This is a genomic window from Clostridium sp. MSTE9, from assembly GCF_000277625.1.
Classification (GTDB): Bacteria; Bacillota; Clostridia; order Oscillospirales; family Acutalibacteraceae; genus Faecalispora; species Faecalispora jeddahensis.
This window is the reverse complement of record NZ_AKFU01000047.1, coordinates 1-113,396: the sequence shown is the minus strand read 5'-3', so window position 1 is coordinate 113,396 and position 113,396 is coordinate 1. Positions and strand designations below refer to the sequence as shown.

Here is a 113,396-nt window from a genome sequence, read left to right as displayed (position 1 = left end):
GGTTTTAATACGATGATCATAATAGTACCCTCCTGTATTGAATTTGGGTAAAAAAATAGGGACGAGGCTGCCAGGCAGCTTCGTCCCTTCTAATATTACCCTGCAAAAATTAGCGGCGTTTGGTACGCCCTGTGCAAGAAGTAAATTCAGACCGACGGAAACAGTCACGGCAGTATTCGGAGCATGCGAAAAAATCCCACGCAAAATAATAGCGGGGATAGCCAAAGCTTGTAAATCGCACACTGTTACGAATAACGTCCATGAAAGAGATTCCTCCGATTTTCGTTTTCAACTTGCGTTCATGATAAACAATCTTAAAAAATTTGTCAAGTGTTTTCGCCGAAAAAAAGTTCAGCTTTTTGTAAAATTTGTTCTGAGACCGTATCGGGGTCGTGGTCGGCATCCACGCAAAGCTGCGCTACGGCGCGGTATAAGGGCATTCTTTTGGCATACAGCGCGCGCAAAAATTCCTGCCGGTCATCCCGCTGCAAAAGCGGCCGGTCGCTCACGCCGTCAAGGCGGCGCTCCAGCGTATCGAGGGAAGCGTCCAGCAGCACGATGACGCCGTTTTGGCGCAGGATGTCCACGTTTTCTTCTCTTAAAACCGCGCCGCCGCCGGTGGCGATGACCAGATCTTTCTGTGAGGAAAGCTTCCGCGCGGCTTCCGTTTCCAGCCGACGGAAGGTCTGCTCGCCCTCGTCGGCAAAAATCTGAGAAATGGTTTTTCCCTGCCGCTGTTCAATATATTGGTCCAGATCGAAAAAGCGCCGCCCGCTTTTCTGTGCCAGAACCTGTCCGACCGTTGTTTTCCCGCTGCCCATGAAGCCACACAGAACAATGTTGCCGCTCATCCGCGTCACTCCTTTGCTCCGCCGAACATGCGGTTCATTTCCAAAATGGCGCTGCGGCTGATTTCGGCCACGCGCTGCGGATCGAACTCCGCACCGTACCAGATGCGCTGCGCCGCAGCCGCCTGCCACACGAGCATATCCATGCCGCCCACGGCCACAGCTCCGGCGCGCCGGGCTGTCTGCAGGAACAAGGTATCTTCCGGATTGTACACCGCATCGAAAACGGCGGAAATATTTTGGTATAATTCCGCCGGAAGCGGGGGAATAGTATGGGTGTTCGGGTGCATGCCCGCCGGCGTGCCGTTCACGGCCAGATCATACGATTCGGCCGGGTCAAGCTCGTCGTAGCGGCAGACACGCACCAAAAAATCCTTCTGCTCCCGGCGCAGGTGCTCGGTCAGGGTGTCCGCCAGCTTGCGGGCGGAAGAAAGACCGCTTTCCCGCACGCAGATCGTCAGATCGGGGAAATAGGCGGCGTCGGCCAGCTCGAAAGCCATCACACGCGAAACGCCCCCGCTGCCCAAAATCAGGTTTTTCCCTCCCATGGGGATTCCCGCGGCGCGAAGAGACTTTTGAAAGCCCTCCCCGTCGGTGGTGAAGCCGCAAAGGCATCCGTTCTCGTTCTTGACAGTATTCACCGAGGAAAACGCCGCCGCTTTTTCGTCGATTTTTCCCAGCAGAGTCATGACCGCCTGCTTATGAGGAATCGTCACATTAAAGCCGTCCAGCCCGAGAAGGCGCTCCTTCTCTTCGGGCTGCGCAAGCCCCTCCGGAGAAACGGAGAACACCGTGTAGTCCGCGTCGATCCCCGCAAGGCGGAACAGCTCGCCGTGGATGAACGGCGACATGGTGTGGCCCACCGGAAACCCGATCAGGCCGAAATGACGTTTTTTCATTTGGAAACCCCTCTGAAAAGAAATAATTAGGAATGTTATAATTCCTATTGACAAAGAGAAAGATTGCTAATAATATGTGGGTAGGGAAATTGTAGCATACAATATTCTTGATTGCAAACCGAGCGCAATCATTTTTTACTTTATTCGGTAAGGAGGAAAAAGGATGGTTTTTGAGAAGGTAAAGGCGATCCTCAGCGAGCAGTTTGATGTTGAGGAGGACTCCATTACTTTAGACACATCCGTGGTGGATGACCTGGGCGCGGATTCCCTGGATGTGGTCGACCTGCTGATGTCGATCGAAGATGAATTTGAAATCGAGATTCCCGATACGGAGATCGATAACATTAAAACAGTCGGGGAACTTGTGAAATACATTGAAGAGCATGTTTAAGACTGTATAAAATCAGCAAAAAAATGGTTAAAACTGTATAATCTACAAAAAATGAAAGCCGTTGTGCCCTGCACAGCGGTTTTTTTATGATTTTTTAGTCTTTTGACTTGAAAATCACAAAGGAAGCCGATATAATGTATGGAGTTAGCATGGAAAATAAAATATTTTCAAAAGGAGAGTAAAAATCGTTGAATGAATTCAGCTTTTTAGTTGACGGCGTGCAGACTATGGCCGCCAACCCGAAAATGCTGGTCATGTGGGTAGTTGGAGCGCTGCTCATTTGGCTTGCAATTGAAAAGGATTTTGAACCTGCACTGTTGCTCCCCATGGGCTTTGGTGCAATCCTCGTAAACCTTCCCCTTCCAGGCGTGCTCGGCAACATTGTTGTCGACGCTGCCGGCCATACCACTGTTGAGGGAGCGCCGGGTATTGTTACCTGGTTGTTCCAGGCCGGTATCGAAACTTCTGAGGCGTTTCCGCTTCTGCTGTTCGTCGGTATCGGCGCGATGATCGATTTCGGACCCCTGCTTTCCAACCCCCGGATGCTTCTGTTCGGCGGCGCGGCTCAGTTCGGTATCTTCCTGACTGTTGTGCTGGCGGTTCTGCTCGGCTTCCCGCTGAAGGACGCCATGAGCATCGGTGTGATCGGCGCTGCTGACGGCCCGACCTCCATCCTCGTTTCCCAGACACTGGGCAGCGCTTACATGGGTGCAATTGCCGTTGCGGCGTATTCGTACATGGCCTTGGTGCCGGTGATTCAGCCCTTGGCGATCAAGCTGGTAACCAGCAAAAAAGAGCGCATGATCCGCATGCCCTATAACCCGAAGTCCGTTACCAAGACCACCAAGATTCTGTTCCCCATCATCGTTACTTTGATCGCGGGCATGATCGCTCCCGATTCCGTAGCGCTGGTAGGCTTTTTGATGTTCGGTAACCTGATCCGTGAGAGCGGTCGCCTCGAGAGCCTGTCTCAGACAGCGCAGGGCCCGCTGGCAAACCTGATCACGATCTTCCTGGGCATCACCATCGCGTTCACCATGCAGGCAGACCGTTTCCTGAACGTGGGTACGTTGATCGTTATGGCTTTGGGTCTGTTTGCCTTTGTGTTTGACACCATCGGCGGAGTCCTGTTCGCAAAAGTCCTGAACATCTTCCTGCCCCAGGGCAAGAAGATCAACCCGATGGTTGGCGGCGCCGGCATCTCCGCGTTCCCGATGTCCTCCCGCGTGATCCAGAAGATGGCGCTGAAAGAGGACAACCAGAACCACCTGCTGATGCACGCTGTTGGCGCGAACGTTGCAGGCCAGATCGGTTCCGTTGTAGCCGGCGGTATCATTCTGTCCCTGGCGAAAGTATTTTTGGCTTAAGGAGGGACTTTTATTATGAATTTGACTACATTGGCAGTTGCGTTCCAGAGCATTATTGGCGAAGTGACCACTGAGAATATTGAGCATTCTCTTGAGCTGATGGGTAAAGGAATGCTGGGTATTTTTATCGTAATGGTGCTGATCTACGTGCTGATCGTTGGCCTTGATAAGCTGACCGGCGGCAAAAAAGAAAAGCAGTAATTTAAGGAGCAAGCAAATCATGGCCGGACAAAAGAAACTGGTAGAGGCCATTACTCCCATGGAGGAAGACTTTGCCAGATGGTACACAGATATTGTGAAAAAAGCGGAGCTGATGGATTATTCCAGCGTGCGCGGCTGCATGGTGATTGAACCGTACGGCTGGGCCATCTGGGAGAACATCCGCGATCTTCTGGATAAGCGCTTTAAGGAGCTGGGGCATCAGAACGTTGCAATGCCGCTGTTTATTCCGGAAAGCCTGCTCCAGAAGGAAAAGGATCACGTAGAGGGCTTTGCGCCCGAGGTCGCGTGGGTTACCCATGGCGGCAGCGAGGAGCTTCCCGAGCGCCTTTGCGTGCGGCCTACTTCCGAAACCCTGTTCTGTGATTATTACGCGCGTAAAATTCAATCCTGGCGCGATCTTCCAAAGCTCTATAACCAGTGGTGTTCTGTGGTGCGGTGGGAGAAAACCACACGCCCGTTCCTTCGCTCGGTGGAATTCCACTGGCAGGAGGGACACACCATGCACGAAACGGCGGAAGAGGCCAAGGCCGAAACCGAGCAGATGCTGCGGGTGTACGCGGAGCTTTGCGAGAACGAGCTTTCGATCCCGGTGATCAAGGGAAGAAAGACCGACAAGGAAAAGTTTGCCGGCGCGGAAATGACTTATACCATTGAGGCCATGATGCACGACGGCAAGGCGCTGCAATCCGGTACCAGCCATTATTTCGGCGACGGATTTGCAAGAGCGTTTGACATCACGTTCCAGGGCAGGGATAATTCTGTCTGCTACCCTCACCAGACCTCCTGGGGATTGAGCACCCGCATTATCGGCGGAATCATTATGACCCACGGAGATAACGACGGCCTGGTTCTGCCCCCTGCGATCGCACCGATTCAGGTTGTGATCGTGCCGGTGGCTCAGCACAAGGAAGGCGTTCTGGAAAAGGCGAGAGAACTGGAGCAAAGGCTCAAAAAGGTTTGCCGCGTTCTGGTCGACGACAGTGATCAGTCGCCTGGCTGGAAGTTTGCTCAGTATGAAATGAAAGGGGTACCGATCCGTTTGGAGATCGGCCCAAAGGATATCGAGAAGGATCAATGCGTGCTGGTTCGCAGAACCGACAGAGAAAAGAGCTTTGTTTCTCTGGCCGACCTCGAACAGGCTGTGTTGGACCAGCTGGAAGCGGTTCGCAGGGGCATGTACGACACGGCGCTGAGTCGCCGCGAAAACATGACCTACACCGTCAAAACATTGGATGAATTCCGCAAGGTGGCGGACCAGAAGCCCGGCTTTATCAAAGCAATGTGGTGCGGAAGTCCCGAGTGTGAGGAAAAACTGAAAGATTTGGCTGGAGTTTCCTCCCGCTGTATGCCTTTCGAGCAGGAACAGATTACGGAGACCTGTGTCTGCTGTGGGCAGAAAGCCAAAGCGATGGTTTACTGGGGAAAGGCCTATTAAGCCATTTGCCGCCGAAACGGACGAAACCGATGGAAAACGACGCAAAAAGGGGAAAGAGGATGCCAGCCATCCCTTTCCCTTTTTTCCATCCACCGAAGAATAAGGAAGAAAGAAAGGAGAAACCTATGAAAAAGCTTTGGAAAGTTCTGATAATGTTAACGGCTGTATCGATGGCTGCTGCTGCGCTGGCTGGGTGGCGGCTCAGCCGCTGGGCCGGACGTGATGCCTGTGCGGTGGGCGTGATTGGCTCGGCGGACGGCCCTACCTCGATCATTGTGACTGACGGTAGAGGACAGGGAGTGACAAGGGCTGTTTTTCGTCTGGTCTTCTTCTTTGCAAACGCCTTTTCTTCTCAGGGTGCCTGGTGGTGCGAGCGCAGCGGGAAAGAGCGATCTGCAGGAAAGGTGGGGCGGCCATGAAAAAACCACTTACGGCGTGTACAACGGCTGCGCTGGTGTTTTCTTCTGCCGCAGTGGTACACGGGTGGACCCAATATCGGCAGTGCCTCCCCCAGCCTGTTCTATTTGCCAAAGAGATCGATTCACGGGAAGACCTCAAGCTTCTGGATGGCCCGACTTCCATTCTGGCCAGTGAGCGTTCGCTGCAGGGCCCCTGGGGACTGTTTTACAGGGCTTCCCTGTTTTTTGCCAATCGAATGATTTCTGCCCGGGGAACTGTGATCCGGCAAAAACAAACTACTTCTGAAAAAAGGAGGAGCTGAAATGAAACGACTGATTGCGGCAGGGGCCGCTGCTGCGCTGCTGTTCTCTCTGCTGACCGGCTGCGCGGAGCGCGGCGGGCAAAGCTCGGCGCCTTCTTCTTCCGAAGAGGTCTCCGCACCGGAGTCCTCTCAGTCGGAGTTCTCGGTTCCCGAATCCTCCGAGCCGGAAAGCTCGGATCAGGTTTCAACCGCGGCAGTGCGCCGCGAGCTGTTTCAATTTCAAAATAATGGGAAAAACTATACGGTAGCGTATCCGGTGTTTCTGGGAATGAAGCATTCGGAGGCTCTGAATGCTGCCGTGAAGGAAGCGGCGCTGCGCGACGTGGAGCAGAATGGCTATGCGGAGGAGCGGGATGCTTCGAGCAAGCAGGTAATACAGGTCACGATCCGCACCGATTACGAGCTGACGCGTCAGAGCGGCGACTTCGTCAGTGTGCTGTTTACCGTTTCATTCGGGCGCTCCGATGCTGCCCACCCGAGCAAATATACCAGGGCTGTCAATTTCGATCTGCAGTCCGGCAAGGTGCTGGCTGCGTCCGATCTGCTCGAGGATGACGAGGATCTGTATGAGGTGATCTGGGAAGCCGTGCGCGACAACGCTCCGGCAGAGATCGTAGACGCACTCCCCTCTGAGATCATTGCGCAGAACAAGGCGGAAACCTCCGTGTATATGACGCCGGACGGAATCGGTTTTTCCCTGCCGGTGCCCTACGCGCTGGGCGATGTGTATCAGATCGTGGTACCGTATTTTGAGATGAAGCCCTATTTAAAGGTGGAAGCCAACCCTGAGGGATACACGCCGTATGAGCTGCCGGAAGAGGAATTGGAGAACGCCGTAGTATCTCACTAAATTTTTGTTTGATTTCAATAATAATCACATAAAAATTTCTTGCAGAAAAGAGAAAATAATTCTTGCGTTCCCATAAGGAATATGGTATTATAATAAAGCGTGACTGCGACAGATATGCGATGAAGCGGGAGGTTGCGGCAGATTTGCCGGTTTTTCCGTGGAGTATGTCCGATTTTAAACCGGGCGACAGATATTTTGGGACAGAACAGGCCACGAGTGCGCCGTTTTGCCCAGACGTTTTTTTGTGCCTTTCCCGGATTAACTTCGTTTCCGAAGTCAATCCGGTTTTTAGTGTTCTAGGGAGAAACACCCGGAACAGTGTTAGGTTTTAAAAACGCCGCCCGCCAACTATTTACAAGGAGGCGATTCAACGTGGCAGTCAAAGAAAAAATCAGGATCAGAATCAAGGGGTACGATCATCAGCTGGTGGATCAGTCCGCAGAGAAGATCGTGGCAACGGCAAAGCGTACAGGCGCCAGAGTTTCCGGCCCGGTTCCGCTGCCGACAGAGAAGCAGGTTGTCACCATCCTGCGCGCTGTTCACAAGTACAAGGACAGCCGTGAGCAGTTCGAGATGAGAACCCACAAAAGACTGATCGACATCCTCAGACCCTCTAACAAAACAGTAGAGGCGATGATGGGCCTGGAACTTCCCGCGGGCGTCGAGATTGAGATCAAGCTCTAATCGACCAACCGAGCGGCTGGGGTCATGTTGGTGAAACACCAACCAATAACCTGCATAGGAGGTAAAAAACATGCAAAAGGCAATCATTGGCAAGAAGATCGGCATGACGCAGATCTTCGATGAAAAGGGGAACGTTGTCCCTGTCACTGTTGTAGAAGCCGGTCCCTGCGTCGTTTCGCAGAAGAAGACGGTTGAAAACGACGGTTATGCGGCAATTCAGGTCGGTTTCGGCGACAGAAAGCTGAACCGTTTGAATAAGCCCCTGAAGGGCCATTTCGCGAAAGCGGATGTAGCTCCCAAAAGAACTCTGAGAGAGTTCAGACTCTCCAACACAGACGCCTATAACGTAGGCGACCTGATCAAGGCCGACGTCTTCGAAAAAGGGGACAAGGTCGATGTTTCCGGCACCAGCAAAGGTAAGGGCTACGCCGGCGCGATCAAGCGCTGGAACTTCCAGAGACTGAAGGAAACCCACGGTACCGGCCCTGTTGCCAGACACCGCGGTTCTCTGGGCGCCAACTCCAGTCCTTCCAGAGTGTTCAAGGGCCTGAAGGCCGCCGGACACATGGGTGCTGAAAAGGTTACCGTTCAGAATTTGACCGTTGTCAAGGTGGACACTGAAAACAATTTGATCGCTATCAAAGGGGCTATCCCTGGTCCTAACGGCGGCGTTGTTGTCATCCGCGACAGCGTGAAGGCGTAAGGGAAGGAGGAATTAGAATGCCGAAAGTAGCAGTACTTGATATGGCTGGTAAGGAAGTTGGACAAATCGAGCTTTCTGAAGCCGTATTTGGAATTGAACCCAATGTCGCAGTAATGCATGAGCTGGTGAAAAACTATCTGGCAAATCAGCGGCAGGGCACACAGTCCGCGCTGACCCGCTCGGAGGTTGCCGGCGGCGGCAGAAAACCCTGGCGCCAGAAGGGTACCGGCCACGCAAGACAGGGCTCCATCCGCGCTCCCCAGTGGAGACACGGCGGTGTCGTATTTGCGCCGAAGCCCCGCGACTACAGATATACCGTGAACAAGAAGGTTCGCCGTCTTGCCATGAAATCTGCTTTCTCCAGCAAGGTCATCGACAACGAGATTGTTGTTCTGGACCAGATTGCAATGGACGAATACAAAACAAAGGTGATCGTTTCCATGCTTCAGGCGCTCGGCGCTGAGAAGAAGGCCCTGATTGTTCTCCCCGAGGAGAATAAGAAGGTCATCGCTTCCGCTGCGAACCTGCAGGGCGTGAAAACCGCCACCGTAAACACTCTGAATGTCTATGACATCCTCAATGCCGATAAGTTCATCGTGCTCAAGGATGCCGTAGCCAAGATCGAGGAGGTGTATGCATAATGACTGCACATGAGATTGTCATCCGCCCGATCATTACGGAAAAGAGCATGAGCGCCATTGGCTTCAAAAAGTACACCTTCGAGGTTGCCCGCAATGCCACAAAGATTGATATTGCGCGCGCTGTCGAGGAGCTTTTTAAGGTCAAGGTCGCAAAGGTGAATACCCTGCATGTTCGCGGACATCTGCGCCGCCAGGGCAGAACCCAGGGCTATACCGCCGCGTGGAAAAAAGCGGTTGTTTCCCTTACCGAGGACAGCAAGCCGATCGAATTCTTCGAGGGTATGATGTAATATCGCCTGTCGATATTACAATGTGTATACAGAATCCTGCCGATCCTGAGGCAGGGGCAAAGTATGGGGATTTGGCTGATCCCCGCAAAGCCATAACAAGGAGTGTGAAACCGAATGCCTATTATTAATTATAAACCGACTACCGCGGGCCGCCGCAACATGTCGGTAACAGATTATTCTCAGCTTTCCAAGAAGGGCCCTGAGAAGAGCCTGCTGGAGCCGCTGAATAAAAAGTCCGGCCGTAACAGCTATGGCAGAATTACGGTTCGCCATCGCGGAGGCGGAAACCGCAAAAAGTACCGCGTGATCGATTTCAAGCGTCAGAGAGCAGACGTTCCGGCGAAGGTTCTTACCCTGGAGTATGATCCGAACCGCTCCGCTTTCATCGCGCTCATTCAGTATGAGGATGGCCAGAAGAGCTACATTATCGCTCCTCACGGCCTGAAAGTCGGCGACACGGTTGTTTCTGGCACAGGCGCCGACATTAAGCCCGGCAATGCGCTGCCTCTTTCTGCGATCCCGACCGGTACCTTCATCCACAACGTTGAGCTGTACCCCGGCAAAGGCGGCCAGCTGGCTCGTTCGGCCGGCAACCAGGCTCAGCTGATGGCGAAGGAAAACGGCATGGCGCTGCTGCGTTTGCCCTCCGGCGAACTGCGCAACGTTTCTCAGCTGTGCATGGCCACCATCGGCCAGGTCAGCAACCTCGACCACGAGAACGTAAAGATCGGTAAAGCCGGTCGCAAGCGCCACATGGGCTGGCGTCCTACCGTTCGCGGATCTGTTATGAACCCGAACGATCACCCCCACGGCGGTGGTGAAGGTAAGTCTCCCGTCGGCCGTCCCGGCCCTGTAACCCCCTGGGGTAAACCCGCACTGGGCTACAAGACCCGTTCTAAGAAGAACCGCTCCGATAAATTTATCGTGAAGCGCAGAAACAGTAAGTAAGGCGGACAGAAAGGAGCTTAACTGATGAGCAGAAGTGTGAAAAAGGGTCCTTATGTTCAGCCCGTTCTGCTGAAAAGGATTCAAGAGATGAACGCCGCCGGCGAAAAGAAAATCGTCAAGACCTGGAGCAGAGCTTCGATTATTTTCCCGGATTTCGTCGGTCATACGATTGCCGTCCACGACGGCCGCAAGCATGTTCCGGTTTATGTTACCGAAGATATGGTTGGGCACAAGCTCGGTGAGTTTGCCCCCACCAGAACCTTTAAAGGTCACGCCGGATCCAAAACTACCCGATAAAGGCCGAAAGGAGTGTATACAATGGAAGCAAGGGCTTATTTGAAATACGCCCGTATTTCTCCCCGCAAGGTATCGATTGTGCTGGATTTGATCCGGGGCAAGGAGACAGACCTTGCTATGGCTATCCTGAAGCATACCCCAAAGGCCGCATGTGAAGACCTTCAGAAACTGCTGAAGTCGGCCATTGCAAATGCTGAGAATAACCATAACATGGACGTTACCAGACTGTACGTTGCTGAGTGCTTCGTCAGCCCTGGCCCGATCCTCAAGCGCATTCGCCCCAGAGCGCAGGGTCGCGCGTTCAGAATTTTGAAAAGAACTTCGCACGTTACCCTCGTGCTCAAGGAAAAAGAATAGCGGAGGAGGTAAACTATGGGCCAGAAAATCAATCCCCACGGCTTTCGTGTGGGCGTAATTAAAGATTGGGATTCCCGCTGGTTCGCGAAGGACAATGTCTTTGGCGACACCCTGGTCGAGGATTACAAGCTGCGTAAAACACTCAAGAAGCAGCTCGCTTCCGCGGGTGTTCCGAAAATTGAGATCGAGCGCGACGCTTCCAAGGTTCGCGTTCACATTCACTGCGCAAAGCCCGGCATGGTCATCGGCAAGGGCGGCGCAGAGATCGAGAAGCTCCGTGTGCAGTGCGAAGCGATGCTGGGCAAGCCGGTATCCATCAATATCGTCGAGGTGAAATCCCCCGATTTGAACGCACAGCTCGTTGCGGAGAATATTGCCCAGCAGCTCGAAAAGAGAATTTCGTTCCGCCGTGCAATGAAACAGTGCATGGGCCGCGCCATGAAGCTCGGCGCGAAGGGCATCAAGACTCAGGTTTCCGGCCGTTTGGGCGGTGCTGAAATTGCCCGTACCGAGCACTACCATGAGGGTACTATCCCGCTGCAGACCATCCGTGCAGACATCGACTACGGTTTTGCCGAGGCTGCTACCACCTACGGCCGCATTGGCGTGAAGGTGTGGATCTACAGAGGCGAGGTTCTCCACGATAACCGCAAGCCCAAGAGGGAAGGAGGCAATAAATAATGTTGCTGCCTAAACGCGTGAAATACCGCAGAGTGCACCGCGGTCGTATGACCGGTAAGGCATATCGCGGCAGTCAGGTCGCATACGGCGATTTCGGCCTTCAGGCCCTTGAGCCCGCCTGGATCACCTCGAACCAGATTGAGGCCGCCCGTATTGCCATGACTCGTTACACAAAGAGATTCGGTAAAGTCTGGATTAAGATTTTCCCCGATAAGCCTGTCACCAAGAAGCCGGCAGAAACCCGCATGGGTTCCGGTAAGGGCGCACCCGAGTACTGGGTGGCCGTTGTAAAGCCCGGCAGAGTGATGTTCGAAATCGGCGGCGTTGCCGAGGCAACCGCCAGAGAGGCAATGCGCCTTGCTGCAAACAAGCTGCCGATCAAATGCAAGTTTGTCAAGAAGGAAGAAACGGGTGGTGAGCAATCATGAAGGCCGCAGAGATTAGAGAGTTGACAACCGAAGAGCTGCAGAGCAAGCTGAAGGATCTGAAAGAAGAGCTTTTCAACCTGCGTTTTCAGCTTGCCATTAATCAGCTTGACAACCCGATGCGAATTTCCGCTGTCAAGAAAGACATTGCCCGCATTAAGACCGTGCTGCGTGACAATGAGCTGAAGGACAGCGCGAAAGCGTAATGGGAAGGGAGGATTAAGCTGTGAGTGACAGAAATATGAGAAAAACCAACGTCGGCAAGGTCGTCAGCAATAAGATGGACAAAACCGCCGTTGTCGCTATCCAGGACAGCGTGAAGCATCCGCTTTACAACAAGATTATCAAGCGTACTGTGAAACTGAAGGTTCATGACGAAAACAACGAGTGCAACATCGGTGACCGTGTGCGTGTGATGGAGACCCGTCCCCTTTCCAAAGAAAAAAGATGGCGTCTTGTCGAGATTATTGAGAAAGCAAAATAAGTAGCTTTCAGCGAAGGAGGAACGCACTGTGATACAACAGCAGACTTACCTCAAGGTTGCCGACAACACCGGCGCGAAAGAGCTTATGTGCATTCGCGTGCTGGGCGGCACCGGCAGAAGGTATGCCAATATTGGCGACGTTGTGGTAGCTTCGGTCAAAAAAGCAGCACCCGGCGGCGTTGTTAAAAAAGGCGACGTTGTTAAAGCGGTTATTGTTCGTACCGCTTTTGGCGTTCGCCGCCACGACGGAACGTATATCCGCTTCGACGAGAACGCGGCGGTTATTATTAAGGACGACAAAAACCCCAGGGGCACGCGTATCTTTGGGCCCGTTGCCAGAGAGCTGCGCGATAAGGATTACCTGAAAATCTTAAGCCTTGCCCCGGAAGTACTGTAATGGAGGTGTTCACTAATGAATAACAAAGTTCATGTAAAAACTGGTGACACCGTCATCATTTTGAGCGGCAAAGAGCGCGGCAAGCAGGGGAAGGTTCTGGCGGTCAGCCCCAAAGAGGGCAAAGTGATCGTCGAGGGCCGCAACATGGTAACAAAGCATGTAAAGCCCCGTAAAATGGGTGCCCCGGGCGGACTCGTAAAGGCCGAGGGCGCTCTGTACGCCTGCAAGGTTCAGATCGTTTGCCCTCGCTGCGGAAAGCCCACTCGTGTTGCGCATAAGCTCTATGAGGACGGCACCAAAGACCGCGTTTGCGTAAAATGCGGCGAGTCGCTGTAAGGGAGGAAGAATACGACATGGCCAGACTGAAGGAGTTTTACAAGCAGGAGGTCTCGCCCGCGCTCATGAAGAAATTCAGCTACAAGAGCGTGATGGAGATCCCCAAGCTCGAAAAAATCGTCATCAATGTAGGCGCCGGCGAAGCCCGTGACAATTCTAAGGTAATCGACGCCATCATGACTGACATTGCAGCGATTACCGGCCAGAAGCCCCAGGTTTGCAAGGCGAAGAAATCCGTTGCGAACTTTAAGCTGCGTGAAGGCATGAACATCGGCGTGAAGGTTACGCTCAGAGGCGAGAACATGTATGAGTTTATCGACCGTTTCTTCAACGTCGCGCTGCCCCGCGTTAGAGACTTTAGAGGGATCAATCCGAATTCCTTTGACGGACGCGGCAACTACAACATGGGCATCAAGGAGCAGCTGATTTTCCCCGAGATCGAGTACGATAAGATCGACAAGGTGCGCGGAATGGATATCTGCTTCGTAACCACCGCAAAAACCGACGAAGAGGCCCGCGAGCTGCTGACGCTGATGGGCGCTCCGTTTGCGAGATAAGGAGGGATTATTGTGGCCAAAACATCAATGAAAATCAAACAGCTGAGGACGGCGAAATTTTCCTCCAGAGAGCATAACCGCTGCAAAATCTGCGGCCGGCCGCATGCTTATCTCCGCAAGTTCGGGATTTGCCGCATATGCTTCCGCGAGCTTGCCCATAAGGGTGAGATCCCGGGCGTGAAAAAAGCCAGCTGGTAAAGCAAAGGAGGGAACGGTATGCAGATTACAGATACAATCGCTGATTTGCTCACCCGTATTCGCAACGCGAATGCTGCCAAGCACGATTCCGTTGAGATCCCCAAGAGCAACATGAAAGAGTCTATCATCAAGATTCTGGTTGAAGAGGGATATGTAAAGAACTACACGGTGATCGAGGACGGCAAACAGGGGATTCTGAAAGTGAATCTGAAGTACGGCGAGGGCAAGACCCCCGTCATCAAAGGCCTGCGCAGAGTGTCGAAACCCGGCCTGCGCATTTATTCCAACGCAGAAGATCTGCCCAAGGTTCTCAAGGGCCTCGGTATCGCGGTCATTTCTACCTCCAAGGGCGTCATGACGGACCGTCAGGCGCGCAAAGAGAATGTAGGCGGCGAAGTTCTGGCGTTTATTTGGTAAACAAGGGGGTGCTATTATGTCGCGAATTGGAAGAAAACCCATAAATATTCCCGCTGGCGTCGAAGTGAAAATCGACGGCAACGTTGTTACTGTTAAGGGAGCAAAGGGAACTCTGACACAGCAGTTCCACCCGAACATGACGATCTCTCAGGAGGGCAGCGAGCTTATCGTGACCCGCCCGAACGACGAGAAGGAAAACCGTGCGCTGCACGGCCTGACCCGCACGCTGGTGCACAACATGGTGGTCGGTGTGACAGAGGGCTTCAAGAAGGAGCTCGACGTTCTGGGTGTTGGTTACCGTGTGCAGAAGCAGGGCAAGGACCTGGTCATGAACCTGGGTTATTCCCATCAGGTGATCGTGTCTGAGACAGACGAGATCCAGATCGAAGCTCCCACGCCCAACAAGATCATCATTCATGGGATCGACAAGCAGAAGGTTGGCCAGTTTGCCGCGGAAGTCCGCGAGAAACGTCCGCCGGAGCCGTATAAGGGCAAGGGAATTCGTTATGCTGGTGAATTTGTCCGCCGTAAGGAAGGCAAGGCCGGTAAGGGCTCGAAGAAGTAACTGAAGGAGAGTGAATCAATATGGTGAACAAGGCTGATACAAATAAAGCCAGACTGAACCGCCACCGTCGTGTGCGCGGCAAGGTTACGGGCACTGCAGAGCGCCCGCGCCTGAATGTATTCCGCTCCGCCAAGAACATCTACGCCCAGATTATCGACGATGTTGCGGGAGTTACTCTCGCGGCAGCTTCCACGCTGGACAAAGAGTTTACTGGCAATGGCGGAAACAAGGAAGCCGCAAAGCAGGTTGGCGAACTGATCGCTAAGCGCGCGGCTGAGAAGGGGATCACCGAGGTCGTGTTCGACCGCGGCGGTTATATTTTCCACGGCCGCGTCAAAGAGCTGGCCGAAGGCGCCCGCGAGGGCGGCCTCAAGTTCTGAGAGAAGGAGGAATACTTTTGGCTAGAATTGACGCATCTACTTTGGATCTGAAAGAGCGCGTGGTTGCCATCAACCGCGTATCCAAAACCGTAAAGGGCGGACGTATCTTCAAGTTTGCCGCTCTGGTAGTTGTCGGTGACGGCAACGGAACAGTCGGTTTCGGTATTGGTAAGGCAGGAGAAGTTCCGGATTCCATCCGCAAGGGAATTGAGGACGCTAAGAAGAACCTGATCAAGGTTTCTCTGCGCGGCAGCACGATTCCTCACGAAGTCATCGGCGCATACGGCGCAGGCCGCGTGCTGATGAAGCCCGCCGCTCCCGGTACCGGTGTTATCGCCGGCGGTGCGGTTCGTGCGGTAGTAGAATCTGCTGGTATTAAAGACATTCGTACCAAGGCACTGCGCTCCAACAACCCGTGCAACGTGGTTCGCGCGACCATTGAAGGTCTCGCTCAGCTGCGCACTGCCGAAGAGGTTGCTGCGATCCGCGGTAAATCGGCAAAAGAGATTCTGTAACAAGGGGGGCAGCAATATGGCACAGATTCACATCAAGTTGGTAAAAAGCCTGATCGGCAGCCACAAGGACCAGATTGCGACCGCTCAGTCCCTTGGTTTGCATAAGATCGGCGACTGCACTACGCAGCCCGATAATCCTCAGACCAAAGGCAAGGTGGCAAAGATTATCCACCTCATCGAGGTAAGCAAAGCGTAAGCAAGGAGGTGCGAGTAAATGAAGTTGCATGACTTATCTGCAGTACCCGGGTCCACCCAAACGGCCCGTAGAATCGGCAGAGGACACGGCTCCGGCTGGGGCAAAACCTCCGGCAAGGGTCATAAGGGCCAGAAGGCCAGAGCTGGCCGTGGGTTCCGTGCAGGTTTCGAAGGCGGCCAGATGCCTCTGCAGAGAAGACTTCCCAAAAGGGGCTTTGTCAATATTTTTGCGAAGGACATCGTTGCGATCAACGTTGGTACGCTGGAATCCTTTGAGAACGGCGCGGTGGTCGATATTCAGGCTCTGCTGGATGCCGGCATCGTGAGAAATTCCTTTGACGGAGTGAAGATTCTTTCAAACGGCAAGCTGACCAAAAGCTTGACAGTAAAGGCAACGTCCTTCTCTGAAGCGGCAAAGCAGAAGATTGAGGCTGCCGGTGGGAAGGCAGAGGTGATCTGAGTTGTTTTCTACAATGAAGAATGCCTGGGCAATTCCCGATCTGCGTAAAAAAATTCTGTTTACACTGTTCATAATCGTTGTGTTCCGGTTTGGCGCCGTGATTACGGTGCCCTTCCTGAACGTGGAAGCCCTGCAGGGTTTAATGGGCCAGGTTGGCGAGTCGGGCAACGCGCTGGGGTATTTAGATATGCTCTCCGGCGGTGCGTTCGCAAACGCTACCCTGTTTGCCATGAGCGTTACACCCTACATCAACAGCTCCATTATTCTGCAGCTGCTGACTGTGGCCCTGCCTCCTCTGGAGCGCTTGGCCAAAGAGGGCGAAGAGGGCCGCAAGAAGATTGCCGCCATTACCCGTTACGTCACCGTTGTGCTGGGCCTGATTCAGGGTACCGCTTACTACTTCTATCTGCACAACAGCTCTTATGAGGGAACCCCCATCACCATGTTCAACAGTGGTTGGGAGCAGGCCTTCTCGGCTGTGGTTATCATCTTCACCTTCACCGCCGGTACGGCGCTGATGATGTGGATGGGCGAGCAGGTCAACAAGTACGGTATCGGCAACGGTATTTCGATCCTGCTGTTCTCTGGTATTGTGGCGCGTATGCCGCATATCATGAACACGCTGGGCAAATACCTGCAGATTGCCAATCAGGATCCTTCCACCTATGGCAAGTATTATGCGTTTGTTCCGATCTTCGTCGTTTTGTTCCTGGCGGTCATCTGGTTCATCGTTCTGATGAACAACTCCGAGCGCCGGATTCCGATCCAGTATGCCAAGCGCATGGTGGGACGCAAAATGTATGGCGGTCAGGCCAGCCATATTCCGATCAAGATTGCGATGTCCGGCGTTATGCCGATCATCTTCGCAAGCTCGATCCTGGCCATTCCCAGCACCATTCAGCTGTTCACCAACCCGAAGAGCGGCTTCTGGAAAGGTTTCCTGGATGCCTTCTCCTCTACCGGCTGGATGTACTCGCTGGTGTATTTCCTTCTGATTGTTATGTTTGCGTATTTCTATGTTACCATTCAGTATAATCCGATTGAAATGGCCAATAATCTTCGTCAAAGCAACGGTACGATTCCGGGTGTTCGCCCCGGCAAGCCGACCTCCGATTTTATTTCTAGAATCCTTTCCAAGCTTACCCTGATTGGCGCTTTGTTCCTGGCTGTAGTTGCCCTGCTGCCCATTATTTTCGGTGCGGCAACAGGAATGCACAACATGTCTCTGGGCGGTACCTCTCTTATCATTTTGGTAGGCGTCGCTCTGGATACAGTCAAACAGATGGAGTCTCAGATGATGATGCGCCATTACAAGGGCTTTCTTGATTGACAGGTAGGCTTTTGAAAACAACATGGGGAGAGAGGGAAAAGGATTATGAAAATCATACTTCTTGGCGCTCCGGGCGCCGGCAAAGGCACGCAGGCTGAAGTAATCTGCGAGCGTTTGTCTATTCCCGCCATTTCTACGGGAACGATAATTCGAGAAGCGCTGAAAAGCGGTACTGAAATGGGCCGGAAAGCAAAGTCCTATATGGAAGCCGGCCAGCTGGTCCCCGATGAGATCGTGATCGGTATCATCGAGGAAAGACTGGCAAAGGGCGACTGTGAAAATGGATTTATCCTGGACGGTTTCCCGAGAACCATTGTTCAGGCCGAGGCTCTGGATAAAATGGGATTTCCGATCGATAAGGTCATCGATATCGAGGTGACCGACGAGGACATCGTCGCCAGAATATCCGGACGCCGTGTCTGCGACAACTGCGGCGCAATCTACCATGTGCGGTATAAACCCAGCAAGGTGGAGGGCGTTTGCGACAAGTGCGGCGGCACCCTTTCTCAGCGTAAGGATGACCAGCCCGAAACAGTGAAGGAACGGCTGAAAGTTTACCATGAGCAGACTGAGCCGCTGAAGGAATATTACCAGAAGCAGGGCAAACTGTTCATTGTGGAAGGGGAAGAGCATATTGCGGATACGACCCGCAAGACTCTTGCTATATTGGAAGAGGCGCAGTCATGATTGTGCTTAAAACAAGCCGCGAGCTTGCAGCGATGCGGGTAGCGGGAAGAATTTCAGCCAATGCATTAAAACTGGCAGGCCAGGCGGTCGAACCCGGTGTTTCTACCTGGGAGATCGACCGCATTGCCCGCCGCTATATCGAAAGCGAGGGTGCAAAGCCTTCCTTTCTGGGATACGGCGGGTTTCCGGCCAGCGCCTGCATTTCGGTGAATAATGTGGTTATCCACGGCATACCCAGCAAGGATTTGATCCTGGGGCACGGTGATATTGTCAGCATCGACATCGGCGCGTTTTATGAGGGCTTTACAGGCGACAACGCCTACACGTTCGCGTGCGGCGATGTTTCCCCCGAAGCACAGCGCCTGATGGATACAACCCGAGAGAGCCTTTACGAGGGCATCCGCGCCGCAAAGGCCGGCAATAGGGTTGGCGATATCGGCCATGCGGTGCAAACGTATGTCGAAGCACGCGGTTACTCGGTGGTACGCGATTTTGTCGGCCACGGAGTAGGCGCGAAGCTGCACGAAGATCCTAGTGTACCGAATTTTGGCGCGCCCGGCCGGGGCGTGCGATTGTTACCTGGCATGACGATAGCCATTGAGCCAATGGTGAATGCCGGAGTGCATACCGTCAAAACATTATCTGACGGCTGGACCACCGTTACAACAGACGGCAAGCTGGCCGCTCATTACGAGCATTCGATTGCCATCACCGCGGATGGTCCTGTCATTTTGACCTTACCGGATTAAGGGGAATCAGGATGGATTTTGTTAGAGGGCTTGTTGTCCGGTCACTAAGAGGGCGCGACAAAGGTGAATTTTTAGTGGTGCTGGAGGCTTCCGGCCGCGAGGTTGTTGTCTGCGACGGAAAACACCGCCCGCTCGAAAGACCCAAACGCAAGAACCCGGTTCACCTTGCCGCGACAAACACCTTGCTTAGCTCGATGAACACCAACCGTGAAATCCGCTGTGCCCTGCGGCGCTTTTCGCAGGACAGCTGATTTCTGCAAGAGGAGGTTATGCTGATTTATGTCAAAACAAGATGTGATCGAAATAGAAGGTACCGTAACAGAAGCTCTGCCGAACGCGATGTTTAACGTAGAGCTGCCGAACGGCCACACGATACTGGCGCATATCTCCGGCAAGCTGCGTATGAATTTCATCCGCATTCTGCCTGGCGATAAGGTTACCGTAGAGCTTTCGCCCTATGACCTTACACGCGGACGTATCACCTGGCGTTCGAAATAAAACCGTGAAATCCGATTTGTTTAACGACTTCATCAAGGAGGGCGCACAGAATGAAAGTCAGACCTTCTGTAAAGAAAATTTGCGAGAAGTGCAAAATCATTAAGCGCAAGGGAAAGATCATGGTTATTTGTGAGAATCCCAAGCATAAACAGCGCCAGGGCTGATGGCGTAATTTGATCTTATGGAGGTGCAACCAGTATGGCGCGTATATCAGGTATCGATTTGCCCAGAGACAAACGCATTGAAATTGGGCTTACCTATATTTTTGGAATTGGCCGCAAGACTGCCAATGATATTCTGAAGGCAACCGGTGTCAGTCCGGACACCCGCGTTCGCGATCTGTCTGAAGACGACACTGCAAAGCTGAGAGAGTATATCGACCACAACTGCCGCGTGGAAGGCGATCTGCGTCGCGACGTGGCGTTCGACATCAAACGATTGATCGAAATCGGCTGCTACCGCGGAATCCGTCATCGCAAGGGCCTGCCCGTTCGCGGCCAGCGTTCCAAGACGAATGCCCGCACTCGCAAGGGCCCCAGAAAAACCATGGCAAACAAGAAGAAATAAGCGAAGTCAGGAGGGATTACTCAGATGGCAGCACAAAAAGGCGGTAAGAAAACTACCGCAGTCCGCAGACGCCGCGAACGCAAGAACATCGAACGCGGTGCTGCTCACATTCAGTCTACTTTCAACAATACAATTGTTACCATTACCGATGTGCAGGGCAATGCAATTTCCTGGGCCAGCTCCGGTGAGCTGGGCTTCAGAGGCTCCAGAAAGTCCACTCCCTTTGCCGCGCAGTCTGCAGCGGAAACAGCCGCCAAGATCGCGATGGAGCATGGTATGAAATCGGTAGAGGTTTTCGTTAAGGGACCGGGCGCCGGCCGTGAAGCCGCGATTCGCGCGCTGCAGGGCGCCGGGCTTGAGGTCAGCATGATTAAAGATGTGACCCCCATCCCCCACAACGGATGCCGCCCGCCCAAGAGAAGACGCGTTTAGTACCAAAACCGATTTTTTAGGAGGTGCAACCTTATTATGGCAAGATATACAGAGGCTGTGTGCAAGCTGTGCCGCCGCGAAGGCCAGAAGCTCTTTTTAAAGGGCGAGCGCTGCTACACAGACAAGTGCGGAGTTGGCCGCAGAGCATATGCCCCGGGCCAGCACGGCCAGGGACGCAAGAAGACTTCTGAATACGGTCTGCAGCTGCGTGCAAAGCAGATGACCAAGCGCTTTTACGGCGTTCTGGAGAGCCAGTTCAGAGGCTACTATGACATGGCTACCCGCATGGAAGGCAAGACCGGCGATTTGCTGCTCGGAATTCTCGAGAGCCGCCTGGACAACGTTGTGTACCGTTTGGGCTGGGGCAGTTCCCGTGCGGAAGCTCGCCAGCTGGTCGTTCACGGTCACTTCACCATCAATGGCAAGCGTGTAGATATCCCCTCTTACCTGACAAAACCGGGTGAGGTTATTTCAATCAAGGAATCTAGCCGCAGCAGCGACAAGATCAAGGCTGTGCTGGAGGCGAACGCTTCCCGCCCTGTACCGAAATGGGTGGAACTCAACCGTAACACTCTCGAAGCCAAGGTTCTGGCATTCCCCGAGCGTGAAGACATTGAGCTGGCAGTTGACGAAACTCTCATCGTTGAGTTGTACTCCAAGTAATGCCTTTGCGCAAGGCCAGTGTACATGACGGCAAAGCAATTTGCTTATGTGTGAAGGAGGTTCGCTGATGATTGAGATCGAAAAGCCAAAAATCGAAACAGAAGAGTTATCCAGTGACGGAACCCACGGCATATTTGTTGTGGAACCGCTCGAGAGGGGCTTTGGCACCACCCTGGGCAACAGCCTGCGGCGCGTGCTGCTTTCCAGCCTGCCGGGCGTAGCTGTTACCTCGATTAAGATAGACGGTGTTCTGCACGAGTTTTCCACAATTCCCGGCGTGAAAGAGGATGTCACCGAGATCGTACTGAATATCAAGGGATTGACTGCCAAGCTGCACTGCGACGGCCCCAAAACCGTTGAGATCAGCGCGGAGGGCCCCGGCGAAGTGACAGCGAATTCCATCAAATGCGACAGTGAAGTGGAGATCCTGAATCCCGATATGCATATCGCCACTCTGTCCGATGGCGCCAAGCTGTATATGGAGCTGACTCTGGATAAGGGCCGCGGCTATGTTCCTGCCGATAAAAACAAGGCGAACATGCGCGGCGGCAGCAACAGCAGCGTGATTGGTGAACTTCCGGTCGATTCTATTTATACCCCGGTTTTAAAAGTGAATTACAATGTCGAGAATACCCGCGTAGGTCAGAGCATCGATTACGACAAGCTGACCATGGATGTGTGGACGAACGGCGTGATCAGCGCACAGGAGGCCGTTTCTTTGGCCGCCAAGGTGCTGACCGAACACCTGAATCTGTTTGTGGATCTGTCCGATAAGGGCAGCAGCACCGAGATCATGGTGGAAAAGGACGAGAAGGGCAAGGAAAAGGTACTGGAGATGACCATCGAAGAGCTGGATCTTTCCGTACGCTCCTTTAACTGCCTCAAGCGCGCCGGCATCAATACGGTAGAGGACCTGATCAACAAGTCTGAGGAAGACATGATGAAGGTTCGCAACCTGGGCCGCAAGTCTTTGGAGGAAGTTGTGTGGAAGATGGCTTCCCTCGGCTTTAGCCTGCGCAAGGACGACGAATAATGGATTAGCAAATAACTTGCAACCTAAGGTAAAAGGAGTGATATTTCGATGCCTGGAACCAGAAAGCTCGGAAGAGATACTGCTCATAGAACTGCGATGCTGAGAGGCATGGTTACCTTTTTGCTTGAAAACGGCAAAATCGAGACCACAGTAACCCGCGCCAAAGAGGTTCGCTCCCTGACGGAGAAGCTGATTACCCTGGCGCAGGAGAACAATCTGCATAACCAGCGCATGGCACTTTCCTTTATTACAAAGGAAGATGTGACCCACAAGCTGTTTTCTGAGATTGCCCCTAAATATACCGACCGTAAGGGCGGATATACCCGCATCACAAAGATCGGGCCGCGCCGCGGCGACGCAGCCGAAATGGCGATCATTGAGCTGATCTGATCGAACTGTTTCGATCGGTTTTATGAATAGAGAAAGCCCTCCCGATTTGGGAGGGCTTTCTTTTGTTTTTTTCAAAACCCTTTAAAACAGAAGGACTAATTGTTTGCGACAACGGAAGCAGTTTTAGCTGTTTTTCTTGCACGGAGTTTCTGCTACACATGCTTGTCATTTATGCTGGGGTGGACGCTTACTTTTGTCTTTCAATTTAATTTTAACAGAGTCATTTTAAGCGGGTACTCCCGCATTTCATTTCTGCTGGCGCAAGGCATGAGGGGCAACTTCTGCGCAGGCAGATAGGCTGCAAACAAACCATAAAAAGAAAAACAAAATCTTTCGTAAATACTCTTATAAGATTAAAAAGAAAAAGTCGACTTGGCCTGGGGACAAGCGAAAACTCTGCGGGGATTCGCGAACAAAAAACTCATTTTTATAACTGAAGCATAAAGCACCAAAAAGCGGGTTCGCCCCGGCTTGAGGAGGGAGCGAACCCTGTACAGCAAAGCTTTTTCAAAAAAATAGCCTTTTCAGGCTCAGACTGCCTTAATCCGCGAGGCTTTTCAGCTCTTCCAGAACAGAGCGGTATTCTTCGTCCAGCACCTCGCGATTCGCGCCGGGCATCGAGAGTTCGGAGACAATGCGGGCCAGACGTGTTTCCAGCACCATCCGCTGTGCAGCGTCCGGTTTTGGCCTCGGAGCTTGCGCTTGGCGCTGGTAATCGGAGAGGTTGCCATCGAACGCGCGGATGCGCTTGTTTTCGATCAGCAGCAGGCGGTTTGCCACGGCATCCACAAACGACTGGTCATGAGAAATGAACAGCAGCACGCCGGGGTAATCCGAAAGAATTTGCTGGACCGCTTCAATCGATGGCAGATCCAAGTAGTTTGTTGGCTCATCCAGCAGCAGAACATTCGTATCCGATACCAGCAGTTGTGCCAGCGACAGTTTGATTTTTTCTCCGCCGCTGAGAACGGCGGCTTTTTTCTGCACCGTGTCCCCGCGGAAAAGCAGACGAGCCAGTATGGTGCGCACCGTATTTTCGGGCTGCACGCTGTGCGCCAGCGCATTTTCCAGTACAGTCTGATTTTCATCCAGATTCTCAAATTCCTGGCGAAAATAACCAATACGGGCCTTGGGTGCACACGAAATGGCGCTGTTTCCTTCTGCAATCAGGCGAAACAGTGTTGTTTTTCCCGCGCCGTTTTCTCCAATTACGGCTGTGCGCGTGTGGTTCTTGATCTCAAAGCCGGCGTTCTGAAACAGAAGATTTTCTCCGTAGCCGAAAGTCAGGCCCCGGCAGGAAAAAACAATTTTGTTCTGCGGCGGGTCTGTCAGCGAAAAATCGAGCTGAATGCGCGGCAGCTCGCGCGGTTTTTTCCGCTCTTCCAGCCGTTCCAGCCGCGATTCCATCGCCTGGGTGCTTTTATGCAGCTTTTTGGCGATTTCTGTGGACTCCCGCTTATGCAGACGGGCTTCTGAATTGCCCATGCGCTTTGGTGCCTTGCGGATGCCTTTCGCGCGCTCCCGGGTGCCGACGATCGATTTTTGAAGCCGCGCCCGCTCGTCTGCATACTGCTGGTATTCAAATTCCGCACGCTCAAGAGCTTCCTGGTTCTGCCGGGCATAGGCGCTGTAATCACCCGTGTATTCAGTCACGCTGCCGTCGCGGATTTCGAGAATCCGATTGCAGACAGCGTCCAGCAAAGCGCGGTCGTGGCTGATGAGAATCAGCGTTTCGGCAGATTTCAGCCGTTTTGTCAGCATCTGAATTCCCGCATAATCCAGGTTGCTGGTCGGCTCGTCGGCCATCAGCAGGCAGCCGGAGCGCGACAGTGCATTGTCGATTTTCAGGCGCGTCTGCTCACCGCCGCTCAGGCGCTCATGCGAAAGGCGATCGCCCGGCAGAAACCGGCGGATTGCCTCGGGGTCGGCCTGTTCCTGCGAAAACTGCCGCAGGTAGGAAATGGGGCATATGCGCCGCACGGAACCTTCTTCCGGTTCGGTCTCCCCGGCCAGCAGCTCCATTAACGTTGTTTTTCCAGCGCCGTTTTCGCCGACAATGCCGATTTTGTCACCGGTATAAACCGTCAGGCGAGGGAGATCGAGAATCAGCCGATCGCCGTAATATTTTTTTAAATCAAAAACTTCCAGTAATATCAAAAAAATCTCTCCTTGCATCCTCTGGATGTGTCGGAAAGATCATAACAAAAATACACAGTAACAGCCTGCCCCGAGCGGAACAAGCACCTGCGCTGATTCTTTTTGATACGCCAATCCGACACCAACGGGCGCACTTCACCCGTTTTACCATTCTTTTATGATGGTTTTAGTCAGATCAGCAATTGCGCATGGCTTTTAAATACCGTACCTTTCTTCGGAATGCTTTCAGAATAACGGATTTCACCGGCTTTGTCAATGGTGAAATTTGTTTTGCTCCTGTTAAAACTGATTGTGTTTTCGACAATTAGTTAACTGTATGTTGAAAACACAATCGATTTTACTATTTGTTAATCGTATCAATTCCCAAAAAGGCTGTTTTCATGAGAAAACAGCCAGAGTACGCGTGAGGGAGCAGCGGGCGGAGTAAAAGCCCTTTCCAGGCTGTCCCGTAACGGATAGGCAGGTTTAACTTGCCCTCAGGCGCTCCACCACCGCCGGGAGTACGCTCAGAATATACTCGATATCTTCCTCGGTGTTCTGCTCGCCCAGCGTCAGACGCAGGGAGCCCTTGGCGAGCTGCGCAGGAATCCCAAGCGCCAGCAGCACGTGGCTGGCATCTAAGGAGCCGGCGGTGCAGGCCGAACCGGAAGAAGCGCAGATGCCCTGGCGGTCGAGAAGCAGAAGCATCGCTTCACCGTCAACTCCCTCAAAGCAAAGACTTACGTTGCCGGGCAAACGATGTTCGCGGTCGCCATTCAATGAGCTGCCGGGAATTTTCAGCGCGCCGTCGATCAGGCAGTCACGCAGAGTACGCAGGCGTTCGGCACGTTCCTCCATTGAGATGCAGGCCTCGCGCAGCGCCGCGGCCAGCCCCACAATCGATGCGAGGTTTTCCGTTCCCGCCCGCCGCCCGCGCTCCTGCGCGCCACCGTCGATCAGGTTCTGAATCAGGATTCCCCGGCGCACATACAATGCCCCAATGCCCTTGGGCGCATGCAGCTTGTGGCCGGAAAGCGAAAGCAGGCCAATGTTCTGCTCGGCTACATTGATCGGCAGGATTCCCACCGCCTGTACCGCGTCCGTGTGGAACAGTACGCCGTGTTCCCGGCAGATTGCCCCGATCTGTGCAATTGGCTGAATCGTGCCGATCTCATTGTTGGCGTACATCACGGATACGAGCGCGGTGTCGGGCCGGATGGCTGCCGCTACCTCTTCGGGGCGCACCAGACCGTTTTCATGGACGTCGAGGTACGTGACAGAAAAGCCCTCGCGTTCCAGAGCTCCAGCGGTATGCAGCACAGCATAGTGCTCAAAACGGGTGGTAATCAGATGCCGCTTGCCCTGCAGCGCGAGTTCATGGACGATCCCCTTGATTGCCCAGTTGTCCGATTCGCTGCCGCCGGCAGTAAAATAAAGTTCGCCGGGTCTTGCGCCGATGCACTCCGCAATGTCTTCGCGTGCCAGCTCGAGTGCGCGTTTGGCCTCACGCCCCTTGGAATAGAGGCTCGAGGGGTTGCCGTAACTTTCCGTCAGATAGGGCATCATAGCCCGCAGTACGGGCTCGGATATCGGTGTAGTGGCCGCATTATCTGCATATACAAATCGGTTCATAAGAATTCCTCCGTGCGCCATATTTGACGCGGTTCCATGTGCTGCAAGTCGGATTCTATATCGGGGACATTATGGTTTCGACTTGAATTGTTCTGCCGCCGCTACCGCCAGCCGGTCACAGCGTTCGTTTTCCGGGTGTCCCGCGTGACCCTTTACCCAGCGGATCGTCACGTGGTGCTGCTCCAGCAGATTCAGCAGGCGCTCCCACAAATCGCTGTTGAGAGCCGGTTTCTTATCAGCTTTTTTCCAGCCGTTTTTGCGCCAGGCTTTGGCCCATCCTTTTTCGATTGCGTCGCAGACGTATTTGGAATCACTCCAAAGCGTGATGTCGCAGGGCTCTTTCAGCAGAGAAATCGCTTCGATAACGGCGCTCAGCTCCATGCGGTTGTTGGTGGTGTGCGCCTCGCCGCCGCTGATCTCTTTTTCGCGGCCCTGATACCGCAGTACCGCACCCCATCCGCCCGGGCCGGGATTCCCCTGACAGGCTCCGTCTGTAAAAATTTCTACTTGTTTCACGTCTGCTGTCTCCGTTCTTTGTTTTTTTCTCTGTGATGTTGGCATACTATATTTTAATAAAGCAAGAAATGTTGTACTCTGCCGCCGTGATCGAGTGGCGGAATTCCGCCAACATAGCGGCAGAAGCTGCGGACATGGATTATATAAAAATGATAAAGCAATGATTTGCATCGGGTTATAAAGCGGAAAATCATGCTCCCAAAAAGCATGGATTCCGCCTGTGCGTTTCGGTGTATGGTCTTATTATACCAACCTTTTTTGCGTACCGCAACCGCCGGGCGCTCTACGGTACCACTTTGTGCTATGCTTGACATCATGGGGCAATCAGGTTACAATGAGACCAATCATATTAAGCGGATAAAACGATATTTTCCCCACGGAAAATTGATCAAATCCGCAGTGAATCGTTCATTTTCGCGGCAGCCCCGCGATGGATATAGACAATCGGATATTCCCCTGTATGCATCTGCATAGAAGGTCTGCGGCACCGTTTGTGCGCAGGCTGTGGTGGTTGTGTCCCCAAATTAAAATGGAGGTTATTTTGTGACAGAAAAAATGAATAATAATTCGCCTGCCGGCGCTGAGAAGAAGCCGGGCACCTTGTACGGAAAAGTGGTGGCCCGCAAACAGCCGGAGAAGGCCGCGCATGCGGAAGAGAGCAGGCTGGCGAAAGCGGAGAAGACGGCGGAGAAAACGGAAAAGGCAGCCGCCGTTAAGGCTGCGCCCAAAAGCGCACCCAGATCACAGAAGAAGGGTGGTCAGGGCGGCGGCAAGCAGCCGCGCGCGAAAGAGGCGCCGAAGAATGCGCCCAAGAGTGCCCCGAAGAACGCTCCCCGCAAGCCGGAAAAAAGCGTTCTCTTGCCGGAGGTGCTTGCCCAGGTTCAAAAGCAGGCCCAAAAACAGGCGCGCAAAAGGCCCAAAAAGGAACCGCAGAAGGAGAAGCCCTCGATTAAGGTTTATTTCCTCGGCGGCCTGAATGAGATCGGCAAGAACTTCACTCTGTTTGAGTGCGAGGGAGATATGATGATCATCGACTGCGGCATGGCGTTCCCCGACGGGGACATGCTCGGCGTCGACCTGGTGATCCCCGATTTTACCTTTGTCGAGCGCAATATCGATAAAATCCGCGGGGTCGTAATCACCCACGGGCATGAGGATCACATCGGTTCGCTGCCCTATCTGCTGAAACGGGTCAATCTGCCGCTGTACGGAACTGCCCTTACCTTAGGGCTGGTGGGCGGCAAGCTCAAGGAGCACGGCCTGGCCGGTAAAGTGAAGATGAATGTGGTTCGCCCCGGCGACACGGTCAAGCTGGGCTGCATGGCCTGCGAGTTCATCCATGTAAACCATTCGATTTCCGATTCCGTCGGCATCGCGATTCATTCGCCTGCGGGTACCCTGGTACACACCGGCGACTTTAAAATCGACTGCACTCCCACACAGGGCGAGATGATCGATCTCGGCCGGTTTGCCCAGCTGGGCAAGGAGGGCGTTTTGGCTCTGCTGGCCGACTCCACCAACGCGGAGCGCCCCGGCTTTACGATGACGGAGCGCAAGGTCAGCCAGTCGTTTGAAAATCTGTTTCTGCGTGCGGAAAAAAGCCGCATTATCATTGCGACGTTCGCGTCGAATATCAGCCGTGTGCAGCAGATCATCAACTGCGCCGTGAAATACGGGCGCAAAGTGGCTCTGTCCGGCCGCAGCATGCTCAATGTAATGGGCATCGCGCAGGAGCTCGGCTACCTCGATATTCCCGACGGTGTTCTGATCGATATCGATATGATCCGCCGCTACCCCAAAGAGCAGATCGTGCTGATTACCACCGGCAGCCAGGGCGAGCCGATGTCCGCGCTGACGCGCATGGCCTTTGCCGACCACCGCAAGGTAGAGGTAGGCCCGGGGGACTTCATCATCATTTCCGCCCGTCCGATTCCCGGCAACGAAAAGACCGTTGGTACCGTGATCGACGAGCTGATGAAGCGCGGCTGCGAGGTTGTGTACGAATCCATGTACGAAGTGCATGTGTCCGGCCACGCCTGCCAGGAAGAGCTGAAGATCATGCAGGGCGTAACGCGTCCCAAATATTTCGTTCCCGTTCACGGCGAGCAGAAGCATCTGCAGAAGCACGCCCAGCTGGCGCAGGCCATGGGCATGAGCCGCTCGAACATCTATATCGGCAACGTTGGCGATGTGCTCGAGATCAACGAGAACTATATGCGCCAGCTGCCCAGTGTGCCCGCAGGCCGCGTTTTGGTAGACGGACTCGGCGTGGGCGATGTCGGCAGCATCGTGCTGCGCGACAGAAAGCATTTGGGTGAAGACGGCCTGATCGTTGTCGTCTGCACCATCGACGCGGCGGACGGCCACGTCGTTTCCGGGCCGGACGTTGTCTCCCGCGGATTTGTTTATGTGCGGGAATCGGAAAGTTTGATGGACGACGCCAGAAAATTGGTATATAATGTTCTGGAAAGCAGTGCGCAGGGCAAAGTTCCCGACTGGGGGATGCTCAAAACCCGCATTAAAGACGACTTGTCGCGTATGCTGTATGATAAGACCAGACGCAGTCCGATGATTTTGCCGATCATTATGGAAGTTTGATTTGTGTAGTGAATTGATTTGAAAAATAATCACACTCTCCCCGCCAAAGGCGGGGAGAGTGTGCAACGGCTTTTCAAGTGAAACTGCGATAAAGGAGAAATTCGATTGAAGCGAAAAATATGGGCTACCTCACCCGTGTTTTATGGCATCGTAGCGGTGATGCTGCTCATGGCGCTGCTCAGCAGGTTCTGGGATGCCAGAATCTTCTATGCGGAACTGGTTCTGGCCGTGCTGGCCTTTGCCGCGGTCGCCATGGCAAACCATCATTTTAAGCTGTATGTAGGTACGGCGGTCAAGAGTGCGGAAAAGATTCTTTCCGCGTCGGACTACCGCGCCCTGCACGAGTTTTCCATACCGGCTGTGCTGGTAGGGAAAATGGGTGATGTCATCTGGTATAACAGCCGCTTTTCCAGTGAGGTAAGCCCCGGGTTCGATTGCCGGGGCGAGAATGTCGCGCGGTTTCTGACTCCCCATACCCTTGAGCAGGCGGTGGGCGGCGAGGGGATCGATACCCAGGTGGGCCAGCGGCAGTATACGGTGTATTCCATGTCTACAAGGAACGGCTATGTGCTGTACTTTGTGGACAATACATATTACAAAGAGATCAGCCGCCGCTACAGCGATCAGAAGCCGGTGGTGGCTCTCGTGCTGTTTGACAACCGCGAGGAGCTGATTCGCGACAGCGCCAGCAGCGAGGACGCCCGCATTTCCGCCGCGGTGGAAGAGGTGCTGCGGAACTGGACAAAGGATACCGGCAGCTTTCTGGAGCGTCTGGCCGGCGGGCGGTACCTGATTATGACGGACGAAGCGCACATCCGCGAGGACGTCAAAAAGCGCTTTGAGGTGATCGATGCGGTGCGCACCGTCAAAAGCGCAGACAACCGCAGCGCTACCATCTCCATCGGTGTGGGGCGCGGTGCTCCTACTTTTGCGGAGGGCGAGCTGTGGGCGCGTCAGGCGCTCGATATGGCGCTCGGGCGCGGCGGCGACCAGGTTGCCGTCAAGCAGGAGGACGGTACCTACGAGTTTTTCGGCGGCCTGTCAAAGGGCGTCGAAAAGCGCGATAAGGTGCGCACCCGTGTCATTGCGGCGACTTTGAGCGATCATGTCAAGGAATGCGACATCGTGTTCATCATGGGCCACAAGTATTCCGACCTTGACGCGATCGGCGCGGCGGTCGGCATGTGGAGTGCGGTGCACAAGGGCCTGAACAAGCAGGCGTATATCGTTGTCAACCGCGCGCAGAGCATGGCGGTTCCCATTATTGAAAGCATGGAGCAGTCCGTGCCGGACGAAAAAATATTTATCACGCCCGACGAAGCGCTCGATCTGGTCACGCAGAAGAGCCTGCTGATTGTAGTGGACACCCATTCGCAGGATTTTGTGGAGAGCGAAGAGCTGCTGCGGCAGACACCGAAGGTTGTTGTCATTGACCATCACCGCATGATGGTAAAGCATATCAGCAACGCGATCGTGTTCTATCACGAGCCGTATGCCAGCTCTGCCGCGGAGCTGGTGACCGAGCTGGTGCAGTATATCAGCGAAAAGGCCCTTTCCCGCGTGGAGGCGGAAGCCCTTCTGGCCGGGATTATGCTCGACACCAAGAATTTTGTTCTGAAAACCGGTGTGCGCACCTTTGAAGCCGCGGCCTATCTGCGGCGCCGGGGAGCCGATACCGTAGAGGTCAAGCGCCTGTTCTCCAACACCATCGACACCTACAAGGCGAAATACCAGATGGTTTCCTCTGCTGAGATTTACAACAACTGCGCAATCGTCAGCGCAGACGAGGAAACACCGGATATCCGTGTCGCCGCGGCGCAGGCCGCCGACGAGCTGCTCTCGATCCAAGGGGTCAACGCGTCGTTTGTCATTTATCCCACGCCCGGCGGGGTACAGATTTCCGCCCGTTCTCTGGGTGATGTGAACGTGCAGGTGATTATGGAGGTAATGGGCGGCGGCGGCCATCTGACGATGGCGGCTGTGCAGCTGAAGAACACTACGCTCCAGCAGGCCCGCGATACCCTGATTTCGGTCATCAACAACAACCTTGCAAAGGCAAGCAAACCCAGTTTGCCTGCGCAGGGCGGTACCAATAAATGAAAATCAGCAAGTCTTTCTCCGCTGTATGTGGGGGAAGAATTCAACGGTTCTTTTGAAGGTTGAATTACTATAGATAAAACGGAGGAATGTTTCATGAAAGTGATTTTGCTGCAGGACGTAAAAGGAAGCGGAAAAAAAGGGGAGCTCGTAGATGTTTCCGACGGCTACGCCAGAAACTTCCTTTTGCCCAGAAAGCTGGCCAAAGAGGCGAACGCACAGGCGATGAACGAGCTGAAAAACGCCGAAGAGGCCAAAGAGTTCCGCCGGAAAGCCGAGCTGGAAACCGCGCAGAAAACCGCGCAGATCATTGAGGGCAAGAGCGTGAAGCTCACCGCAACGGCGGGCCAGGGCGGAAAGCTGTTCGGCTCTGTTACCGCAAAAGAAATCGCCGAAGCGATCAAAAAGCAGTTCGGCGTGGATGTGGACAAGCGCAAGATCGAGCTGCCCGGCGACATTAAGGCGTTCGGCACCTACGAGTGCGAGGTGCGGCTGCACCAGAGCGTTACCACAAAGGTATACGCTGTTGTGGGCGAAAAAGCCGAATAAATTGCGTTCACTCACAGCCTGTCAGGAGGATTCGGGATGGATCACGATAATCTGACAATTGGATATGACGGGATGGACCTGCCGTTCAGCCCTGAGGCGGAGCAGTCTGTTTTGGGTGCGGTTCTGCTGGATTCCACCTGCCTGGACCGGGTCGCGGAAATTCTTCCGCGTCCCGATTATTTTCATCAGGTCAATCACGTGCTGATTTACGGCACGATGCTCGAAATGTTCACGCTCGGCCAGCCCGTCGACTTTGTAACGGTGCTGGAGCGGTTGAAGGATACGCCGCGCTTTGACGAATCCGCGGGCAAAACGTACCTGATGCAGCTGGCGCAGATCGTGCCCTCGATTTCGAACGTGGAAACGTACGCGAAGATCGTGCGCGACAAATACGACGTCCGCTCGCTGATTCAGACGGCGCGCGGCATTCTCGACGACGCGCGTGAAAATGGAGCGGATGCGTCTACCCTGCTGGATTCGGCGGAGCAGCGAATATTTGACATTCGGCGCGGTAAAAATATGCAGGGACTCCAACGGGTCAACGAGATCATTCTCGAAACATTTGACCGGCTTGATCTGCTCAACGGCCCGGATAAAGACATGTATCAGGGCATTCCGACCGGCATTAAGGCGCTGGATGATACGATCACGGGTCTGAATCGCTCTGACCTGCTGATTCTGGCGGCCCGCCCCGGTATGGGTAAAACGAGCTTTGCGCTGAACATCGCGCGCCATGCGGCGGTAGTAGCCAATAAACGTGTTGCGTTCTTCTCGCTCGAAATGAGCAAGGAGCAGCTTGCGTCGCGTCTGCTCTCCACAGAAGCGCTCGTCGGCGGCACCAAGCTGCGTACCGGCCAGCTCAGCGAGGGCGAATGGATGCGCCTGATCGAAGCGGGGGACATTCTTTCCCGCGCGCAGCTGTATTTTGACGACAGCTCCGGCATTACCGTGCCGGAAATGAAGGCGAAGGTACGCCGTTTAAAAGACGTTGACATGATCGTGATCGACTATTTGCAGCTGATGTCCAGCTCCCGCCGCATCGATAACCGCGTGCAGGAGATTTCGGAGATCACCCGAAACCTGAAAATCATGGCGAAAGAGCTGCATGTGCCGGTTTTAACGCTGTCGCAGCTGGCGCGTGCCAGTGAAAAGCGCACTGAGCACCGCCCGGTGCTCAGTGACCTGCGTGATTCCGGTTCGATTGAGCAGGACGCCGACGTCGTTCTGTTTTTGTACCGCGAGGATTACTATCAGGGCCCCGGTGCTCCCGATGAAGACACGGACCGCAACAGCGGCGAGTGCATCGTTGCGAAAAACCGCCATGGCGAGCTCAAGACCATTCCCCTGCACTGGCAGGGTGAATTTATGCGATTTACTTCTCAGGAGGTTGTCCGCAGTGAATAGAGAGAATAGCGCACCGACAGAGGAACTGATCTGGCAAACGGTCAGGCGCTATTCGATGCTGACCGGCGCGGAGCGCGTGGTGGCCGGGTTTTCCGGCGGCGCGGATTCCATGGCGCTGGTCCATTTTTTATGGCAGGCAGGGATTCCGCTGCTCGCGGCCCATGTGAACCATGGTCTGCGGGGCAAAGCGTCTGATGCGGATGAGGAATGCGTGCGCCGGTTCTGCGCGGAACGGCAAATTCCCCTGCGGGTGCTGCACGCCGATGCGGCCAAAGCGGCCGCAGAACGCCGCGAAGGGATCGAAGCGGCCGGGCGGCGCATCCGATACGGATTTTTTGAATCGCTGTGCGGGCCGGGCGATAAAATCGCGACGGCGCACACGCTCTCCGACCAGGCAGAAACGGTGCTGCTGCATCTGGTGCGAGGCACCGGCACGAAGGGCCTGTGCGGTATCCCGCCGATGCGCGGGCGCGTCATCCGGCCGCTGATCGGCCTGACGCGTGAGCAGGTAGAGGAATACTGTGCCCGTTATGCTTTGCCCTTTGTGACCGATGCCAGCAATTTCAGCCGGGAATACGTGCGCAACCGCGTGCGGCTCGACGTCATCCCCGCGCTGAAAGAGATGAATCCTTCCTTTGAGCAGGCGGTGGGGCGCATGACGCATCTGCTCGCGGAGGATGAAGATTGCCTTTCTTCTTTGGCCGCGCAGGCGGTGCGGGAGGCCCGCACGCCGGACGGCTGGCGGATTGCCCCGCTTTCGGGTTTGCCGCGCCCCATTTTATCGCGCGCGCTGCGGCAGATTGCAGAGGAAGCCGGTCTGCCCGCTCTCACCCGCGAACGCACCGAGGCGGCCATGCGTCTGCTGGGGGCAGGCTCCGGTAAAATCGACGCCGGCGGGGGGCAATTTTTGGCAGCGGAAAGCGGTGTTTTGCGCGTCGTTTTGCCTCCAAAACGCAAAAATGACTGGAGTGTGCCATTACGGGTGCCGAAAACCTTGACACCGGAAGGCAGAGAGGTCATAATAAGAACACTGACCCGCGCGGAATATGAAAAGTTACCCGCAAAAATTCGCAATTTGTTATTTCATAACGCGCTGGATTATGATACAATAAAGAATAATTCCATTATAAGAGGCCGACGGCCGGGTGATTCCTTTTCACCGGCGGGCCGGGGCGTTACCAAAAGTCTGAAAAAGCTGATGAACGAGGAGAAAATCCCCGTTTCGGGCCGAGGCGGGCTTTTGCTGCTGGAAAACAGCGGACAGATTTTGTGGATCGAATCCATCGGCGTGGCCGAGCAGGCCCGCATCCGCCCGGATACCGGGCAAATCGCATACATTAGCGTTAAGGAGTGCAATTCATGACCAACGATATCAAAGAGGTTCTATTTAGCGAGGAACACCTGGCGGAAATCGTCCGCAATCTGGGCAAGCGCATCAGCGAGGATTACAAGGGGAAAAATTTGCTGATGGTCAGCGTGCTGAAAGGTTCCTTTATTTTTATGGCGGATTTGACCCGCGCCATCGACATCCCCTGCCGCATCGACTTTATGTCAGTTTCGAGCTACGGCGCCGGGACAAGATCCTCCGGCGTGGTAAAGATCACAAAAGACCTGGACCTGCCGCTCGCGGGTTACGACCTGCTGGTAGTGGAGGATATTCTCGACAGCGGCGTGACGCTCAGCTACATACTGGAGCTTCTGCAGCCGCGCGGCCCGAAGAGCATTAAAATTTGCACTCTGTTTGACAAGCCCGAGCGCCGCACCGCACAGATTACGGCGGACTATGTCGGCACGCGTGTTCCGGATGAATTTATTGTCGGCTACGGCCTTGATTATAATGAAACCTACCGGAATCTCCCGTATGTGGGCATCCTGAAGCCCCACGTGTATGGCGGGTAAGTTTTCCGGTCATCGCAATTAAAGGAGAGGAGTGAACTCATTTTGGATAATAAAAAAAATCTGCGGAATCTGCTCATTTATTTAGGCGCCCCGATCCTGATTATTATTATCATGGCCAGCATCTATGGCAACGTGAAGCCGCAGAAGGCTCATAAATATTCCGAAATAGTCGGCTACTTTAAATCACAGCAGGTCATCGATTATACCATGGATCTTGGCAGCGGTGAAATGCAGATTTCCCTCAAGGACGGTACGAACGTAACGTATACCGCGCCGAATGTGGCGATTATGTACGACGAGATCCACCCCTATATTGAACAGTACAACGAGGATCATCCGGACAAGAACATGGAGTACGATCTCAAGCGTCCGGCAGAGACCTCCTGGCTCGCGAGCCTGATCCCGACGATTCTGCTCCTGGCGGGCATGCTCGTTTTCTGGTGGTTCATGATGAAGCGCCTGAACACCAGCATGGGCGATGCGGGCAAGCAGATGAACTTCGGCAAGGCGAAGGTCAAGCAGATGGCCGATGAAAAGCGCAAAACCACCTTTGCCGACGTGGCGGGAGCCGATGAGGAAAAGGAAGAACTGCGCGAGATTGTCGAGTTCCTCAAAAATCCGAAAAAGTATAATGAGCTGGGCGCGCGCATTCCGAAAGGCGTGCTGCTCGTCGGCCCTCCCGGTACCGGTAAAACGCTCTTGGCCCGCGCGGTTGCGGGTGAGGCGGGGGTTCCTTTCTTCTCCATCTCCGGTTCCGATTTTGTGGAAATGTTCGTCGGCGTCGGCGCGTCGCGCGTGCGCGATCTGTTCGACCAGGCGAAGAAAAATTCCCCCTGCATCATCTTCATCGATGAAATCGATGCGGTGGGCCGTCAGCGCGGCGCCGGTCTTGGCGGCGGCCACGACGAGCGCGAACAAACTTTGAACCAGCTGCTGGTTGAGATGGACGGTTTCGGCGCGAACGAAGGCGTCATCATGATCGCCGCGACGAACCGCCCCGACATCCTCGATCCGGCGCTGATGCGTCCCGGCCGTTTTGACCGCCAGGTCATGGTCGGCTACCCGGACATCAAGGGCCGCGAAGAGATTCTGAAGGTACACGCCCGCGGCAAGCCGATTGCGCCGGACGTGAGCCTGAAGACCATTGCGAAATCCACCGCCGGCTTTACCGGCGCGGATCTCGAGAACCTGCTCAATGAAGCGGCGCTGCTTTCAGCCCGCAAGAACCTGCGGGCGATCACGATGGAAGAGATCGAAGAGGCCACGATCAAGGTTGTGGTCGGCACCGAGAAAAAGAGCCGTGTGATGACGGAAAAGGAAAAGACCCTCACCGCCTACCACGAGGGCGGCCATGCGGTCGTCACCTACTTCTGCCCCACGCAGGATCCGGTACACCAGATTTCGATCATCCCCCGCGGTATGGCCGGCGGCTATACGATGCAGCTGCCTGCGGAGGACCGCTCTTATAAATGCAAGAAAGAAATGCTCGAGGACTTAATCGTGCTTATGGGTGGTCGTGTGGCGGAGGCCCTGGTGCTGGACGACATTTCCACCGGCGCTTCGAACGATATTGAGCGCGCCACCAAGACAGCCCGCGCGATGGTAACCAAGTACGGCATGAGTGAAATGCTCGGCACCGTCACCTATGGTTCAGACAACAGCGAGCCGTTCCTGGGCCGCGATATGGGCCATGTGCGCAACTATTCTGAAAGCACAGCGGCTGCGATCGATCAAGAGATCAAAGATATCCTGACAAACGCGTATGACGGCGCGGCCAAGATCCTTTCCGATCATATGGATAAGCTGCACGAGGTTGCAAAGTATCTGTATCAGAACGAAAAGATGAGCGGCGAGGATTTTCAGAAACTGATGAGCGGCACCGCTTTGCCGGCAGCTGCAGGGCAGATACCGCCTCTGCCGAAGCTGGATACGGAGCTTCCGCAAGTGGAGCTTCCATCGGCGGACGAAACAGCTGAATGATGAGTTTGGAAAAGGGGAAATGTTGCATTTCCCCCTTTCCTTGTCTCGGCGGATCATCGAAAAATGGCACGCGGTTTTACTCTTACTGTGTTGCTGTATACCAGCAGGGGGGCGGCCCGCAAGGCTTAGGGATGCGCTTGTGCTGCGGTGGTTGCCGCCTTGGCGCGATTTTCGGCGGCAATCTGTTTTCGATACGGTTTCTTCGGGGGTACGCCCTGTTTCGACAGAAAACAGCGGCGTGTTTGCTTATCATCAAAAGCGGGAAGCAATTTGTTTCCTGTGTGAAGCGTGCGCTGAAATCAGCGTTATCGTCTTGGTTCTGAGCAGGGGTGCTCCCAGAAACAGGGAGCGTGGATTGAAATCACTGTTGGAAGGCTTGGCTTGAGCCCTCGGGCAATGTCGCTCTCTGCACGGAGAGCGTGGATTGGAATTGCTAAGGCAAGTCGATCGTTGTGCAGAGTCATTTCGAGTCGCTTTCCGTACGGCAAGTGTGGATTGAAATAACTCGGAAATTCAGAACGAGCCGATCGATCTGGAGGCTGCTCCCCGCGCGGGAGGCGTGGATTGAAATACGTTTCGCACCTGATAGGAGTTCGGCGCGTTTGGTGGTTTGACCAAACAAAACAGGAATGGTATCACCCCGGGAATGGCCCGGGCAGAATTCGAAATGCCAAAGCCCCGGTGATGGGGCGAGTGGCAGGAGGGAAGCTATGGCAAAAAAGACGGCATATGGAAACGACAGTATCTCGTCGCTCAAGGGCGCAGACCGTGTGCGCCGACGCCCGGCGGTTATTTTCGGCTCGGACGGCATCGAGGGCTGCGAGCATTCCATTTTTGAAATATTATCCAACTCCATCGATGAGGCCAGAGAAGGCTTCGGACGGGAAATCACGATCACCTGCTTCCGTGACCATTCGGTAGAGGTGGAGGATCACGGGCGCGGCATTCCCGTGGACTATAACCCGACGGAAGAACGCTTCAACTGGGAGCTGGTATTCTGCGAGCTGTACGCGGGCGGCAAATACAACAACGATTCCGATGAAAGCTACGAGTATTCGCTGGGACTGAACGGCCTTGGCCTTTGCTCGACCCAGTACGCCTCGGAATATATGGATGTTGATATCCGCCGCGACGGCACGCGCTATACGCTGCATTTTGAGCACGGGGAAAACGTGGGCGGTTTGCAGCAGGAGCCTTATACCAAGAAGGATACGGGCACCAAAATCCGCTGGCGGCCCGACCTGCAGGTGTTTACGGATATTGCCGTGCCGCAGGAGTATTATCTTGACATGATCCGCCGGCAGGCGATCGTCAATGAGGGTATCCGTTTTCTGCTTCGCTTTGAGACGGAAGCCGGTTTTGAAACGACGGAGTTCTGCTATCAGGAGGGAATCCTCGACCACGTGCGGGAGCTCGCGGGGGAAGATGCCCTTACCTCGGTGCAGAGCTGGCAGGCGGAGCGCCGTGTGCGCGATCGTGCGGACAAGCCCGAATATAAAACGAAAATCAATGCGGCGCTCGCGTTTTCGAATCGAGTGCACGTGACGGAATATTATCATAACTCCAGCTGGCTCGAGCATGGCGGCGCGCCGGACAAGGCTGTGCGCAGCGCGTTCGTTTCGCAGATCGACGCATATTTAAAGCAGACGGGGAAATACAACAAGAATGAGAGCAAGATCACCTACACCGACGTGGAGGATTGCCTGATTCTTGTCATTTCGTCGTTCTCAAACCGCACATCCTACGAGAACCAGACGAAAAAGGCGATCACGAACAAGGGAATTCAGGAGGCCATGACCGAGCTTTTGCGGCATCACCTGGAGGTGTTCTTCCTCGAAAATCCCGTAGAGGCTGAAAAAGTGGCCGCGCAGGTGCTTATCAACAAGCGCAGCCGCGAGGACGCGGAAAAAACGCGTCTGAACCTGAAAAAGAAGCTCACCACCAATATGGACGTGACGAACCGCGTTGCGAAATTCGTGGACTGCCGCAGCCGCAAGGCAGAGGAGCGAGAAATCTTCATCGTAGAGGGCGACTCGGCTTTGGGCGCGTGCAAGCAGGCCCGCGACCCGGATTTTCAGGCGATCATGCCCATCCGCGGCAAAATCCTGAACTGCCTGAAAGCGGACTATGACCGCATTTTCAAAAGCGATATCATTACCGACCTGATTAAGGTGCTCGGCTGCGGCGTAGAAGTGAAATCGAAGGCAAACAAGGATTTGTCGTCGTTTGATCTGTCGCTGCTGCGCTGGAACAAGGTCATCCTGTGCACCGATGCCGATGTGGACGGCTTCCAGATCCGCACGCTGCTGCTGACGATGCTGTACCGCCTGACCCCTACGCTGATCGAGCAGGGCAAGGTGTTCATTGCGGAATCGCCGCTGTTTGAAATTACGGCAAAGGATCAGACGTATTTCGCCTACACCGAGCAGGAAAAGGCGAAAATCCTACAGCGTCTGGAGGGAACCAGATACACCATCCAGCGCTCGAAAGGTCTTGGCGAAAACGAACCCGATATGATGAATCTGACCACCATGAACCCCGCCACTCGGCGGCTGATTCAGGTTCTGCCCGAGGACGCGGCCAAAACGGCGGACATGTTTGATCTGCTTCTGGGCGACAACCTTTCCGGGCGAAAGGATTTTATCGCCCGCAGCGGCCATGAATATATCGCCGCCGCTGACGTAAGCTGAGGGGGAAACACGATTGGCACACAGAAAAAAAGAACCGAATACCGCGCCCCCCAAAGGAAAGGGCGTGATCGAAGGCGCGGGGCTGGTGGTAACACAGCCCATCACCGCGACGCTGGAGCAGAACTACATGCCCTATGCCATGAGCGTCATCATGTCGCGCGCGATTCCGGAGATCGACGGCTTTAAGCCGTCGCACCGCAAGATATTATACACAATGTATAAAATGGGCCTGCTCACCGGCTCCAGGACAAAAAGCGCCAATATTGTGGGGCAGACGATGAAGCTGAATCCCCACGGTGACGCCGCGATTTACGAAACCATGGTGCGCCTGAGCCGCGGATATGAGGCGCTATTGCACCCTTATGTCGATTCCAAGGGAAACTTCGGAAAATTCTATTCGCGCGATATGGCATGGGCGGCCTCCCGTTATACCGAGGCCAAGCTCGACGATATCTGCCAGGAGCTTTTTCGCGATATTGACCGGGATACGGTCGATTTTGTCGACAACTACGACAATAGCATGAAAGAGCCGACCCTGCTGCCAGCGGCGTTCCCGTCGATTCTCGTCAACGCCAACACGGGCATCGCGGTCGGCATGGCGAGCAACATCTGCCCGTTCAATCTGGCAGAGGTCTGTCAGACGACGATCGCCCTGATCCGCGACCCGGACTTCGACGTGGCCTCCACATTGCAGGCGCCGGATTTCCCCGGCGGAGGACAGGCGGTGTACGACCGCGCCGCGATGGAGGAGATCTACCGCACCGGCCGCGGCGGCGTGAAGATCCGCTGCCGCTATTCGTATGACAAAACGGCCAACTGCATCGACGTCACGCAGATTCCGCCCACCACTACGATCGAAGCGATTGTGGAAAAGGTGGTCGACCTGGTGCGTCAGGGCAAGCTCAAAGAGATTTCGGACATCCGCGACGAAACCGGCCTGGGCGGCCTGAAAATCACCATCGATTTAAAGCGCGGCGTTGACCCCGAGCGGCTGATGCAGCGCCTGTTTAAAATGACGCCGCTGGAAGACAGCTTCTCCTGTAACTTCAACGTGCTGATTTCCGGTGTGCCTCAGGTGCTGGGTGTGCGCGACCTGCTGCTCGAGTGGGTGGCGTTCCGTGTGGAATGTGTGCGCCGCCGCACGCATTTTGATCTGCGCAAAAAGAAAGAAAAGCTGCACCTGCTGCGCGGTCTGCAGGCGATTCTTCTCGATATTGACAAAGCCATCAAGATCGTGCGCGAAACCGAGGAGGAAGCCGAGGTTGTGCCGAACCTGATGATTGGCTTCGGCATCGATGAGATTCAGGCGGAATATGTAGCAGAAATCAAGCTGCGCCATCTCAACCGAGAATATATTTTAAAGCGCACGCAGGAAACCAGCGAGCTGGAGCAGGAGATTGCCCGTTTGCAGGAGCTGATGGAAAGCCGCGCGAAGATTCAGTCGGTGATTATCGCCGAGCTGAAAGAGGTGGAAAAAAAGTACGGACAGCCGCGCCGCACGCAGCTGGTGTATGCGTCCGATCTCGAAGTAGCTGAACCGGAGCAGGAAATCGACGATTACCCGGTACATCTCTTCTTTACCCGCGAGGGGTATTTCAAGAAGATCACCCCGCAGTCGCTGCGCATGAGCGGCGAACAAAAGCTCAAAGAAGGCGACGCTGTCACGCAGACGGAAGAAGCGACGAACGCCTGCGACCTGTTGTTCTTTACCGACCGCTGCCAGGTGTATAAGATGCGGGCATCCGACTTAAGCGACGGCAAGGCCAGCGTGCTGGGCGAGTATATTCCCGCCAAGGCGGGCATGGACGAGGGAGAGAACGCCATTTACATGGTGCCTACTACAGATTACCAGGGCTACATGCTGTTCCTGTTTGAAAACGGAAAGGCGGCCAAGGTGGAGCTTTCGGCCTATGCCACCAAGACGAACCGGCGCAAGCTGGTTGGGGCATACAGCGATAAATCCCCGCTCGTGGCGGTGATGTACCTCAAAGAGGACCGCGATCTTGTGCTGACGGGAACCAATGGGCGTTTGCTGCTGGTCAACACAGGTGCGATTCCCGATAAAGCCACCCGTACCACGCAGGGCATTTTCGTCATGACGTTTACCGCGGCAAAGCACCACCTGCAAAGCGCCGAGCCGTATGAAGAGGGGATGCTCGAAACGCCGGACCGTTACCGCAAGAACGTGCCCTCGCCCGGCGCAGTGCCCAGCCAGGCCGATGCCATGCGCGGCCAGCTGTCACTTACTTGAATCCATTGAGTCGGCAAAATCGATTTTGTACATCGCCAATTTTTCAAGGCAAAGAAAACGATGTATTTTCCATTGTTTTGATCAAAATCGAAGGGGGATGAAATCCTCTTTCGATTTTGTTATGTGCACCCCACTACTTGAAAAAGATAGCCTTGTTCTTTTCATCAAAAACAAACCGCCGCACGGAAAGCCAATAGCAATCCGGCGGCGGTTCCGGCAATTGAAAATGCAAACGCACGCGAAACTTTCAATTGCTGATCTTACTATGTCCGGTTTTGCTGCCGGATATGTGCGGATTTTTTTGGAAGAGGGCTGTCCAATAATTTTTTGAAAAAAGATTGCTAAAATACAGGCTTTGTGGTATCATAATCACAAGTGTTTATTGTACGTTCGGAGGTACATTATGAGTGGACTTGAGATTTTCTTTGGAGTAGTTTTGCTGCTATTCTCCATCGCGATTGTGGTGATTATCCTTCTTCAGGAAGGCCAGCAGCAGAATTTAGGCGCAATTACCGGCGGCGCAGATACATTTTTGTCTAAGAACAAAGCACGTTCCATCGACGCATTTCTGTCGCGTTGGACAAAAGTGATAGCGGTAGGCTTTTTCGTAATGGTGATTGCCATTAATGCCGTTATGTTTTTCACCGGGAAATAAGAATGCAGCCGAAAAGCTCCGCTGAAAAGCGGAGCTTTTTTTCAAAAGGAAAAGGGTGAATCAATGATTAAAAAGAAAGAAAATACACCGGCAGAAGCTATTTTAAAAGCGCTTTCCAAGCTGCGCCATGCGATTTCTTCGAAAGAGCTGCTCAAAAAATCAGGAATCAAAGACAAATCGGTCTTTTATGATACGCTGCATCAGATGCAGGTACGCGGCGACGTGTATGTAAATAAACGCCACCAGGTGTTCGGCAAGGCCGGCCAGACCCGTGTGACCGCGACGGTTTATTCCCTGTCGGAGGGGTTTGCATTTGTGCGCCCTGAAAACGGCGGAGACGACCTGTACGTTTCGAGCGACCGCCTGAAGGGTGCGATTGTGGGCGACACGGTTCTGCTGAAAAATATTACGGAAACACCCCGCGGAAAGAAGGCGGAGGTTGCCTCGATCACGAAGCGCCGGCAGTGGGTGACCACCGGTACCGTGCGCAAATCGTACGGCGGTTTCGAGATCGTGCCGGATATCGCCATCCGCTATAATCTGCCGATCCCCAAAAGCGACCTGATGGGCGCCCGACCGGGCGACAAGGTACAGGCGGAGCTGGTGCGGGTGCCGCGCCGCGAAAAGCTTTCTGCCCGTGTGGTAAAGATTTACGGCACCGCCGAAAGCGCCAAAATCTGTGCCGATGCGATCATCGACCAGAACGGCATTCCCACGGTATTTTCCGAAGCGGTGATGGCCGAAGCGGCCCGCGCGGCACAGGAGCCGATCACGCAGGAGGAGCTTGCCACACGGCTTGATCTGCGCGAGGAAATGATCTGCACGATCGACGGTGCCGACGCGAAGGATTTGGACGACGCGATCAGCGTGCGGCGCACAGAGCGCGGCTTTGATCTGGGCGTGCATATCGCGGATGTATCGCACTATGTGCGTGAGGACAGCGCCGTTGATGAAGAAGCGTTTCTGCGCGGTACTTCGGTCTATTTTGCGGACAGGGTCATCCCTATGCTGCCGAAAGAGCTTTCGAACGGAGCCTGTTCGCTGAACGCAGGGGAGGATAAGCTCACCTTTTCCGCTCTGATCCGTTTGGACGACAAGGGCGAAATTGTCAGTTACCGTTTTCAAAAGACGGTGATCCATTCCAAGGTGCGCGGCGTGTATTCCGAGGTCAACCGCATTTTCAGTGACGAAGCGGACGAGGCTTTGCTGGAGAAATATGCCCCTGTGCTCGAATCTCTGAAAACCGGCCGCGAGCTGGCAAAGATTCTTGAGCAGCGCTCCCGTGACAAAGGAGCTGTGGATTTTGAAAGCGGAGAATCCATGTTTACGCTCGATGAAAACGGCGTATGTATTGATGTGCGGCCCCGTGTGCAGGGAGAAGCCGAGAAAATGATCGAGCAGCTGATGATCACTGCGAATCAGGCGGCAGCCAAGCTTGCGAAAGAGGAACAGCTGCCTTTTGTGTATCGCATTCACGAAAATCCGGACCCCGAACGCATCAAGGCGCTCGTCAGTCTGGCGGCGGCCCTGGGCTTTTCAACTCAGCGTCTTCGTTCCGAAAAGCCGTCTCCGGCCGATTTTTCAGAGCTGCTAGGGCAGGTGAGAGGAACGCCGGCTGAGCAGGTGATCTCGCATCAGGTGCTGCGCACGATGGAAAAGGCGAAGTATTCCACCGAGCCGGTCGGTCATTTCGGCCTGGCCCTCGCGGATTATTGCCACTTTACTTCGCCGATTCGGCGATATCCCGACCTTGCGATCCACCGCATACTGTCGCAGTCGCAGAGCCTGGGGCAAATCGAGCTGGCGCTGCGCTTTGCGTCGTTCGCCGCAGCGGCTGCATCGGAATCCTCCAAGTCCGAGGTGCGCGCCATGACGGCCGAGCGCAGCGCGGAGGATTGCTATAAGGCGGAATTTATGAAATCGCATGTTGGCGAAGAATTCGACGGCGTTGTCAGCGGCGTGACACAGCGCGGCGTTTTCGTTCAGCTTCAGAACAGCGTGGAGGGCTTTGTGCCGATCGGCGCATTCCCGAACGCCGATTACCGGTTTGACGGCGTCGTCACGCAGGTGGATGAACGCACCGGCAGCCGCATCACCATCGGTACTCCGATGAGAATTCTTGTGGCTGCGGCAGACATCCCAACCGGGCGCATGGATTTTCTGCCCGCGGGACAAGAAATAAATTCCAGAGAAACGGTATAAATTGGGTATAAAAGTCCAACATATTAGCATATGATAAACCGAAAGGCGGAGCTAATATGGAAACTGTACTCAAGATGATCCAGCAGACGGTAAGGCCTGCGGAGGAGGTAAAGCAGGATTCTGGAATTTTGCAAGAGTTGAGGGAAGTTTCAAGGCTGATGGCCTGCAATGAAAGATGGTTTCAGATGGAGTGCAACGAAGATCTGATCGACGCCTGCGTCCATCAGCGAATCGAGCTTATGGCACGGTACCGCCATCTGTTGCAGGAAGCAAAGCGGCAGGGAATTTCAGCTTCTCCTTTTTCAAACCTGGTGTAATCCGGCGGCAATCCGCCGCCCGGTTTTGCTGTTCTCGCGGGGCATTGGCCCGGCGGGGAGCAGGAATGCAAAGAAAAAGGAGGCGGTCCGGTGCCAAGCATGACGACGATTCTGGTTGCGATAGGGATCTTTTTGCTTCTCGCGGCGCTGCATGCGCTGCTGGGCTCAAAGCGCCCGATGCAGCGCGCGGCGGGCGGTATTATTATCGGGGTCGGCGCGCTGGCCGCAGTCAACCTGACTGGATTTTTTACCGGGGTCAGTATCCCGGTCAGTCTGCTCAGCCTCGGCGTTTCCGCCGCAGGCGGGGTACCGGGGGTAACGCTGCTGCTTTTGCTGAATCTGATTTTTCAATGAGGATCGGCGGTCAAAGAATTTCCTTTGACCGCCGGTTTTTTCTGTTCTTTGCTGAAAATGATTTTATTTTTAGCCGTTTGATTCGCCGAAAATCAAATCGTCTATGCCGACAAAGGCTTCGGCTGTCATGGTAAGCCCCAGCCGGTAGCCGTAAATCAGGTTGCCGACTGCGGTGAGTCTGTTCAGCTCCCCTTGGGCCCCCACGTAGTTTTCAAATATGTTTTTATCCTCTTCGTTCAGTCTTGCAAGAAGGCACTCTTCATTTTGGGATAGTATCCGCAGAACTTCTCCGTATTCGGAATTGTGCCGGAAAGTGCATACCTGTGGCGATAGGTTGCCGTAGGCGAATTCTTCTAAAATGCTGGTCATACAATTCATCCTTTCTTTGTTTCCAACGATGCCTTGAAAGGACTGAGAGCGCATGCTATAATATTTACGCCGCATGTGCTTTCGGGCATCTGTTGGTTTTGTGGGGACGGTGTGCTGCTTGCTGTGGTGACACCGTCCCTGTCATTTTTTTGTGATGTCGGGCTCCAACCTCCGGATACCGTCACGAATTCCTTCCGCCTTTGACGTGCCTTTTTCTTCACAATAATCGTTGAGGATTCTATAGGTCTCGTCATCGATGCGGGCTTTGATTTCATGGCGTTTCGGGTTGTCGGTCGGCCGTCCCATCTTTTTCTTTGGTGGCAGCGAAAACACCTCCTTACTTATGTGCCCCAAATATAATATAGACTAATGGGGAACAAAAGTCAATGATAATTTTTTGTTTTCATGATGTGCATGCAAACGCAGTCTGTCTGCTGGCGCAGGGAAGCCCTTATGCCGAGGAGGGGAGTTGCTTGTTCTTTAGTAAGGTGGGCAGACGAGGCTTCTTTTTCTGTGGGGTTCTTTGTAATGTGCGTGAAAGCGCAGTTTGCCTGCGGGTACCCCCGCGTGGGATTCCGCTTGCGCGGGCATGCCCCTCGTGCCGGGGCGGGCATTTACTTTCTTTACGAAAAGAAAGTAAACAAAGATTCGCCAAAGGGGAGAGTTTCGATTCTCTCCCCCTTGGAACCTCCTCTCAACGACCAAAGGCGCTGCCTTTGGAAACCGGGAGAGGCTCCCGCTCTGGTTCTGTTTCACACACAGGCAAGGCCTGCGTGTGAAGCGGGTGTGTAAAAGTAGCTTTAGCGCACAAAGGGTACAAGAAATCTTTGAGCGGTGGAACACCATCTGTAAATCGGCAAACCGGAACTACCGTCAGGCAGCCCTACTGCGAGCCAACGAGAGCGCTCTGAAAATGCCCGCCGACAGACGAGATAGCAAGACTTATTTCCAGATGAATCTCGGAGAGTGGGCATTTTCATTGGAGCGCCTTTACAGTAGCTTCCGTTAATGTGTTCAAGTGCCGTTCCCCGAACGGATTCCAAAGGTGTCCTTTGGCGAGTCTTTGCTTACTTTCGCCTCGTCGCGAAAGTAAGTGCCCGCCCCGGCATGAGGGGCAAGCCCTGCGCCAGCAGAATTAATATGGGGAACCCGTAATGAAAAAATAACGATTCTGATAGAAGGCTGTTTTCGCGTGAGAACAGCCAGCGCACGCGCGACGAATGAAGCGCGAAGCGAAAGCTTTTCTTCGAGCTGTTGCGCGACGTGCGTGCAGGCTTAGCCTGCCGCGAGCAGAAAGTTATATAGAAATTTTCGCAGGAACAAATTTTTCATCAGCGAGTTCTTTTATTTTCATTGTAATTGCAATTTTTCAATTTGTAAGCATTGCATTTGCCTTGCAGGATTTTAATGGAAAATTGATTCGGGTCCCCTCTGGCAGCCTTGTCATTTTTTTGCATTATGTGGTATAATTATCAAAAAATTGTCTGGGCGAATCAAGCGAGTAACAGTCGCTTTTGGGGCATATTGGAGGGTTACGGTTGAAAGAAAAGCGGCATCTTCTGCGCGAAGCATTTGTACATACTATACCGGTTATGACCGGCTACCTGTTTCTGGGCTTCGCGTTCGGGGTGTTTCTGGAAAGCAAAGGCTACGGCTGGCTGTGGGCCCTATTGATGAGCGTATTCATTTACGCGGGCTCGATGCAGTTTGTCACAGTGGACCTGCTCGCGGGCGCGGCCTCGCTGATCGGTGCGGCGATTATGACGCTGATGGTCAACGCGCGGCATCTGTTTTACGGAATCGCCATGCTGGACGAATTCCGCGAGATCGGCCGGAAGAAGCCGTACATGATCTTTTCCCTGACGGATGAGACCTTCACGCTGTTCTGCGCGCTGAAGGAGCCTCCTGGGCCGGATAGAAAACGGCTGCTGCTTTACATTGCCCTGCTCGATCAGCTGTACTGGGTGCTTGGCAGTGTTGTCGGCTCGGTGTTCGGGTCGATCTGGCACATCCCCTCGGAGGGCATCGATTTCGTTATGACGGCCCTGTTCACAGTGATCTTTCTCGACCGCTGGAAGGCTGAGACCGATCATACCGCGTCCATTCTCGGCATCGTGATTTCAGTGCTCTGCCTGCTGGTGTTCGGCCCCTCCGGGTTCGTGATTCCGGCCATGCTCTCCATCACTGCGGTGTTTCTGCTGCTGCGCGGCAGGCTGGAAAAAAGGGAGGGTGTGCAATGACGGAGCTTCACGGTTTGCTTTTAATCGGTGTGGTGGCGGCCGTTACCATTCTCATTCGCTCGGCGCCGTTCCTGCTGTTCCCGGCGGACAAGCCCACGCCCGGCTGGGTGTTGTACCTGGGGCAGATGCTGCCTTCCGCCGTGATCGGTATGCTGATCGTCTACTGTTTGCGCGGAGCCACCCCCTTGTCGTTTCCCTACGGGATACCGGAGGGCACGGCTCTGCTGACGGTGGTGCTCCTGCATCTGTGGAAGCGCAATACGCTGCTGAGCATTGCCGGTGGAACGGTTTTTTATATGCTGCTGGTGCAGCTGGTGTTCTGAAAGCCTCTGGAAACTGTCACATTTCTGTGGGAGGGTACATATGAAAGCGGTTTTGGAAGTGTGTGTCGATACGGTGGATTCTGCGTTTGAGGCACAGCGTGCGGGCGCGGATCGGCTGGTGCTCTGCTCTGGATTGGTGCTCGGCGGAACCACACCGAATATCAATTTCTATTACGAGGTACGCAATCACCTGGATTTGCCGATCTCTGTTCTGGTGAAACCTCATTTCGGGGATTACTGCTGTTCACCGGTGGAGTTTGAGATGATGAAGGATGACATCGCCCTGTTCCGCGACGCGGGAGCGGATGCAGTGCAAACGGGGATCCTGACGCCGGATGGCACACTCGATGTTCTGCGCATGGATGAGCTGATCGTTCAGGCACAGGAGATGAAGATGGTGCTGGGACGCGCATTTGATGAGTGCCGCGAGCCGGAAGAGGCCTTTCAACGCGCAAAGATGATGGGCTTTGGCGGGCTCGTGACCTCTGGTCAGTGCCGCCGCAGCTATGACGGCCGCAGCCTGATCGCCCGGCTGCTCCTCAATGCCGACGGAATGGAGATCGCGGTGGCCGGTGAGATGGAACCGCACGAGTTTGCCGCATTCCGTCGGGTAACGGCGGCTTCGGTGTATCAGGGAAACTGGCTGAAAAAAGCAGACAGCCCCATGCAGTACCGAAAAAAACGCCGGCTGCTGGAGCCGGCGAACGGGCAGGACTATACGATCTGGCAGACGGACACGCAAAAAATCGCCGCCATGCGCGCAGCGATGGACGGCGAATAGTTTATTGTTTCGGTTGTTTTTTCATGCCCATTTCCGTGAGCGTTTCCGCCATCATTTTCTGGTCCTTGGTGACGGCGGCCAGCATGGCGCGGTAGATAATGTCGGGGTCCTGCTGAAAATTCTGCTTCACCAGGTTGGCCTGCTGCAAATCGGGTACATACAGAGAAAGCGACATCAGCTCCATGTCGCCGCCCGAGATATGGCAGGTGACCTGAATGCCGTTGTTGGTGTGGGTGATTTCCACGGCGTTTTCCTCTTCCCGCTTGATGCGGGTTAAAAGCTGCAGCGCCGCGGTCAAAGTGCGCTGGCGAACAGCTGTGGGGATGGTGCCGTCGAGCTGTTTTGCGATCATCCGGGCTGATTCCCCCGGCGTGCAAAGGCCGTTTTTTATCAGAATGCTGCCCTTGTCGATCAAGTCAGAAAGCGCAGTTGTAATTTCAAAGTAATTGGCCAGGCCGTTTTCCTGCAGAATATCGATAATATCCTCTTTGCGCAACGGCGAGTCCACGCTGACCAGAAGGTAACAAATCAAAATACGGATCTCTTTGGTGTTTCTCAGGCCGCCCGGCTCAATTCCGGCGGCAAATGCGTCAAATTCCATGCGGCACCTCCGGCAATCAATAGTACATGCATTTTTAGTATATCATGAAACCGGCATTTCCGCAAAGGCTCAATCCAATTCTTTCTTTTTATTTTTACTCTGAATTTCTGCCGCCTTCCGGAGAAGCTCTTCTTTTTCCCCTACCGTGCAGGCCCGAAAAAATGCAATCAGCTGCAGTTCATCCTTTTTCAGATCATAAATGTGGCTGTTATTATCTGTTACACGCTTCGAACCCGATTTTCCGGAAGAAGAATCGTTCAACATGGGGGAAATATCCTCCTGTCCCAGCAATTCCGGCAAACTGACTGAAAACACCTGGGACAACATGATGAGGGATGAAATGTCCGGCGTCGTCTTCCCGGATTCATAATAAGAATACGTGGAGCGATCAATATTGAGCACATTTGCCAGATGCTGCTGTGTGTATCCGCACTTTTCCCTGAAAATCCGCAAGTTTTTACCAATGGAACTCAGTGACATAGTATCACTCTTTCTCGGGAGCTTAATGTATTAATTATATGTTATCCCAGAATTAAACATATAGTTATGTGATTTTCTTTCACTTTTTCAACACAAGGAAAAATGTTTTTCGCAAAAAGAGAATACCATCGTTTTTTTCGAGAAAATCTCGGCCTGTCTACTTGACGAAATCGCTTCTTTTTTGTATACTATATTGGCTGACTTAGATAAGTGCGAAAAGAATCAGATGCTGGTGTGGCTCAATGGCAGAGCAGCTCATTCGTAATGAGCAGGTTGTCAGTTCGATTCTGACCACCAGCTCCAGAAGAAAAAACCTGTAAACATGTGTGTTTGCAGGCTTTTTTATTATGTCTGAGAACTCTGTTTTTATAACAGGAGGGATCGGTTCGCATCCGACTTTTCACCGGAGAAAACAAGCGAAAATACATCCTACAAATGGCTTTGGACAACAAATAGTAAAAAGTACCATACCGAGGATAAAAAACTGTGGGGCTTTTGTGCACCAAAAAATGGTTATGAAGGTCCAGGTCCTGCCGGCATAGTGATAGAAGCTACCCGATATGAATATCGGTAAGCTTTTGAGTAAGGTTAGCGCTTTTACCTGTAGTAACCTTTCGTTTCTTGAAGTAAAGCATTCAGAATTTTGAGCTTCCTGTATCTGATTGCCGAAGCGGATATTTGCATCTGCTGGGTCGACTGTTTTTATCCTTTCTTTAGAAAAAGATACAGCAGATGATTTGGTGTTCCTTTGCACTCAGCTTGTTCAACAGTAGGGAAGATGGCTTAGTTGTTCCGATTTAAGAACTCCATCCCCAACAGTAGTTAAACTGTGAAGGCAGATAAATTTTATAAAAACATCCGTTTCGATGCATTGCTCTAAAGAGTGTTCGTATTTGGCAGACTTATTTTTCAGGTATCTTTCATGTTCGTATTCTTGATAATAGGTTTTATAGACATCGTAAGTGACAGGGATTCTCTTGCCTTTTACAATCAATGTGTATTCTCTCATCACTTTAACCTCCAAATTTTCAATGTGCCCAGGTGAAAATTTGATGGTTGGTGGAGAACAGTACCGATGCAAGATAACAAAGACAAAAGCACACGAGAGCAAAATGATGCCTCTTTGTGTGTCTTTTATGAAATTATAGTGAGTATTAATATGGACCAGTAGTTCGTGTGCATGGACATACTTCTCCCATGAGAAGTGCGGGCTTTTTTAACAAATTACCTATGAGGGCTTCGGTTATACAAATAGCTTAATGTCGCTGCAGCAGATATGCAGCGGTGTAGTCTGTATAGACCAACACATAAGAAATCCCCCCAAACTTTACGGGTTTGGAGGGTTATGAATGGCATTTAAGCATGTGGAGTGCCCCGCTAAAGCACCGTTTTTTTATGAGGCGGGTTCCGCATCTCTGTTTTTTGCCACGGTTTTTTTAATTCATTCTTTCTGCAGAATGTCTTCTGTATCTTAAATCAAGCCATATCATCCCGTAGCGCATCAATGATATTTTCTTTTTTTATCTTGCTAATGGCATACAGCGTGGTAATGAACACCACAAGGAATACACCAAGCATACTGATTCCTATACTGTCCCAAGGAAACATAAACTCTATATCACCGCCGCCAACAACCATTCCCCTGTAAATCAGCCACGAGAGAATTCCTGAGAGGGGCAAGCTCCAAAGCATTGTCCGTGCTCCATAAAGTGCACATTCAAAGCGCATCATCTTATTAAAATCTTGGTCGGACATTCCCACGGAGCGGAGCATGGCAAGCTCTCGCCTGCGAAGCTTGATGTTGGTGGAAATCGTGTTGAACACATTGGCAACCGCAATCAGGCAAATCATAGCGATAAAAACAACCGTAAACAGATTTACAATAAACAGGATATTACGATTTTGCTCCAGTATCGCATGAACATTGTACAAAGTATAGCTAGCGGTAATGCCCGATCCCTCAATTATCCCTTGCATTTTCTCCGTTGACTGTGCAGGATGATCAGACCAAAAGGTCAAGCCTAATTTTGTAGGCGCGTCCAGGGCATCGAACTGCGGTTTCATCTGGTGAGGGGCAACCACCATCAACACGTATCCTTTCACCTCAGAGGGTTCTGCGGGCGGCGGGTCCAGCGGGTAGGTATCTGCAAAGGTGGTGTGAATTGTTTTCCTCTGTTCTCCAGATTCAGTTCCAATCGTAAAATCCATGGAACGGTCTGTAAATAGATCAAGCCCGCCGTTATATTTCCCGACGATAATCATTTTTGCGTCCTGCCCCGTATATTCCGCTGCGGGCAGGCCGAGGCTTTCAATGAAGCTTTGATAGATGTTATCCTCAATAAACTGAACATCCAACGATAGCTTCACCGTTTTATTGGATGCATCTAAACCTGCGGATTTCCGGTAGCTGTCCCAAAAGTCATTGGTGAGCTCATTTGTATTGACCTCGCAGGTATAGGTGGAAACAGCCTGATCGGTGCTTTTGGTCAATCCGTCAGCGGTTTTCAGCGTATCATAAAGCTGGGAGAATTCGCTTTCGGTCATATCTCGTGTATAGAGCAGGATATCACCGTCCATTTCAACAGCGGACTGCTCCGCCACCTGATCCAAATAGGTGCCAAAGGCGCTTGATGATACAAACAGCACGACGCTCAAAGTAAGCGACAGGATAATACTGCGGTAACGCCGCTTGTTTCTCTTAAAGTTTTTTAACGCAAGTGTTCCCTCTAAACCATAAAGCCGACTTGTGAGGTTAGAGGTTTTTATGGCGTTGGCTTCCACCTTGACCTCATTGGTTTGGCGGATACACTCCATCACGGGCGTATCGGCTGCTTTTTTTGCCGGAATATAGGCTGAAATCAGAATGGTAACCATACTGATAACCGCTGCAGCAGCAAGAGCGGGAACAGATACCTTTAGAGTCAACGGTACGTTGCTGTAAAGAACATTTGAAAAATTTTCTGCCACAATAGAAAGTACAAGTCGAATGCTTGGGATGCCAATCAAAATGCCGATAGGAATGCCAATCGCGCCGATGCAAAGTCCCTCAAACAGCACAGAATTGCGCAGCTGCTTTTCTGTGGCACCTACTGACATTAAAATGCCAAACTGGTGTGTGCGCTCGTTTAAGGAAATGTTGAAGGAATTGTAAATCAGAAACACCGACCCGACCATAATCAGAACAACCAAAATTCCCCCGACTGAGTAGAGCAGCGCATTAAACATCTTATCTTCCGAAAGCCCCATAAAGCGCAGCACATCATCGTTTAGGACATAAGCGTGGCTCTCGGCCTCACTGCTTACATACGAGCGAAGCTGGCTCGGCTTTTCCAGCGCAACAAACGCACTGAAGCTACTCGCCGGAGCTGCCGTATCTGCTGTTGTAATCAACGTATAGCCGGGAGCAGACCGTTCCTCAAAGGCAGGCCTTTGGCAGATGCCGACCACCGTGTAGGTTTTCTCCGCAGTAGGTGTCAGCGTTTCCTCTCCGGAACGATATGAATCGTGTTGGCTCAGTGTTTCATTTCCAGCCTTACGGGTTCCGACCGCAAGGGAGAGCGTATCGCCAACCGAGATTTTCACACCACCGTTTGCCGCAATGTGCGCTGGAACCAGAATTTCACTGCTGTTTTCCGGCAATCTGCCGGAGAGAAGTTCAACAGGCAGAGCGGAAAAGGCTTCTTTATTAAATCCAGCAATGAATACATATGGTTTGTCGGGATTTTGTCCACCTTTAAGCATCCCGTAGCCAATGTTTTCAAAGGATGCGATATTTGCAACCCTGTTATCATCAGCCTGTTCCTGCACAAAAGAGGTATCTACATCTGGAAATGCAACGTGCCAGTTGCCGTACTTCATGATTGCTCCGTTAACCATATAAGTTTGCAAGGATACGGCAAAGGTGGCAACTGCCGTAATCAGAGCAGCGGACAAAACAACTCCGATAATTGTTACAAGTGTTCGTGTGCGGTTCTTTTTCAGTCCTTGCAGGGCAACTTTATTGAAAATGTTCATTATCGTGCCACCTGCCTCTCATCCCGCACCACTTTTCCATCCGTAATGGTAATAATGCGGTCTGCCTGCAAGGCGATATTTTCATCGTGGGTGACAAGAAGCAGGGTCTGCCCATATTTTTGATTGCTTTCTTTCAGCAGCTTGATGATTTCCTGTCCATTACGGCTGTCCAGACTGCCGGTGGGTTCATCGGCCAGCATGACGGCCGGGGCGTTCATTAGAGCGCGTCCGATCGCAACACGCTGCTGTTGACCACCCGAGAGCTGATTCGGCAGATGTGTTTTGCGTTCCTGTAGACCCAGTAGTTCCAGCAAATCGTTTAGCCGTTCCCCGTTGACCTTTCTCTTGTCCATCAGGATAGGTAATGTGATGTTTTCTACCACATTTAAAGTGGGGATAAGGTTATGAAACTGATAAATCAGCCCCACCTGCCGCCTGCGGAAAATGGCAAGTTTTTCGTTGCTCGTCGCATATACGTCCTGCCCGTCCAAATAGATCTTTCCGCTTGTCGGCACATCAACACCTGCAATAGCGTGAAGCAAAGTGGACTTACCGGAACCGGAAGAACCGATGATTGCAGTAAAATCTCCCTTTTCAATGGTAAGGGTAACATGGTCTAACGCAGTGATCTGGTTATCGCCCCTGCCATAGACCTTGCATAAATTTTCAACTTTTAAAAACTCCATTCTATGAGTCTCCTTTCCCGTGGTTCACCCATATCATAGAACTTTTCACTGACATTCCGGTGACTTTCAAGTGAGAGATCCGTCACTTTGGAAAACGAATAGAAAATACTGCACCGCCCTGCGGGTGATTTTTGGCGGTAATTGTCCCACCCTGCCGCGTGATAATGGTTTTGCAGAGAGCGAGTCCAATCCCATATCCTGTAGCCCCTGCGTGTTTCCCGCGATAGAACCGGTCAAACAGATGTGGTAAGTCTTCTTTTGCAAAGCCTGCGCCGCTGTCACGAATCGTAATTTCGGTAAACAGCGGATTGTCCTCGCAAGCAATCACAATCTTTCCGTCATCGCCTGCGCTTTCCAAGCAATTTTTGAGGATGTTTTGAATGGCCTCCGAAAGCCAACCGGAATCGCCCTGAATGAATATTTCTTTCGGCACATCCGTTTGCAAAGTGATGTTGTGCAGATCCATAGAAATTAAGAACGGGTGAAGCACACTGCTTATCAGGTCATGTACATCAATTTTCTTTCTCTGAAACACTACGATGCCCGCATCCAGGCGGGATAGTTTCAATAGAGAAGCAAGCAGCCAATCCATCTGTACAAACAGTTCCTTTGTTTCCCGGATCATTGCTTTCCGTTCCTTTTCATCAGGGCTATTCTCTAACAAGGATAAAATCAGGTTTACCGATGTGAGAGGTGTGCGAAGCTGGTGGGCAATGTCAGCCATTGACTCGGCAAGATGTTCTTTTTCCCTTTTCAGCGCATCATTTTGCTCCCGAATGCGCAGCGTCATTTTTGTTATCTCGCTTTGCAGAATGGAAAGCTCGCCCTCATTCGTTTCGCCAATGAACAGGTGGTCAGAATTATGAAGCACAAGGTCAATTTGTTCCGATAGCTTTGCAATACTCTTGTACCGGGCCTTGGTAAACACCAAAAATACAGTACCCAAGGCAGCGGCAGAGGCGAGAGCAAGAATTCCGGCTGCCGGTTGGATGGCAAAGCCTGCTGCGGCAGCGGTGACGGTAATTGCCGTAAACACCACAGCAAACTGCCGTATCTCCCTATTTCGAAACATGTCCATCCCCCAATCGATAGCCTGTCCCACGGACAGTCAGGATCATTTGCGGGTTCGCCGGGTTGTTCTCGATTTTCTCCCGCAGGCGTTTGATATACACGGTCAATGTGTTATCGTTTACAAACTCGCCGGCAGCGTCCCACAATTCGTCAAGCAGCCTGCTTCTTGTGATAATACTTTTAGGATTGTTAATAAACACCAAAAGCAGCCGGTATTCTAAAGCGGAAAGAAAAACCTCGTTTCCGTTCTTTTTCACAACACCGTTTGCCGTATCCACATGAAGCCCGGAGATTTCAAAGGCCGATGGGGAATATCCACTTTTGCGCAGGGCAGTTCTGATTCGTGCAATGAGTTCACGTGGACGAAAAGGCTTGGTGATATAGTCGTCTGCGCCCATGTTCAGTCCGGTAACCACACTTGACTCGTCACCGGAAGCTGTCAGAAAGATAACGGGAATATCCAGTGTTTCTTTGATTTCTGTACAAACCGTAAAGCCATTTCCGTCAGGCAAAGAAATATCAATCAGAGCTAAGTCAAATTTGTGCTCGGCAAGCGCTGCAAGAGCTTCCCCATGTGTAGAAGCGTGGGTTACTGTAAATCCCTCCGATCGGAGCAAAAGCACGAGGTTTTTGGCAATTGCCTTATCGTCCTCAACTAAAAATATCCGTTTCATTTATGTTCACCATCCTTTCGCCGACCATCAATGGGTTTGATGGCCTCTTTAGGAATCATCCATACTCTGCTAAACCGAACAGCACCCTTGATTCTATTTTCTTCACAGAGCTTTTGAACCTAGCGCTCTGTGATACTCCATTTTTCAGCTGCTTCCCGCACAGTCATATATTCCATGTCATCGTATCCTTTCAAAATATATAAATAGTGTATTCGTTCAACCGAATTAAATCAAGACAATAAATCTTGACTTTATCAGTCCATGCAGCCCCTCACTTTTTCCCTAATAGAAGTGAGGGGCATTTCTTATGACTTCTCTCTCGTTGGAAAGGAGTGTACGTCAAGATGAAGTATGGACTTTTTTAATCAATTACCTATGTAAGCACTAACTATGCAGATCGCCTAATGTGGTTGTGGCAAATGCACAGTGGTGCAGTCTGTATCGGCCAACACACAAAAGCTACCCCCAAACTTTAACAGGCTTGGAGGATTGAGAAAAATATTCTGCCATGGGCAAAGCCCCGCCAAACCCGATTTATTTGGAGGGGCTTCAAAGACTCTTAATTTATTAAGCTGTTTTTTATTCATTCCACACTTTTCAGCGAAGTCACCATATCAATATTCTTAAATTTTCTTCCTATGATATGATTCACAAGTATGGTAAACCCAAAGATAAAAGCAAAGCCTATGGCAATGCTCAATACGGGAATGATCGGCGCAATCTCCAAATCCGGCGTTGTCGCTTGAGAAAGTATGATGCGCAGGAGCAAGGAACCGATGACAAAGCCGAAAGGCAGACCGAATATCGTAATCCAAATGTTCTCCCGCAGGATCAATCGTTTCATTTCAGTGCGATAAAATCCCAGAACTTTCAGCGTTGCAAGCTCACGAATTCGCTCATAGTAGTTCATGCGCCCCAGCACCATCATAACGGCAAAGGCAAGCAGTCCAGAGAATACAATCAATATGATCTGAAAGCCCTGCAAAGCCTCCAGAACGATCAGCATATTGCTGCGCATTTCTTCCTTTGTCTCGATAAGTGAAATCCTCGGGTCGCTTTTTAGCTTGTCGAGATCAAGCCCTTGTCCGTCTATCAGCAGCGTTCTGATCAGAAACGGAAGGTCCGACACTTTTGAAAATGCAGTTTTGCTTATATAAACTTCATTTCCGATAGGAAAATCCACGATCTGTGCAACCTTCAGCGGTATGACGATTCCATCGAGTCGTTCCGCCGTGAGCGTATCGCCGACATTTACATTGAGCGCTTCTGCCATTCTGGGAGTAATCAGCGCACCGTCCTGCGGCAAATGTATCGGGTTTCCCTCCATATCCCTGAAGCTGAGGCTTTTTTGCTCCTCGTCCATCACCACAAGATAGGGACTTTGCACATTGCCTCTTTCACCATAAAGAGAAACACTGAACGCCATTGTCGCGTCGATATTTCGCGCGCTGCTCAGCGCATCGTAAATATCGGAAAGCTGCTCGCTGGTTGAAGGGGTTCGAAACTTGATTTCCACGTTATACATCACGGTTTCGTCAAACGCCCGATCGAGCATTGCGTTGATAGAATTCATCAGCCCGAAGCCGCACAAAATCAGGGAAGTGGAGCCGATAATGCCGACAAGCCCCATGAGCATCCGCGCTTTGTTGCGGAACAAGTTCCTTGTCACGATTTTTCCACTAAAGCTTAAGCTGCGCCAAAAGGGCGTGATTCGTTCCAGCAAAATCCGGTGGCCGTGCGCCGGCGGTTTTGGCCGCATCAGCGCCGCAGGTGTCAGTTTCAGCAATCTACGGCAGGAGAGCGCGGCACCACCGCAGGTAACCGCTGCAACGCAGAGGACTGATACGAAGAAATGCGGAGTAAAAGGCGTGACGCCGGTATTGTCTATTGTGTAATAGGTAATCCCGACGCGATACAGAAATTCTGCGATCAGATATCTGGCGGCTGCCCATCCTAAAATCATGCTTGGAATGGTAATCAAAACACCTAAAAGTGCGTACCGAGCCATTATTTCCTTTTTAGAGTAGCCCAAGGAACGCAGTGTTCCCAAATGCTGACGCTGGTTTTCTGTCATACGGGATACTGTAATCCATGTTACGAGAGCTGCCGTCAGGAAAAAAGCAATGGAAAACAGAAGCCCGATTTGCTTTACGCCGGTCATCGCGTCGGCAACCTTGCGATAGCTCGTCTGATGAGAGCGGCTGAGGATCGTGGCGCTTTCAAACACTTTTCGTACTTGATTCGATTGTTCTTCCTGTGAAAGCTTCGATCCTTCACGGATAGTGAGGATGAGTTCATTGTAAGCGATGTCCGGCAAAGCGGACGCGTTTGTATAGGCGAATCCATATTTGTGATAATCGGGCACGGTTAAACCTTCCGGGGCGTAATAAACGTATTCCGCATCCCGGACGATCCCTTTGATCCGCCACTCTTTCTGCGATTCGCCTTCCCGAGCAGTAATCGTATCTCCAACAGACAGCCCATGGGCCTGGGCAAAGCGGCTGTCAAGCAAAAGGGCGTTTGTTTCACTTCCGTCCAGCAGGCTTCCGGCCAAAAGTTCCGGTACATTGATTTTGGCCGCTTCGTCGACGGCGTGAAAATGCAGAACTGAGTTTGATGCTCCGGATAACGCAATATCGGTTATTTTCCGGCGCTGTGCTTCTTGAATATCGGTAAAAGACCGCAGGTGATCCAAATCGGATTCCGATATGTCGGCTTTATAAACCCAATAGTCGGCGAGATTCGCCTCTTCATAATAATCGGCCACTTCGTTTTCAACCGTACTCACATACAGGTTGATGCCGCTGAACAGGGCAATTCCCAAAGAGCAGATGCACACAATGGATAAAAACGCCCAGCGGTTTTCTCTAATATCCCGAAAAATCTTTTTTTGTAGCATTTTTACCATTTGATTCCCTCCAAATCCGCTGGAGAATCTTGTACACTCTCTTTGACTACCATGCCGTTTTTCATTTCAATCAGCCGATCGGCAATGGGCGCTACCAGAGAATTATGGGTAATGATAATGACTGTTTTCCCCATATTCCGGCTAATGTCGGACAGAACCTTCAGAATCGTTTTTCCCGTTTCGGTATCCAGGGCGCCGGTAGGTTCGTCGCAAAGCAAAAGGTCGGGATTTTTGCAGATCGCCCTGGCAATCGCGACACGCTGCTGTTCTCCGCCGGAAAGCTGTGCCGGAAAATTATGGATTCTGTCCTTTAAGCCGACAATGCGCAGGGCCTCCTCTGGCTCCAACGATGATTTGCAAACCTGTTTTGCAAGCTCGACATTTTCCGCTGCGGTTAGATTTGGTATCAAATTATAGAATTGAAAGACAAAGCCGATTTTGTATCTTCGGTAGTCGGTCAATTCCAGATCGTTCATGGCGGTAATATCCTTGCCGCCAAAAAGAATTTTTCCGGATGTGGCAATTTCCATGCCTCCCAAGAGATTGAGTACCGTGGTTTTACCCGCGCCGGAGGGACCAAGGATGATGCAGATCTCCCCCTTCTTTACATGAAAGGAAACCTGTTTTGCCGCGTGAATCGTGACTTCCCCCATACGATAATCCTTGTTTACATGATCAAAAATAATATCACCCATATCAGATCCTCCTTAATATATGTACTATATTTATTTTATTAGTTCATATATTATCAAAAGAGATTTGACTTGTCAATGCCGATATGCTATATTATTTACGGATAAAGTTTATAAGGTTCATATCTTGAGGTGATTGTATTGGATGGGTTTGAGAAAAGAAGAAACGATAAGAAAAAAGCCATCATGCAGACGGCTTTGGAGTTGTTCGACCAATATGGCTTTGATCGGGTAACCGTAACGGAGATTGCGGAGAAAGCGCATGTATCTAAGGTATCCATTTACAACTTCTTTGAGAGCAAAGATAATCTGCGGCGGATCATCATCAAGGATATGCTGGATGACAGCGTCGAAAAAATAAAATCTTTGATTGCAAAAGAAGGAAACTTCATCGAAAAGATAGAGGAATATATACAAATTCGAACTTGGTATTACGGCAAATATACCCTGAGGTTCTTTTTTGAAGCGGTTGAGAGCGACCCGGAGCTTCGGCAATACCTTGAAAATTTCAACGCCGCCAGCAAAAACCTTTTGATGACGTTTATTGAGGAAGGCAAAGATTCGGGAGTTTTTTCCCCGGATGCGTCTAATGACGCAATTGAAATCTATATTGATATGATTCAGACGTATTTGATGCATAATAAGGAAATTCGTGATCGGCTTGAACACAACCCTGAATTGGCAAGAGAAATAAATATGCTGTTCCTGGATGGGCTGATCCGAAACATGGAGGAATAAAGGATGAACAGTTCCAGAAATTCTATTTCTTCATAAGGCTTCCAATTTAAAATAAAAGGAAAATCATTTCAATAAATTTCAGATGCTATTTTTCTAAGAGAAATCATACCTTTCTAAAAATACCGATTGAAAACTTTTTCCATCTAAAATCTATACAGTATCATCGGATATGATTTCAGAAAATCTGCCTCGATACGCGGTTTGCGTACGGGGTTTTATTATATCTCATGAATTTTGTCGGCCGCAGATATTGTGATATTTATTCCATATGTATCATCTGACGTGCAATTCTTTGCCGAATTTGTTTTTGTATTCTTTCCGGCCCTAATACTTCCACCACCGGGCCGAAAGACAGAATACGAATGAGCAGCTCGGTTTCCTCCATGATGTCATAAAAGATTTCACAGACATGACAGCCTTTCTCCTCATCGTATACTGTCTGTTTATCATAAGAGGCAAACTGAAGCATACAGCGCTCGAGTGCATCGTGTTCCTTAATAGCAAACACATATCTGAACCACACCGCTGATTCTGGTTGACAAATCGAAGCTGGTACTGTAAAATAGCGGGTAACGGTTTTCCGTAAATTGATTGGAAAAGGATTGATTGTTATGTTGGCGACTGGGGGAAACAAAATCGAATAGCAATCAACCACATGGCTAAAAAGATATTTTCTGCCGTGGTGATTCTGCCACGGCATTTTTGTGCCCTTTTTAGCCGATTCACGATCAAAAAGGAGAATATTTTGAGCGAATTGTTTACCATAATTCAGAATGAAAAATGCTGGATGGAGCACACTGCGATCCGGCAGCTGGAAGATGTATCGAAGCTTCCTGGTGTAGTGCGGGCAGTAGGGCTCCCTGATCTGCATGCCGGAAAAAATCCGATCGGCATAGCGGTGGAAACAGAAGGGATTCTGTACCCCCACCTGATCGGAAACGACATCGGCTGCGGGATGGGCCTGTTTGAGACGAACTGCGCCCTCAAAAAATTCAAGCAGGAGCGTTTTGTCACAAAGTTGAACCATATTCGGGCTTTGGAGGACTTGCCCACCGAAAACCCTTATCCGGAGGAAAGCCCCATCTACGACCTTGGCACCATTGGCGGCGGCAATCATTTCGCCGAGTTTCAAACGGTGCATGAAGTTCTGGACGGGGATGTGTTTGAACAGCTTGGCATTAATAAGAATCAGCTTCTGCTGCTGATTCACAGTGGTTCGAGGGGATACGGCCAGCGGATTCTCAGTGAGTTCTCAGGCCTCGGCGGGCTTTCTGCGAACAGTGAGCGGGCGCAGGCTTACCTGGCAAAGCACGACGATGCCCTCTTATGGGCAGAGCGCAACCGCCGTTTGGTAGCCGAAAAGTTGATGGGGTACGTCGGCTATTCCCAGGAGGTAAAGCCGCTGCTGGACTGCTGCCACAACTTTGTGGAGCGGCGGGACGATCATTTCATCCACCGCAAGGGAGCAGTCAGTGCGCTGAAAGGCCCGGTAGTCATCCCCGGTTCCCGGGGCAGCTTGACGTACCTTGTGCTGCCTGCGGCAGATACCTCTCTGTCGGGCCATTCCCTTTCTCATGGAGCGGGGAGGAAATGGGCCCGATCTCTGTGCAAATCCCGCATCAGGAACAAATATGAACGGGATACCATCCGGCACTCAAAGCTGGGCAGCCATACCGTTTGCCACGATACCGAGCTGCTGTATCAGGAAGTACCGGAAGCATACAAAAATATTGAGCAAGTGATTGCGGCCCTTGTGGAGCATGGCCTTTGCACGGTCATTGCCACTCTGCGTCCTCTTGTCACCTATAAAGGGTAAGGGGGAAAACAGAATGGAATTGCAGCTTAGCTCAGGGCAAGGCCCGGAAGAATGCGAACTGGCAGTGGGCAAATTTCTGCGCAGCCTGATGACGGAGTTCCCGGATATAGCGGTATTGGAAAAACACCCCGGCAGGCACCCGGATTGCTACCGCTCAGTGCGGCTCGAGAGCAGGATCGATCTCTCCTTTTTAGAGGGGTCGGTGCAGTGGATTTGCCAAAGCCCCTACCGAAAAAACCATAAGCGCAAAAACTGGTTTTTAGACATTAGCCTGTGCGGGCAGACAAAGCCGCTTTCTTACGATGAAAGCCTGGTGAGGTTTGAGACCTTTCGCTCCGGCGGCAAGGGCGGGCAGAATGTCAATAAGGTAGAAACCGGCGTAAGAGTCATTTATATTCCGACAGGGCTTGCGGTGGTGTCTACGGAGGCCAGAAGCCAGCAGGTGAACAAAAAGCTGGCGCTGAACCGCCTGTGCGAAGCCATCTCGCTGCAAAACGCAGCGGGAGAAGCGCAGGTGAAAGCGCTCAACCGGCTGGAGCATACCCGTTTGCAGCGGGGGAATCCGGTGCGGATGTACGAAGGGATGCAGTTTAAACGAATCGAATAACTCACCGGTGGGTTGATCATAAAACAGCTCTTTAACCGGCGGCAAACGGTTGTCAGTTCGATTCTGTCTGCCGGCTCCCAAATACTCCTGAAATCTACAGATTTCAGGAGTATTTTTCTTTGCGGAATTATCGCGAAAATCCGCAAGGAAGAGCAGCACTTTTCTGCCGTCATCTGTCAATTCGCGGCATGATGCCGGAATGAAAATTTTGGTCAATCGTACCAAACACCTTTCTCTGCAAAGCCACAAAAAACGCGGCTTCTTCAGATTTCCGCAATAGAATAAAATATCATATTTTGTGAAAAACAAACATAAAAATAAGAATAATTTCCTTGTCAAACAAGTGAAAATATGATAGCATAATTCTATATTCAAAATGGTGGTTTAAAGCGATGTGCCTGTCCGATGCAGATTACCGCAGCCAACTGCCCAAAGGTTGACTTTGCCCGGGTGCAGAGGCATTGATTGCGTATAAGAAGCTGTCGTTTTAAAACGGCGGCTTTCTTTTTGTAAATGGAAATTTTAGAGGATTGGACGGTGGATGAATCGGATGTTCCGGCCAATGGTAAAACACAGACTGAACAGACGTGGATTTACCACCGCAGAACTGCTGGTGGTTGTGGCGATTATTTCTGTTTTGCTGGCATTGGCGGCCCCTAATCTGGTTCAAAGCTGGAAAAACCTTCAGATCACCGAGCTTGACGGCACAGCCCGCGAAATTTTTCTGGCGGCTCAGAATGAGCTGACGGACAAAAAGGCCTCCGGCGGCCTGCAGCAGCTTGCGGCTGACAGCAGTGTTGTTCAGGAGGAAGAAGTCACACAGGGCGGTGTGACAAAAACGCTCTACTACATAACGTCTGAAACGACAGGCGATTCGCTCGACCGCCTGTCCGCGCTGTTCTCCACGCTGACCGGCGGTTCGGTGCTGTATCTGAATCCGCGTTCCGGCGATGTGACGGATGTATACTATTCCAAAAGCGCACTCGACCACGATACGGTGAAAAATCTGCGGGAGCGGCTAGCGGGAACCGATGACCGGGAGGTACGCGCGAAGCTGGGTATCGGGTATTACGGCGGCCTTACCGCCTCATCTCCGGAGCCGTCGCGGCCGGACGAGCCACAGCATCTGCCTGAAACGCTCGAGCTGGTCAACGGAGAGGATTTGTATTTAAAGCTGGTCTATCCGGAGCTGGGAGAGGCGCTCGGGCACCCGGAGAAGGTTCTGGTCTCCATCAGTCTTACGGACGAGCACGGGACTACCGTAACGCGGAACGCGGACGGTGATTCCGCGGTGAAATCCGACTCTGAGTCCGATGCCGAGTTCAATCAATGGAAGTCCAGTATCTTTGCTGATGTGAACACCGGGAACGATTATACGCTGTATGTTTTGCTGGACAGCATAACGAACGGAAACTCCTTTTTAAAGCTGTTCCCATCGCTGAAGGCAGGTGACAATATCACCGTGAGCGTATCGCTCGCCTATAACGGGAAAAACCTGTATCAGAATGCGGCAGTCGGTACGGTGAACAGCCTGTTTGCCGCGAAGTACGACACAAACGTGACGACGGATGGAGTCTTCCATAAAAAGGGCGTGGAGTTTTTCCGTGTCCGCCACCTGAGCAATCTGCGATATTACTCCATGGGCAACGGCTCCGCCGTTCAGACGGCCAACATCGATTTCACGCGATCTGTGCGCCAGAATACCATGATGCCCATATCCGCCCATCTGGATGCCGCGCCCACGCTGTTCCCGCCGGTGGATCTGACGACCGCTTCCACACAGAATGGCCTGACGATCGACGGCAAGGACGGCGACGGGATCGTTCATACTCTGCGCAATTTTCAGGTACAAAGCCAAACCGCGGGGATATTCGGCACCTGCTTAGTCGCCGTGAACTTTCAAAACCTGCGACTGGTCGATTTTAATGGATCGGGAGAGCAGGTGTCCGGCGCGCTGATCGGCAGTCTTAGCAGCGATAACAGCAGTATTGTGGTAGAAAACTGCGGCGTGTATCAGAGCGCTGCGGGGGCCGGCTCCGTTGCCGGAGGACGCGGCAGCAGCTCCGGAGCGGAGCGCCCCACCGGCGGGCTGATCGGCTCGGTTCAGGCGAAAAACGGGAACGGGATTACCATCAAGACCTCCTTTTCCGCTCTGCCGATATCTAACGCAGCGGGCCGGACTGGCGGCCTGATCGGCAGCGTCAGCGGGGGAAGTGCTTCCGCCCCGGTTACGATTCAGAATAGTTATGCTTCGGTCACGGTCATTTCAGGGAGTTCAGGCACCTATCTAAAAACGACGGGAGGCTTGATCGGCGCTGTGTCGGGGTATGCCGCCATTACCGACAGCTTTTCCTCTGCCGATGTGGCCGCGTCTGAGGCCGGCGGCGCGCTGGTCGGCCTGAACGCCGGCACGCTTACGATTGCCTCCAGCTACACGTGCGGGACCGTAACAACAAACGGAACAATTACTTATGGGCCGCTGGTTACCGGCAGCGGCGGCGTAACGTATGCGGGCGGCAGCTATCTGTCACAATCCGGCAACAGCGGTGCCACAGACGCCTACGGGGGTTCCGCTCCGTCCGGAGTGACGGCTCTGGAATACGACGAGCTGGCGAAGGACAGCGCCGGGAATCCCATTCAGAACAGCGCGGCCAAATGCCACCCCTATGCGGATTCTCTCCAGGGCAGCGCGTACCCGTTCCGGATGGTCACCGAAGAATACTACGGCGACTGGCCTGAAAAATTTACTCACGCAACGGGGAAACCCCCGTATAGCCTGTGTTATTATGAAAAGTACACGGATGGCACGTGGGGCTTTTACGGGTATGATACTAATAGTACGCTGGCCGACACGCTGGACTACGTGAATGCCAAGACCATTGCGCAGGCGGGGTATGGGATGCTGGTACCGTCCGGTACAGGGAAGCCCGCCGCACCTCATATTTCCTGGAAGTCAGGTGCGACCTTGGGCGACAAAATCACAATTTCTGCCATCGCACAGGATTTATATCCTCTTCCATATGCAAAAAGCGAAATGCTCAATCATGACAATCAGATCAATATCATCATCAAAGATGATCAATCCGGCAGGGATCTTTATGTCAATCCGCTGTTTGCGGCGGCAATTTCTTTTCATGAACTGCAGTTTAATGAGGAACAGCCGGGCCAGCTGCGCACAGAAGAACAGCTCAGGGACAGAAAAAGAATTTCAAACGGGTGGTATTTTAAGCAGACGCATCATATCACTGTCGTACAGGCTGACACCGGAGGGATCAACAATAATGCCACCCAGTCTGTTTATGACGGTGCCGGAAATACCATCAGTGGGCTGCGGATGCCGCTGTTCCAGGACAACAACGGCGTCATCAAAGGGGTTCGTCTGGCAGACGTTTCGATTTCACAATCAGGCAATACGGCAGCTCTGATTGCCAATAAAAATACCGGCAGCGTTGTGGATTGCAAGCTCCTTTCCGGCAGCGTGACAAGCACAAGCGCCTCTGTGGCCGGTTTGGTGTGGGAGCTGAACACCGGCAGTATTTCAAACTGTGTGGTCGGCTCGCCTGATATCCAGAGGAGCGTTACGATCACGGGCAGCGGCGGCTTTGCCTCGGGAATGGTAGGAACCGGCGGAACCGGACTTTCCATTTCCGGCTGCAGGGTGGCCAATACCGCCATATCGAATTCTTCCGGTACCGCCGCCGGGTTGATGGGCTGGGGCTCCTCTAAAATCAGTTCCTGCACGATCAGCGCGGATGCGGCGGTTACGGGCGGTATTGCGGCGGGAATCGCCGGTACCAGCAGTTCGGGCGGTGCTATCAGCGGAAGCGCCATGCTGGGCACGGTTACTTCTCTGAAAGACAGCGGGGGAGCGGCCGGTCTGGTCTATACGAATTCGGGCGGCAACATCAGCGGCTCGTATTCCGCCGGCACGATCACGGCGCAGAACGGCGGGAATGCCAGTGGCGTGATCGATACACACAGCGGCGGAAATGTCGATCATTCCTACCGTACCGGCCCGGTTGTAACGTCCGGGAGTGGTACAGTCTCTGGCTTTGTCCGGGTCATGTCCAATGGTACGGTTTCAGACAGTCATGCCGAGGGTGCGGTCACAGCGGGGGAAAGCGGAAATGCTTCCGGCTTTGCCGATCAGCTTACAGGGGGAACCATCGGCTCCTCTTATGTTCTCGGTTCCGTTACGGCGCAAGGGAACGGCACGGTCTCGGGTTTTCTGCGGGTCATGTCCAACGGTACAGTTTCCGGCAGCCATGCCGAGGGCACGGTTACGGCGCAGGGCAGCGGAAGTGCCTCCGGTTTTGCCGATCAGCTTACGGGCGGCACAGTCGATTCCTCCTATCATGTCGGTTCTGTTACGGCAAAAGGCAGCGGCACCGCTGCGGGCTTTGTTCGGATGATGTCCAACAGCGTGATCACCGGCAGCCATGCCGAGAGTGCGGTTACGGCGCAGGGCAGCGGGGATGCCTCCGGCTTTGCTGATACGGTTACAGGCGGCACGCTGGATTCCTCGTACTGCATTGGCCCTGTTCTGGCATCAAGTGGCGGAACGGCTTCGGGCTTTGTGCGGATGCTGTCGGGCTGGACGAAGTTTGCCGAGAATTTTTCGGCGGGGAATGTTACAGCGCAGAACGGCGGCATTGCCACCGGCTTCGTGGATATCATCGATGGGGTCAAGGTGGAATCCTCCTATCACACCGGCACGGTTTCGGCGTCCGGCAGCAGTATGGCTTCCGGGTTTACCCGGCGGCTGTCGAATTGGGGAGAGATCTCCAACAGCTTTACGGTAGGCACCGCGGCAGCGGAAAACGGCATGTCGGTTGGGTTTGTCGGGGATATCCTTTCTAACAACGGCAGAGTGACAAACTGCTATGCCGCGGTACAGCTGACCGGCAACGGCGCGCGCTGGGGTTTTGCCCCCGTTCCTTCCGTAAACGCCGCAAATACCTGCTATTGGGTGCGGCAGTTCGGCGGCTTTAATACAGACGTGGATACTTCAACAAATGTGGACGGAAGGGTGACCAGTATATCGTTTGATACGCTGAGGCAGCTGCAAACGGTGGCTGGCGGCTGGAACTGGGATTCCGGTGACCTGAGCTGGACGATGATTACCACGCCCTCGCAGACACACCCGGTTTCCGGGTCGCTCAGCGGGCTGGCGTATCCGTACCCCCGCATCAAGGGGCTGGAATACTACGGCGATTGGCCGGTTGGCTGATGGGGATTTTGACAGGAGGGCGGCTATGCGTTCCATTCAAAGAAAACTGCATAGTGAGCGCGGCACCTCATTTTTGATCGCTCTGCTGTTTTTTCTCATCTGTCTGACGATGGGCTCGCTGATTCTGACCGCTGCGACAGCCAACGCCGTCAAGGCCAAGGATCGTTACGAGAATCAGCAGAACTATCTTGCGGCAGCCTCTGCGGCGCGGCTGATCAAAGATACTATCGGGAACTACACCTATACCGAGGGGAAGACCTGGCAATCCTGGCAGACGGGGATCGATCCCGCAACGGGTCTGCCGATAATGGAAAGCGGCTGGAAAAAGATCACACCCTTTCTCTCACCGGACGATGAGGGCGATCTTCTGACCGACGCATATGACGACACGAGAGGGCTGACAAAATACAGAGGCAGCTTTGAGATCAAGGCGGACGAGGGAATGCCGGGCGTTCAAGCGGAATTTGCGATGGAGCAGGGCGGCGATGCAACAATTGTGCTGACTGCCGGGGAGTATTCCATGGCGGTCTCGTTTACGGCGCGCACGGCACACACAACCGACCACACGACTTATGATTATTATAAAACCTCGTGGAGCAGCGGCGTGATTACAAAGGGGGCGGACTAGATGCGCAGAAAAAGGAGTTCCTCCGGCGAAACGCTGGTAGAAACACTGGCGGCTCTGCTTCTGGTGGTGCTCTCCGGTATGCTGTTTTTGCAGATGACAATGGCCTCCACCCGCATGAGCACGCAGTCAAAAGAGATGGACGCGCTGTATCAGAAGGTGCTGGCCGCGGCGGAGCAGCAGACCTCTCCGGCCTTTTCCACCGGCAGCATCGACATCGATGGCCGCAGCTATGACGTACGCTATTACGCGTACTCCGGCGCCTCGTCGGGTGAAAAACTGATTTCCTACGCACAGTGTACGGGGGGCGGCGGATGAAGCGGGCGGCGCGCAGGCTGTGCGGCCGTGCCGGAATGACGTTGGTGGAAACGCTGATGGCTGTTCTGATCATCACGCTGCTGACCTCCGTCATTTTTATCGGCAGTCAGGCGGTGGCACGCGTGACCGTGCAGGATACCTTCGCGGCGGAAAGCCAGTCGGTAGCAGATACCATCAACCGTGCGCTTTCGGATGTGCTGCGCTATGCGGAGGATATTACAACAGACAGTACGGGAAGAGTGACCGCCTATACAAGCAGCGAATATGGAATCGGCGATGGTTCGCTGCGTGTCGGTACCGGCGAATTCGGTACACAGGATACAGGGCATATTTATCTGCTTTATGTGGACGGGGACAAGGATGCCAGTATCTCTTTGTTGAGCAATCTGAGCTATTCGGGCCTGATGGTGGTGCCGGCGGATTACACGCCCGGCTCGGGCGCCGACATCAGCGGGTTTGACCTGTGCTATTCCGGCGGCGTCTTTGCGGGAAGCTACCGCCTGTACGATTCCGCGCATCACCTGCTGTCTGATTCCTATGAATTTTCATTTCGGGCCGTGAATGGCTGATGGAGCCGCGGCGGAAAGGGGGACCCTCATGACTTATACGCGTTTGGGAGACCTGCTGCTCTCAGTAGGGCTGATTACACAGGAGCAACTGGAACACGCGCTGCGCGAGCAGAAAAAAACAAAACACAGGTTGGGCCGGGAGCTGATCGAAGAGCGGGTCATCACGGAGCAGCAGCTGATTGAGGCGCTGCGGGTACAGCTCGGCGTTGAGTTTGTCGATTTGAGCAGCACCCCGGTTCAGCCGCAGCTGGCGGAGCTTTTGCCGAAGAAGATCGCGCAGAAGTACAGTGTTGTGCCGGTTCGGCTGGAAAAGGATACCCTTTCTATCGCGATGAGCGACCCTATGAATTTTGTGGCGATCGAGGAGGTAAAGGCCTCCACCCGCAAACGCGTCATTCCGATGATCGCGACGGCCAAAGCGATCGACCATGCCATTTCAAAGCTGTACGGCAGCGAGGGCGCGGCGCGCGCGATTGCGGACATGAAGCGCGAAATGGGGGAAGGCGCTCCGGTTCGCTTTGCCGACAATTTCACCGCGAGCGTTCTCGGCGAGGAAGAGGATACCGCCTCGGCCCCAACGATCCGCCTGGTCAACTCCATCATTGAGCGCGCGGTGCTGGATACTGCAAGTGACATTCATGTAGAGCCGCATGAACGGGAGCTGCTCGTGCGCATGCGGGTGGACGGCGTCATGCGCAGCGTGATGAGTGTTCCAAAGGATTTACAGGGCTCAGTCGTCTCGCGCCTGAAAATCATGGGCGGGATGGACGTGACGGAGCGCCGTATTCCGCAGGACGGCCGTGCGGCGGTTCGGGTACAGCGGCGCGACATCGACATGCGGCTTTCCACACTTCCCACCATCTATGGGGAAAAGGTGGTCATCCGTTTGCTCGACAAGGATTCGCAGCTGCTCAGCAAGGATAAAATCGGCCTGAATCAGGACGAAATGAATCAGTACATGAGCCTGATTTCCCGTCCGTCCGGCATGGTGCTGATCGTCGGCCCTACCGGAAGCGGTAAATCCTCCACCATGTACACCATGATCCGCGAGCTGAATACCGATCAGGTCAATCTGGTCACTCTTGAGGACCCCGTGGAGTACAACATTGAGGGGATCAATCAGGTGCAGATCAACGAAAAAACCGGGCTGACTTTTGCCGGCGGCCTGCGCTCCATCCTGCGCCAGGATCCCGACATCGTCGCGGTCGGTGAAATCCGCGACGGCGAAACGGCTCAGATTGCAATGCGCGCGGCCATTACAGGGCATCTGGTGCTTTCTACCGTACATACGAACGATGCGCTTGCAACTATCGATCGTCTGGTTGACATTGGTGTGGAGCCGTATATTATCTCCGGCGCGCTCAACGGCATCATTTCTCAGCGCCTGGTGCGCCGCATCTGCCCCAACTGCCGGCAGGAATACACCCCGCAGCCCGATGATCTGCTGAGCATCGGTCTCGACCCCTATGGCGGCCATAAGCTGTACCGCGGGGCCGGGTGCCCGTCTTGCTTTGGCACCGGCTACCGGGGGCGTACCGCCGCGTTTGAAATCCTCGTCATCAGCCACGCGCTGCGCATGGCGATCAACCGGGGCGCCAGACGCGAAGAGCTGGAGACCATCGTCGGCACGGAGCGGAATTTTGTTCCCCTTGCGGAGGGCGTGCGCCGTTTGGTGCTTCAGGGGGTTACGACCATTGAGGAGGCCCGGCGCATCGTCGCGGCCGTGGAGGAACTATGAAGATTGAAGAGTTGATCCGGCAGGCCGCCGATGCGAATGCTTCAGACATTCACCTGATCTGCGGCCTGCCGCCCAAATACCGTGTGGCTGGGCGGCTTTTGTCCATGCGGGACGAGGTGCTGACCAGACAGGACTGCGAGGAGCTTGCGCGCGAGCTGGCCGGTACGGATTTTGAACAGCTGTGGGAGGTGGGGGAGCTGGATGCTTCCGCTACCATCGAGGGCGTGCGCGTCCGCATCAACCTGTTTCGCCAGCAGAACTGTCTTTCGGGAGCACTGCGGCTTTTGAGCGACCGGATTCCGGAGCTCCCCAGCCTGGGGCTTCCCCCGATGGTGGAGCGCCTGACCGATCTGCGGCGCGGCATCATTCTGGTGACCGGTGAGACCGGCAGCGGTAAATCCACTACGCTGGCCGCGATGATTGACGAAATCAATCACCGGCAGGCCAGGCACATTATCACGCTGGAAGACCCTATCGAGTACATTTACACGCCCGACCGCTCCATTTTCAATCAGCGGGAGGTTGGCCGGGATACCAAAAGCTACGCCGCTGGTCTGCGTGCCGCGCTGCGCGAGGACCCGGATATCATATTGATTGGCGAAATGCGCGATCTGTTTACCATAGAAACGGCGCTGACCGCCGCGGAGACGGGGCATCTGGTGCTGACCACGCTGCATACCGGCAGCGCCGCGGATTCTATCGACCGCATCGTGGGGGTGTTCCCCGAAGAGCGGCAGCAGCAGATCCGCATGCAGCTCTCCATGACGCTGCGGGCTGTTCTGGCGCAGCAGCTGCTGCCCAACAAGAGTGAAACCGGCCGCGTATGCGCCTGTGAGTTGATGGTGGTCAACAACGCCATCCGCAATCTGATCCGCGAGGGAAAAACGCCGCAGATCGCAAACGCCGTCGCCACCTCTGCCCGGGAGGGAGCGATTACGATGGATAACGCCATATTGAAGCTGTACCGCGAGGGCAAGATCAGCGCCGATACGGCAAAGCAGGCGGCGCACGATCTGGATTTTGTGGAGCGAAACCTGCTCCTGTAAAGATTTGATGCAAACAAGCCGTTTCCTTCTCTTGCCGAAGAAGGAGAGGGAAACAGGGAGCTTCTTAAAGTGCAATTGCAATCCGAATCGATTTGAAAGCAAGGTGATACCCGTTGCAGACCTTCCGATACCAGGCCATTTCTCCGGACGGCAAGAAGCTTTCCGGCATCATAGAGGCGCCGGACGAATACGCCGCAGTCGCAAGGCTCCGGGAGATGGACGCCGCCATTACGAAGATTACCCCGGTCAGAGGGCACAATCAGGCGCATTCGCAGTTCACGACCGGCAAGATCAGTGAACGCGCGCTGTCCATGATGTGTTCGCAGTTTGCGGTCATCCTCGGTTCCGGTATGCCCATTGTGCGGGCGGTAGAGCTGATTGCGGGCCAGACCCAGGATAAAACGCTGAGGCAGATTCTGCAGCAGGCCGCCGGGGATGTGGCGTCGGGCCTGAGCTTGGCGCAGAGCCTGAAAAACCGCGGAAAGAATCTTCCCGTCACCTTTATTGAAATGGTTCGTTCCGGCGAGGAATCCGGTACGCTGGATGTGGCGTTCAAACGGCTGCAGACGTATTACGATAAATCCTTTCAGAGCAAAAGCAAGGTAAAGGCCGCGATGACTTACCCGGTGTTCACGCTGATTGTGGCCGCGATCGTGGTTGTCATCATTATGGTGGTAGCAGTCCCTGCATTTACCACAAGCTTTTCCTCCATGGGGGTGGAGCTGCCGTGGATCACCCGGGGGCTGATTGCCATCAGCGGATTTTTCACAAAATTCTGGTTGCTGCTTGTGATAGTCATTGGCGGCGGAATTTTTGCATATCAAATGTATGGACGTACAGAGAAGGGCAAGCTGTTTCACGCGCGCCAGCGGCTCAGGCTGCCGGTGCTGGGGAGGATCGGCCTGCTCAAAGCCTCGGCCCAGTTTGCAGGCACGCTTTCTACTTTGCTTTCCGCCGGTCTGCCGGTGCTTCAGGCGGTTTCTGTTACCGCGTCCATCCTGGACAACGCATGGATCGGCGCGAAGGTGACCGGAAGACTTTCCGACCTGGAGGAAGGAAAAACGCTGAGCTTTTGTCTCGATTCCGCAGGCGTATTTCCCGATTTGGTCTCTGAGATGGTGCGGATTGGCGAAGAAACCGGTTCGCTTGAGAATACGCTCGATATGGTCGGTGTATATTACGACAACGAGACGGATTTAGCGTCGCGCAAGGCGCTCAGCTTGCTTGAGCCGATCATTATCTGCATTCTGGCAGTGATCGTCTTTTTGGTTCTGCTTGCCGTTTATCTGCCGATGTTTGCCCTGTATGCCAATATGGGCTGAAAACAGATGGCTGACAGTCCTTTCGGTATTCCGCCGGTGCTTTTCCATACCGGCTGATACATAAATAAACCAATCGCTCAAATGAGATACCTCGACCCAGCAAGGGCGAAAAAAATGAAGGAGGAAAATCCCTATGAAAAACACATTGCAAACCCTGCAAAAAAAGAGAAAATCAAAAAAAGGCTTTACCCTGATGGAAATGCTGATCGTCGTCGCGATTATTGCTATTTTGGTGGCGATCTCTATTCCGGCATTTAACGCTCAGCTTGATAATGCACGTACAAACACTGATTTGGCTAATGAGCGTGCTGCAAAAGCTGTTGCTGTTACCACGTTTTTGACTGAAGATAGTGACACAGAGATTGATGGCTATTATGATGCTGATACAGGTAAGATTGAGAAAGACAAAACTGATGCAGCAAAAATTAAAGCATATGGTCAAAAACAAAAAGGCAAAATTATTCACATAAAGATTGATTCTTCAGGTGAAATTGAAACTAAAGAATGGGTTGTGCCAAGTACCATTAAGTAAAGTTATTAAAAATTTAAAGCCAATTTTAAAAAATACCACCGAATATTTTTTGTTATGGATAACAATGTATTTTTTAAATAGGTACAAGAGAAATTTTTCCGAAATTTTCACCAAGACAGGAGGAGCCGTCTGTGCTATTATATGAATTGACCCCGGCGCTGACGGCTTACCTGTTGTTTTGTACCGTTGTTCTCGGCACGGTGATGGGCAGCTTTGCCGCATGCACGGCATGGCGCATCGCCGTGGGCGAGGATTTTCTGCGCGGCCGCAGCCATTGTGACGAGTGCGGCCATGTGCTTACCGCAAAAGAGCTGGTGCCGGTCGTTTCGTGGCTGGTGCAGCGAGGCAAATGCCGCTGGTGCGGCGCGAAAATTTCTGTTCGATGCCCGGTAACGGAGCTGCTGTGTGCGGCGGCATTCATGGGCATTGTATTGCGGTATGGCATTACTCTGCAAACCCTTCAATATTTGATTTTGACGGTTCTTCTGCTGACAGTGGCCCTGGTGGATTACGACACCGGTCTGATTCCGAACGGGCTGCTGCTGGCGATTGTGATAGATTGGGCGGTGTTTACCCCGTTCTTAAACGGCGGCGCGTTCCTGCAAAATGTGGGGAGCGGCCTTATGAGCGGGCTGGCCGCTTCCGTTCCGCTGCTGCTGCTCACGCTCCTGATGGATCGTACGCTGCGGCAGGAAAGCATGGGCGGGGGAGACATCAAGTTCTTTTTTGCGGCCGGCCTGTTTTTTTCCATTCAGGGTATTTTGTTTCTGATGCTTGTCTCCAGCGTTCTCGGGATCCTGTTTGCCGCCCTGACAAAGAAAACTGCCGGAGACCCTGAAAATCCAAAGGCATTCCCGTTCGGTCCGGCGATTGCGGCCGGTGTATATCTTTCTATGCTCGCGGCAGAGACCGCCGTGGAATATTATATAAATTTGTTTCTCTAATTTGATTCTCCGCCGTGCTGCCCAAAGGCAGGTCGGCTGGTGCTGGTCTTCAAATGTAATTTACTGTTTTCAGGGAAGACCAGGATAGAATAGCCCATCGACAGGGGAGGAAAAGCATGACCTATTTGGGACTGGACATCGGTACCGGCGCGGTAAAGCTGGCTGTTGTAAAGGGTTCCGCCGTACACCGGCTGCACTGCTCCGTCTTAATGGGGGAACTGCCGCGGGAAGGGCAGCGCGTGGCCTGTTCCGATGCTCTGGCAAAGGAACTGCGCGATCTGGTGCGAAGAGAGAAGATCAGCGTAAAAAACTGTGCACTGGTACTGCCGCCGAGCGCCGCGTTTGTCCGCCGTGTTACGGTGCCGTTTATGACCGCAAAGCAGCTCAAAGTAAATCTGCCCTATGAATTTCATGATTACATACAGCAGGATAAGGACGAGTATTTTTACGACTACGCGGTGGTCGACACGCTGGAGGAATCCTCCGGCGGCGCAAAAAAGCTCGATCTTTTGATTGCGGCCACTCCCAAGCGGGTGATTCAGCAGTGGCGCTCCATGCTGCGGCGTGCGGGCCTCAGGCTTGCGGTTGCTGTGCCGGAGTACCTTACCTACCGCAATCTGATCAGCGCGTATGAGAAAGCCCACGAGGACGACCATCCGCGCGAATACTGCATTGCAGATTTGGGGTACCGCTCCATCCGGGTTCACATGTACCGGGGCTGTGTATATGAAACCACCCGTGTGATCGAATACAGCGATGTACCGGTGCGCCAGGTGGCGATGGGCCCCCAGGAGGAGGCGGACAGGCTGTCTGCTCAGGACCGCTATACCCGGATCGCGGTCGAGATTTTGCGCGCGGTAAACTTTTACGGGTTCAACACTCCCGATTCCGACCTGCAGGACATTTATTTCGGCGGTGGACTGGCCTCCTCGCCGGAACTGATGAAGGTTCTGCGGGAGACTCTGCGGCTGAACATTCACTCTGTCGCAGAGCTGGTGCCGAACGACGACGGCGCTCTGGCCGAGCTGTGCCCCGCCGCAGTGGGTGCGGCGCTGGAAATGAACGGGAGGTGACGGCAATTGGGTGAAGGTACGAAAAGCCCCATTAAAACGACTATCAACCTGGCACAGCGGGATTATAGGCTCCGTGGGCTGGGAATTGTGCTCCCGATTGCTGCAGCATCGCTTATAGCGGTTCTGCTGTTCTGTAAATTGGGGATTATCGATCCGCTGGCGGCAGCGGCCCGCGCTGAGACACAGGCCGAACGCCAGGAAGAGCAGGTCAGCCGGCTCAAAGACAAAACCGCGAACTATGAACAGGTACTGGAGCAGTATCAAATTGAAACGCAGACCCAGCCGAGGCTGAGCGGACAGGCTGACCCGATGAAATGCCTGCGGCTGATCGAGGATGAGCTGCTGGCCAATGCGCAGGTTTCTTCCTTTACGATTTCCTCTCCGGTGATCACTGTGAAGCTGTCGGGAGTCACGCTGAATAACATCTCATCGATTTACCAGCGGCTGATGTCGAGCGGGATGGTGGAGAATGTACAGGTGTACACCGCGGCGACCGATGAAAAAAATAAAACGGTTACGGCGGCCATGACGGTTACGCTCGCTGTGGAAGAACCCGCCGCGGCGTCCTCTGGGAAGGGGGCGTCCTCATGAGAAGACCCCTTTCTCAAAGGGAGCGGATTCTGCTGGGTGTTTTGCTGCTTCTGGCGCTTTTCGCCGGGTATTTTAAGCTGTTTCTGGCCCCGATCGAGACACGGCAGGCGGTGGCGCAGGAGCGGATCACCCAAGCGCAGGACGCCGAGGTGCAGGAGGCTGCAAAGCTTCAGCAGCTTCAAAAGATGCTGACAGAGCTGCAAAACCTGAAAAACAGCGGGGAATACCTTTCTTCAGAGATTCCGAATTACGACAACATCGACAATGTGATCGTTCAGCTCGATGCGATTTTAAGTGCGGCCGGGGAATATCACCTCGCGTTTTCAAATGTCGGTTTTGGGGATGAGATGGTGCTCCGTCCGATTCAGATGACCTTCACCGCCCGCAACTACGTGGCTGCCAAGCAGATTTTGTCGAATCTGTACGGGTGCCCGTATCGCTGCTCTCTCAGCAAAATAACCGTTTCAACGGATACGGATTCCGGCGGGCAGGGAAGCATTGCTGCGAACAAGGTAACAGTATCGCTCACAACCACATTCTATGAAAAATATAAGGACGAAGCTGCGAAGGCCGCTGCCAAAAAGGCTGCGGAAAACTCCGGCACGGGTAATTCATCCGGAAATTGAACAAAGAAATAAACGGGGAGCATTGCTGCTCCTCTATGGAAAAGACCGGTCCGGCATTTGCCGGGCCATTTTTTTATATTTTATATTTATTTTCATAAAAATAAATCAGGACGGTGTGTCTCCCTTGGTTAAGCCAAAAGGGACGCGCCGGTTTTTTCTTTTATGGCAGATTCCTATTAAGGCAACCATGAACAGAGTGAAAACAATTTGAGAACGGAGAAGGAGAAGTTATTTGAGAAAAATCATTTTTTCCCGGTGTCATGCGGTTTTCGCAGGATGACAGGGCAAATCGGCATGAAAAAATTGGGAGTGAAATCTCCCTTGCCTTTTCAGGGTACTTTCAGCTTCCGGGATTATACTGTGGGCACAACAGAGGGATGGCAGCCATCCAAGCACATTCCTCTGTTCCTCTGAAAATGAGAGCATCGCAGAGCTTCCGGCGAATTGACGAGAAGGCTTTGCGGACAGCCAACAGAAACCCGAAGCCTTTTTGGAGGTATCTGATATGCCAACGATCGCCTTGATTCCCGCTTATGAACCGACAGAGATTTTGATCGATCTGACCAAACAACTTTTTGATTCCGGCTTTACAATAGTGGTCGTGGATGACGGAAGCGGCCCCGATTACCGAAAAATTTTCCAGCAATGCCGGCCCTATGCGGCGGTGCTTTCCTACCAACCGAACCGGGGGAAGGGACACGCCCTGAAGACCGGGTACCGGTATATCCGCGAGAATTTCGGCGCGGACAGTGTTGTCGTGACAATGGATTCGGACGGCCAGCACACGGTCGATGATGCGCAGAAAATCGCCAAGCGGGCCGCGGCTGCACCTGGTGCTTTGATTCTGGGTGTGCGTGCCTTTGGGCCGGGTACGCCGGTACGCAGCCAGTTCGGCAACACCGTAACAAGGGCGGTGTTTACCCTCTCTACCGGTCTGCGGGTGAGCGATACACAAACCGGGCTTCGCAGCTTTACCGTGCGGATGCTTCCATTTTTGTTCGGTGTGCCGGGCAGCCGCTACGAATACGAAATGAATGTCCTTTTACAGTGTGCCCGTCGGAACATCCGCATACTGGAGGAGCCAATCCAGACGATTTATAGGAATGGCAACAAGGGCTCCCATTTTCACACCCTGCGCGATTCGTTCCGTATCTATAAAAACATTCTGCAATTCGCGGCCTCCTCTTTTCTGGCATTCTGCATCGATTACGGCTTGTACAGTGTTTTGGCCGTAGGGCTGGCCGGGCTGGGGACGGACATCAGCGTTCCGGTAGCGAACATAACGGCGCGAACTGTGAGTGCCAGCGCCAACTTTGCCATCAACAAGCGTTTTGTGTTCGGCAATACGGACAGCACGCTGAAAACCGGCACACAGTATTTTCTGCTGGCTGCGGGTATCCTGCTCGGCAATACCGTTTTGCTCAGCTTCCTCGTCAATTCGCTGGGGGTAAACCAGTTTGCCGCAAAGCTGGTAACGGAGCTGACCTTTTTCATCCTGAGCTGGGCAGGGCAAAGGTTCTGGATCTTTCGGCGGCAGAGCGCGCATGCCTGCGACAGGGCAGAAAAATCTCAGGATTGAGGAGAAGTTCATGAAGAAACAAGGGAATTTTCTTTGGCCGCTGTGCTACGGCCTTTGCTTGACGGTATTTACCGCTTATGTTTTGCTGGACGCATTTGTCATCCCACGCAGCTATGCGGTAACACCCGGCACAACGCAGGGGCTGAGCGCTTCCTCGTCTGCCGGTACAGCACAGACCACAGAAAGCGAAGATACAGAGAACACGGCATCGGCCACGACGACCGATACCTCGTACAGCGACGGGAAGACCAGCATCGAACTGAAGCAATACCGGCAGGATGATACCACTGTCTATGTCGCAGACATCACGCTTTCGGATGCGAGCGCGCTGAAAACGGCGCTGGCGAACAATACCTACGGCAAGAACATCACGCAGACCACGTCGGATATGGCGGCGGAAACCGACGCCGTTCTGGCCATCAACGGGGATTACTACAGCGCGCGCAGCGGCTACGTGATCCGCAACGGCGTACTGTACCGCGACACCTCTTCCGATGCCTCTCAGGAAGATCTGGTGATCTATCGGGACGGCTCCTTTGAGATTGTGACAGAAGGCTCTGTTACGGCGACACAGCTGCTGGAGAATGGGGCGCAGCAAGTGCTGTCGTTCGGCCCGGCCCTCGTGAAGGACGGAGAGGTTTCCGTGACGCAGGGCGAAGAGGTGGGCAAGGCGATGTCCAGCAATCCGCGCACGGCAATCGGCCAGATCGATGACCTTCACTATGTGATGGTCGTAGCCGATGGCCGCACCAAGGAAAGCGCGGGGCTGTCTTTGTATCAGATGGCGGAGTTTATCAAGAGCCTTGGTGTGAAAACGGCATACAATCTCGACGGCGGCGGCTCTGCCACCATGGTGTTGAATGGTAAGGTGATCAACCAGCCCACCACCGGCGGGAGCAGGATCAGTGAAAGGAAGGTGAGCGACATTGTCTACATCGGATAAACGGAAAATGGGCAGAACGGTGCGGATGTATGCTGTGCTCACCGCGTTCTGCGCCGTATTCGGATTCGTTTACGAGCAGTTCAGCCACGGCGTGTTCTCACCCTTTATGGGGTATTTGTTCCTGTTTCCGCTGCTCGGTGGCGCCGTGCCGTTTCTGCTGCTGTACCTGCTGCCGTTTCCAAGATTGCCGGGGACTGCATCGCGCTACGCTTATCATTCGGGGCTGGCGGCTCTCACCGTGGGCAGCTGCCTGACCGGCGTGTTTGACATCTATGGAACCACTGCGCCGCTCGTCGGCGTGTACTGGTGGGCAGGGGCCGCGTTTACCGCAGCTGGCGTTCTGCTGTATCTCCTTCCGCAGCGAGTGCGATGACCACCCGCCGGTAAAGGTACAATAAAAAGCTTGCAAATGGAAAAGACCCCGAAGCCCGGCAGGCTTTTGGGGTCTTTTCTGTTGTGATAAGGTTGCGGAAGATGTCTGTGTTCTACGGTTAAAACAGGTAAATTGAAAACAGAAATCGCCGTTGACAAAAATGAAGTATTTTGTAGTAATTTGTCATTCTGTTCAAATCGCATAGATGCTGATAACGTTTCAGAGTGTATGTTTGTGCAAGTTTTAAATCCGGGAAATTCTTTTTGAAATTTGTGAAAACTGACTTTAGTTATTCGTAATATGGATAAAATATAGAGCTGTTGCCTATATTTAACGCGAAATTCGTCGCCTTTGAGAGGCGTTTTGGAAGGAAATAGGAAGAGGGATATGACTTTTCGTAGAAGCGAACTTGCAAAATTGAGCTTGCGTCTATTGACAAATCTTTTTTGGCGGACGTATAATTCAAAACAACATATTCATTTTATTTTGAACAGCTTGCAATGGGGCACGCGAATTTTTATAATTCGTGTGCCCTTTTTGTGATAAAGAAGATCGAAACATTTGTTAGGAGGGTGCTATCACATGAAATCGAAGAAGCTAAAACGATTCCTTGCTTTGGTTTTGGCAGCGGCCATGTCGCTGACAGCCTGTTCCGGGTCTTCCGGAACACAAAGCTCCACCGAGTCCGGCAGTGCTTCCGTCCCGGAAAACGCAACATACAGGGAAACGCTGCACATTGCGGTAACACAGCAGGCGCCTTCTTTGGATTTGCATAAGAACAGCTCCCTGATTGCAAGGCAGATTTGTGATGGTACCGTCTGGGAAAAGCTGGTCACACTGAATTCCAAGGCAGAAGCGGTACCGGAGCTCGCAGAAAAGTATGAGGCGACAAACGATGGTAAAACGCTTACCTTTACGCTGAGAAAAGGCGTAAAATTCCATGATGGCAGTGAGATGACAGCTGACGATGTCGTCGCCTCTATGAACCGCTGGATTGAGGGCTTCAGCTCCGCGGGGACGATGGTTGGCGATGCGCGGTTCGTCAAGGTGGATGACTACACCGTCAAGATCGACGGCAAAGCCTCGCTGATCCTGCTGCCCGCCATGATCGCGGGCGCCGCACAGCCGGCCTCTATCACAACGGCTGCCGCGTGCAAAAACGAAGACACCAACGGATTTTTGAAAGACTACATCGGTACTGGCCCCTATAAATTCTCTGAGTGGAAGCAGGATCAGTACATTAAGCTGGAGCGCTTTGACGACTACGTTGCCTATGGCACAAAGGGAACCGAGATGGACGGCTGGAGCGGCTATAAGGCGGCCCCCACCAAGATTCTCCAGTTTGACCTGGTTGCGGATCAGGCCACAGAGTCCGCCGGTCTGGAAGCCGGTCAGTACGATGTTGTATTCAATGTATCCTACGATGATTATGCCCGGCTGGAAAGCAATCCGAATTTGACCACGGTCAGCTCACAGATGGGTACTATCGCGCTGATTCCAAACCACAAGCAGGGCATTGCCTCGAATCAGTATTTCCGCACCGCGGTCAATACCGCTCTTGATTATGATGAGCTTCTGACCGCCTCTTACGGCAAGGCTTACGAGCTTGGCTCTTCTTATATGGATGCCGGCCAGCCGTTCTGGGCATCTGAGGCCGGGAAGGAAAATTACAACCAGAAAGACCTTGAGAAGGCTAAGAAAATTCTTACGGACAATGGCTATAAAGGGGAACCCTTCACCATTCTGGTCGCAACTTTGAACAAGATGGATAACATGGGTATCGCCATCAAATCGCAGCTCGAGAAGATCGGCATTCCTGTAAAGCTTACCGTGGTTGACTGGGCCACCCTGACGGAATACCGTAAGGATCCCACCAAGTTCGATATGTACATTACAACCTTTGCGGAGGTTCCGGTACCGTCGCTCAAGCTGTATTACGGCGCTGCGTATCCCGGCTGGTCCGACGATGAAAAGCTGCAGACCTTATTCAAGGAAATGACCTCTGCTCCCACGCTGGAGGAAGCAAAAACCAAGTGGGATGAGCTGCAGGGGTATTCCTGGGAGTACCTGCCGATCATTTGCCCCGGTCACTACATGGGCATGTTCGCATGGCAGAAAAATGTGACCGGTATCAATATGTACAGCGGCGGGCCGAAATTCTGGAACGCCGGGATTGTGGAGTCTTAAGTCTGAAATATGGGATTCTGAAATACAGCCGATTTGCTTTGAAAGAAGCTTTGTGAGGAACCCAACCGTTTCTTCCCCCGCCGCAAGGCGGGGGAAGAAACCAACAGACTGTTTTAAAGTAAGGCGATTTTATTCTTAGATTCTCTTGGTTGTGGGGGGAAAGCTGATGCAGAAGTTCATTGTTAGGAGACTGCTGTCTGTGATTCCGGTACTGTTCGTGGTGTCGGTGGTCATTTTCACACTGCTGAAAATGGTGCCCGGCAGCCCGGCGGCTACCCTGCTGGGCGATTTGGCCACAGCGGATGATATTGCAAAGCTGGAAGAAAAAATGGGCCTGAACCGCCCGTTGGTGGAACAGTATTTCATCTGGATCGGGAACATGTTCCACGGTGATTTCGGGATCAGCACGGCGGGTGGCGAGCCGGTTGCCAGTGTGGTGTTCAGCCACGTGAAGCCGACCATTTCCCTCGCGCTGTACGCGCTCATCATCGCCAGTGTGATCGCGATTCCGATGGGAATGCTGGCGGCAAAAAACAAGGGAACCGGCATAGACCACGGCGTGACGGTTTTGTCCTTGGCGGGCATCTCGCTGCCCAGTTTTTTGTTCGGCCTGTTTTTGATGCTCATTTTCGCCGTAAAGCTGCATTTTTTCCCGGTCTCGGGGTATGTAGAAATCAGCCGGGGGCTGTGGCCGCACATCAAATCGCTGACGCTGCCTGCGGTCGCGCTGGGGTTCATGAACGCGGCATTGATGATGCGCATGACCCGCTCCGCGATGCTGGAGGTTCTGGGCAGCGACTACATCAGAATGGCTAAGGCAAAAGGCGTGCGGAATTTTGTCATCACCACCAAGCATGCGCTGCGTAACTCCCTGGTTACGATCATCACGATGATCGGCCAGAGCGCGGTGCAGATGCTGGCCGGCGCGGCGGTCATCGAAAGCCTGTTCGCCATTCCGGGCCTTGGGCAGCTGATGGTCAATTCCATCGGCCGCCGCGACTACTATGTGATTCAGGCGATCGTGCTTTTGATCGCGCTGTTCAATGTGCTGATCAACATGCTGGTAGATCTGCTGTACGGTGTGGCAGACCCCAGAGTCAGAGCAACCTGAGAGGAGGGTGAATGAGATGCTAGGTACAAACGGTTCGGAGGGCGCCATGACTTATACGGCTGCCCAGAATGACCTGAGCCTGCAGAAGAAAAAGCTGGCGCAGGAGCAGTTCGAAATCCGGCTGAAGAAGTTCACCCATAACCGGGCTTCGGTATTCGGGCTGGCGGTTGTCACCCTTGTGATCGTCCTGGCGGTTTTTGCTCCGCTGATTGCTTTGCATGACCCGCTCGCGATGAATACCGCAGACCGCCTGAAGGGTATCAGCGCCGAGCACTGGTTCGGCACCGACAATATGGGACGCGATGTATTTGCCCGCGTGCTGTACGGCGCCCGGATTTCTCTCACCGTCGGCTTCACAGTCGGCCTTGTTTCGGGTTTCCTCGGGCTGGTGATCGGGCTGTATGCCAGCACCAATAAGCTTGCGGACAATATCCTGATGCGCGTCTGCGACGGCCTTAAGGCGATTCCCAGCACGCTTTTGGCGATCACGATGATGGCGGTGCTGGGCGCGGACATTAAGAACGTGATCATCAGCCTGATCGTCGTCAATATTCCGAACATGGCCCGTCTGGCCCGCAGCCAGGCGCTGGTGGTAAAGGAGCAGACGTATATTGAGGCGATGCGGTGTCTCGGTTCTTCTCAGAAACGGATTTTGTGGGCGCACATTGTGCCGAATATCCTCTCGCCGATGATCGTTCAGATGACCTTCGTGTTTGCGAGTGCCATCATCACCGAGGCGGCTCTCAGCTTCCTCGGCGCCGGGGTTCCGGCCCCCGCACCGAGCTGGGGCAATATTTTAAAAGAGGGCAAAGACGTGATCTACACCGCCTGGTGGATGATCTTGTTCCCCGGTGTATTTACCGCGCTGACAGTGCTGGGGCTGAACCTTCTGGGCGACGGCGTGCGCGATCTGATGGACCCGAAAAGCAACTGAATCGAATCCGCGGCGAAGCGGGGAGAAAGCAAAACTCCCATTCGTTGTTTGGCTCAAGAAGCCGTGTGAGAGGAGAGACCGGCAGCATGGAAAGAGTATTGCAGGTAGAAAATTTATGTACCGAATTCAAAACGGAGCGCGGTATGCTCAAAGCGGTGGACGGCGTCAGCTTTGAGGTGCGCGAGGGCGAAATGCTCGGCATCGTCGGGGAATCCGGGTGCGGAAAAAGCGTCACCTCCCAGTCGATTCTGCGGCTGTACGACGAAAAGTCGTTCGTGCGCTACACCGGCGACGTCCGGTTCCACGACGAAAGTTTGCTCACGCTTTCTGAAAAACAAATGGAAAGCGTGCGCGGCGCCAAGATTTCGATGGTGTTTCAGGATGCGCTCAGCTCCCTGAATCCGGTATTTACAGTGGGAGATCAGATCATGGAAGCGATTCTGATCCACCAGAAAAGAACCAAGGCTGAGGCAAAGGAGCAGGCGATCGAAATGCTGAATCTGGTTGGTATCCCCGACCCGGGCCGGCGGTTCCACCAGTATCCGTTCGAGCTTTCGGGCGGCATGCGGCAGAGGGTGATGATCGCGGTTGCGCTGGCCTGCCACCCGCAGCTTTTGATCGCCGACGAGCCCACCACCGCGCTGGATGTGACGATTCAGGCACAGATCATGGATTTGATCGTGGATATGAACAAGCGCCTCGGCATGGCGGTGATGCTCATCACGCATGACCTGGCGGTTGTGGCTGAAACGTGCGACCGATTGATCGTGATGTACCTTGGCCAGATCGTGGAAGAGGGACGGGTGGAGGATATTTTTGATCATCCCATGCACCCGTACACGATGGGGCTGATGAATTCCATTCCGAAGCTCGATACCGCAAAGGCGACCCGGCTGTACCAGATCAGCGGCACAGTTCCACTGTTGAACCAGATTCCCGTGGGCTGTCGGTTTGCTCCCCGCTGCCCCTATGCCACCGATCTGTGCCGCGAGGAAATGCCCGAGCTGAGCCAGGTTTCGGAAACACAGGGCGTGCGCTGCCATTACAGGAACGGGCGAAACGGCGGCTTCGTTCAGGAGCGTCTCGAATATGAGGCCGGTTAGGAGGAAACGAGATGACAAATACCGCAAAGGTGGTTTTGCGCGGAACAGGGATTAAAAAATATTTTCCCGTGCGCAGCTCTGTTTTAAATAGAGTGAAGAGGAATGTAAAAGCGGTGGATGGTGTCGATATTTCTCTGTATGAGGGTGAGATTTACGGCCTTGTGGGGGAAACCGGCTGCGGCAAAAGCACGCTGGGCCGCACGCTGGCCTACCTGACCGAACCCACCGACGGCTCGATTGAGGTGCTGGATCAGGATATGACGGCGATGAAGCGCCACCAGCTGATCGAAATGCGCCGCAAAATCCAGATGGTGTTTCAGGACCCCTACACCTCGCTGGACCCCAAGCAGAGAGTGGGCGATATCCTCACGGAAGCGCTGAAGATCCACAACATCGGCACCCGCGAATCGCGTATGGATACCGCGGTGGAGATTATGGAGAAGGTGGGCCTGCGACTCGAGCATTTCTACCGCTATCCCCACGAGTTTTCCGGCGGCCAGCGGCAGAGGGTCGGCCTGGCCAGAGCGCTGATCCTGAACCCGAAGATCATCATCTGCGACGAGCCCGTTTCAGCGCTGGACGTATCGATTCAGGCGCAGATCATCAATCTGCTGCAGGACCTGCGGGAAAAGGAGCAAATCTCCTTTTTGTTCATTGCACATGATATGAGCGTGGTAAAATATGTGTCGGACAGAGTAGGGGTCATGTATCTGGGGCATATGATGGAGGAGGCCGAAACGGAGGAGCTGTTCCGCAATACGCTGCATCCGTATGCGAAGGCGCTGCTTTCCGCTGTTCCGAATCCCTCACCCCACACGAAAAAAGAGAGAATCGTATTAAAGGGTGATCTTCCGTCCCCCATTAACCTGCCGTCAGGCTGCGTGTTCCATACGCGCTGTCCGTACGCTACCGAGCAGTGCTCGGTGCGTACGCCGCATTTGAAGGAGGTTGTGCCCGGTCACCGGGTAGCCTGCCTGATGTATGAGGAAGGCTGGTCCGGTCAAACCTGAAGGTGGAGGAAAGTCTCCGGCGAAAACGAATGATGACTGGGAGGGTACCAACAGTGCTGACACAAAACGCGCAGGATTTTTTGCAGACTCACAGCGACGAGGCTTATCAGCTGTTAAAGACAATGGCGGCGATCCCATCGCCGTCAAACCATGAGGAACGTCGGATGGAATTTTGCAGGCAATGGCTGGAGTCCTGCGGGGCCAAGGGCGTTTATACCGACAACGCGCTTAATGTAGTCTACCCGGTTGGGGTAACGGAAGAAAACCCGGTCGTCGTGTTCTGTGCCCATACCGATGTGGTGTTTCCGGATACCGATCCGCTCCCCGTACGGGAGCATTCGGGCCGGCTCTGGGCGCCCGGCGTGGGTGACGACACGGCAAATCTGGCCGCTTTGATGATCACGGCCAAATATGTTCTGCAGGAGGGCCTTCGCCCGAAAAATGGCGTAGGAGTGCTGTTCGTCTGCAATTCCGGAGAAGAGGGAATGGGAAACCTGAAGGGTTCACGTAAGCTCTGCAAGGATTATGAGGGACGCATTCAAGCGTTTTGCAGCTTTGACGGAACACTGACGCATGTGGTAAATCGTTCGGTGGGTTCCCAGCGATTCCGGGTTACCGTAACAACACAGGGCGGGCACTCCTATATGGATTTTGGCCGCCCCAACGCAATTGCACAGCTGGCCGCAGTTGTTTCTGACCTGTACGCCGTGGGAATTCCCTCTTACGGGAGAACCGCCTGCAACGTTGGCACGATTTCGGGTGGCACCTCTGTCAATACCATCGCGCAGAGCGCCGAGATGCTGTGCGAATACCGATCAGACGATGCCCGCGGCCTGCAGTATATGCAGGAGCAATATGAAAGGATTTTCTCCGCACACCGGAAAAAAGGAGTGGAGCTTACAGTGGAGGTGGTCGGGAGCCGCCCCAGCGAACAGCTTTCCGCGGCGGCGGCCGCGGAGCGCGACCGCCTGGTGCAAAGGGCTGCCGATATTATCGAGCAGGTGACGGGAAAACGCCCGGGTACGGCGTCCTCCTCCACCGACTGCAACATTCCCCTGTCGCTGGGAATCCCCGGCGTGTGCTTCGGGTCGTACTACGGCGACGGGGCGCATACGCGGGAGGAATATGTGGAAATCGATTCCCTGCCGCTCGGGTACCGGGTCGTGATGGAAAGTGTGTTGGATTATTTCCTATAGAACCAGGAGATGACATATGAAACAAGAGTTGGATCTGCACCGTTATCTTGCGGAAATTGATGAGAAAGCAATGCCGCTCAGAGCGCTGAGCGATCAGATATGGGAGTATGCCGAAACGCAGTTTGAGGAATTCCAATCGGCGGACGCCCTCTGCACCTTCCTCGAAAAGGAGGGCTTTACGGTGGAGCGGGGCGCGTTCGATATCAAGACCGCGTTTACCGCTACCTTTGGGTCGGGCAATCCGAAAATCGGCATTCTGGGCGAGTTTGACGCGCTCTCCGGTTTGAACCAAGAGGCGGGGGTTGTCCGCAAGCAATCGGATCACCCCGAAGCGAACGGCCACGGCTGCGGGCATAACCTGCTCGGCGTCGGTTCCATCGCGGCAGCGCTGGCGGTTAAAAAATACCTGGAGGACGGCTTCCCCGGTACGGTTACTTATTTCGGCTGCCCCGGTGAGGAGGGCGGCTCCGGTAAGGCCTACATGGCAAGAGCAGGTGCGTTTTCCGAGCTGGACTGCGCATTGACCTGGCACCCGTCGAGCCTGAATATGGTATACCAGAACAGCTCGCTTGCAAACTTTCAGGTGCAGTTTACCTTTCACGGTATCAGCGCACACGCCGCCGGCAGCCCCGAAATGGGCCGCAGCGCGCTCGACGCGCTGGAGCTGATGAATGTCGGCGCGAATTTTCTGCGGGAGCACATGATCGAAAAGGCCCGCATTCATTATGCAGTCACCAATACAGGCGGCTATTCCCCGAACGTGGTGCAGAATCTGGCGAAGGCGATCTATCTCGTTCGCGCACCAAGGCAGGATCAGGCGCTGGAGCTTTTAAACCGTGTGAAGAAGATCGCGGAGGGAGCAGCGCTCATGACCGAAACCACCGTGGAGCACCAGATGATCAAGTCCTGCGCCAACATGATCTCGAATCAGGTGCTGGAGCAGGCGATGTTCGATTCCCTCATGGAGATCGGCACGCCGGGCTATACCCCCGAGGAATACGAGCTGACGCAGCGCTATGCCGAAACTGCGCCAAAGGGCGCTGACCGTGGTTATATGGATGCGGTTCAGGAGCGGCTTGACCCCAAGAACAAGCGGTTCCTGCTCGAGAAAAAGGCCGATCCGCTTTACGATTTCATCGTTCCCTACGAGCCGATGCATCTGGTGCGGGTAGAGGCAGGCTCCACCGATGTGGGCGATGTCAGCTGGATGTGCCCGACCGCACAGCTGTATGCCGCCACCTGGGCGCCCGGAACGCCGGGGCATTCGTGGCAGGTGGTTTCCCAGGGGAAATCCTCCCATGCGCATAAGGGGATGCTGCTGGCCGGAAAGGTAATCGCGCTGACCGCCATGCGCCTGATGCAGCAGCCGGAGCTTTTGGAGCAGGCGAAAGAAGAGCACACTCTGGCGCTGCAGGGGCAGACTTATCTTCCAATTCCAGACGAGATTCATCCGGTGCCCCTCAGAACCATGAGCTGATACTGATTTGCGGGTAAAAAGAGAGAACCAGCTTCATTCAGAGTTTTCGTATCAGCATAGGGAAAATCAATTGGAAGGAAGAGGGAGAGTGGAAACGATGGAACATATCGTGATTACGATTGCCCGCGGCTTTGGAACGGGCGGTCGTGAAATCGCCGCGCGGCTTGCGGATCGATTGGGAATCCACAGCTATGCCAATCGGATCCTGACGCTCGCGTCCCAATACAGCGGCAGGGACGAACACGACTTTGTAGAGGTGGATGAGCGCCTGCGGGACGGGTACCTGCGCCAGCAATTAATGTCGCTGCAAAAACGGCTGACTCCGCTGCCGCACACCAATCCGTTTGAATCCGATGACCGCCTGTTCGAGTTCCAGAAGAAAATCATTCAAGAGCTGGCCCGTACCGAAAGCTGTGTCATCGTGGGCAAATGTGCCGATTATGTGCTGCAGGATTTTGACAACGTGCTGAGCGTATACGTAGAGGCCCGCAGAGTCTTTTGTGTAGACCGCGTGATGAAAACCATGAACGTTTCAGAGAGTGAGGCGCACAGTCTGATTGCCAAAACGGACAAATACCGCGCCGAATACTATAAGTATTACACTGGCGGCAACTATTGGACGAATCCGGTCAACTATGATATGACGCTGAACAGCGGCCGGTGGAGCATTGACCAATGCGTCGATTTGATCGTGCAGGCGCTGCAGATCAAGTTTGGCGACGACTGTAAAAAAGCTTTTCCCTTCATTTAAATATCCTAACAGGCAAAACGCGGAAGACGATTCGTTTTCCGCGTTTTGCCGTCGGGAGAGCTGCGCAGCAGTAAAATGGATTTATCACTTTGCTTCCAGTGTTTCCAGTATCTGAAGGGCTTAGCTATGGATAAAACGAATCTCCTTTTAAACATGGTGTTCGCTGATCTGGCCCGCCTATATTAAGAAGTATGAAATATCTGGGGGATGCTCTATATCGGTTTTGAGCCAAACGGCTCTCTGTGGCGCTTGACATTGTACGTAGTATTTGATACGCTTGTTGTTAGAAAAGACTAACTGCGTAATAGGCAGGCCGTTTCTATTCCTGACGCGCGGCGCGAGAGAATGGAACGTCTGCTGCACAGGAAGAAATGGAGGGGACTGTATGCGCACATTGGAGGAATATGATCTGGTTGCTCCCGAATCTTTGTCGGTAACGTACCAGCCCGATTGTACGGTGTACCACATGGCAAACATCAGCGGCGAGGGGACAATGACCAGCTTTGAGGTGTTCGACGGGGTCGAGCTGGTATATAACGATTTTCGTTCCGCTTATTGTGTTTCCGGCAAAGGCACGACGGCCGATGTGATGGAGATTAATCACTGCCGTATGGGCCGCTTTGAATGCGATTTTTTAAACGGCACCTGTGTTTATCTGGAAGAGGGCGACCTTGCAGTGAATATGGTGGCCAACCAGACGAAAAACCCCTGCTTCCCTCTGGAATATTACAAAGGGGTTTCGGTCATGATCGACCTAGCGCGGGCCGAACATTCCCTTTCGGGCGTCCTGAAAGACATCTCGATCGACCTCTACGCACTGCGGGAAAAGCTCTGCGCAGGCAACCACTGCTTTGTCATGCGCGCAACCGATTCCATTCAACATATTTTCTCGGAGCTTTACACAGTGCCAAATCAGGTAAAATTCGGTTACTTTAAGCTCAAGGTGCTGGAGCTTCTGCTGTTTCTCAGCGTCATCAATCCCGACGAGCATTTGGCGGCTCCGCGCTATTTTCAGAAGAATCAGGTGGAGTGCGTCAAGCGGATGAAGAACTATATGGTGTGCCACCCGGACTGCCACTTTACACTGCAGGAGTTGTCGGAGCGCTTTGATCTGCCGATGACCACCATGAAGCAGTGCTTTAAGGGGGTCTACGGAACCTCTGTCTATGCGTATATGCGTTCTTACCGCATGCAGCGGGCCGCTGTGCTGTTGTGCCAGGGCAATGAGAGCGTTTCTTCCGTCGCGTGGAAGCTGGGGTATGTCAACGCGAGCAAATTTGCATCTGCGTTCAAACAGGTGATGGGTCTTTCGCCGATGGAATACCGAAAAAGGCATCGCCTGAATGGAGCGGAAATTGTCTGTGCGGAGTAGAAGCGCCCGCCGCTTCGGGAGTATAATCATTTTCTGAAAACAGGACAGAGCGTGCGCTGGGAGGCGCTGTTCATTGGGTTAATTGTTAGTGGAAACTAACTAAACTTTCGCCGCAGGGCGGACGCTTTAGCCGAGCCTGAAACACAAATGATTCCATACCAGAAACGGAGGAAAAATATGAACGGACAGACCCAAACAAAAATGCAGCTGCGTGTGAGGGAGAATCGGCGCGGCAAAAAAAGATACCTTGCACTCGCCTGTGCGCTGATGCTCTCGATTTCCATGTTAACCGGTTGTCAGGGCCAGCAGACAAACAACGCGGTCTCTTCTCAGGCACAGTCGGTTTCTGAGCAGGCCGGCGGCTTTGCCGGCGGCAGCGGCACTGTGGAGGACCCCTGGCAGGTGGCGACGGCAGAACAGCTGAATCAGGTGAGAGAGCAGCTCTCCGGTCATTATGTGCTGACAGCGGATATCGATTTGTCCCCACTTGGCAGCTTTGATCCCATCGGCACCTTCGAGCCCAAGTCTGAAAAGGAAGAGGACGCGGAAACGCCGAGCGACACGGCTGCGTTCAGCGGTACCTTTGACGGAGCAGGACATAAAATCTCGAATGTGGCTATCAGCAGCAAGTACCAGAACGGCGTAGGCCTGTTCGGCTGCATCAGCGGGGAATCCGCCGAACTGAAGAATCTGACCGTGGAAAACATCGTTGTTCCGTCCTCTCAGATGTATGTGGGAGGGATCGTAGGCTATGCCAACGGCAAGGAACTCAGCGGTCTTACCCTGACCGGGGAAAGCAGCGTAACGGGTCATTTTCTGGTGGGCGGCGTTGTCGGCGCCAGCCATGCGGATATTAAAAATTGCAAAGCCAGCGCGACCGTTATTCTCAGCGGCGACAATACGCAGGGTGCGGGCCTGATCGTCGGCGGGGCCGAGGACTGCAATGTGGAAAGCTGCGAGGCTTCCGGCGTGGTTGAGGCCAAGGGAACCGGTTGCTATAGCATCGGCGGTCTGGCCGGATGCTTCCACAACAGCGAATATGCGAAAGACTGCACGGCCGATGCCGTGACGATCACCGTCGGGGAAAAATCCTCTCTGATCGGCGGTCTTGCGGGCCATGCCGGCACACAGAGCGGCGCCGCAACGCAGATTACAGGCTGCAAAGCGACCAATATCACCATTCAGGCGGCAGACACCGCCAACCGCATCGGCGGCATTGTGGGCGGCGGCTTTTATCTGAATGCTTACAGCAAATACTACCCCGAGCCCACAATGTATGATGTGGTCAATTGCACGGTGTCCGGCAAAATCGACGGCGGCAAATTCGTGGGGAGTATCACCGGATATGTTCATAACAATTCCGTTGTGAAGGACTGCACCGCGCAGGTTGCGGTAAACGGCAATTCCGGTGCGGGGCAGATCGGTGCGGCCTACGATGCCTGGAAAGATATTAGTGTGCTCTGATCCGTAAGGCGGAAAGCACACATCATCATTCTGTTTTCTGTCAGTAATTTTCCTTTCTCAACAGAAATTCATAAAAACTCCTCCGCAGAGCATTGCTCTGCGGAGGAGTTTTTTTCAATGCAGCAATCCGGCGGGTTGATTGCTTCTCCAGAATATTTTTAATTTGATTTTAATCCGTTACCAGAGCATGCATAATGGAAAAGATGTATAATTTACATGCTGATTTTTTGTAAATGATAGATATTTTTATCATCCAGTGATATAATCAATGAAACAGAGCAATGGGGAGTGACAGAATGGATGAAGTCTGAAAATTCTTTGCTTGAAATCATAAGAGGAGGATACATTAAGCCTGTGTATCAGCCGATCGCCTCTCTGCGGGACGGCAGTATTCTGGGGTATGAGGCGCTCAGCAGAATTTCTCTTCCGGGCTGTGAAATCGAGATAGAAGAGCTGTTTGATCTTGCCACCTCTACACAGCGGCTGTGGGAACTGGAACGACTTTGCCGCACACAGGCCCTGAAAAATGCTGTGGCAAAGCCGGTCGGCACACGGTTGTTTCTCAATGTTGATCCAAATATTCTGTACGACCCCGAGTTTATTTCCGGCTTTACGAGCCAGATGCTCCGCGAGTTCGGAATGAATCCGGACGAAGTGATTTTTGAAATTACCGAGAAGAGCAGCGTCAGCGCCGTTCCGGTGTTTATTTCCTCCATCGAGCATTATCAAAAGCAGAATTTTCAGATCGCGATCGATGATTTTGGTTCGGGCTATTCCGGCCTGGTTCGGGTCTGTGCGTTTTCGCCGAACTACCTCAAAATCGATATGGGGATCGTGAGGAAAATTGATCGGGACAGCAGAAAAAAATCCGTAATGACCGGAATCGTAAAATTCTGCAAAGAGGCCGGCATTCAGGTGATCGCAGAGGGAATTGAAACACAGGAAGAGCTTACCACACTGATTCAGGTTGGGGTGGATTATGGACAGGGCTTTTTCCTTGCCAGGCCGAACGAGAAATTTCAGCGCTTGCCCGGCGAAATCAAGCTGCTGATCAAAGAGGCCCGGAACAACTCGTTAAATCTGAGCGGCGGCGGGCCTGTTTTTGGACATGTTGGTGCGATTTGCCACAAAAAAAGAGCGCTGCCAGAGAATGCTCCTGCGCTCCCAGTATATCAGGATATGTGCAGTGACCCCTCAATGACCGAGGTCTGCATTTTGAATCATGACGGCACCGTCTGCGGACTTTTGACGCGCCAGTATCTGCTGGGGTGCTTCAGCGGGCAGTTCGGGTACAGCCTGTATTATCGACGAACGGTAAAGGATCTGGTTCGGGATGATTTTTTATCGGTGGATTCCGGCACGGCCATTGACGATGTCGCTGCTCAGGCGATGGAGCGCGGGCAGAAAAATGTGTACGATGCCGTGGTGATCACCGAGGGGCGGCAATATCTTGGCATTGTCACTGTGCGCGATCTGCTGAACGCGGCGATCAATATCCGGGTAAAGAATGCGGCAGACGCGAATCCGCTCACGGGATTGCCCGGCAATAACGCCATTCAGCGCGCGATTGAAGAGCTGATCGCTGACGACCGGGACTGCGCGATCATCTATCTTGATCTGGACAATTTTAAGGCGTACAACGACGCCTACGGCTTTTCCTGCGGGGACAACATGCTCCGGCTTTTGGCCCAGACGATGAACCTATGCTGTTCTGCCGCAGATTTTAAGGGACATATCGGCGGAGATGATTTTATCATTCTCACGCGGGACACCGAGCATCTGTATGAGCTGTGCGGCAATATCATCGCAACCTTCTCAAAGCAGGTGCAGCCGCTCTATTCCAAAGAGGATTGGGAGCGTGGATACATCATTTCGAAGAACCGCAACGGCTTTGCGGAAAACTTTTCGATCGCCACACTTTCGATTGCGGCGGTTACGAATCGCACGGTCGATTTTTCTCAGACGGAGCTGTTGTCCAAAACAGTTGCTCTCGCGAAGAAGCAATGTAAGCAGCAGACGGGTCATTCCGTCGTCATCGTCTGACAGAAAAACCCGGCGAGCGGTCCGCCGGGCAGGAAGGGACAAGCTGCCGAAATCCGGCAGTGGTCTATGCCGCCGGTCGGTTCCTTTTTCGCTGTTATTGGGGGAAGGTTCGCTTTGCGGCTTCGATCACGTGCTTGGCGAGAATGGTGGTGGTGACGGTTCCGACTCCGCCCGGAACGGGAGTGAGCGCTTCCACGACTGCGTTTGCCGCTTCAAAATCAACGTCGCCGTACAGGCGGCCGTCCGGCCCTACGGTGACGCCGACATCCAGAATCACCTGCCCGGGAGAAAGGCAGTCTTGATTCAGCAGCGCACGCGCCCCCGCCGCTGCTATGATGAGTTCTGCCCGGCGGCATTCCGAAGGAAGGTCTACCGTGTCGATGTGGCACAGGGTGACGGTGGCCCCGCGCGCCAGCAGCATCATTGCCACCGGCCGGCCAATCACAAGGCTGGCGCCCACCACAACGGCGCGCTTGCCCCGCAAAGAAATGCCGCAGTAATCCAGAATATCGATGCAGGCTTGTGCGGTGCAGGGCGGGAACCCCTGCTGTACACCGGTGAAAACACCGTATAAGGAAAGACTGGTCACGCCGTCTACATCCTTTTCGCAGCAGAGTGCGTCACGGATAACCCGGTCATCCAGATGTGCCGGGAACGGGCGCAAAAGCAGCACCCCGTGAACGGAGGGAGATTGGTTCAGCGCTTCAATGACCTCCAGTACCTCGCTAAGGGTGCTGTTTTCTGGCAAGATCAGCGATTGAACGGCAATGCCGATCTTATCGCAGCGTTTGGTCGCCCCCGCCTGATAGGCTGCGGATTCGGGCCGATCCCCGACGCGAACAATGGCCAGAGTCGGCGTGCAGCCCCGTTCCTTTAACAGAGCGGTCTCCTGCCTGAGTGTTCCGTTCATGGATGTGACGATTTCTTTTCCTGCGATGATTCTGGCCATTCGGTAATCCTCCTATAACGAGAAAAAGATGTCCTGCCTCTACAAAGCGACAAAAGCCAAAGGCTTTATTAGTCCCGAGTTTCAAGGCTCTCCCAGCTGTCAGCGGCTTGCCGCCGGTAACAGCGTGAGGTTCTTATAACGAAAAAGGGTGTTCTGCCTTTACAAGCGGCAGAAGCCAAAGGATTTAACTGTCTGGAGTTTCAAGGCTCTCCCAGCCGTCGGCGGCTTGCCGCCGGTAAACGGCGTGAGGTTCTTATAACGAGAAAGGGTGTTCTGCCTTTACAAGCGGCAGAAGCCAAAGGATTTAACTGTCTCGAGTTTCAAGGCTCTCCCAGCCGTTGGCAGCTTGCCGTTGGTAATGGCGTAAGGTTCTCATAACGCTACGATCTGCCGTGCTGGGAAACTTCCGGAGCAAGTAGGTCACTTTAAAAAGTAAATCATTTCTTCTCTTGTTTTCGATTAAGGAAAAAAATTCCGTTTTTCCGCAAATCACTTTGCAAGGGATAAACTCTATCAAGATTTCATTATAAGGGAATCGGAAAAAACAAACAAGATAAATTTGTTCTAAAATAGAATTAAAACACGAATTTTGTTCTATTGTGGAATAAAGGAAAAGGTCGAACCGAAATCTTCTTTTCGGTTCGACCTTTTTGAGACGTTTTTCGATGTTTCGGGAAGAGCATCTTCTCTTGCCCGTCTATAAAAGAATGGCAAAATCGCTCCTGCTGCGGCAGCTTTGGCATTTGCAGGCGGTTCAGGTTTGGCATGTCAGCGTATAGAGGTTTTCGCCCAGTTCAAACAATGCGGTGCGGCGGAAGCTGTGCGCCGTGAGCTGCTCTTCCAGACGCTCCGGACTCCAGCGGCGCTCCGGCGGTGGGCCAAACTGTGTCGGCTTTGGAAAAAATTCGATGATGGCAAGGGTGCCGTCTGGCCGCAGAATGCGCCGAATTTCCTCCAGCATTTCACCGGGCTTCTCCAGCTCGTGGAAAACGGTACAGAGCAGTGCCGCATCACAGGAGGAGTCCGGCACGTTTTTTACGTCGTTTTCCAAGATCACGTTTTGGGCTTTTCGCTCGTTTCTCCTGCTGTGCAGGAGCCCCAGCAGCTCGGGGAAAATTTCAACCGCATACACCTTGTTTTCGGTCAGCTCCGCTGCCGCAAAGGTGAAAATCCCCGTTCCCGCGCCGATGTCACAAAAGGTGTTCCCGGGCATTAGGCCAATCCTTTTCAGCGTTTCCGGCGGGTTCAGTTCCTGAATCCGCTCTGCGCGTTCCAATTTGTGGATCATCCGATAGTGTTCACTCCTTTTTTCCCCTTACAGTGTTACTGCTGCTCGCTGCCGCTCACGGTTTCATACGGCCAATCGATGATTCCGCCGAAATCGTAAATCTGGGTATAGCCCATGTTTACCAGCTGATTGGCGGCCCCGGCACTGCGCCGTCCGCTGCGGCAGTAAACGAAAATAGGGATATCTTTATCCGGCAGCTTTTTCCCAGCCTCGGCAGAAATCTGGCTGTCGACGATCAAGGTCGCGCCGGGAATGTGCTGTTCCGAAAATTCTTCCTGTGTGCGAACATCCAGCAGGATAAAATCTTTGGTATCCTGCATCTTCTTTTTGGCCTCCCCGGCAGTGATCTTATGATACGCCGATTCCCCGTTCTTCTGCGCGCGGCTTCGCTCCCCCAGAAAGAAAATCGCAAGCAGCATTGCGCCGATGAGCAGGACAGCATAGATGACGACCCTCATTTTTCTTCTCCTTTGCAGTAATAGGCTTTCAGTACATCGATGACCTTTTCCACCCGTTCGTCTTCAATGCGGTAGGTAATACTCTGACCGCTCTTTGTAAAATCCAGAATTCCGTGCGCTCTCAGCAGGGCCAGATGCTGCGACAGCGCGGACTGTGTGATGTTGGGAATGCTCTCTGCAAGACGGCTGACCGTCTTAGGGCCTTCGATCAGCTGACATAAAATCAGCAGGCGGTTTTCATTGGCGAGCACCTTCAGCAGCTCCGCCAGTTTCTTCGCTTTCTCTTCCACTCAAAACGTCCTTTCTATGCCTGATTTGGCAGATTCCCTGCGTCATTGTGCCCATCGGACAGTAGACACACCAGGAACGCGGTTTAAATAAAAGCATGGTGAGAAGACCCAGTACGGTTGAGGTGAGCATCACACCGTAAAAGCCGAACGCGAACTGTGCCACGGCAGGGGGAACATACGAGGTATTCACCCAGTTCCACGGCAGACGGAACACCCACAGCAGTGTGACCGCCTGCTGCAGCGAGGCGCCCGAGAAAACCAGCCATGTGGAGTACAGCATCAGCCCGAACATTGTCATGAAAAAAGTCAGGAAACCGTATCGAAACCACTTGGAGCGCAAAAATTTTGGAGGAGCTTTTTTGCGGGAAAGGCCGAACCGCCAACCCAGCAGCTCAAACAGCTGTCCGCGCCCGCAATACTTGTTGCAGTACGCCTTGCTGCCCTGAAGCAGCGAGATCGCCAGCGGGAGAAAGAAACACAGCAGACCCAGCCACGCGAACAGAATATTGAAAATACCCAGAGTCAAATAGAGTGCGGAGAAAATCCACAGGTATTCATACCACGGCTTTTGTTTCTTCACAGGTCTCCTCCTTTTCGGTTATGACAATCACTGCGGCAGGACAGACCAGCGCACATTTTCCGCACCCTACGCACCGCAGCGAATTTATCTGCGCGCGGATCCCGTGCCAAACAGAGATCGCCCCCAGCGGGCAGGCCTTTACACAACAGCCACAGGCCACGCAGCCTGAAAGAACACGCGCCATTTTTCTGGTTTTTCCCATACGCACCACCAATCAGTATATTAGTAATTACTAATATACTGATTCTATGCTGTTTTGTCAAGTAAGTTTTCATTATCGATCCGTTGCAAGGTAGAGCGTGGCTTGTTCCCTTGCCTTTGGTGAGAGAAAAAATTGTCATTTTAGAATCAGCTTTCTTTCATTCTGTTTTTAATAATATATTGACATATGTCAAAAATAGAGTATGATGTAATTGACATATGCCGATAATATACTCGAGAGGAGACGATGCCATGCCAAGACCCCGAAAATGCAGGCGGGTATGTACGATGCCGCAGCAGAGAAGCTTTGGGCCGCTGGATGGGACTGAGAACGACATTCCACCCATTCTGCTGTCGATCGATGAGTTCGAGTGCATCCGGCTGATCGATCTGGCGGGAATGACGCAGGAGGAATGCGCCCGGCAGATGGGAGTAGCCCGAACGACGGCGCAGGCCATCTACGCCGGTGCGCGCGAAAAGCTGGCCGATTGTATCGTGAACGGAAAAAGGCTGCACATTGAGGGCGGCGACTATATTCTGTATGGCAGTGCATCGGCCTGTGGGTGCGGATGCTGCCACCAGAGGCGGCCGTGCGAAAAGAAAAATACAGGAGGGAAAGAACATGATTCTGGCAATGCCGTATGAAAGCGGAGAGGTATTTCAGCATTTTGGCAAGAGCAAGGAGTTTCAGCTGTATGAGATTGAGGACGGAAAAATCCTCGGGAGCCGTGTGATGTCGGCCGGAGAAAACGGGCACAGCGCGCTGGCCGATATGCTCGGCAAGCTGGGAGTGACCGTGCTGGTGTGCGGCGGAATCGGCGACGGGGCCAAGCAGGCGCTTGCACAATGGGGAATTCGGGTGCTGGCCGGAGTACAGGGTCCTGTGGAACAGGTGATGGAGGAGTACCTCGCCGGGCGGCTTTCCGCTTCTGCCGGTGCAACCTGCGACCATCATCATGAGGAAGGGCACTCTTGCCACGGCGGGGATTCCTGCTGTCACTGAGCAGCCCATACGCGGTGCAATATCATTTTTTGATTTTTTTATGATTCTCTATTTACAAATAAAAAAGCATGTGCTAATATAAGGATATATTAGTGCAAAGAAGTTTTAAAATAGTCAGCCGCAATTCAGCTGGCCGGTAAATCAGGATATTCGTTCGAAGGCGAACAAGAGCTATTTGCTTTTGTTCGCCTTTTTTTACAAATTTATCCATTTAAAATCTTTAGATTTGACGGCTCAGATTGATATTTTTATAAACTAGCTACAAAACAAATCAACGTTTTTTTAAAAATATATTGACATTCTATCATTTAATCACTAATATAAACTTATATTAGTGATTGGCGCGGAACAACAAAAGAGGAGGTAAAAAATGCTTCGAGTCATTGGGGTCGGCGATAACGTGTGCGACAAGTACCGACATCTCGGTCTGATGTTCCCAGGCGGGCAGGCACTGAATGTGACTGTTTACTGCCGGATGAAAGGCTGCGACGCGGCTTATCTGGGAGTGTTCGGAACGGATGCGGTCGCGGAGCATGTGATGAGAACGCTGACGCGCCTGCAGGTGGATTTTTCGCATTCCCGGCAGGCGGAGGGGGAGAACGGCTATGCAGTGATCGATCTGGTGGACGGCGACCGGGTATTTGTAACCAGCAACCGCGGCGGAGTGCTGAGGGAGCACCCAATTCAGCTGAATGAGGGGGATCTTGAGTACCTGGCCGGTTTTGATCTGATCCACACCAGCAACAACAGCTACATAGATTCCCAGCTGCCGGTGATGGCATCGCTGGGGCGGTTCGTTTCTTATGATTTTTCCGGCGCGTGGAGGGACCGGGAACGCACGCAGGGCATCTGCCGATGGGTAGACTGCGGTTTTCTGTCCTGCTCCGGTCTTATACAGGAGGAGGTTCAGGAGCAGCTTTCCGAAATCGTGCGCCTTGGCTGCGGGATTGCAGTAGCAACGATGGGCAGTGACGGCGCCATGGTGTGGGATGGCGAAAGCTTTTATCAGGCCAGAGCCAAACCCGTAGAGGTAATCGATACGCTCGGCGCGGGGGATTCGTTCGCGGCAGGATTTTTGATGGCCTACCTGACGGAAATCGTTCAGAAAAAGCTTCTAAAAGGCAGCGGCGCGTACCGGGAGAAGATGGAGCAGGTGCTTGCGGCGGCCTCAGAGCTTTCGGCAAAAACCTGCGGGCGCCCGGGCGCTTTTGGATTTGAAACCCAACTGGCATAAAAGTATAGATTTTTTCGAGAGGTGACAAAGATGGGATACATGATAGGCGTCGACGTTGGAGGAACCTTTACGGATTTTTCCGTATTTGATTCCGAAACGAAAAGACTGTTTCACTACAAGCACAGCTCTACCCCGGACGATCCGTCCCGCTCCATTGTCAGCGGAATCCACTACATACTGGAAAGCGAGGGGATTGACCCGGTCGCGGTGGAATACCTGGCGCACGGAACAACTGTAGCGACCAACGCGCTGATCGAAAAGCGCGGCGCGCGCATGGGCCTGATTACCACCAAGGGCTTTAAGGATTTGATGGAGATCGGCAATCAGAAACGGCCCTCCCTGTACGACCTGCTCAAGGAAAAACCCGAAAGCCTGATTCCCTCTGGACTGAAATGCGAGGTGGAGGAACGCCTGCTGCATGACGGTTCCGTGAAAATCCCCCTCAATGAGGAGGATGTGCGAAAGGCTGTCCGGTTCTTTCAGGAGCAGAATGTGACCACCATCGCCGTCTGCACGCTGTTTTCCTTTATTAACCCGGCGCACGAGCGGCGGATCAAGGAAATCATTCTGGAGGAGTACCCCGAGGCCTACGTTTCCATCTCCAGCGAGCTGGTCAGCGAGTTCCGCGAGTATTCGCGCATGAGCACCACGGTGCTCAACGCCTACCTTGGCCCGGTCATGAAGAAGTACGTTGAAAACTTCCAGAACAGTGTGCGGGAATCCGGGATCGCCGTGGCCCCTTATGTCACCCAGTCCAACGGCTCCATTATCTCCATCGCCGAAACGGTGGAATGCCCCATCAAAACCGCGGTGTCCGGCCCGAGCGCCGGTGTGGTGGGCGCAACCTACATCGGCCGCCAGTGCGGCATCGATAAAATCATTACGTTCGACATGGGCGGAACCAGCGCGGACATCAGCCTGATCAAAGACGGCAAGGCGCAGGTTTCGTATGAAAGAATGGTGGAGGGCTACCCCGCCCGCATCCCCATGATCGATATTATTACAGTCGGCGCGGGCGGCGGCTCGATTGCCGCCATCGATGAGGGCGGCGCGCTCAAGGTGGGCCCGCGCAGCGCGGGCGCAGTACCCGGCCCGGCATGCTACATGCGCGGCGGCGAAAACCCCACCGTTACCGATGCGAACATTCTGCTCGGCAAGCTGAACCGCCACAAGATTCTGGGCGGCCGCATGGATGTGGATTGGAACCTCGCTTACGACGCAATCCAGAAGAAGATTTCAGGGAAATCCTCTCTGAGCGTAGAGGACGCCGCGGCGGGCATTATTTCGGTCGTCAACTCCAACATGGTGCGCGCGATCCGCGTCGTTTCTGTTGAGCGCGGCTACGACGCCCGTGAATTTACGCTGATGGCCTTCGGCGGCGCGGGCCCCCTGCACGCCTGCGAGGTGGCCAGAGAGCTTGGCATCACTCAGGTTTTGCTTCCCCCCGCGCCGGGCACGCTCTGCTCGCTGGGGCTTTTGATGGCCGATACCCGGTTCGATCTGAGCCAGTCGTACATTATGATCGCCGCACCGCAGAATTTGTCGGAAATGAACCGTATCTTCTCGCAGCTCACCGAAGAGGGCGACAAAATGCTCGAAAACGAAGGCATTGCCAAAGAAGACCGCGCGTTTTTTTATTCGCTTGACTGCCGGTATGAACGCCAGAACTACGAAATCACGGTGGAGCTCCCCACGGGAGAAATCACCGAAGAGGTACTTTCGGGCTTGGTGGAGCAGTTCCATCAGGAGCATGAGCGTTCCTACGGCTATTACGATAAGAAAAAGAACATCCAAATGGTCAACTATCGCGTCGGCGCGGTCGGCACCATCGATAAGCCCGACCTGAGCGAGCACCCCGTGGAGGAAAATCCGCAGGTTCCAGCCCCGGTCGAGGTTCGCAAGGTCCGGTTCGAGGGCTCATCGGAGTATCTCGACACCAACATTTATCAGCGCACGCAGCTGCCCTGCGGCTGCACCGTCAGCGGCCCGGCGATCATTGAGCAGATGGATTCCACCTCCATTATCCCGCCCGGATGGCAGGCGTATAACGACCCGTTCCTGAATCTGATCGTCACTTATCATGGAGGTGAAACGGCATGAGCAAGCGTGTTGATGCAGTAACCGTAGAAATCATCGGCAATCTGCTGTTATCCATTGCAGAGGAAACCGGCATCGCGATCATCCGCAGTGCCTATTCCACCAACATCAAGGAGCGCCGCGATATTTCCACCGCGGTGTTCGACCCGGACGGAAATATGGTGGCGCAGGCCGAGCATGTCGCCATGCACCTTGGCTCCCTGCTGGGAATTGTACAGGAGGTTTACAAGCATTTCGACTGCTCCGACATTCAGGAGGGCGACATGTTCATCGGCAACGACCCGTACAACGGCGGCGGTACCCATCTGCCGGATATTACCGTTGTTGCGCCGGTGTTCCACAGCGGCAGGCTGATTGGCTGGGTGGCCAACCTGGCGCACCACAGCGACGTGGGCGGCAAGGTGCCGGGTTCTACCTCCGGCGACGCGGTCAGCATCTTTCAGGAGGGAACGAAGATTCCGCTCGTGCGCATTTGCAGCGGGGGCGAGGTCTGCAAGGACATCGTCAGCATCATCATGGCGAACAGCCGCATCCCGAACGAGCGATACGGCGATTTGCAGGCGCAGATCGCGGCGAACCGCGTGGGCCTGCGCCGCATGCTCGACGCTTACGACCGCTACGGCGACGTGCTGGTAGACAGCATGTATCAGCTGCAGGATTACGCTGAGCGCAAGCTTAAGGCGGGGATTGAGAAGCTGCCGGACGGCGTGTACCAATTTACCGATTATATGGATGACGCGGGTACTGCCTGCCCCGATCCACTGAAAATCTGCGTTACGATCACCATCGCGGGCAACAGCATGACGCTCAACTTCAACGGCACCGCAAAGCAGGTTCCCGGCCCGATCAACGTAACCTACAATGGCCTGCTGGCCACGGTGTTTTATTCGCTCAAGGCGCTGATTGACCCCACTGTTCCATCAAACGCGGGCATTTACCGCGCGTTTTCTGTGGAGTGCGAAAGCGGCCTGCTGGTCAACGCGGAAAACCCCGCGCCCGTGGGCGAGCGAATCGATACCTGCCAGCGCGTGGCCGATGTGATCTTCGGCGCTCTGGCTCCCGCCGTTCCCGACCGCGCGATCGCCTGCTGCAACAGCTCGGTGACCTCGGCGATTTTCTCCGGCGCGGACCAAAAGGACAAGGACCGCTTCTTCGTGTACCTGGAGGTAGTCGCGGGCGGCTCCGGAGCTAGCCGCGACGCGGACGGCCTTTCCGGTGTGCAGGTGCATATGACCAATACCTCAAACCTGCCGGTGGAGGCGCTCGAAATGGAGTTCCCGCTGGTTACCGTAAATAAATACGAGCTGCGACGCGACAGCGGCGGCGCGGGGCGCAACCGCGGCGGCCTCGGTATCGTCCGAGAATTCGAAATGATGTACGACGGCATCTCTTACACCGGTCTCGGTGACCGGCAGAAGATTCCGCCGTGGGGGCTGGAGGGCGGTCTTGCCGGCGAGGGCGGCGTTTACTATCTTGTCAAACCGGATGGAACCAGCACCCGCCTGCCCTCCAAATGCACCGACATCCCGCTCGAGCAGGGCGATGTGATCAGCGTGCAGACACCCGGCTCGGGCGGGTACGGCAACCCGCTGGAGCGCGCCCCCCTCCGCGTTCTGACCGATGTGATCGAGGGGAAGGTTTCCCCCGAAAAGGCGCAGGAGCTGTACAGCGTATGCGTTGTGAAAAACGGCAGCGGCTGGGCTGTAGACGAGGAGAAAACCAAAAGACTCAGAGAAAAGCGGTGATGTTTGGATGGCCGAACCCCTGTTGGATGTTCAGAACCTGGAAATGGTGTTTGAAAATAAATATCAGGCCTTTACCGCCGTGGATCACCTGAGCTTTTCGGTGGAAAAAGGCCAGACCTTGGGCATCGTGGGTGAAAGCGGCAGTGGAAAAACCATGGCGTCCCTTTCCGTGATGAAGCTGCTTCCCAATCAGGGCAGGGTATCCGGCGGAAAGATCCTGTTTGAGGGCAAAGACCTGGTGCCGCTGAAAGAAAAAGAAATGCAGAAGCTGCGCGGCAGGGAACTCGCGATGATCTTTCAGGACCCCATGATGTCGCTGGATCAGGTGTATACCGTGGGCAGCCAGATCGTAGAGGCGATTCTCACGCACGAGCCGGTGGGGAAGAAGCAGGCGGAAGAGCGTGCTCTTGAGCTGCTCACCGCTGTGGGGATCGCGCAGCCAGAAAGGGTGTTTCGCAGCTACCCGTTCGAGCTTTCGGGCGGCATGTGCCAGAGGGTGATGATCGCCATTGCCCTCTCGTGCAACCCAAAGCTCTTATTTGCCGACGAGCCCACCACTGCGCTCGATGTGACCGTGCAGGCGCAGATTCTCGACCTGCTGCGCAAGGTACGCGATGAATACCAGATGGGTATCGTTTTGATCACCCATGATCTCGGCGTGGTATCGGATATTGCCGACCGTGTTATCGTGATGTACGCGGGCAAATCTATGGAGGATGCGCCTACCGATGTGATCATGAATCACCCGGCCCACCCGTATACCATGGGACTGATTCAGTCGGCCCCGAAGCTTGAAGAGCAGGTGGAACGCCTGCACAGTATTGAAGGCGCAGTCCCCGATATTCGGAACATGCCGAAAGGCTGTCGCTTCTGTACCCGGTGTCCGCAGGCAAACGACCTGTGCCGCGAAACCGAGCCGCAGGTCAGAGAGATTGCACCGGGCCACTTTGTGCGGTGCCATTATGCGGGCAACTAGGAAAGGAGGATGCAGCTTGAATGAAGTATTATTGGATGTAAAAAACGTTTCAAAAACCTTTCCTGTCAAAGCCGGGCTGTTTTCTTCGGCGAAGGGTGTGGTACACGCCGTAGACAATGTCAGCTTTCAGATTCACCGCGGCGAGAGCTTCGGTTTGGTAGGGGAATCCGGGTGCGGAAAAAGCACTCTCTCCCGCACCTTGCTGCAGCTGGTTCCGGCAGATTCGGGCGAGATCTGTTTTAACGGCAACAACCTGGCGGCGCTCTCTAAAAAAGAGATGCGCGCCCAGCGCGAAAGCATGCGCATGGTGTTCCAGAAGCCGTTCGATTCGTTGAACCCCCGCCAGACGGTGCGGCAGATCATTTCGGCCCCGATGCAGGTTCACCGCAAGATGAGCCGGCAGGAAATGGATGCCGAAGTGATGAAGCTGATGGATCTCGTCGGCCTCTCCCGCGGCTATGTAGACCGCTACCCCCACGAGTTTTCGGGCGGGCAGCGGCAGCGCATCGGCATTGCCCGGGCGCTCGCGCTCCAGCCGCAGCTGATCGTCTGCGACGAGCCGGTCTCCGCGCTGGATGTTTCGATTCAGGCGCAGATTCTGAATCTGCTCAAAGACCTGCAAAAAGAATTTGGGCTGACGTACCTGTTCATTTCTCATAATCTGGCGGTCGTGAAGCACATGTCAGACCGCATCGCCGTGATGTACCTCGGTTCTCTGGTAGAGGTGGCGAACGGACCAGAGCTGTACCGGGCTGCGCGGCACCCGTACACGCAGGCACTGCTCTCCGCGATTCCAGACCCCGGCAGCGGACAGAAACGCCAGCGGATCATCCTTACCGGGGATATCCCCAGCCCGGTCAACCCGCCCGCGGGCTGCCGGTTCTGCACCAGGTGTCCCAATGTGATGGAACGCTGCAAAACCGAGCGCCCGGCGCTTCGCACCCTTGCGGATGGCGGGCAGGTCGCGTGTTTTCTGTATGAACAGGAGGGAGGAACGGCATGACGAAATTTATTGTGCGCCGAAGCGCGATTGCGGTGCTGCTCCTCTTCGTGGTTTCGAGTATCGTGTTTTTAACCGTTCATATGATGCCCGGTGACCCGGTGCTGCTGATGCTGGGCACCGATTCCAACCCCGATCCGCAGGCGGTGGAAGCGCTGCGCAGGGAGCTGGGGCTTGATCAGCCGATTCTGACGCAGTATGTGAACTGGATGCTCAATGCCCTGCAGGGGAATTTGGGAACGTCGTACAGCGAGCACGTTCCGGTGATGCAGTCCATTGGGTCGCGGCTGCCCCGCACACTGGAGCTTGCAGGCGTTTCGCTGCTGCTCGCGTGCATCATCGGTCTCCCTCTGGGCGTGCTTTCCGCTCTGCGGCGCGGCAAATTTTCCGATCTGGTGATGACGACCGGCGCTTCGCTCGGAACCTCCATTCCGGTTTACGTGCTTGGCTATCTTCTCATCATCCTGTTCTCCCTGAATGTGTTCGGGTGGAATATTCCCACATTGCCGTCGAGCGGCTATGTGAATTTCTCCAAGAGCCCTTCCGCACATTTTCAGCGATTGATCTTGCCTGCGGTGGCGCTGGCCCTTGGGCTGGCCGCCTCGATCATGCGCATGACCCGTTCCTCCATGCTCGATGCGCTCTCCGCCGAATCGGTGCGGGCGCTGCGGGCCAAGGGTCTGCCGGAGCACAACGTCATCATCCGCCATGTGATCCGCAACGCCTTTATCCCGGTGGTAACGGTGATCGGATTACAAATGGGCAACCTGATCGGCGGCACGGTGCTGTGCGAAACGGTGTTTAACTGGCCGGGACTCGCGACGCTTCTGGTCAAGGCCATCAACCAGAGGGATTATCCGCTGATTCAGGGCTGTATTCTAGTGATGTCTTCCGTCTTTATTTTGACCAATATGGTTGTCGACATCATCTACGGTGTGCTCGACCCCAGAGCGCGGTAGGGGGGAACAATATGGATTTTTTAAAACGAAGCATGAAAAACAAGAAATTTGTGTTCAGCATCGTCGTTCTGGTGCCGCTGGTATTTGTGATCCTGTTCGGCCCCCAGCTTGCGCCGAATGATCCGCTGACAATGAATACATCGTCTGCGCTGGCTCCTTCCTCGTCCCAGTATCCGCTGGGGACCGACGAGTACGGCCGCTGCATTCTTTCCCGTTTGCTGGTGGGGGTGCGGCCCTCCATGACGGTGGCGCTGTTCGGTACGTTGGGCGCGTTTGCCGCGGGGCTGCTGCTCGGCATCTTCGCCGGGTACCTCGGCGGCAAAATCGGCGGCGCGATCATGAGAGCGGTTGACGTGATCCTCTGCTTCCCGCCGATTCTGCTTGCGATGATGGTCGTGGGCCTGTGGGGAGCCGGGGTGCGCAACCTGACCGTGGTGGTGGCGATTCTGTATACGCCCCACTTTACCCGAATTGCCTACTCCTCCACCATCAAGGTGCGAAAGATGGAGTTTGTGGAAAATGAAATTTCCATCGGCGCGACTTTGAACCGTGTGTTGTTCGGTACAATTTTTCCCAACATTTTTTCTCCGCTGGTCATTCAGATCAGCCTGACCGTCTCGAGCGCGATTCTGCTGGAATCCGGCCTGAGCTTTCTCGGCCTTGGCGTACAGCCGCCCGACCCCTCCTGGGGGCAGATGATCGGCGACGCGAGGAATTTCCTTTCAGTAGATGTGATGTATACGGTGTGGCCGTCGCTGTTTTTGAGCTTGACGATTCTGGCCACGAACCTGATGGGCGACGCGCTGCGAGATATTCTCGATCCCAAGCTGAGGGACAGCTTTTAATTATGAATCAGAGGATAAAAGGAGGAAAACAAATGAAAACAATCTGCAGGCGAATCCTGTCTGTGTCGCTGGCGGCCGTAATGGCGCTCACCGCACTGTCAGGATGCTCGGGAAACAATTCCAATTCGTCCGGGGCGGCGTCCAGCACGCCGGAATCTTCGGCGCAGAGCCAGGTCAGCAAAAAGGATGAGCTCGTTGTGGCCATCAGCTCAGACGTTTCCACGCTCGAGCCCATGGTGCAGTCCGGCCAGGCGATCCGGCTGATCAAAACGTGCCTCTACCGCGGCCTGATGGCTTACCAGGCCGACGGGAAAATCGGCACGGAAATCGCGGATTCGTATGAGATCGGCGACGACAACAAGACGTATACCTTTAAAATCAAGCAGAACGCCAAGTTCCACGACGGCAGCGACATCACCGCCGAGGACGTCAAGTTCTCTCTGGAGCGTATTTTAGATGAGTCCGTCGGCGCGACCTTCCGCTCCGATTTTGCGAACGTGCTCGACAAAGTTGAGGCGGTGGACACCAAGACCGTCAAGATCACCCTCAAGGAGCCCTGCGCTCCGTTCATCGATTACCTCACCCTGCCCGAGTCGGTGATCGTGTCGAAAGCGTGGTGCGAGAGCCACAAGAACGACCTGAACGCCAACCCGATGGGCAGCGGCCCCTACACGTTTACCTCATGGGATAAGGGCCGTGAGATCGTTCTCACCGCGTTCTCGGATTTCTACAAGCCCGGCAAGCCCGAAACCAAAAGCATCCGCTTTGTCATCACGCCCGATGCCACGACCAGAGCCAACGCTCTGCAGACCGGCGATGCAGACCTGATCGACTATGTGGCGGCCAAGGACATTACCGCGATGGAGAAGGACGACAACTACAAGGTCTATGTCTCTGAGGCTCCGTTCATGTGCCTGCAGTTCAACGTCAAGAGCGGCCCGCTGGCCAACCCCAAGGTTCGTCAGGCGATCGCTTATGCGGTTGACCGTCAGGGCGTCATCAACACCGCCTTTATGGGCCGCGGTACCCAGATCTTCGGCTTCCCCACCCAGAAGGGGGAGAACGGCTACGACGGCAAGTACGACAGCTACTTCAGCTTCGATCAGGAAAAGGCCAAGGCCCTGCTGAAAGAGGCCGGCTATCCCGACGGCTTTAAGATCAAGATTCTGTCCAGCTCTACCTACGACATGCACAAGCAGACCGCCATTGTGGTGCAGGACAGCCTGAAGAAGATCGGCATCGACGCCGAGGTGGAGCTACCCGACTGGTCTACCCGCATCGAGCGCTCCAACAAGGGCGATTATGAGATCCTCGTTTCCGGTACCGCCGGCAACATCGTCGATATGGATTGGACGACCAACTATTTTGAAAGCGGCGAGCCCCGAATGAACAGCTCTGCGTGGTTCTCTGATGCGGAGATCGACAGCCTGCTGAAAGAAGGGCGCACCACCATCGACGCGGCCAAGCGCGAAGAGATTTACGACAAGCTGAGAAAGCGCGTGCTCGATCTGTCGCCGTTCGTATTCATCAATTACCGCGAACAGGCATTTGCCAGCTCGAATAAGGTAGAGGGCTTTGTCAATCTGCCGGGCGTTGTCACCTACAATTCCGGCCTGACACTGGAAGATACTTATGTAACCGAGTAAGGCGTATGGATTCGTTCGTCGTGTTTTCCCCGCTCTCGGTGGGGAAAACACCCGAACCTAAAAAGTCATTGTTAATAAAAATGGTAGGAACTTGTGCACCGGCCGGGCCTGTTTTTCGGCGGGCTTGGTTCGGTGCGCAACAATGAGAGGAGATTTTTATGGAGATCAAGGAAATCATCGCGGACATCAAGGGGAAAATGGAGTCGTCCGGTGGTTTGAAAAAGGTGTATTTTGTCGCATGCGGCGGCTCGCAGGCAGCGATTTATCCTGCGAAATATCTGATGGAGTGTGAAGCCAAAAATATCGGAACCGGCATCTTCAACAGCAACGAGTTTGTTTACGCAACGCCCGAATCGGTAGATGACCGCTGCGTCTGCGTGATCTGCTCGCTGAAGGCCACAGCCGAAACCGTGGAAGCGGTCAAAATAGCGAATGCAAAAGGCGCTTACACCATCGCAATGACCGGGTTTCCCGACACCGCCATGGCCCAGACCGGCAAGTACGCGGTCGTCTATTCCAACGGGGATGACCAGGTCTATTCCGAGGCGAATCAGGCGCTGGCCTTAAAGCTTGTGTTTGAGATTCTGTATCAGTTTGAGGGCTATGCCCACTATGATGCGGCAATGCAGGCTTATGGAAAGATCGATTCGATCGTTGCTGAGGCAAAAGAGAGCATGCTGCCCGCCGCAAAGGCTTTTGGGGAGCGGTACAAGGACGAAGAAATTTTTTACGTGATGGGCAGCGGTCCGCTCACGGGCACAGCCTACACCATGGCATGCTGCCATTTGATGGAGATGCAGTGCCGCCACGCGGTGATGCTGCACAGCGGGGAGTATTTCCACGGCCCGTTTGAAACGACGGATCAGCGCTTGCCGATCATTCTGCTGATGAGCACGGGAAAAACACGTTTTCTGGATGAGAGGGTGCTGAAATTCCTGAAAACCTACTCAGAAAACTACACGGTCATCGACGCGGCAGACACCGGACTTTCTCAGATTGACAGCAGTGTTTCGGAGTATTTCAATTCTGCCGTCATGATTCCGCTCGAGCGCTTCTTCGTTTTGCAGATGGCGGAAATCCGCGGGCGTTCCATGGACGACCGCCGCTACATGTGGAAGGTGGAATATTGATTTTTCCTGCTTTGCTTGGCTGTTAAACAGGCAAATTGCCTCAGTTGTACTTGAATATTCCTGTTCCATGAAGTACACTAAAAAGGTAGATATGGGATTGGGAGCGAATTTGTTTCGCACTTTGATCCCTTCAATACAAATCGGCCAGAGCCGGCTTGCATAGGGAGAGATTCAGAATGTTGAAATCCAAGGCGATCACACCCTTGTATCAACAGTTGATGGATAAGCTGAAAGATCAGATCGGTGGCGGATACTATCAGCCCGGGGACCAATTGCCTTCTGAAGTGGATATGGCCAAACAGAACGACGTGAGCGTGATTACTGCCCGCAAGGCGGTAAACGAGCTGGCCGCTCTTGGTTTTGTTGAGAAAAAGCAGGGGAAAGGCACCTTTGTGGCGGTTCCGAAATATTGGAGGGATTACCGCAGAATCATGGGGTTTTCGGAATCCTGCCGGATGGCGGGGCTGACCGCGGGCAGCCGGCTGCTGGAGCATAAGCTGGTTGTGCCGTCGGATAAGATCGTGCAGTCTCTTGGCTTGCCTGCCGGGTCGCAGACGGTGTTTATTTCGCGCCTGCGGTTTGTCAATTTGGAACCCATGGCGATTGAAAACAGCTATTTCTCGTTGAAATACGCGTTTTTGCTGGAAGAATCGCTGGACGGCTCCTTGTTTGAGGTGCTCAGAGAGCGTGCGAACGTGGTCGTAGCAAAATCGCAAAAGCAGATTGAAATCTGCCGCGCCACTTCTTCGGAGGGCAAGCTGCTGAACATCAGCAAAAATGATCCGCTCCTTTTGGTAAAGAGCACAGCCTATGTCGAAACTGGCGAGCCGGTTTATGTCTGCTCGCAGATCATTAACGGAGAACGATTTACGCTGTATCTGTAAAGAACATACTGTGAAATGAGCTTCTTCCGTTGTAAAAAAAGAGAGAGAAAAAGGGATGCGCA

119 protein-coding genes and 1 tRNA gene (1 of these 120 running past the window's edge) are annotated in these 113,396 nt (G+C 53.6%); 97 read left to right on the top strand and 23 right to left on the bottom strand.

The window, feature by feature from the left end; all coding sequences use genetic code 11:
• The 3 genes from aroF to HMPREF1141_RS14345 all read right to left on the bottom strand — a co-directional run.
• Window positions 1–20, bottom strand: partial view of a 3-deoxy-7-phosphoheptulonate synthase gene (aroF, locus tag HMPREF1141_RS14355; protein WP_009065505.1) — the 5' end (the start) only. 997 nt of this gene lie to the left of the window's left edge; only the first 20 of its 1,017 coding nucleotides appear in the window; its start codon is at window positions 18–20; its stop codon lies off the left edge, out of view.
• A gap of 306 nt (window positions 21–326) precedes the next feature.
• Window positions 327–851, bottom strand: a complete 525-nt coding sequence (locus HMPREF1141_RS14350) for a shikimate kinase (protein ID WP_009065656.1) — start codon at window positions 849–851, stop codon at window positions 327–329.
• Between the two features lie 5 nt (window positions 852–856).
• Window positions 857–1,747, bottom strand: coding sequence for a shikimate dehydrogenase (locus tag HMPREF1141_RS14345; RefSeq protein ID WP_009065544.1), 891 nt, complete (start codon window positions 1,745–1,747; stop codon window positions 857–859).
• 163 nt (window positions 1,748–1,910) lie between these two features.
• On the opposite strand from HMPREF1141_RS14345, the gene acpP reads away from it, so the two are divergent.
• From acpP to rplQ, 39 genes are all read left to right on the top strand, one after another.
• Complete coding sequence (acpP, locus tag HMPREF1141_RS14340) at window positions 1,911–2,138, top strand: acyl carrier protein (protein WP_009065587.1); 228 nt, start codon at window positions 1,911–1,913, stop codon at window positions 2,136–2,138.
• A 245-nt stretch (window positions 2,139–2,383) separates the two neighbouring features.
• Entirely contained in the window at window positions 2,384–3,505 is a 1,122-nt protein-coding gene (locus HMPREF1141_RS14335; RefSeq protein WP_081488026.1) for a sodium ion-translocating decarboxylase subunit beta, read from the top strand.
• A 15-nt stretch (window positions 3,506–3,520) separates the two neighbouring features.
• The gene (locus HMPREF1141_RS14330; RefSeq protein ID WP_009065598.1) at window positions 3,521–3,706 is read left to right on the top strand and encodes an OadG-related small transporter subunit; all 186 of its coding nucleotides are present in this window, start codon (window positions 3,521–3,523) and stop codon (window positions 3,704–3,706) included.
• A gap of 19 nt (window positions 3,707–3,725) precedes the next feature.
• On the top strand, window positions 3,726–5,162 hold the full coding sequence (proS, locus tag HMPREF1141_RS14325) for a proline--tRNA ligase (RefSeq protein ID WP_009065566.1): 1,437 nt from the start codon (window positions 3,726–3,728) through the stop codon (window positions 5,160–5,162).
• Between the two features lie 125 nt (window positions 5,163–5,287).
• Window positions 5,288–5,581: a hypothetical protein gene (locus tag HMPREF1141_RS14320; RefSeq protein WP_009065599.1), complete on the top strand. Its 294-nt coding sequence runs from the start codon at window positions 5,288–5,290 to the stop codon at window positions 5,579–5,581.
• Window positions 5,578–5,883, top strand: a complete 306-nt coding sequence (locus HMPREF1141_RS14315) for a hypothetical protein (protein WP_009065725.1) — start codon at window positions 5,578–5,580, stop codon at window positions 5,881–5,883. The genes HMPREF1141_RS14320 and HMPREF1141_RS14315 overlap by 4 nt, the downstream gene beginning before the upstream one ends.
• 1 nt (window position 5,884) lies before the next feature.
• Window positions 5,885–6,733, top strand: coding sequence for a DUF3298 and DUF4163 domain-containing protein (locus HMPREF1141_RS14310; protein ID WP_009065747.1), 849 nt, complete (start codon window positions 5,885–5,887; stop codon window positions 6,731–6,733).
• A gap of 372 nt (window positions 6,734–7,105) precedes the next feature.
• Window positions 7,106–7,417, top strand: coding sequence for a 30S ribosomal protein S10 (rpsJ, locus tag HMPREF1141_RS14305; RefSeq protein ID WP_009065628.1), 312 nt, complete (start codon window positions 7,106–7,108; stop codon window positions 7,415–7,417).
• A gap of 70 nt (window positions 7,418–7,487) precedes the next feature.
• Window positions 7,488–8,120, top strand: coding sequence for a 50S ribosomal protein L3 (gene rplC / locus HMPREF1141_RS14300; protein WP_009065765.1), 633 nt, complete (start codon window positions 7,488–7,490; stop codon window positions 8,118–8,120).
• A 17-nt stretch (window positions 8,121–8,137) separates the two neighbouring features.
• Window positions 8,138–8,761, top strand: coding sequence for a 50S ribosomal protein L4 (rplD, locus tag HMPREF1141_RS14295; protein WP_009065618.1), 624 nt, complete (start codon window positions 8,138–8,140; stop codon window positions 8,759–8,761).
• Window positions 8,761–9,051 carry a 50S ribosomal protein L23 gene (gene rplW / locus HMPREF1141_RS14290; RefSeq protein WP_009065538.1) on the top strand — a complete coding sequence of 97 codons (291 nt, stop codon included), beginning with the start codon at window positions 8,761–8,763 and terminating at the stop codon, window positions 9,049–9,051. The genes rplD and rplW overlap by 1 nt, the downstream gene beginning before the upstream one ends.
• A gap of 114 nt (window positions 9,052–9,165) precedes the next feature.
• On the top strand, window positions 9,166–9,999 hold the full coding sequence (gene rplB, locus HMPREF1141_RS14285; protein WP_009065625.1) for a 50S ribosomal protein L2: 834 nt from the start codon (window positions 9,166–9,168) through the stop codon (window positions 9,997–9,999).
• A 24-nt stretch (window positions 10,000–10,023) separates the two neighbouring features.
• The gene (gene rpsS, locus HMPREF1141_RS14280) at window positions 10,024–10,296 is read left to right on the top strand and encodes a 30S ribosomal protein S19 (protein WP_009065752.1); all 273 of its coding nucleotides are present in this window, start codon (window positions 10,024–10,026) and stop codon (window positions 10,294–10,296) included.
• Window positions 10,297–10,317: 21 nt separating this feature from the next.
• The gene (gene rplV, locus HMPREF1141_RS14275) at window positions 10,318–10,653 is read left to right on the top strand and encodes a 50S ribosomal protein L22 (protein ID WP_009065523.1); all 336 of its coding nucleotides are present in this window, start codon (window positions 10,318–10,320) and stop codon (window positions 10,651–10,653) included.
• A gap of 15 nt (window positions 10,654–10,668) precedes the next feature.
• Entirely contained in the window at window positions 10,669–11,334 is a 666-nt protein-coding gene (rpsC, locus tag HMPREF1141_RS14270; RefSeq protein WP_009065761.1) for a 30S ribosomal protein S3, read from the top strand.
• Entirely contained in the window at window positions 11,334–11,762 is a 429-nt protein-coding gene (rplP, locus tag HMPREF1141_RS14265; protein WP_009065611.1) for a 50S ribosomal protein L16, read from the top strand. The genes rpsC and rplP overlap by 1 nt, the downstream gene beginning before the upstream one ends.
• On the top strand, window positions 11,759–11,965 hold the full coding sequence (gene rpmC, locus HMPREF1141_RS14260) for a 50S ribosomal protein L29 (RefSeq protein WP_009065675.1): 207 nt from the start codon (window positions 11,759–11,761) through the stop codon (window positions 11,963–11,965). Before rplP ends, rpmC begins: the two co-directional genes overlap by 4 nt.
• Before the next feature lie 20 nt (window positions 11,966–11,985).
• A complete protein-coding gene (rpsQ, locus tag HMPREF1141_RS14255; protein ID WP_009065601.1) occupies window positions 11,986–12,243 on the top strand; it encodes a 30S ribosomal protein S17 in 258 nt (85 codons plus the stop codon).
• A 28-nt stretch (window positions 12,244–12,271) separates the two neighbouring features.
• Window positions 12,272–12,640: a 50S ribosomal protein L14 gene (gene rplN, locus HMPREF1141_RS14250; protein WP_009065641.1), complete on the top strand. Its 369-nt coding sequence runs from the start codon at window positions 12,272–12,274 to the stop codon at window positions 12,638–12,640.
• A gap of 15 nt (window positions 12,641–12,655) precedes the next feature.
• Window positions 12,656–12,976, top strand: a complete 321-nt coding sequence (gene rplX, locus HMPREF1141_RS14245) for a 50S ribosomal protein L24 (protein ID WP_009065525.1) — start codon at window positions 12,656–12,658, stop codon at window positions 12,974–12,976.
• Between the two features lie 17 nt (window positions 12,977–12,993).
• Window positions 12,994–13,533, top strand: coding sequence for a 50S ribosomal protein L5 (rplE, locus tag HMPREF1141_RS14240; protein WP_009065758.1), 540 nt, complete (start codon window positions 12,994–12,996; stop codon window positions 13,531–13,533).
• A gap of 12 nt (window positions 13,534–13,545) precedes the next feature.
• Window positions 13,546–13,731 (top strand): type Z 30S ribosomal protein S14, encoded by a 186-nt coding sequence (locus HMPREF1141_RS14235; RefSeq protein WP_009065714.1) that lies wholly within the window; start codon window positions 13,546–13,548, stop codon window positions 13,729–13,731.
• Window positions 13,732–13,749: 18 nt separating this feature from the next.
• The gene (rpsH, locus tag HMPREF1141_RS14230; protein WP_009065517.1) at window positions 13,750–14,148 is read left to right on the top strand and encodes a 30S ribosomal protein S8; all 399 of its coding nucleotides are present in this window, start codon (window positions 13,750–13,752) and stop codon (window positions 14,146–14,148) included.
• A gap of 16 nt (window positions 14,149–14,164) precedes the next feature.
• Window positions 14,165–14,713, top strand: a complete 549-nt coding sequence (gene rplF, locus HMPREF1141_RS14225) for a 50S ribosomal protein L6 (RefSeq protein ID WP_009065734.1) — start codon at window positions 14,165–14,167, stop codon at window positions 14,711–14,713.
• Window positions 14,714–14,733: 20 nt separating this feature from the next.
• Complete coding sequence (gene rplR / locus HMPREF1141_RS14220) at window positions 14,734–15,093, top strand: 50S ribosomal protein L18 (RefSeq protein ID WP_009065573.1); 360 nt, start codon at window positions 14,734–14,736, stop codon at window positions 15,091–15,093.
• A gap of 17 nt (window positions 15,094–15,110) precedes the next feature.
• A complete protein-coding gene (rpsE, locus tag HMPREF1141_RS14215; protein ID WP_009065707.1) occupies window positions 15,111–15,608 on the top strand; it encodes a 30S ribosomal protein S5 in 498 nt (165 codons plus the stop codon).
• A gap of 16 nt (window positions 15,609–15,624) precedes the next feature.
• Window positions 15,625–15,804, top strand: coding sequence for a 50S ribosomal protein L30 (gene rpmD / locus HMPREF1141_RS14210; RefSeq protein ID WP_009065558.1), 180 nt, complete (start codon window positions 15,625–15,627; stop codon window positions 15,802–15,804).
• A gap of 18 nt (window positions 15,805–15,822) precedes the next feature.
• Entirely contained in the window at window positions 15,823–16,263 is a 441-nt protein-coding gene (rplO, locus tag HMPREF1141_RS14205; RefSeq protein ID WP_009065690.1) for a 50S ribosomal protein L15, read from the top strand.
• 1 nt (window position 16,264) lies between these two features.
• Window positions 16,265–17,593, top strand: coding sequence for a preprotein translocase subunit SecY (gene secY, locus HMPREF1141_RS14200; RefSeq protein WP_009065626.1), 1,329 nt, complete (start codon window positions 16,265–16,267; stop codon window positions 17,591–17,593).
• A gap of 45 nt (window positions 17,594–17,638) precedes the next feature.
• Window positions 17,639–18,280: an adenylate kinase gene (locus HMPREF1141_RS14195; RefSeq protein WP_009065695.1), complete on the top strand. Its 642-nt coding sequence runs from the start codon at window positions 17,639–17,641 to the stop codon at window positions 18,278–18,280.
• Window positions 18,277–19,029: a type I methionyl aminopeptidase gene (map, locus tag HMPREF1141_RS14190; RefSeq protein WP_009065594.1), complete on the top strand. Its 753-nt coding sequence runs from the start codon at window positions 18,277–18,279 to the stop codon at window positions 19,027–19,029. The genes HMPREF1141_RS14195 and map overlap by 4 nt, the downstream gene beginning before the upstream one ends.
• 11 nt (window positions 19,030–19,040) lie before the next feature.
• Window positions 19,041–19,280, top strand: coding sequence for a KOW domain-containing RNA-binding protein (locus HMPREF1141_RS17410; RefSeq protein ID WP_147584612.1), 240 nt, complete (start codon window positions 19,041–19,043; stop codon window positions 19,278–19,280).
• Window positions 19,281–19,308: 28 nt separating this feature from the next.
• On the top strand, window positions 19,309–19,527 hold the full coding sequence (gene infA / locus HMPREF1141_RS14185; protein ID WP_009065662.1) for a translation initiation factor IF-1: 219 nt from the start codon (window positions 19,309–19,311) through the stop codon (window positions 19,525–19,527).
• Window positions 19,528–19,577: 50 nt separating this feature from the next.
• Complete coding sequence (gene rpmJ / locus HMPREF1141_RS14180; protein ID WP_009065749.1) at window positions 19,578–19,691, top strand: 50S ribosomal protein L36; 114 nt, start codon at window positions 19,578–19,580, stop codon at window positions 19,689–19,691.
• Between the two features lie 34 nt (window positions 19,692–19,725).
• Complete coding sequence (gene rpsM, locus HMPREF1141_RS14175; protein ID WP_009065609.1) at window positions 19,726–20,094, top strand: 30S ribosomal protein S13; 369 nt, start codon at window positions 19,726–19,728, stop codon at window positions 20,092–20,094.
• Between the two features lie 24 nt (window positions 20,095–20,118).
• A complete protein-coding gene (gene rpsK, locus HMPREF1141_RS14170) occupies window positions 20,119–20,526 on the top strand; it encodes a 30S ribosomal protein S11 (protein WP_009065718.1) in 408 nt (135 codons plus the stop codon).
• Between the two features lie 36 nt (window positions 20,527–20,562).
• Window positions 20,563–21,189: a 30S ribosomal protein S4 gene (gene rpsD / locus HMPREF1141_RS14165; protein WP_009065549.1), complete on the top strand. Its 627-nt coding sequence runs from the start codon at window positions 20,563–20,565 to the stop codon at window positions 21,187–21,189.
• A gap of 67 nt (window positions 21,190–21,256) precedes the next feature.
• Window positions 21,257–22,222 carry a DNA-directed RNA polymerase subunit alpha gene (locus tag HMPREF1141_RS14160; protein WP_009065658.1) on the top strand — a complete coding sequence of 322 codons (966 nt, stop codon included), beginning with the start codon at window positions 21,257–21,259 and terminating at the stop codon, window positions 22,220–22,222.
• A gap of 48 nt (window positions 22,223–22,270) precedes the next feature.
• A complete protein-coding gene (gene rplQ / locus HMPREF1141_RS14155; protein WP_035317194.1) occupies window positions 22,271–22,612 on the top strand; it encodes a 50S ribosomal protein L17 in 342 nt (113 codons plus the stop codon).
• Between the two features lie 540 nt (window positions 22,613–23,152).
• On the opposite strand, the gene abc-f is transcribed toward rplQ, so the two are convergent.
• From abc-f to rnhA, 3 genes are all read right to left on the bottom strand, one after another.
• Window positions 23,153–24,769: a ribosomal protection-like ABC-F family protein gene (gene abc-f / locus HMPREF1141_RS14150; RefSeq protein WP_009065737.1), complete on the bottom strand. Its 1,617-nt coding sequence runs from the start codon at window positions 24,767–24,769 to the stop codon at window positions 23,153–23,155.
• A gap of 465 nt (window positions 24,770–25,234) precedes the next feature.
• Window positions 25,235–26,380 carry a cysteine desulfurase NifS gene (gene nifS / locus HMPREF1141_RS14145; RefSeq protein ID WP_035317193.1) on the bottom strand — a complete coding sequence of 382 codons (1,146 nt, stop codon included), beginning with the start codon at window positions 26,378–26,380 and terminating at the stop codon, window positions 25,235–25,237.
• A gap of 69 nt (window positions 26,381–26,449) precedes the next feature.
• Window positions 26,450–26,896 carry a ribonuclease HI gene (gene rnhA / locus HMPREF1141_RS14140; RefSeq protein WP_009065646.1) on the bottom strand — a complete coding sequence of 149 codons (447 nt, stop codon included), beginning with the start codon at window positions 26,894–26,896 and terminating at the stop codon, window positions 26,450–26,452.
• Window positions 26,897–27,439: 543 nt separating this feature from the next.
• Here rnhA and HMPREF1141_RS14135 point away from each other — a divergent pair.
• The 13 genes from HMPREF1141_RS14135 (at window position 27,440) to HMPREF1141_RS14070 (ending at window position 45,892) form a co-directional block, all read left to right on the top strand.
• Window positions 27,440–29,494 carry a ribonuclease J gene (locus tag HMPREF1141_RS14135; protein ID WP_009065651.1) on the top strand — a complete coding sequence of 685 codons (2,055 nt, stop codon included), beginning with the start codon at window positions 27,440–27,442 and terminating at the stop codon, window positions 29,492–29,494.
• Between the two features lie 105 nt (window positions 29,495–29,599).
• Window positions 29,600–31,594, top strand: a complete 1,995-nt coding sequence (locus HMPREF1141_RS14130; protein ID WP_009065665.1) for a DHH family phosphoesterase — start codon at window positions 29,600–29,602, stop codon at window positions 31,592–31,594.
• 93 nt (window positions 31,595–31,687) lie between these two features.
• Window positions 31,688–32,140: a 50S ribosomal protein L9 gene (rplI, locus tag HMPREF1141_RS14125; protein WP_009065536.1), complete on the top strand. Its 453-nt coding sequence runs from the start codon at window positions 31,688–31,690 to the stop codon at window positions 32,138–32,140.
• A gap of 36 nt (window positions 32,141–32,176) precedes the next feature.
• Window positions 32,177–33,544: a replicative DNA helicase gene (dnaB, locus tag HMPREF1141_RS14120; protein ID WP_009065751.1), complete on the top strand. Its 1,368-nt coding sequence runs from the start codon at window positions 32,177–32,179 to the stop codon at window positions 33,542–33,544.
• Complete coding sequence (gene tilS / locus HMPREF1141_RS14115) at window positions 33,537–34,907, top strand: tRNA lysidine(34) synthetase TilS (RefSeq protein WP_035317192.1); 1,371 nt, start codon at window positions 33,537–33,539, stop codon at window positions 34,905–34,907. The genes dnaB and tilS overlap by 8 nt, the downstream gene beginning before the upstream one ends.
• Window positions 34,904–35,443 (top strand): hypoxanthine phosphoribosyltransferase, encoded by a 540-nt coding sequence (gene hpt, locus HMPREF1141_RS14110; protein WP_009065644.1) that lies wholly within the window; start codon window positions 34,904–34,906, stop codon window positions 35,441–35,443. Before tilS ends, hpt begins: the two co-directional genes overlap by 4 nt.
• A 42-nt stretch (window positions 35,444–35,485) precedes the next feature.
• Complete coding sequence (gene ftsH, locus HMPREF1141_RS14105; RefSeq protein ID WP_009065756.1) at window positions 35,486–37,423, top strand: ATP-dependent zinc metalloprotease FtsH; 1,938 nt, start codon at window positions 35,486–35,488, stop codon at window positions 37,421–37,423.
• Between the two features lie 710 nt (window positions 37,424–38,133).
• Window positions 38,134–40,113, top strand: coding sequence for a toprim domain-containing protein (locus tag HMPREF1141_RS14100; protein WP_009065673.1), 1,980 nt, complete (start codon window positions 38,134–38,136; stop codon window positions 40,111–40,113).
• 13 nt (window positions 40,114–40,126) lie between these two features.
• Window positions 40,127–42,364 carry a DNA topoisomerase (ATP-hydrolyzing) subunit A gene (locus HMPREF1141_RS14095; RefSeq protein WP_009065702.1) on the top strand — a complete coding sequence of 746 codons (2,238 nt, stop codon included), beginning with the start codon at window positions 40,127–40,129 and terminating at the stop codon, window positions 42,362–42,364.
• A 403-nt stretch (window positions 42,365–42,767) separates the two neighbouring features.
• On the top strand, window positions 42,768–43,019 hold the full coding sequence (gene secG / locus HMPREF1141_RS14085; protein WP_009065576.1) for a preprotein translocase subunit SecG: 252 nt from the start codon (window positions 42,768–42,770) through the stop codon (window positions 43,017–43,019).
• Window positions 43,020–43,082: 63 nt separating this feature from the next.
• The gene (gene rnr, locus HMPREF1141_RS14080; RefSeq protein WP_009065729.1) at window positions 43,083–45,221 is read left to right on the top strand and encodes a ribonuclease R; all 2,139 of its coding nucleotides are present in this window, start codon (window positions 43,083–43,085) and stop codon (window positions 45,219–45,221) included.
• A 56-nt stretch (window positions 45,222–45,277) separates the two neighbouring features.
• On the top strand, window positions 45,278–45,538 hold the full coding sequence (locus tag HMPREF1141_RS14075; protein WP_009065585.1) for a hypothetical protein: 261 nt from the start codon (window positions 45,278–45,280) through the stop codon (window positions 45,536–45,538).
• Between the two features lie 99 nt (window positions 45,539–45,637).
• The gene (locus HMPREF1141_RS14070) at window positions 45,638–45,892 is read left to right on the top strand and encodes a pro-sigmaK processing inhibitor BofA family protein (RefSeq protein ID WP_035317188.1); all 255 of its coding nucleotides are present in this window, start codon (window positions 45,638–45,640) and stop codon (window positions 45,890–45,892) included.
• A 69-nt stretch (window positions 45,893–45,961) separates the two neighbouring features.
• Here the strand turns inward: HMPREF1141_RS14070 and HMPREF1141_RS14065 are convergent, their stop codons facing one another.
• The gene (locus HMPREF1141_RS14065; RefSeq protein ID WP_009065554.1) at window positions 45,962–46,261 is read right to left on the bottom strand and encodes a DUF6809 family protein; all 300 of its coding nucleotides are present in this window, start codon (window positions 46,259–46,261) and stop codon (window positions 45,962–45,964) included.
• Window positions 46,262–47,799: 1,538 nt separating this feature from the next.
• On the opposite strand from HMPREF1141_RS14065, the gene HMPREF1141_RS14055 reads away from it, so the two are divergent.
• From HMPREF1141_RS14055 to HMPREF1141_RS14045, 3 genes are read left to right on the top strand one after another with little or no spacing between them, the layout of a single operon-like run.
• Window positions 47,800–48,501 carry an AzlC family ABC transporter permease gene (locus HMPREF1141_RS14055; protein WP_009065668.1) on the top strand — a complete coding sequence of 234 codons (702 nt, stop codon included), beginning with the start codon at window positions 47,800–47,802 and terminating at the stop codon, window positions 48,499–48,501.
• Window positions 48,498–48,824, top strand: a complete 327-nt coding sequence (locus tag HMPREF1141_RS14050) for an AzlD domain-containing protein (RefSeq protein WP_009065754.1) — start codon at window positions 48,498–48,500, stop codon at window positions 48,822–48,824. Before HMPREF1141_RS14055 ends, HMPREF1141_RS14050 begins: the two co-directional genes overlap by 4 nt.
• Window positions 48,825–48,864: 40 nt before the next feature.
• Window positions 48,865–49,605: a copper homeostasis protein CutC gene (locus tag HMPREF1141_RS14045; RefSeq protein ID WP_009065582.1), complete on the top strand. Its 741-nt coding sequence runs from the start codon at window positions 48,865–48,867 to the stop codon at window positions 49,603–49,605.
• A 1-nt stretch (window position 49,606) separates the two neighbouring features.
• On the opposite strand, the gene HMPREF1141_RS14040 is transcribed toward HMPREF1141_RS14045, so the two are convergent.
• Window positions 49,607–50,206, bottom strand: coding sequence for a DUF4364 family protein (locus HMPREF1141_RS14040; RefSeq protein ID WP_009065739.1), 600 nt, complete (start codon window positions 50,204–50,206; stop codon window positions 49,607–49,609).
• Window positions 50,207–50,275: 69 nt separating this feature from the next.
• The gene (locus HMPREF1141_RS14035) at window positions 50,276–50,686 is read right to left on the bottom strand and encodes a helix-turn-helix domain-containing protein (RefSeq protein WP_009065616.1); all 411 of its coding nucleotides are present in this window, start codon (window positions 50,684–50,686) and stop codon (window positions 50,276–50,278) included.
• Between the two features lie 228 nt (window positions 50,687–50,914).
• Between HMPREF1141_RS14035 and HMPREF1141_RS14030 the strand changes: the two genes are divergently transcribed.
• Window positions 50,915–50,989, top strand: a tRNA-Thr gene (locus HMPREF1141_RS14030).
• Between the two features lie 460 nt (window positions 50,990–51,449).
• On the opposite strand, the gene HMPREF1141_RS14025 is transcribed toward HMPREF1141_RS14030, so the two are convergent.
• The 7 genes from HMPREF1141_RS14025 to HMPREF1141_RS13995 form a co-directional block, all read right to left on the bottom strand.
• Complete coding sequence (locus HMPREF1141_RS14025) at window positions 51,450–51,695, bottom strand: hypothetical protein (protein ID WP_035317184.1); 246 nt, start codon at window positions 51,693–51,695, stop codon at window positions 51,450–51,452.
• A 467-nt stretch (window positions 51,696–52,162) separates the two neighbouring features.
• Window positions 52,163–54,700 carry an ABC transporter permease gene (locus tag HMPREF1141_RS14020; protein ID WP_009065730.1) on the bottom strand — a complete coding sequence of 846 codons (2,538 nt, stop codon included), beginning with the start codon at window positions 54,698–54,700 and terminating at the stop codon, window positions 52,163–52,165.
• Window positions 54,700–55,386, bottom strand: a complete 687-nt coding sequence (locus tag HMPREF1141_RS14015; RefSeq protein ID WP_009065688.1) for an ABC transporter ATP-binding protein — start codon at window positions 55,384–55,386, stop codon at window positions 54,700–54,702. The genes HMPREF1141_RS14020 and HMPREF1141_RS14015 overlap by 1 nt, the downstream gene beginning before the upstream one ends.
• An 82-nt stretch (window positions 55,387–55,468) precedes the next feature.
• The gene (locus tag HMPREF1141_RS14010; RefSeq protein ID WP_035317183.1) at window positions 55,469–56,458 is read right to left on the bottom strand and encodes a HAMP domain-containing sensor histidine kinase; all 990 of its coding nucleotides are present in this window, start codon (window positions 56,456–56,458) and stop codon (window positions 55,469–55,471) included.
• Window positions 56,445–57,131 (bottom strand): response regulator transcription factor, encoded by a 687-nt coding sequence (locus HMPREF1141_RS14005; RefSeq protein ID WP_009065542.1) that lies wholly within the window; start codon window positions 57,129–57,131, stop codon window positions 56,445–56,447. The genes HMPREF1141_RS14010 and HMPREF1141_RS14005 overlap by 14 nt, the downstream gene beginning before the upstream one ends.
• A 583-nt stretch (window positions 57,132–57,714) precedes the next feature.
• Entirely contained in the window at window positions 57,715–60,039 is a 2,325-nt protein-coding gene (locus HMPREF1141_RS17195) for an FtsX-like permease family protein (RefSeq protein WP_009065560.1), read from the bottom strand.
• Complete coding sequence (locus HMPREF1141_RS13995) at window positions 60,033–60,734, bottom strand: ABC transporter ATP-binding protein (protein WP_009065636.1); 702 nt, start codon at window positions 60,732–60,734, stop codon at window positions 60,033–60,035. The genes HMPREF1141_RS17195 and HMPREF1141_RS13995 overlap by 7 nt, the downstream gene beginning before the upstream one ends.
• A 129-nt stretch (window positions 60,735–60,863) precedes the next feature.
• Between HMPREF1141_RS13995 and HMPREF1141_RS13990 the strand changes: the two genes are divergently transcribed.
• The gene (locus HMPREF1141_RS13990) at window positions 60,864–61,469 is read left to right on the top strand and encodes a TetR/AcrR family transcriptional regulator (RefSeq protein WP_242824612.1); all 606 of its coding nucleotides are present in this window, start codon (window positions 60,864–60,866) and stop codon (window positions 61,467–61,469) included.
• Window positions 61,470–61,728: 259 nt separating this feature from the next.
• Here the strand turns inward: HMPREF1141_RS13990 and HMPREF1141_RS17850 are convergent, their stop codons facing one another.
• The gene (locus HMPREF1141_RS17850; RefSeq protein ID WP_196795049.1) at window positions 61,729–62,169 is read right to left on the bottom strand and encodes a WYL domain-containing protein; all 441 of its coding nucleotides are present in this window, start codon (window positions 62,167–62,169) and stop codon (window positions 61,729–61,731) included.
• Window positions 62,170–62,214: 45 nt separating this feature from the next.
• Here HMPREF1141_RS17850 and HMPREF1141_RS13980 point away from each other — a divergent pair, with 45 nt between their 5' ends.
• From HMPREF1141_RS13980 to HMPREF1141_RS13845, 28 genes are all read left to right on the top strand, one after another.
• Entirely contained in the window at window positions 62,215–63,285 is a 1,071-nt protein-coding gene (locus tag HMPREF1141_RS13980; RefSeq protein WP_009065732.1) for an RNA ligase RtcB family protein, read from the top strand.
• 13 nt (window positions 63,286–63,298) lie between these two features.
• Window positions 63,299–63,892 carry a peptide chain release factor H gene (gene prfH / locus HMPREF1141_RS13975; protein ID WP_009065592.1) on the top strand — a complete coding sequence of 198 codons (594 nt, stop codon included), beginning with the start codon at window positions 63,299–63,301 and terminating at the stop codon, window positions 63,890–63,892.
• Between the two features lie 562 nt (window positions 63,893–64,454).
• Window positions 64,455–69,122 carry a prepilin-type N-terminal cleavage/methylation domain-containing protein gene (locus HMPREF1141_RS13970; RefSeq protein ID WP_035317182.1) on the top strand — a complete coding sequence of 1,556 codons (4,668 nt, stop codon included), beginning with the start codon at window positions 64,455–64,457 and terminating at the stop codon, window positions 69,120–69,122.
• A gap of 25 nt (window positions 69,123–69,147) precedes the next feature.
• Window positions 69,148–69,750 carry a hypothetical protein gene (locus HMPREF1141_RS13965; RefSeq protein WP_009065655.1) on the top strand — a complete coding sequence of 201 codons (603 nt, stop codon included), beginning with the start codon at window positions 69,148–69,150 and terminating at the stop codon, window positions 69,748–69,750.
• Entirely contained in the window at window positions 69,751–70,065 is a 315-nt protein-coding gene (locus HMPREF1141_RS13960) for a hypothetical protein (protein ID WP_009065676.1), read from the top strand.
• Window positions 70,062–70,634 (top strand): type II secretion system protein, encoded by a 573-nt coding sequence (locus tag HMPREF1141_RS13955; RefSeq protein ID WP_009065685.1) that lies wholly within the window; start codon window positions 70,062–70,064, stop codon window positions 70,632–70,634. The genes HMPREF1141_RS13960 and HMPREF1141_RS13955 overlap by 4 nt, the downstream gene beginning before the upstream one ends.
• Window positions 70,635–70,662: 28 nt before the next feature.
• Window positions 70,663–72,372, top strand: coding sequence for an ATPase, T2SS/T4P/T4SS family (locus tag HMPREF1141_RS13950; RefSeq protein WP_009065671.1), 1,710 nt, complete (start codon window positions 70,663–70,665; stop codon window positions 72,370–72,372).
• Window positions 72,369–73,418 carry a PilT/PilU family type 4a pilus ATPase gene (locus HMPREF1141_RS13945; RefSeq protein ID WP_009065551.1) on the top strand — a complete coding sequence of 350 codons (1,050 nt, stop codon included), beginning with the start codon at window positions 72,369–72,371 and terminating at the stop codon, window positions 73,416–73,418. Before HMPREF1141_RS13950 ends, HMPREF1141_RS13945 begins: the two co-directional genes overlap by 4 nt.
• 113 nt (window positions 73,419–73,531) lie before the next feature.
• The gene (locus tag HMPREF1141_RS13940) at window positions 73,532–74,740 is read left to right on the top strand and encodes a type II secretion system F family protein (RefSeq protein ID WP_009065699.1); all 1,209 of its coding nucleotides are present in this window, start codon (window positions 73,532–73,534) and stop codon (window positions 74,738–74,740) included.
• A 133-nt stretch (window positions 74,741–74,873) separates the two neighbouring features.
• The gene (locus HMPREF1141_RS16930) at window positions 74,874–75,272 is read left to right on the top strand and encodes a prepilin-type N-terminal cleavage/methylation domain-containing protein (RefSeq protein WP_009065649.1); all 399 of its coding nucleotides are present in this window, start codon (window positions 74,874–74,876) and stop codon (window positions 75,270–75,272) included.
• 131 nt (window positions 75,273–75,403) lie between these two features.
• Window positions 75,404–76,216, top strand: a complete 813-nt coding sequence (locus HMPREF1141_RS13930) for an A24 family peptidase (protein ID WP_009065727.1) — start codon at window positions 75,404–75,406, stop codon at window positions 76,214–76,216.
• A gap of 116 nt (window positions 76,217–76,332) precedes the next feature.
• Window positions 76,333–77,289, top strand: coding sequence for a pilus assembly protein PilM (gene pilM, locus HMPREF1141_RS13925; protein ID WP_009065606.1), 957 nt, complete (start codon window positions 76,333–76,335; stop codon window positions 77,287–77,289).
• A gap of 6 nt (window positions 77,290–77,295) precedes the next feature.
• Window positions 77,296–77,880, top strand: a complete 585-nt coding sequence (locus HMPREF1141_RS13920) for a hypothetical protein (RefSeq protein WP_009065653.1) — start codon at window positions 77,296–77,298, stop codon at window positions 77,878–77,880.
• Window positions 77,877–78,506, top strand: coding sequence for a hypothetical protein (locus HMPREF1141_RS13915; RefSeq protein WP_009065580.1), 630 nt, complete (start codon window positions 77,877–77,879; stop codon window positions 78,504–78,506). Before HMPREF1141_RS13920 ends, HMPREF1141_RS13915 begins: the two co-directional genes overlap by 4 nt.
• Window positions 78,507–79,011: 505 nt before the next feature.
• Entirely contained in the window at window positions 79,012–80,085 is a 1,074-nt protein-coding gene (locus HMPREF1141_RS13910; protein WP_009065553.1) for a bifunctional glycosyltransferase family 2/GtrA family protein, read from the top strand.
• A 10-nt stretch (window positions 80,086–80,095) separates the two neighbouring features.
• Window positions 80,096–81,028: a phosphodiester glycosidase family protein gene (locus HMPREF1141_RS13905; protein WP_009065620.1), complete on the top strand. Its 933-nt coding sequence runs from the start codon at window positions 80,096–80,098 to the stop codon at window positions 81,026–81,028.
• Window positions 81,012–81,401, top strand: a complete 390-nt coding sequence (locus HMPREF1141_RS13900) for a hypothetical protein (protein WP_155863656.1) — start codon at window positions 81,012–81,014, stop codon at window positions 81,399–81,401. The genes HMPREF1141_RS13905 and HMPREF1141_RS13900 overlap by 17 nt, the downstream gene beginning before the upstream one ends.
• Before the next feature lie 582 nt (window positions 81,402–81,983).
• Window positions 81,984–83,588 (top strand): ABC transporter substrate-binding protein, encoded by a 1,605-nt coding sequence (locus HMPREF1141_RS13895; protein ID WP_009065614.1) that lies wholly within the window; start codon window positions 81,984–81,986, stop codon window positions 83,586–83,588.
• A 166-nt stretch (window positions 83,589–83,754) separates the two neighbouring features.
• Window positions 83,755–84,699, top strand: a complete 945-nt coding sequence (locus HMPREF1141_RS13890; protein WP_035317181.1) for an ABC transporter permease — start codon at window positions 83,755–83,757, stop codon at window positions 84,697–84,699.
• A gap of 16 nt (window positions 84,700–84,715) precedes the next feature.
• Window positions 84,716–85,633 (top strand): ABC transporter permease, encoded by a 918-nt coding sequence (locus HMPREF1141_RS13885; RefSeq protein ID WP_009065589.1) that lies wholly within the window; start codon window positions 84,716–84,718, stop codon window positions 85,631–85,633.
• 86 nt (window positions 85,634–85,719) lie between these two features.
• Complete coding sequence (locus HMPREF1141_RS13880; RefSeq protein WP_009065556.1) at window positions 85,720–86,736, top strand: ABC transporter ATP-binding protein; 1,017 nt, start codon at window positions 85,720–85,722, stop codon at window positions 86,734–86,736.
• Window positions 86,737–86,747: 11 nt separating this feature from the next.
• Window positions 86,748–87,746 carry a dipeptide ABC transporter ATP-binding protein gene (locus tag HMPREF1141_RS13875; protein ID WP_009065683.1) on the top strand — a complete coding sequence of 333 codons (999 nt, stop codon included), beginning with the start codon at window positions 86,748–86,750 and terminating at the stop codon, window positions 87,744–87,746.
• Between the two features lie 53 nt (window positions 87,747–87,799).
• Window positions 87,800–88,942 carry a M20/M25/M40 family metallo-hydrolase gene (locus tag HMPREF1141_RS13870; RefSeq protein ID WP_009065509.1) on the top strand — a complete coding sequence of 381 codons (1,143 nt, stop codon included), beginning with the start codon at window positions 87,800–87,802 and terminating at the stop codon, window positions 88,940–88,942.
• Window positions 88,943–88,958: 16 nt separating this feature from the next.
• Window positions 88,959–90,419 carry a M20 family metallopeptidase gene (locus tag HMPREF1141_RS13865; protein ID WP_009065564.1) on the top strand — a complete coding sequence of 487 codons (1,461 nt, stop codon included), beginning with the start codon at window positions 88,959–88,961 and terminating at the stop codon, window positions 90,417–90,419.
• 97 nt (window positions 90,420–90,516) lie between these two features.
• A complete protein-coding gene (locus HMPREF1141_RS13860) occupies window positions 90,517–91,170 on the top strand; it encodes a cytidylate kinase-like family protein (RefSeq protein WP_035317199.1) in 654 nt (217 codons plus the stop codon).
• Window positions 91,171–91,555: 385 nt separating this feature from the next.
• Entirely contained in the window at window positions 91,556–92,542 is a 987-nt protein-coding gene (locus HMPREF1141_RS13855; protein WP_009065622.1) for an AraC family transcriptional regulator, read from the top strand.
• A 177-nt stretch (window positions 92,543–92,719) separates the two neighbouring features.
• Window positions 92,720–94,006: a GLUG motif-containing protein gene (locus tag HMPREF1141_RS13850; protein ID WP_009065705.1), complete on the top strand. Its 1,287-nt coding sequence runs from the start codon at window positions 92,720–92,722 to the stop codon at window positions 94,004–94,006.
• A gap of 300 nt (window positions 94,007–94,306) precedes the next feature.
• Window positions 94,307–96,049, top strand: coding sequence for a GGDEF domain-containing protein (locus HMPREF1141_RS13845; RefSeq protein WP_009065712.1), 1,743 nt, complete (start codon window positions 94,307–94,309; stop codon window positions 96,047–96,049).
• A 94-nt stretch (window positions 96,050–96,143) separates the two neighbouring features.
• On the opposite strand, the gene HMPREF1141_RS13840 is transcribed toward HMPREF1141_RS13845, so the two are convergent.
• From HMPREF1141_RS13840 to HMPREF1141_RS13815, 6 genes are all read right to left on the bottom strand, one after another.
• The gene (locus HMPREF1141_RS13840) at window positions 96,144–96,998 is read right to left on the bottom strand and encodes a bifunctional 5,10-methylenetetrahydrofolate dehydrogenase/5,10-methenyltetrahydrofolate cyclohydrolase (RefSeq protein ID WP_009065692.1); all 855 of its coding nucleotides are present in this window, start codon (window positions 96,996–96,998) and stop codon (window positions 96,144–96,146) included.
• Between the two features lie 754 nt (window positions 96,999–97,752).
• Window positions 97,753–98,286, bottom strand: a complete 534-nt coding sequence (locus HMPREF1141_RS13835) for a class I SAM-dependent methyltransferase (RefSeq protein WP_009065521.1) — start codon at window positions 98,284–98,286, stop codon at window positions 97,753–97,755.
• Window positions 98,287–98,321: 35 nt separating this feature from the next.
• Window positions 98,322–98,744 (bottom strand): rhodanese-like domain-containing protein, encoded by a 423-nt coding sequence (locus tag HMPREF1141_RS13830; protein WP_009065638.1) that lies wholly within the window; start codon window positions 98,742–98,744, stop codon window positions 98,322–98,324.
• Window positions 98,741–99,034 (bottom strand): metalloregulator ArsR/SmtB family transcription factor, encoded by a 294-nt coding sequence (locus HMPREF1141_RS13825; protein ID WP_035317179.1) that lies wholly within the window; start codon window positions 99,032–99,034, stop codon window positions 98,741–98,743. Before HMPREF1141_RS13825 ends, HMPREF1141_RS13830 begins: the two co-directional genes overlap by 4 nt.
• Window positions 98,982–99,614, bottom strand: a complete 633-nt coding sequence (locus HMPREF1141_RS13820; RefSeq protein ID WP_009065546.1) for a 4Fe-4S binding protein — start codon at window positions 99,612–99,614, stop codon at window positions 98,982–98,984. Before HMPREF1141_RS13820 ends, HMPREF1141_RS13825 begins: the two co-directional genes overlap by 53 nt.
• A complete protein-coding gene (locus HMPREF1141_RS13815) occupies window positions 99,589–99,816 on the bottom strand; it encodes a 4Fe-4S dicluster domain-containing protein (RefSeq protein ID WP_009065630.1) in 228 nt (75 codons plus the stop codon). Before HMPREF1141_RS13815 ends, HMPREF1141_RS13820 begins: the two co-directional genes overlap by 26 nt.
• Before the next feature lie 251 nt (window positions 99,817–100,067).
• Here HMPREF1141_RS13815 and HMPREF1141_RS13810 point away from each other — a divergent pair, with 251 nt between their 5' ends.
• The 12 genes from HMPREF1141_RS13810 (at window position 100,068) to HMPREF1141_RS13755 (ending at window position 113,334) form a co-directional block, all read left to right on the top strand.
• Window positions 100,068–100,460 carry a DUF134 domain-containing protein gene (locus HMPREF1141_RS13810; protein ID WP_035317176.1) on the top strand — a complete coding sequence of 131 codons (393 nt, stop codon included), beginning with the start codon at window positions 100,068–100,070 and terminating at the stop codon, window positions 100,458–100,460.
• A complete protein-coding gene (locus HMPREF1141_RS13805; RefSeq protein ID WP_009065660.1) occupies window positions 100,438–100,818 on the top strand; it encodes a NifB/NifX family molybdenum-iron cluster-binding protein in 381 nt (126 codons plus the stop codon). The genes HMPREF1141_RS13810 and HMPREF1141_RS13805 overlap by 23 nt, the downstream gene beginning before the upstream one ends.
• Window positions 100,819–101,188: 370 nt before the next feature.
• Entirely contained in the window at window positions 101,189–102,052 is an 864-nt protein-coding gene (locus HMPREF1141_RS13800; RefSeq protein ID WP_009065604.1) for a PfkB family carbohydrate kinase, read from the top strand.
• A 30-nt stretch (window positions 102,053–102,082) separates the two neighbouring features.
• A complete protein-coding gene (locus HMPREF1141_RS13795; RefSeq protein ID WP_009065670.1) occupies window positions 102,083–104,152 on the top strand; it encodes a hydantoinase/oxoprolinase family protein in 2,070 nt (689 codons plus the stop codon).
• The gene (locus tag HMPREF1141_RS13790; RefSeq protein ID WP_009065743.1) at window positions 104,149–105,894 is read left to right on the top strand and encodes a hydantoinase B/oxoprolinase family protein; all 1,746 of its coding nucleotides are present in this window, start codon (window positions 104,149–104,151) and stop codon (window positions 105,892–105,894) included. The genes HMPREF1141_RS13795 and HMPREF1141_RS13790 overlap by 4 nt, the downstream gene beginning before the upstream one ends.
• A gap of 7 nt (window positions 105,895–105,901) precedes the next feature.
• A complete protein-coding gene (locus HMPREF1141_RS13785) occupies window positions 105,902–106,870 on the top strand; it encodes an ABC transporter ATP-binding protein (RefSeq protein ID WP_009065648.1) in 969 nt (322 codons plus the stop codon).
• 16 nt (window positions 106,871–106,886) lie between these two features.
• Complete coding sequence (locus tag HMPREF1141_RS13780) at window positions 106,887–107,873, top strand: dipeptide ABC transporter ATP-binding protein (protein WP_009065574.1); 987 nt, start codon at window positions 106,887–106,889, stop codon at window positions 107,871–107,873.
• Window positions 107,870–108,829, top strand: coding sequence for an ABC transporter permease (locus HMPREF1141_RS13775; protein WP_009065693.1), 960 nt, complete (start codon window positions 107,870–107,872; stop codon window positions 108,827–108,829). Before HMPREF1141_RS13780 ends, HMPREF1141_RS13775 begins: the two co-directional genes overlap by 4 nt.
• A gap of 11 nt (window positions 108,830–108,840) precedes the next feature.
• On the top strand, window positions 108,841–109,674 hold the full coding sequence (locus tag HMPREF1141_RS13770; protein WP_009065634.1) for an ABC transporter permease: 834 nt from the start codon (window positions 108,841–108,843) through the stop codon (window positions 109,672–109,674).
• 32 nt (window positions 109,675–109,706) lie between these two features.
• The gene (locus tag HMPREF1141_RS13765) at window positions 109,707–111,320 is read left to right on the top strand and encodes an ABC transporter substrate-binding protein (protein ID WP_009065507.1); all 1,614 of its coding nucleotides are present in this window, start codon (window positions 109,707–109,709) and stop codon (window positions 111,318–111,320) included.
• A 158-nt stretch (window positions 111,321–111,478) separates the two neighbouring features.
• A complete protein-coding gene (locus HMPREF1141_RS13760; protein ID WP_009065759.1) occupies window positions 111,479–112,450 on the top strand; it encodes an SIS domain-containing protein in 972 nt (323 codons plus the stop codon).
• Between the two features lie 176 nt (window positions 112,451–112,626).
• Window positions 112,627–113,334, top strand: coding sequence for a GntR family transcriptional regulator (locus HMPREF1141_RS13755; protein WP_009065723.1), 708 nt, complete (start codon window positions 112,627–112,629; stop codon window positions 113,332–113,334).
• Window positions 113,335–113,396: the final 62 nt, after the last annotated feature.

Excerpts from the sequence above, each read along its gene's own strand:
- HMPREF1141_RS13865 (WP_009065564.1), top strand. The coding sequence starts at position 88,959 with ATGAAACAAGAGTTGGATCTGCACCGTTATCTTGCGGAAATTGATGAG.
- HMPREF1141_RS13965 (WP_009065655.1), top strand. The coding sequence starts at position 69,148 with ATGCGTTCCATTCAAAGAAAACTGCATAGTGAGCGCGGCACCTCATTT.
- rnr (WP_009065729.1), top strand. The coding sequence starts at position 43,083 with ATGATTAAAAAGAAAGAAAATACACCGGCAGAAGCTATTTTAAAAGCG.
- HMPREF1141_RS13970 (WP_035317182.1), top strand. The coding sequence starts at position 64,455 with ATGGTAAAACACAGACTGAACAGACGTGGATTTACCACCGCAGAACTG.
- HMPREF1141_RS13815 (WP_009065630.1), bottom strand. The coding sequence starts at position 99,816 with ATGGGAAAAACCAGAAAAATGGCGCGTGTTCTTTCAGGCTGCGTGGCC.
- HMPREF1141_RS14100 (WP_009065673.1), top strand. The coding sequence starts at position 38,134 with ATGGCAAAAAAGACGGCATATGGAAACGACAGTATCTCGTCGCTCAAG.
- HMPREF1141_RS13995 (WP_009065636.1), bottom strand. The coding sequence starts at position 60,734 with ATGGGTGATATTATTTTTGATCATGTAAACAAGGATTATCGTATGGGG.
- HMPREF1141_RS13835 (WP_009065521.1), bottom strand. The coding sequence starts at position 98,286 with ATGATCCACAAATTGGAACGCGCAGAGCGGATTCAGGAACTGAACCCG.
- rplB (WP_009065625.1), top strand. The coding sequence starts at position 9,166 with ATGCCTATTATTAATTATAAACCGACTACCGCGGGCCGCCGCAACATG.
- HMPREF1141_RS17195 (WP_009065560.1), bottom strand. The coding sequence starts at position 60,039 with ATGGTAAAAATGCTACAAAAAAAGATTTTTCGGGATATTAGAGAAAAC.
- HMPREF1141_RS14320 (WP_009065599.1), top strand. The coding sequence starts at position 5,288 with ATGAAAAAGCTTTGGAAAGTTCTGATAATGTTAACGGCTGTATCGATG.
- HMPREF1141_RS14070 (WP_035317188.1), top strand. The coding sequence starts at position 45,638 with ATGACGACGATTCTGGTTGCGATAGGGATCTTTTTGCTTCTCGCGGCG.
- HMPREF1141_RS14045 (WP_009065582.1), top strand. The coding sequence starts at position 48,865 with ATGAAAGCGGTTTTGGAAGTGTGTGTCGATACGGTGGATTCTGCGTTT.
- rplR (WP_009065573.1), top strand. The coding sequence starts at position 14,734 with ATGGTGAACAAGGCTGATACAAATAAAGCCAGACTGAACCGCCACCGT.
- rpsD (WP_009065549.1), top strand. The coding sequence starts at position 20,563 with ATGGCAAGATATACAGAGGCTGTGTGCAAGCTGTGCCGCCGCGAAGGC.
- HMPREF1141_RS13905 (WP_009065620.1), top strand. The coding sequence starts at position 80,096 with ATGAAGAAACAAGGGAATTTTCTTTGGCCGCTGTGCTACGGCCTTTGC.
- HMPREF1141_RS13850 (WP_009065705.1), top strand. The coding sequence starts at position 92,720 with ATGAACGGACAGACCCAAACAAAAATGCAGCTGCGTGTGAGGGAGAAT.
- HMPREF1141_RS14040 (WP_009065739.1), bottom strand. The coding sequence starts at position 50,206 with ATGGAATTTGACGCATTTGCCGCCGGAATTGAGCCGGGCGGCCTGAGA.
- HMPREF1141_RS14020 (WP_009065730.1), bottom strand. The coding sequence starts at position 54,700 with ATGAACATTTTCAATAAAGTTGCCCTGCAAGGACTGAAAAAGAACCGC.
- HMPREF1141_RS14160 (WP_009065658.1), top strand. The coding sequence starts at position 21,257 with ATGATTGAGATCGAAAAGCCAAAAATCGAAACAGAAGAGTTATCCAGT.
- HMPREF1141_RS14015 (WP_009065688.1), bottom strand. The coding sequence starts at position 55,386 with ATGGAGTTTTTAAAAGTTGAAAATTTATGCAAGGTCTATGGCAGGGGC.
- HMPREF1141_RS14025 (WP_035317184.1), bottom strand. The coding sequence starts at position 51,695 with ATGAGAGAATACACATTGATTGTAAAAGGCAAGAGAATCCCTGTCACT.
- rpmJ (WP_009065749.1), top strand. The coding sequence starts at position 19,578 with ATGAAAGTCAGACCTTCTGTAAAGAAAATTTGCGAGAAGTGCAAAATC.
- HMPREF1141_RS13950 (WP_009065671.1), top strand. The coding sequence starts at position 70,663 with ATGACTTATACGCGTTTGGGAGACCTGCTGCTCTCAGTAGGGCTGATT.
- rpmD (WP_009065558.1), top strand. The coding sequence starts at position 15,625 with ATGGCACAGATTCACATCAAGTTGGTAAAAAGCCTGATCGGCAGCCAC.
- HMPREF1141_RS13860 (WP_035317199.1), top strand. The coding sequence starts at position 90,517 with ATGGAACATATCGTGATTACGATTGCCCGCGGCTTTGGAACGGGCGGT.
- HMPREF1141_RS14310 (WP_009065747.1), top strand. The coding sequence starts at position 5,885 with ATGAAACGACTGATTGCGGCAGGGGCCGCTGCTGCGCTGCTGTTCTCT.
- dnaB (WP_009065751.1), top strand. The coding sequence starts at position 32,177 with ATGGATCACGATAATCTGACAATTGGATATGACGGGATGGACCTGCCG.
- rpmC (WP_009065675.1), top strand. The coding sequence starts at position 11,759 with ATGAAGGCCGCAGAGATTAGAGAGTTGACAACCGAAGAGCTGCAGAGC.
- acpP (WP_009065587.1), top strand. The coding sequence starts at position 1,911 with ATGGTTTTTGAGAAGGTAAAGGCGATCCTCAGCGAGCAGTTTGATGTT.
- HMPREF1141_RS13800 (WP_009065604.1), top strand. The coding sequence starts at position 101,189 with ATGCTTCGAGTCATTGGGGTCGGCGATAACGTGTGCGACAAGTACCGA.
- nifS (WP_035317193.1), bottom strand. The coding sequence starts at position 26,380 with ATGAACCGATTTGTATATGCAGATAATGCGGCCACTACACCGATATCC.
- HMPREF1141_RS14050 (WP_009065754.1), top strand. The coding sequence starts at position 48,498 with ATGACGGAGCTTCACGGTTTGCTTTTAATCGGTGTGGTGGCGGCCGTT.
- HMPREF1141_RS13785 (WP_009065648.1), top strand. The coding sequence starts at position 105,902 with ATGGCCGAACCCCTGTTGGATGTTCAGAACCTGGAAATGGTGTTTGAA.
- HMPREF1141_RS13795 (WP_009065670.1), top strand. The coding sequence starts at position 102,083 with ATGGGATACATGATAGGCGTCGACGTTGGAGGAACCTTTACGGATTTT.
- HMPREF1141_RS13880 (WP_009065556.1), top strand. The coding sequence starts at position 85,720 with ATGGAAAGAGTATTGCAGGTAGAAAATTTATGTACCGAATTCAAAACG.
- HMPREF1141_RS14075 (WP_009065585.1), top strand. The coding sequence starts at position 45,278 with ATGGAAACTGTACTCAAGATGATCCAGCAGACGGTAAGGCCTGCGGAG.
- pilM (WP_009065606.1), top strand. The coding sequence starts at position 76,333 with ATGACCTATTTGGGACTGGACATCGGTACCGGCGCGGTAAAGCTGGCT.
- HMPREF1141_RS13855 (WP_009065622.1), top strand. The coding sequence starts at position 91,556 with ATGCGCACATTGGAGGAATATGATCTGGTTGCTCCCGAATCTTTGTCG.
- HMPREF1141_RS13830 (WP_009065638.1), bottom strand. The coding sequence starts at position 98,744 with ATGAGGGTCGTCATCTATGCTGTCCTGCTCATCGGCGCAATGCTGCTT.
- rplI (WP_009065536.1), top strand. The coding sequence starts at position 31,688 with ATGAAAGTGATTTTGCTGCAGGACGTAAAAGGAAGCGGAAAAAAAGGG.
- HMPREF1141_RS13945 (WP_009065551.1), top strand. The coding sequence starts at position 72,369 with ATGAAGATTGAAGAGTTGATCCGGCAGGCCGCCGATGCGAATGCTTCA.
- HMPREF1141_RS13960 (WP_009065676.1), top strand. The coding sequence starts at position 69,751 with ATGCGCAGAAAAAGGAGTTCCTCCGGCGAAACGCTGGTAGAAACACTG.
- HMPREF1141_RS17410 (WP_147584612.1), top strand. The coding sequence starts at position 19,041 with ATGGATTTTGTTAGAGGGCTTGTTGTCCGGTCACTAAGAGGGCGCGAC.
- rpsH (WP_009065517.1), top strand. The coding sequence starts at position 13,750 with ATGCAGATTACAGATACAATCGCTGATTTGCTCACCCGTATTCGCAAC.
- HMPREF1141_RS13760 (WP_009065759.1), top strand. The coding sequence starts at position 111,479 with ATGGAGATCAAGGAAATCATCGCGGACATCAAGGGGAAAATGGAGTCG.
- prfH (WP_009065592.1), top strand. The coding sequence starts at position 63,299 with ATGGAATTGCAGCTTAGCTCAGGGCAAGGCCCGGAAGAATGCGAACTG.
- rplQ (WP_035317194.1), top strand. The coding sequence starts at position 22,271 with ATGCCTGGAACCAGAAAGCTCGGAAGAGATACTGCTCATAGAACTGCG.
- HMPREF1141_RS14035 (WP_009065616.1), bottom strand. The coding sequence starts at position 50,686 with ATGTCACTGAGTTCCATTGGTAAAAACTTGCGGATTTTCAGGGAAAAG.
- HMPREF1141_RS14315 (WP_009065725.1), top strand. The coding sequence starts at position 5,578 with ATGAAAAAACCACTTACGGCGTGTACAACGGCTGCGCTGGTGTTTTCT.
- HMPREF1141_RS13805 (WP_009065660.1), top strand. The coding sequence starts at position 100,438 with ATGATTCTGGCAATGCCGTATGAAAGCGGAGAGGTATTTCAGCATTTT.
- HMPREF1141_RS13875 (WP_009065683.1), top strand. The coding sequence starts at position 86,748 with ATGACAAATACCGCAAAGGTGGTTTTGCGCGGAACAGGGATTAAAAAA.
- HMPREF1141_RS13885 (WP_009065589.1), top strand. The coding sequence starts at position 84,716 with ATGCTAGGTACAAACGGTTCGGAGGGCGCCATGACTTATACGGCTGCC.
- rplX (WP_009065525.1), top strand. The coding sequence starts at position 12,656 with ATGAATAACAAAGTTCATGTAAAAACTGGTGACACCGTCATCATTTTG.
- HMPREF1141_RS13915 (WP_009065580.1), top strand. The coding sequence starts at position 77,877 with ATGAGAAGACCCCTTTCTCAAAGGGAGCGGATTCTGCTGGGTGTTTTG.
- rplE (WP_009065758.1), top strand. The coding sequence starts at position 12,994 with ATGGCCAGACTGAAGGAGTTTTACAAGCAGGAGGTCTCGCCCGCGCTC.
- HMPREF1141_RS13755 (WP_009065723.1), top strand. The coding sequence starts at position 112,627 with ATGTTGAAATCCAAGGCGATCACACCCTTGTATCAACAGTTGATGGAT.
- HMPREF1141_RS13775 (WP_009065693.1), top strand. The coding sequence starts at position 107,870 with ATGACGAAATTTATTGTGCGCCGAAGCGCGATTGCGGTGCTGCTCCTC.
- HMPREF1141_RS14335 (WP_081488026.1), top strand. The coding sequence starts at position 2,384 with ATGCTGGTCATGTGGGTAGTTGGAGCGCTGCTCATTTGGCTTGCAATT.
- HMPREF1141_RS13955 (WP_009065685.1), top strand. The coding sequence starts at position 70,062 with ATGAAGCGGGCGGCGCGCAGGCTGTGCGGCCGTGCCGGAATGACGTTG.
- HMPREF1141_RS13790 (WP_009065743.1), top strand. The coding sequence starts at position 104,149 with ATGAGCAAGCGTGTTGATGCAGTAACCGTAGAAATCATCGGCAATCTG.
- HMPREF1141_RS13765 (WP_009065507.1), top strand. The coding sequence starts at position 109,707 with ATGAAAACAATCTGCAGGCGAATCCTGTCTGTGTCGCTGGCGGCCGTA.
- rplF (WP_009065734.1), top strand. The coding sequence starts at position 14,165 with ATGTCGCGAATTGGAAGAAAACCCATAAATATTCCCGCTGGCGTCGAA.
- map (WP_009065594.1), top strand. The coding sequence starts at position 18,277 with ATGATTGTGCTTAAAACAAGCCGCGAGCTTGCAGCGATGCGGGTAGCG.
- rpsM (WP_009065609.1), top strand. The coding sequence starts at position 19,726 with ATGGCGCGTATATCAGGTATCGATTTGCCCAGAGACAAACGCATTGAA.
- rplC (WP_009065765.1), top strand. The coding sequence starts at position 7,488 with ATGCAAAAGGCAATCATTGGCAAGAAGATCGGCATGACGCAGATCTTC.
- HMPREF1141_RS13845 (WP_009065712.1), top strand. The coding sequence starts at position 94,307 with ATGAAGTCTGAAAATTCTTTGCTTGAAATCATAAGAGGAGGATACATT.
- rplV (WP_009065523.1), top strand. The coding sequence starts at position 10,318 with ATGGAAGCAAGGGCTTATTTGAAATACGCCCGTATTTCTCCCCGCAAG.
- HMPREF1141_RS14005 (WP_009065542.1), bottom strand. The coding sequence starts at position 57,131 with ATGAAACGGATATTTTTAGTTGAGGACGATAAGGCAATTGCCAAAAAC.
- proS (WP_009065566.1), top strand. The coding sequence starts at position 3,726 with ATGGCCGGACAAAAGAAACTGGTAGAGGCCATTACTCCCATGGAGGAA.
- HMPREF1141_RS13840 (WP_009065692.1), bottom strand. The coding sequence starts at position 96,998 with ATGGCCAGAATCATCGCAGGAAAAGAAATCGTCACATCCATGAACGGA.
- HMPREF1141_RS16930 (WP_009065649.1), top strand. The coding sequence starts at position 74,874 with ATGAAAAACACATTGCAAACCCTGCAAAAAAAGAGAAAATCAAAAAAA.
- HMPREF1141_RS13810 (WP_035317176.1), top strand. The coding sequence starts at position 100,068 with ATGCCAAGACCCCGAAAATGCAGGCGGGTATGTACGATGCCGCAGCAG.
- rplP (WP_009065611.1), top strand. The coding sequence starts at position 11,334 with ATGTTGCTGCCTAAACGCGTGAAATACCGCAGAGTGCACCGCGGTCGT.
- hpt (WP_009065644.1), top strand. The coding sequence starts at position 34,904 with ATGACCAACGATATCAAAGAGGTTCTATTTAGCGAGGAACACCTGGCG.
- rpsK (WP_009065718.1), top strand. The coding sequence starts at position 20,119 with ATGGCAGCACAAAAAGGCGGTAAGAAAACTACCGCAGTCCGCAGACGC.
- infA (WP_009065662.1), top strand. The coding sequence starts at position 19,309 with ATGTCAAAACAAGATGTGATCGAAATAGAAGGTACCGTAACAGAAGCT.
- HMPREF1141_RS14330 (WP_009065598.1), top strand. The coding sequence starts at position 3,521 with ATGAATTTGACTACATTGGCAGTTGCGTTCCAGAGCATTATTGGCGAA.
- HMPREF1141_RS14065 (WP_009065554.1), bottom strand. The coding sequence starts at position 46,261 with ATGACCAGCATTTTAGAAGAATTCGCCTACGGCAACCTATCGCCACAG.
- rplO (WP_009065690.1), top strand. The coding sequence starts at position 15,823 with ATGAAGTTGCATGACTTATCTGCAGTACCCGGGTCCACCCAAACGGCC.
- rpsS (WP_009065752.1), top strand. The coding sequence starts at position 10,024 with ATGAGCAGAAGTGTGAAAAAGGGTCCTTATGTTCAGCCCGTTCTGCTG.
- HMPREF1141_RS13770 (WP_009065634.1), top strand. The coding sequence starts at position 108,841 with ATGGATTTTTTAAAACGAAGCATGAAAAACAAGAAATTTGTGTTCAGC.
- rplW (WP_009065538.1), top strand. The coding sequence starts at position 8,761 with ATGACTGCACATGAGATTGTCATCCGCCCGATCATTACGGAAAAGAGC.
- HMPREF1141_RS13895 (WP_009065614.1), top strand. The coding sequence starts at position 81,984 with ATGAAATCGAAGAAGCTAAAACGATTCCTTGCTTTGGTTTTGGCAGCG.
- rplD (WP_009065618.1), top strand. The coding sequence starts at position 8,138 with ATGCCGAAAGTAGCAGTACTTGATATGGCTGGTAAGGAAGTTGGACAA.
- HMPREF1141_RS13890 (WP_035317181.1), top strand. The coding sequence starts at position 83,755 with ATGCAGAAGTTCATTGTTAGGAGACTGCTGTCTGTGATTCCGGTACTG.
- HMPREF1141_RS14350 (WP_009065656.1), bottom strand. The coding sequence starts at position 851 with ATGAGCGGCAACATTGTTCTGTGTGGCTTCATGGGCAGCGGGAAAACA.
- rpsC (WP_009065761.1), top strand. The coding sequence starts at position 10,669 with ATGGGCCAGAAAATCAATCCCCACGGCTTTCGTGTGGGCGTAATTAAA.
- secG (WP_009065576.1), top strand. The coding sequence starts at position 42,768 with ATGAGTGGACTTGAGATTTTCTTTGGAGTAGTTTTGCTGCTATTCTCC.
- HMPREF1141_RS14345 (WP_009065544.1), bottom strand. The coding sequence starts at position 1,747 with ATGAAAAAACGTCATTTCGGCCTGATCGGGTTTCCGGTGGGCCACACC.
- HMPREF1141_RS14195 (WP_009065695.1), top strand. The coding sequence starts at position 17,639 with ATGAAAATCATACTTCTTGGCGCTCCGGGCGCCGGCAAAGGCACGCAG.
- HMPREF1141_RS13910 (WP_009065553.1), top strand. The coding sequence starts at position 79,012 with ATGCCAACGATCGCCTTGATTCCCGCTTATGAACCGACAGAGATTTTG.
- HMPREF1141_RS17850 (WP_196795049.1), bottom strand. The coding sequence starts at position 62,169 with ATGCCGTGGCAGAATCACCACGGCAGAAAATATCTTTTTAGCCATGTG.
- HMPREF1141_RS14010 (WP_035317183.1), bottom strand. The coding sequence starts at position 56,458 with ATGTTTCGAAATAGGGAGATACGGCAGTTTGCTGTGGTGTTTACGGCA.